Below are 91440 nucleotides of genomic sequence, written 5' to 3'. Positions count from 1 at the left end.
TGCACGAGTTGCACGGGCACGGCCAGGACGTGTGGGGTGTGGCCTGGTCACCGGACGGCAACCGCCTCGCCTCCGCCGCACACGACCAGACCGCGATCGTGTGGGACCTGACGACCGGAACGGCGGCCACCACACTCGCCGGGCACTCGGACTTCGTCGAGGGCATCGCCTGGTCACCGGACGGACGGCACATCGCCACGGGCGCCGACGACCGCACCGTACGGGTCTGGTCCGCCGCCACCTTTGAGGAGATCGGCGTCGTCGGCGTGCACCAGGACAAGGTGACCTCCGTGGCGTGGTCGCCGGACGGCACGCGGCTGCTCACAGGGTCGGCCGACGGAACGGCGCGGGTGTGGCGGGCGGATCCGGACTACGACCGGCTGGAGGCGACCGCCCGAGGAAGGGTCTTCCGCACGCTCACGCACGAGGAACGGCGGCAGCACCTGCTGCCGCTCGACCCCGCGTGACCGTGTGATCAATAGGCCACTTCGACCGTGCGGTCTTCGGTGTGGACAAGGTAGTCGTCCGGGTTCAGGCCCATGGCTTTTCGCTCGGGCGACGACCAGTACAGCGCGTTGCGCTCGGAGAAGGTCTCCGGGCCCTCGTACGAGATCAGCCAGACGAACTGATTGCTCTCCCGGTCCACCCATGCCCCTCCGACCGTGAACCCCAACTCCAGTCGCAACGGCACGATTTCTTGCCGCTACCGCTCAACCCACTCGTCGAGCAGGCCGTCCCGGACGGTGTACGTACGCAACTGTGTCGTCTTCGGCATGGCAGACATCCTCTCCGAGTGGAGGCTGTAGCACCACGAGTCGGCACGGAGGCCGACATGATCCCTGTCACCTGCCGACATGGCGCTTCAGTTCGTCTGCCACCGGAGCACGACTGCTCGTGCTCCGGTGTCAGGGGCGGTCTTTCCCAAGGACCACGAGGGCGAAAGAACCCCGACCAAGCCCCACCCCTCCCGCCCGCGCCGCAAACTCACTCACGCGGGTGAACATCACCAACTCGGCTGGATTTCGGCCCGGTTGCCTGCCTTACGCTCGCCGCAACACAACCGCAGACATGCGACGGCCCTCGCCGGGACGCCAATCCCAGTGCGAGGGCCTGACCACCGAGGAAGATGAGGCCTTCCCGATGGATACGCAGAACCCTAGCGCGCCCCCGCACGCCCAGTCCCGGCTTGCCGCCGACAAACACCCGAACCGGCGGCCCCCTGTCGGCGGCGGTCTCCTCCACGACCACACCCACCACACCACCTGCTTCACGGTGATCGGCAACCACCTCACCCAGCACCCGGACCTCTCCCTCCTCGCGATCGGTCTGGCCTGCCACATCCAGTCGCTGCCCAAGGGCGCCCGCGTCGACATCAAGACCCTCACCAACCGCTTCCACGAGGGCGCGACACGCATCGCCGCCGCGCTGCGCGAACTGGAAGCCCACGGCTACCTGCGCCGGGAACGCGCACGAGTCCCCGACGGCCGCATCGTCACCCGCACGATCTCCTGCAATCAGCCCGGAGCCCGGAGCCCGCCGCCACGCCGACCGCGAACCCGCACGGCCACCCCACCCGACGCCGACGAAGAAGCCGGCATCCCGCAAGAAGCACCTCCCCGCCGTCCCGCAGCCCGCCTACCCCGCCCCTGCCCTCCTCCAGCAGGCCACCGACCTCCTCGCCGACCTCCGCCGCCACGACCCCCGCCTCCTCCTCTCCACCTGCGACACCGCCCACCTCGCCCCAGGCGTCGCCGCCTGGCTGGAACGCGACATCAGCCCCACCGCCGTACGGCAGGCCCTCACCGCTGACCTCCCACCTGAGGGACCACGACGGCCCGCCGCCCTCCTGGCCCACCGCCTCACGGCCCAGCTACCACCCCCGCCCCCGTTCCGCGCACCCGCCGCCCCGCCATCGGCTGCCCGGCACCCGCTCCAGACCTGTGACGGGTGCGAGCGCGCATTTCGTTCCCCCGAACCCGGTCACTGCCGGGATTGCCGATCCGATCTCCTGGAGGCCACCTAGCATGAATGTGACGATCCTTGCCCCCGGGCACAGACGACGAGGAGCGAGCGCCATGACCATCGCCCCGGACGACGCACAGCAGGGCGCCTCGCACATCTATCGGGCCATGCGGGACTTCGTTCAGTCCATGGATGACACCCTCCCCGGCAAATTCGAGATCACCAAGGAAGGGATCGTCCACGACATGATGTCGCCCAGCGGCCGCCACGAGCTGACGGCAGTGCGCATCCGGAAGCGCCTGGAGAAGGTGATGCCGGAAGAGCTTGTGGCGCATACTGGCGAACCCGACGTGGAGGACGAGCCCGAAGGCATCATGCGTCGCCCCGACATCATGGTGATCGCCGAAGCGGACATGGATGTCGAAGGAGCCTTCGATCCCCGCACGCTCATCGCCGCCATCGAGGTGGTCTCCAAGTCGAATCCCGAGAACGACTGGGGCACCAAGATGCGCGACTACCCGCTGATCGGCATCCCCGTCTACGCCGTCTTCGACCCCCGCATCGGCACCGGTGCCGTCCTCACCGACATCCACTCCACCCCCGAGGGCCCTCGTTACGCCACCCGCAAGGACTTCGTGTACGGCGAGGACGTCACCATCGGCGACTGGACGATCTCGACGGACAACCTGCCGCGCTACGTGGAGAACGGCACTCAGGCGCCCGAGCCCAGGACCTGAACGCCCCGCATCCGGATGGACATGATCCGGAATCCGAAGGGCGGGAATCGGCCACCTTCGTCCGAGTTGGCCCGGCCCGGCTGCAGCGTCGGCCCATTGACGAGGTCGGCGTGAACGACGCCATCGACTGGATCGAGCGCATCGCGCTCGCCATCGCCCACGTGCTCGACGATGAAGGGTGACAGACGGCCGGGGAGGTGGCAGGGAAAGGGCGGGCGCCTCGTAGGCTGAGGCCATGACGGAACTGCCCGCCCGGCGTCTGCTGCTGGTGCACGCGCACCCGGACGACGAGTCGATCAACAACGGCGCGACCATGGCCAAGTACGCCGCCGAGGGTGCCCATGTGACCCTGGTCACCTGCACCCTCGGGGAACACGGCGAGGTCATTCCTCCCGAGCTTGCGCACCTCACCGGTGCCGCCCTCGGCGAGTACCGCCTGCGCGAGCTCACCGCCGCGATGGGCGAGCTCGGCGTCCGCGACTTCCGCCAGCTCGGCGGCGCGGGCCGCTATGAGGACTCCGGGATGATGGGCCTCGCCGACAACGACGACCCCGCCTGCTTCTGGCGGGCCGATGTCGACGAGGCCGCGGCCCGGCTCGTCGAGGTGATCCGTGAGGTACGCCCCCAGGTCCTCGTCACCTACGACCCGGACGGCGGTTACGGCCACCCCGACCACATCCAGACCCACCGCGTCGCGATGCGGGCCGCGGAGCTGGCCGCCGACGCCGGATTCCCGGTCGCGAAGATCTACTGGAACCGCGTCCCGCGCGCCGTCGCCGAGGACGCCTTCGCCCGGCTCCGCGAGGAGCTGCCCGGCCTCCCCTACGACAAGGCCGCCGTCGTCGACGACGTACCCGGCGTCGTGGCCGACGACCGGATCACCACCGTGATCGACGGCACCGCGTACACCACCGCAAAGACCGCCGCGATGCGCGCCCACGCCACCCAGATCGACGTGTCCGGGATGTACTTCGCGCTCTCCAACGACCTGGCACAGCCCGTCTTCACCACGGAGTACTACGAGTTGGTGCGCGGCGAGCGAAGCGAGATGGGGGTCCCCCCGGCCGAAGGCTGGGGGAGGGCGGCGGTCCCGGAGACCGATCTGTTCGCGGGTGTCGCGGGTAACGGAGGTGCGGCATGAGCTCGATGCTCGCCAGACCGCCGCAGCGGCCGTCCGCCCTGCGTGCCGTCTCCTACCTGGGGCTCTTCGTGCTCGGCGCGGTGATCGCCGCGGCGGGGGCGCTGGTGCAGGCCGCGTGGTTCCCGGGCGGGCTGCTGCTCGCGCTCGCGGGCGAGGCGGGGCTCTGTCTGGGCGGTGCCCGTGCGGCCCGCAGCCGGGCCGGTGCCGTCGCGCCCGCCGGTGGCTGGCTGATCGCCGTCATCCTGCTCACCAGCAGCCGCCCCGAAGGCGACTTCGTCTTCGGGACGGGAGCCTCCTCCTATCTCTTCCTGCTCGGCGGCATGGCCGTCGCTGTGATGTGCGCCACCCTTGCCCAGGGGCGGCAACCAGACGGTGACGCCGTCCGACTTGGCAAGTGACGTACCACTTCTCCACACCGCACTCGTGCGAGTCCCGTGTGGGTTTCCCCGGCGGTCGTGGGCTACGGGTCAGAAGTGGCCAGTATGGTGGTGCGCGCCGCCGAGTCGCCCGAGAGAGGTCGTAACGCGGGCGGCGGAGCCAACCGGGAGAACCTGCCTTGAGTCGTGAAACTGACACTCCGTCCTCCGGGCCCAACGGGCACGGCGGAGCCGCATACCCCTCGGGCACGCCGCCGTACGGGACCCCCATGGCTTCCGAGGGCGGTGCGGACGCGGGCCGTTCGGCCACGCAGTCCGAGGAACGCAAGACCGAGACCACGCTGACGACCCGGATCCGGATCAACATCCCCGGATCACGGCCCATTCCGCCGGTCGTCGTCCGGACCCCCGTCGCCGACGCCGACGGCCCCGACGACAGCGTGGACACGGACGCCCCGGCGCCGGGCGCCACCACCTCCCCCCGCACCGTCGAGGCGCCGGCCGAGCCCGCGTCCCCGGTGGCCGGGGAGAAGGCGAGCGACTGGTTCGCCCCGCGCAAGTCCTCGCCCGGCAAGGGCGGTCAGGGCGGCGCGTCCTCCAACGGGGCCGGAGTGCCCGGAGGTTCGGGCGCAGGTGCCAGCACTGGTGCTGGTGGTCGGCCCGGTGGCGTGGTCGGTGCCATGAGCGTGCCGGGCGGCTCCCGGCCCGGCGGGGCGAACGGCGCCCGCCCGGGCGGCGGCAACGGCACGGGCCTCTCCGGCGCGACGGGCGGCCCCGTGGCCCCCGGGCACGGCGGCGGCACCGGCTCCTTCGACGTCACCGAGGCGCTGGCGGCGGGCAACGGCTCCAACGGCTCCCGCCCCGGCGGCGAACCGCGCCGCGACAACCTGCCGTACTTCTCGGAGAACGGGAACAGCGGCCCGAACGGCCCCGACGGGCAGGGCGGTTACGGCTCCCAGAGCGGCCCGAACGGCCCGAGCCCGTACGGCGGCCAGAGCGCCCTGAGCGGCTACGACGGGTCGTCCACCGGGTCCCACGCCTTCGGCGGGCCGGGCAGCGACTTCTCCGCCCCCGGCAGCGACTTCGACGCCCCGAACGGCCCCGCGGGCCCGACCGGCGGTCCGGTCACCGGCGACGGCCCCGTGGTGCCGCCGGTCAGCGGCGGCATGGGCGGCCCCACCGGCATGGGCGCGATGTCAGGCCGCGGCCCCGGCGGCGGGCTGAGCGACGACACCGCGATCCTCACCCCGCAGAAGCCGGCCCCCGAGCCCGGCACCCCCGGCTACCGCGGTCCCGCCGCGGACAACGTCTCCGGGCACACCGTCACCAGCGGCATCCCGGTCGTACCCGGCAACGTCCAGAACGCCCCCTTCGCCCGGGGCACCGGCGACGGCGCGATGCAGCACACGGCCCCGAAACTGCCCGAGCCGCCCGCGCAGAGCAGCCCGGCGGCCTCCTCCGCGCCCAAGAAGAAAAAGGGCCGCAGCAAGCTGATGCTGCTCACCGGCGGCCTCGTGGTGATCGCCGGCGGCGTCTACGGCGCCGGCCTGCTGATGAACCACTCCGACGTGCCCAAGGGCACCACCGTCCTCGGCGTCGACATCGGCGGCGGCACCCGCGACGACGCGGTCAAGAAGCTGAACGAGGCCTTCGACGGCCGTGTGAACAAGGCGCTGAAGCTGTCGGTGGACGGCAAGACCGTCACCCTCGAGCCCGACAAGGCCGGCCTGCAGTTCGACATGCAGGCCACGGTCAGCCAGGCCGCGGGGAGCGACTACAACCCCGTCTCCGTGATCGGCTCGCTCTTCGGACAGCAGCGGGTCGTCGAGCCGACGATGCCCGTCGACGAGGAGAAGCTGCAGGCCGCCCTGGAGAACGCCGCCGGCGACACCGCCTCCTCGACCGACGGCACGGTCCAGTTCAAGCCCGGCAAGGCTGTCGCCGTCTACGGCAAGGCGGGCAAGGGCGTCGACGTCACCAAGTCGACCGACGCGGTCGAGGAGGCGTACCGCACCCAGGTGGAGACCGGCACGTCCGCCGCGGTGCCCCTCGCCACGACCACCAAGCAGCCGACGGTCACGAACGCCGAGGTCGACCGGTTCATGAAGGAGTTCGCCGAGCCGGCGATGTCGGCCAACGTCACCGTGCAGACGGACGCGGCGGGCAGCGTCCCCGTGCCCATGAGCCCGCAGAACTCCATCTGGAAGTTCCTCAAGGTCAAGGCCGTCGACGGCAAACTGGTCGACGCCCCCGACCTGACCGCCCTGAAGGACCTCTACGGCGGCGCCTTCGACGGCGTGAAGATCACCCGGGCCAACGGCAAGAAGACGCCGGTCACGCCCGAGGACGTCTACGTCGCCCTGCGCGAGGCCCTGAAGAGCAAGACCGACAGGGTGGCGATCATCGAAACCAACCCGAACTAGCAGACCGACGACGGCCAGGACCCGCGCCCCAAAGGGGCGCGGGTCTGTGCCGTTATGCGGCTCCGCCGCGTGGGCGCGACCAGCCACAACGAACCGGCAGGCGCCCCATCAGTTCAACATGGCCCTCGCAGCGGCGGCCTGCCTCCGCACCCGCTCAGCCGCAGCCTCATCCACCGCGGCCACCACATCGGCATACGCCTCAAGCTCGTCCGCCCCCCGGAGAAAATCCCCCCGCTGCACCAGCAACTGCGCCCACTCATACCGCAACCGAGCCGGATGCGAAGGCAACAACAGCGACAGCTCCACCGCCCACAACGCAACATCCGTCCGCTCGGGCCGAGCCGCAGCCCAAGCCCGCACATTGTTCAAGATCCGCAGCACCACATCCAACGGATCAGCGGGCGACAACATCGACGGATGCAACGCCGCCCCCGTGGCCCCCGCCACCAACATCTCCGCATCGCCCCCGGTCAGCACCCGCCCCCCGTCGAACGGATCGGCCAGCACCTGCTCGTCAGGCGGCCCGAAGCCCACCACGAAGTGCCCCGGCAGAGCCACCCCGTACACCGGAGCCCCCGCCCGCCGAGCCACCTCCATCCACACCACGGACAACAGGATCGGCAGCCCCCGACGCCGCACCAGAACCTGATGCAGCAGCGACGACTCGACGCGCTGATAGTCCGCGGCGGAGCCGCGAAACCCGCACCGCTCCCCGAGCAGCTCCCGCAGCACCACCGCCCAAGACCGCGGCCCACCGGGACGGAACGGCAGCTGTCCCGCCAGCCGGTCCAGTTCGATCTGGGCCGCGTCCATGCCCGCCTCGTCCAGCGCCCCGTCCGCCTCGGCCCCCACCAGCAGACACAGCATGGACAGATCGGGCCGCTCGGACCGCGCTTCCTCGGCGAACCGCCGCCGCAGCTCGGCGGAACGTTCGGGCGGGGGCGGATAGGGGGGACGCATAGCTGGCTCGTGCCCTTTCACAGCGATCGCTACCGCGAACCGCCGGAGGCGACCGGCTCACGGCAGTGGTGGTACGCGTGGTGCGCGGCGAATCCCATACCGGCGTACAGAGCCCGCGCGGCCGTGTTGTCCGTCTCGACCTGCAGCCAGGCCGCCGACGCCCCCTCGTCCAGTGCCCGCCGGGCCAGCGCGGCCATCACCGCACCGGCCAGCCCGCGCCGCCGCAGCGCCGGATCGACCTCGACCGCGGCGAACCCGGCCCACCGCCCGTCCACCACGCACCGCCCGATGGCGGCGGGCGCGGCACCGCCCTCTCCGGGCACCGTCGCGAACCACACCGAGGGCCCGCTCCCCAGCACCCGCAGGGCCACCTCGCTCACCCCCCTGCGCTGATACCGGGCGAGCCAGGCCTCGTCCGCCGCCCGTGAGAGCAGCACCCCGGACGCCTCGGCCCGGTCGGCGAGGGGCGCCAGTGCGCCGGTCCACAGCTCGGCGGTCACCTCGCGTACCCATCCGCGCCGCTCCAGCTCCGCGCACAGCAGCTCCTGCGTGCCCGCGGCGCCGGTGGCGGTCTGGATGTACGCGGGCAGCCCGCGGTCGCCGTACCACCGCCGTACGGCGGACAGGGCCTCGTCGAGCGGTCGGCCCGGGTCGCCGAGCGGCAGCACCGAGTTGGCCCGCCGGGTGAACCCGGACGCGGCCCGCAGCTCCCAGTCGCCGAGCCGCTCGCTCTCCACCGGCCGCCACGCGCGCGAGGAGACGTGCGCCAGCTCCTCGTACGAGGCGGCGGGGCCGCGCCGACGGGCCGGAGCGGCCGGCACCACTTTGCCCGCGACCAGCGACGACTCCGGAATCCGGACGGTCTCGCCACTCTTCCGTGTGATCAGCAGCACACCACTGTCCCACGATGCGAGAACACCCACCGTGTCGGTGAACTTCTCACCCGGAGCGGCATGTCCGATCAAGGTCCGCACAGAGACCCGTTTGCCCACGTCAGCAGCGGTGATACGGACCTCAAGGCGCCCCGTCGCAGAGATTTCCACAGGTCAGTTCACCCCTCCTGTTCGGATCATGGCCAGGAACGGAGATACTAGAGGCGGGCATCGACGACGCCGCGCTCCCGCGCGCCAGGCGGCGGAGCCTGTGGAGGCCCGCCAGCGCCCTATCGAGGAGGAACGACAGCGTGACCTACGTCATCGCGCAGCCTTGTGTCGACGTCAAGGACAAGGCGTGCATCGAGGAGTGCCCGGTCGACTGCATCTACGAGGGCTCCAGGTCCTTGTACATCCACCCGGACGAATGCGTCGACTGTGGTGCCTGTGAGCCGGTCTGCCCGGTCGAGGCGATCTTCTACGAGGACGACACTCCGGAGGAGTGGAAGGACTACTACAAGGCGAACGTCGAGTTCTTCGACGAGCTCGGCTCCCCTGGCGGTGCGAGCAAGCTGGGCCTGATCGAGCGGGACCACCCCTTCATCGCCGCGTTGCCGCCGCAGGCCTGACCAAGGTCGGCGGGCGACCGCATCCGCGCCGCCTCGGTCCCGTACGGCCTGATCACCCCAGATCGCCGTACGGGACCGAGGCGTTTGCCGTACACACGGCTCGTACGACCAGAAAGTGAGCCAGAACCCGTGTCCGCAGTCTCCGACCGTCTCCCCACCTTCCCCTGGGACAAGCTGGCGCCCTACAAGGCGACGGCTTCCGCGCACCCCGGCGGCATCGTCGACCTCTCCGTCGGCACCCCGGTCGACCCGGTCCCCGAGCTGATCCAGAAGGCGCTGGTCGCCGCGGCCGACTCGCCGGGCTATCCGACCGTGTGGGGCACGCCCGAGCTGCGCGACGCGATCACCGGCTGGGTCGAACGCCGGCTGGGCGCCCGTGACGTCACGCACCGGCACGTCCTGCCGATCGTCGGCTCCAAGGAACTCGTCGCCTGGCTCCCCACCCAGCTCGGCCTCGGCCCCGGCGACAAGGTCGCGTACCCGCGCCTGGCCTACCCGACGTACGAGGTCGGCGCCCGCCTGGCCCGCGCGGACTACGAGGTCTACGACGACCCGACGACGCTGGACCCCGAGGGGCTGAAGCTCCTGTGGCTGAACTCCCCGTCCAACCCGACCGGCAGGGTCCTCTCGAAGGCCGAACTGACCCGGATCGTGGCCTGGGCCCGCGAGCACGGCATCCTGATCTTCTCCGACGAGTGCTACCTGGAGCTGGGCTGGGAGGCGGAGCCGGTCTCGGTCCTCCATCCGGACGTGAACGGCGGCTCGTACGAGGGCATCGTCTCCGTCCACTCCCTCTCCAAACGCTCCAACCTCGCGGGCTACCGCGCCGCCTTCCTGGCCGGTGACCCGGCGGTCCTGGGCCCCCTCCTGGAGATCCGCAAGCACGGCGGCATGATGACGCCGGCGCCGACACAGGCGGCGGTGGTGGCGGCCCTCGGCGACGACGTCCACGTCCGCGAACAGCGCGAACGCTACGCGGCCCGCCGCACCGCCCTGCGCGAGGCGCTGCTGGGGCACGGCTTCCGCATCGAGCACAGCGAGGCCAGCCTCTACCTCTGGGCCACCCGCGACGAGTCCTGCTGGGACACGGTGGCCCACCTGGCCGGGCTCGGCATCCTGGTGGCCCCGGGCGACTTCTACGGCGAGGCGGGCGAGAACCACGTACGCGTGGCGCTCACGGCGACGGACGAGAGGGTGCGGGCGGCCGTAGAACGCCTGTAGGTACAGACAGAGAGAAGGGAAGGGGTCCAGGGAGCAACCCTGGACCCCTTCGTCGGCTCAAGCGGGGCGCTCAGCCGCCCAGCGGCAGCCCCTGCACCGGCAAGGAGCCCGCCTCCGGCAGGCCGCCGCCCTTGGTGAGCGAGTCCGTCGGCAGGCCGCCCTCGGTCGCCGTGGACGTGGTCTCACCGAGGACGTCCCCGGCCGAGCCGGCCGCGTCACCAGCGGTCTCCTGCGCCGCGGGCGTCGTCTTCTTCACGACTTTGCCGCCGGTCTTGGTCACCGTGCCGCCGGTCTTGGCCGCGGTCGGCACCGCCTTCTTCACGGTCTCACCGCCGGTCCTGGTCACCGTTTCGCCGGTCTCTTCCGCGGTCGGCACCGCCTTGTCGACTGCCGTGTCGACGGCGCCGCCCGCGAGCCCCGTGGTCTTCTGAGCCGCGCCGTCGACGACGTTCGCACCGTCCAGCGCGGTCAGCCCGCCGAGGTTCGGCGTGGCCGGCAGGTCGGGGGCCGCGCTGGCGGAGCCGGCCGCACCGACCCCGGCAGCCGCTCCCGCAGCGACGAGCAGCGCGGCACGGGCGATTCGGCGGGTCAGGGGGAGGGTCATGATGCTCCTTCGACTGGTTTGTTGATCTCCGGTCGGACGCAGTGACTACCGCTCGAAGACCGCGAAGGTTGCGGCGGCGCAATGCAAAGAGTTGGCAATGCGTCGCATTATCAGCTGCGGATAAAATCGGGCAAACGGCGCCCGGTCCGAAAGTCTGCCGAATCCTTACAGCCCTTTGCTCTCAAGGTATTTGGCGGATACGGGGCCGACCTCGCGAAAACCTGCGAACGCCGCCGCCGGCGCACGCCCCGCGTAACCCCTGAGAGTGAGCGTCCGTACTACTGAGCAGTCGTGATGCGGACCGAGTCCGTGCCCTGTGTGCCCTGTGTGCCCTGCGCGTCGGCCGGACGCCACTGGCTGTCCGTGTTCCCGGCGGTCCACACCCGCCCGGCGTACGCGACACGTGCGATGTGCAGATCGGAGGCGTTGGCCACGGCCCAGTGCGCCAGCTGCCAGCCGCGTTCACGGAGGCCGCGCCCGCCGCCGTCGCCGGTCACGGGCAGCGTCATGACCCGCCCGTCCGCGCTCACCGACGGCGTCGGCGCCGGTGTCGCCTTCTTGTCGCCCACCTCGGCTGCGGCCGACTGCAGCGCGTCCTGTCCGAAGTCCCGTACCAGCGCGGCCCGTACGGCGTCCGGGCCGGCGGTCGGGGTGGCGCCGCGGCGTCCCTCGCAGGTGAGGGTGGCCGCCGAACGGCCGGTGAGCGCGGAGGCGAGCAGCGTGGCGTCCGGCTCGTGCTTGGCGTACGCCTGCGGGAAGCCGCTGCGCTGCACGCGCTGTGCGGCGTCGGTGAGCGGGAGTCGCGTGTAGTCGGGGACCTTGACGAGGTGCTCGTAGAAGATGTCCGCCGCGTAGGCCGGGTCCATGATCTCCTGCTCCGTGCCCCAGCCCTGCGAGGGGCGCTGCTGGAACAGGCCGAGGGAGTCCCGGTCGCCGTGCTCGATGTTGCGCAGACCCGACTCCTGGAGCGCGGTGGCGAGCGCGATCGTCACGGCCCGCTCGGGCAGCCCGCGTCCGGTGCCCACGGCGGCGATCGTCGCCGCGTTCACCGCCTGCTCCGGCGTGAACTCGTACGTCGCCCCGGCGCGGCCGCCCGAGACGACCTTGCAGCCCGGGGCGCCGGCGCCTCCGGTGACGTACTGCGCCACGAGATAGCCCGCGACGGCGAGGAGAACCACGAGGGCCGCCCCGGCACGGAATAGGCGGCCACGGCGTTTGCGGGTGGATGACGGCTCTGGCACGCCTCTAAGGTAGCGGAGGTTACCGAGGAGTATGGGAGGAATGGTGAAGATGGGGAAGGCGGGCGGGCGGACCCGGGGCGTTAGGGTCGACACCATGGCCGACACCCCTCTTGACCTCACGCTGGACGCCGCCCGGCTCACCGCGCAGCTCGTCGACTTCCCCTCGGAGAGCGGCACGGAGAAGCCCCTCGCGGACGCGATCGAGACCGCCCTGCGCGCCCTGCCGCACCTCACCGTCGACCGGTACGGCAACAACGTCGTGGCCCGGACGAACCTGGGCCGCCCGGAGCGCGTGATCCTCGCCGGGCACATCGACACGGTGCCGATCGCGGACAACGTCCCCTCGCGGCTGGACGAGGACGGCGTGCTGTGGGGCTGCGGCACCTGCGACATGAAGGCGGGCGTCGCGGTCCAGCTGCGCATCGCGGAGACGGTTCCCGCCCCGAACCGCGACCTGACCTTCGTCTTCTACGACAACGAAGAGGTGGCCGCGGACCTGAACGGTCTCAAGCACGTGTCGGAAGCCCACCCCGAGTGGCTGGAGGGCGACTTCGCGGTGCTGCTGGAACCGTCGGACGGCCAGGTCGAGGGCGGCTGCCAGGGCACGCTCAGGGTGCTGCTGAAGACGGAGGGCGAGCGCGCCCACTCCGCGCGCAGCTGGATGGGCTCGAACGCGATCCACGCGGCGGCGCCGATCCTGGCGAAGCTGGCGGCGTACGAGCCGCGCTACCCGGTGATCGACGGCCTGGAGTACCGCGAGGGCCTGAGCGCGGTCGGGATCACGGGCGGCGTGGCGGGCAACGTCATCCCCGACGCGTGCGTGGTGACGGTCAACTTCCGCTACGCCCCGGACCGTTCGGAGGAGGAGGCGCTGGCCCATGTGCGCGAGGTGTTCGCGGACTGCGGGGTGGCGGAGTTCGTGGTGGACGACCACAGCGGCGCGGCGCTGCCGGGGCTGTCCCATCCGGCGGCAGCGGCGTTCATCAAGGCGGTGGGCGGCACCCCGCAGCCCAAGTACGGCTGGACGGACGTGTCACGGTTCTCCTCCCTGGGCGTCCCGGCGGTCAACTACGGACCCGGGAACCCGCACCTGGCACACAAGCGCGACGAACGCGTGGACACGGCGAAGATCCTGGCGGGGGAGGAGCGGCTGCGGACCTGGCTGACGGCATGAGTTTCCGCCAGGCGTGCTTGACGGCGCTTCATGGCGGACATGCTCATGTCCCTCGTCCGTAACCCGCGTAGATCTACGCTGAGGTGGAAAGACCCCGACACGGAGGGAGCGCACATGGCTACCGGCAACCCCGAGGGGAAGAACCAGCCACCGTCGGAGCAGCGTCTGGGACCGGTCCTCCGCAGGCGGGGCCAGGTGACGGCCAGCACGACCGACCAGCGGCTGCTGGACGCGGGCGGGCCGTCGGACTGGGTCCACACGGATCCCTGGCGGGTCCTGCGCATCCAGTCGGAGTTCATCGAGGGCTTCGGCACACTCGCCGAACTCCCCGCCGCGATCAGCGTGTTCGGCTCGGCGCGCACATCCGTCGACTCGCCCGAGTACGAGGCGGGCGTCCGCCTCGGCCGCGGCCTGGTCGAGGCGGGCTTCGCGGTGATCACGGGCGGCGGCCCCGGCGCGATGGAGGCGGCGAACAAGGGCGCCTGCGAGGCGAACGGCATCTCGGTGGGCCTCGGCATCGAGCTCCCCTTCGAACAGGGCCTCAACCCCTACGTCGACATCGGCCTCAACTTCCGCTACTTCTTCGTCCGGAAGATGATGTTCGTGAAGTACGCGCAGGGCTTCGTGGTCCTGCCCGGCGGCCTCGGCACCCTCGACGAACTCTTCGAGGCCCTCACCCTGGTCCAGACCCAGAAGGTGACCCGCTTCCCCATCGTCCTCTTCGGCACGGAGTACTGGGGCGGCCTGGTCGACTGGCTCAAGAACACCCTCATCGCCCAGGGCAAGGCCTCGGAACACGACCTGCTGCTGTTCCACGTCACGGACGACGTGGACGAGGCGGTGGCGTTGGTGTCGAAGGAGGCGGGCCGCTAGCGCGGGGCTCGGGCCGAGGTCGCGGGGTACCCGGAGCCAGGACCTCACCCGGCGCGGGTGGGGACGCGCAGGGGCTCCGCCCCTCCCACCCCGCCAGGGGGCTCCGCCCCCTGGACCCCCGGCCTTTGCCCACCCACCAGCCGTTTACGGTCGGGAGAAATGGCCTACGCCAGCCCTCGCCGGGCCACCGCCGGCATCCGGTGGCCCGCGATCGACGCCACCATGTCCAGGACCTGCCGGGTCTCCGCGACCTCGTGCACCCGGTACACCTGCGCCCCCAGCCACGCCGACACCGCCGTCGTGGCCAACGTCCCCACCACCCGTTCCTTCACCGGCTTGTCCAGCGTCTCCCCGACGAAGTCCTTGTTGGACAGGGACACCAGCACCGGCCACCCCGTCTCCACCATCTCCCCCAGCCGCCGCGTCGCCTCCAGACTGTGCCGCGTGTTCTTCCCGAAGTCGTGCCCGGGATCGATCATCACCGACTCCCTTGGCACCCCCAGCGCCACCGCCCGCTCGGCCAGCCCGACGGTCACCCGCAGAATGTCCGCCATGACGTCGTCGTACGTCACCCGATGCGGACGCGTACGCGGCTCGGAGCCACCCGCGTGCGTACACACCAGCCCCACCCCGTACCGCGCCGCGACCTCCGCCAGCCGCGGATCGACCCCGCCCCACGCGTCGTTCAGCACATCGGCACCCGCCTCGCAGACCGCCTCGCCGACATCCGCCCGCCAGGTGTCCACGCTGATCACGACATCGGGAAAACGCCGCCGCACCTCGGCCACGAACCCGACCGTCCGCCGCGCCTCCTCCTCGGCGGTCACCTCTTCGCCCGGCCCGGCCTTGACCCCGCCGATGTCGACGATGGCCGCCCCTTCGGCCACCGCCTGCTCCACGCGCGCGAGGGCGGGCTCGTCGCGGAACGTCGCACCCTGGTCGTAGAAGGAGTCCGGGGTCCGGTTCACGATCGCCATGATCACCGGCTCGTGCGCCTCGAATGCGCGCCTGCCCAGCCTGAGCATCCCCTGTGACCTCTCCTAGTACGACCTGGCTACGACCGGTTCCTCGGCCGCCTGCGACCCTAACTGTCGGCGTCGCATGGCACGATCGGACCCTGACACATTCGACGTCGACGACCGTGGCGAGCCGCGGACCGGCGTCGACCGACATCGACACCACCGACCGTGGGGGCCCTCAGCGATGGTTATGTTCCTGTTCCTCGTCGTGGCGCTCGCCGTCGTGGTCGCCGCGGTGACGCTCGCCGTGGTGGGCGGCGGCGAGGGCGACGGCCCGCTGCCCGAGGCCGCGCCCGAGCGCCTGCACGACCCGCTGCCGCTGGACCGCCCGGTCAACCGCGCGGACGTCGACAGCCTCCGCTTCCCGCTCGCCGCCCGCGGTTACCGCATGGCCGATGTCGACGACGCCCTCACCCGCCTCGCCGCCGAGCTCGCCGAGCGCGACGCACGTATCTCCGAGCTGGAGTCCGCGCTGGCCGGCGCCCAGGCCACGGCCCACGTCTCCATGGAGAAGCCCGCCCAGGAGGAGCAGCAGTGAGCGACGGCACCGCCCTCGCCGGCCCGGACGGCGCCCTGCGCTGCCCCTGGGCCCTGTCCACCGAGGACTACGTGGCGTACCACGACGAGGAGTGGGGCCGCCCGGTCCACGGCGACGACGCGCTCTACGAACGCCTCAGCCTGGAGGCCTTCCAGTCCGGCCTGTCCTGGATCACGATCCTGCGCCGCCGCCCGGGCTTCCGCACCGCCTTCGCCGGCTTCGAGATCGCCGCGGTCGCCACCTTCACCGACACCGACCGCGACCGCCTCCTCACCGACCCCGGCATCATCCGCAACCGAGCCAAGATCGACGCGACGCTGGCCAACGCGCGCGTGCTGGCCGACTGGGCGCCGGGCGACCTGGACGACCTGATCTGGTCCCACGCGCCGACTCCCGGCCCGGCCCCGAAGACCCTCGGCGACGTCCCGGCGGTCACCCCGGAGTCGACGGCCCTGTCAAAGGCCCTGAAGAAGCGGGGCCTGCGATTTGTGGGCCCAACGACGGCGTACGCCCTGATGCAGGCGTGCGGACTGGTCGACGACCACTTGGAAACGTGCGTCGCGAGAAGCGAGCCTTAGGCGCGCGGGGCTGTATCAATGTGCGGCTCCGCCGCGAGGGCGCGACCAGCCACAGCGCACCCGCACCCCGCGATGGCGAGTCACCGCCCCAAATACTTCGGCTTCTCCTTGTTCACAAAGGCCTGCACAGCGATCGCATGGTCCTCAGAAGACCCCGCCCGAGTCTGCAGCTCGTCCTCCTTCTCCAGCGTCTCGGCCAACGAGTGCGACAGCCCATAAGCCACCGCCTCCTTGATCGCCCCATACGCCACCGTCGGCCCCTCAGCCAGCGCCCGCGCCGTCTTCTCGGCCTCGGCCCGCAGCTCAGCGGCCGGCACCAAACGGTTGGCGATCCCCAGCTCGTACGCCTCCTGCGCCTTGACACTCCGCGGGAAGAGCAACAGGTCGGCCGCCCGCCCCGGCCCCACGACCCGCGGCAGCGTCCACGAGATACCGGAGTCCGCAGTCAGGGCGACCCCCGCGAAGGACGTGTTGAAGGCAGCCGTGTCGGCCACCACCCGGTGATCCGCAGCCAGCGCGAACCCGAACCCCGCCCCCGCCGCGACACCGTTCACCCCGGCCACCACCGGCTTCGGCATCTCCGTCAGCGCCCGCACGATCGGGTTGTAATGCTCCCGCACGGTGCTCATGGTCTGCCCCGACCCGGCCTCCCGGTCCGCCGCCAGCAGCCCGATGTGTTCCTTCAGGTCCTGCCCCACACAGAACGCCCGGTCCCCGGCCGCGGTCAGCAGCACGGCCCGTACGGCGTCGTCGCCCGCCGCCGACCGCACTGCCTCCCGCAGAGCGACCTTGGCCTCGATGTTCAGCGCGTTCATCGCCTCGGGGCGGTTCAGCGTGATCGTCGCGAGCCCGTCGCTCACCTCGTAGAGCACGGTGTCGGCCATGTGTGTCCCCTCCGGTGTGGCGGCTCATGTCTGAGGACAGCATGACGGAGATCGTCGGACCGGACGTGTGACCTGCGTCAAAGAATTCCGGTCCGTTTCCGTTCGGCGGAAGCGCGTGCGGCCGCGCAGTATCGCAGTCACATCGCCGAATTGAGTGGTTTTGCTCGCGCGCGTTGCCCAAGCGATGCCGACTGATGTTGGTCATCGGGTCCTGAGATGCGGGATAATGGCTTGGAAGCAATGTGTTCGATGCCGGTGTCGCGTGGCCATGCCAGGACGCGCGTGCCCTCCAGGGCCGTCGGCTTTGGCGATGAGCTGGTTTCAGGAAGGGGAACGAGCATGGCGGCCATGAAGCCGCGGACGGGCGATGGCCCGCTCGAGGTGACCAAGGAGGGGCGGGGCATTGTCATGCGCGTTCCGCTCGAAGGCGGCGGTCGGCTCGTCGTCGAGCTGACCCCTGACGAGGCCGACGCGCTCGGTGACGCCCTCAAGAAGGTCGTCGGCTGACGCGGAAGCGACCCTTACCCTTTCAGTTGCCCCGGCATCGCACATGATGCCGGGGCAGCTCTTTTCCCGGCGGTACGTCCGTCCCGTACGGCATCGGAACTGGCATCGGCATCCGCATCGGACGAGGTCAGCGCTTTACGGCGCACAGCAGCCCATCGCCGACCGGCAGCAGCGACGGCACCAGTTCCTGGCTCTCGCGCACAGCGCGCAGCAGCTCCCGCAGCCGCAGGACCTCCGTGGGCTGCGGGCCCGAGTCGACCGTCCGGCCGTTGGCGAAGACACCCTCGAAGACCACCAGGCCACCCGGACGCAGCAGGCGCAACGATTCAGCGAGATAATCCAGGAACTCGAGCCGGTCGCCGTCGCAGAACACGAGGTCGTAGCCGGCGTCCGCGAGCCGGGGCAGGACGTCCAGGGCGCGGCCCGGGATGAAGCGGGCCCGGTTGCTGGCGAAGCCGCAGGCGCGGAAGGCCTGGCGGGCGAACTGCTGGTGCTCCGGCTCGGGGTCGACCGTGGTCAGCACCCCGTCCGGGCGCATGCCGTGCAGAAGATGGATCCCGGAGACACCGCAGCCTGTGCCGATCTCGGCGACCGCCTTCGCGTCCACGGTGGCGGCGAGCAACCGCAGCGCCGCGCCCGTGCCGGGCGAGACCGAGCGCAGCCCCGCCTCACGGGCCCGGTCACGGGCCCAGCGCAGCGTTTCGTCCTCGGCGACATAGGCGTCGGCGAACGCCCAGCTCGTCTGCCGGTTGCCGGTAATGACCCTCTCCTGTCCCCGTGGTTGCCTGGGCGTGACTGTATCCGTTGCCGACGGGAACCCGCAGATGGGACCGGGCGTTTAGAGGGGTGGGAAGCAGGGCGGGGGGACACAGTTGGATCACGATGACGAGCAGGGCAGCGAGCAAGTGCTGACGCAGGCGCACCAGCCGTATCAGCCCAGATCAAATTCTCGTAAAACCGCTTATCCGGAGCTAACGGGCGAGGTGGCTATGGTAGGGGCTCCACTGGACACCACCAGAGCTGACAGGGGAGGTGCGGCTGCGCCTGTAGACCGGGGCGGAGCGCTGCGGCGCTTTCTCGGGTCGGCAGGCAGGCCGAAATCCGTGAACGACACCGCTGACCACAGCCACGCCCATGGCTACGCCCAGACCGCGACCTTCTCCACCGACGCGGACGGGCAGGCGTGGACTCCGCCCACGTGGGAGGAGATCGTCAGCACGCACAGTGGCCGCGTCTACCGCCTGGCGTACCGCCTCACCGGCAACCAGCACGACGCCGAGGACCTCACGCAGGAGGTCTTCGTCCGCGTCTTCCGCTCCTTGTCGACGTACACGCCGGGGACCTTCGAGGGCTGGCTGCACCGCATCACGACCAACCTCTTCCTGGACATGGTCCGCCGCAAGCAGCGCATCCGCTTCGACGCCCTCGGTGAGGACGCGGCCGAGCGCCTGCCCAGCCGCGAGCCGTCGCCCCAGCAGGTCTTCAACGACGCCCACTTCGACGCGGACGTCCAGCAGGCCCTCGACACCCTGGCACCCGAGTTCCGCGCCGCGGTCGTCCTGTGCGACATCGAAGGACTGTCGTACGAGGAGATCGCCGCGACCCTCGGTGTCAAGCTCGGCACGGTCCGGTCCCGTATTCACCGCGGCCGCTCCCAGCTGCGCAAGGCTCTCGCGCACCGCTCGCCGGAGGCGCGCGCCGAGCGCCGCTCCTTCGTGGCCCGCGTGCCCGCACTGGGGGGAGGGGGCGCGACCGCGTGAGTGGATCACGGCCCCAACCTGCCAAGGGGCACCTGGCAGAGCAGCACCTGGGAGACCGTCTCTCCGCCCTGGTCGACGGAGAGTTGGGTCATGAGACGCGCGAGCGGGTCCTCGCCCACCTGGCCACCTGCGCCAAGTGCAAGGCGGAGGCCGACGAGCAGCGCCGACTGAAGAACGTCTTCGCGGAGGCGGCGCCGCCGCCCCCTTCCGAGAGCTTCCTGGCCCGCCTCCAAGGTCTCCCCGGGGGAGGTGACCTGGACGGCGGCGGCCCGCCGCTGGACGGAGGGGGCTTCGGAGCCCTCTCCGGACGGTCCGGTACCGCGGGGGTCTTCGGCATGAAGCGGGGCGACCGCTTCGAGTTCGGCTACGTCCCGTCGTCCCCGTCGCACGCCGGGGTGCTTCCCGCTCCGGACCGTGGCGGCTTCCGCATCCATCCCGTGGGCCGTCATGACGCCGACCGGTCGTCCTCCCGTGGGATGCGGTTCGCGTTCGTCGCGGCCGGGGCGGTGTCGCTGGCCGCGATCGCGCTGGGCGGCGTCACCACGAGCGTGCCGACCGACACGGACGCGCGCGGCGGCTCCGGCGGCAGCAATGTGACGCCGGCCCGCACCCAGGGCGCGGGTGCGGCGACGGCGCCGGAGAACCAGCGCCGGCGCGGGGTCGGTCCCCTGCTCGCGCAGGGCCAGGGCCAGACGGCGCTCGGTGACACCCCGGTGGCGCCGACGGAGGTGTCGGCACCGCTGCTCCCGGGAGCGGACGCCCGGACCGCCGCCGAGGACCTGCACACGCTCACGGCACCCGTGGTGGCCGGCGCGGCCGCCATGTCCCCGCTGATACGTCCGCTCAGCGCGGCCCCGCCGCTGGCGCTGACGTCGTGGTCCACGGCCCCCGAGATCACGACGACCCCCGGTCTGCTCTCCGCCCCCGTCTCCGACGCGACCTCGTCCTCCCCCACCGGCCACTGACCGGCCTCTGCGCGGCGGCCCGGGAACCTGGTTGAATCCAGGGATGGGCCGCGCTCCGGGGCCAGGACAGGGGTGACCGGGCGCGGCGTCGATGAGGTGCCGTGCCGCGGCCAGCTGTGGGGAGAGCATGAACGAGGGGAAGCCCACGAAGGCGAAATGGTGGAGCCGACCTCGCCCACAGGGGCCTCCGGTCCGGGGAGAGTCCGTTTCCACGACGCCGGAGGAGGTGCCCGAGGGGGCACAAGGGCAGACAGAGGCTTCTGAGGCTGTGCCGGGTGGGGCTGGGGCTGGTGCCCCGGTGGGCGTGGCGCCCGGGCGCGCCGGGGCATCGGCGGACGTGGTGCCGGGCGGGGCTGAGACTTCGGTGGAGGCGGAGCCGGGTCACGCTGGGACTCTGGCGGCAGTAGAGCCGGGCCACGCTGGAGCTTCGGTGGAAGTCGAGCCGGGGCGCGCAGGGGCTTCGGCTGAGGCGCTGCTGGGTCGTGCCGGGGCTGCCGATGTGGTGCCGCCGGGTGCTGGGACGGCGGGCGCCGGGGAGCGGAGCGTCGGTGGTGATACGGGCGGGGACTTCGAGTTGAGGCCGCCGCAGGGCGTGGGGGGTGAGAGGCCGGGGGACGGCTCCGGTGGCTCGGGTGAGGTGCGGATGGCGGACGAGTCGCGTGCCGGGGGTGGCGAGGGTGACTTTGAGCTCGCTCCCGAGGGCGGCGCCGGTCGTTCGGGCGAGATTCGGGCGGTGGTCGAGTCCAGCGTCGTGGGTGATACGGACACTGAGGGCGACTTCGAGCTGGAGCGGCCCGCTGCCGCGCCCTCGGCCGTTCCGCCGACGGGTACCGCCCCCGTGGCCGCCGCGGCCCCGGAGGAGCGCCCCAGGCCCCTGCACGACCCCGATCCCTACAGCACCCCGCCGTACGGCGAACCGGGCCCCTGGGCCCCCGCTCCGCCGGTCCAGCACCCAGCGGCCACGCCGGCGCAGGGCACGGCGATGCCGATGGCGCCTCCGACACACGGGACGCCCGGCCAGCCACCGGCTCACGCCCACGTGACGCCGGGCCAGGCTCAGACCTCGCCTCACGTGATGCCGGGTCTGGCATCGACCACGGCGCAGGGCACGCCGGCTCCGGCACCGGCCTCGACGCACGCCATGCCGAGTCCGGTACCCTCCTCGGGCCACGTGACGCCGGGCCAGGCTCAGACCTCGCCTCACGTGATGCCGGGTCTGGCATCGACCACGGCGCAGGGCACGCCAGCTCCGGCACCGGCCTCGACGCACGCCATGCCGAGTCCAGCACCCTCCTCGGGCCACGGAACGCCGGGCCAGGCACCCGCTGCCGCGCCCGGCATGCACGTCCCGACGCACGGGACGCCTGCCCCCACGGCCACCCCGGCGCAGGGCACCCCCATCCAGGGGGCCGCCCCCGCGAACGGCACGCCTGCCCAGGGAACTGCTCCCGCACAAGGCGCCCCCACCCCGGGAACCGCCCCTGCGCACGGCACCCCCATCCAGGGAGCCACTCCGGCGCACGGCACCCCCGCCCCCGACCCCCAGACCCCGCCACCGCCCCAGACCCACGGCGCCCCCGCCCCGCACCCCGCAACCCCGTCGCCCGCCTACGCCTACGCCGAAGCCGCCCCATCCCCCGCCCTCAACCCCTGGCAGAACTACGACCCCTGGGCCCCGATCCACACCGCCCCCCTCCAGCAGAACGGTGCCGCGGTCGCCAGCAAGGAGCAGCGGCGTAAGCGGGTCAGGAAGGGGCTGATCGTCGGGGCTCTGCTGCTCGCGCTCGCCTCCGGGGGCGTCGGCGGGGTCGTGGGGGCCTATCTCGAGCGCAACGGCGGGGTGGGGGACGTAGAGCTGCCGCAGGCCGGGAATGAGGACGTCGGGCGGGCGCCCGACAGTGTCGCAGGGATCGCCGCCAAGGCCCTGCCCAGTGTCGTCACCCTGCATGTCACCGGCTCCGAGGAGCAGGGCACCGGCACCGGGTTCGTGCTCGACGGTCTGGGGCACATCCTCACCAACAACCACGTCGTCGAACCCGCCGGTTCCGACGGCGAGATATCGGTGACGTTCCACAGCGGCGACACCGCCAAGGCCACCGTCGTCGGCCGGGACAGCGGCTACGACCTCGCCGTCGTCAAGGTCGGGAACGTCAGCGGGCTCACGCCCCTGCCCCTCGGCAACTCCGACAACGTCCAGGTCGGCGACCCCGTCGTCGCCATCGGCGCCCCCTTCGACCTGGAGGGCACCGTCACCTCCGGCATCATCAGCGCCAAGGAGCGGCCCATCACGGCCGGCGGCGAGAGGGGCGACGGGAGTGACGTGTCGTATGTGGATGCTCTGCAGACCGACGCTCCCATCAACCCCGGCAACTCCGGCGGACCCCTCCTCGACGCCAAGGCCCGTGTCATCGGCATCAACTCCGCCATCCGCTCCGCCGACAGCGGCTCCGACCTGGACAGCGGCCAGTCCGGCTCCATAGGGCTCGGCTTCGCCATCCCCGTCAACCAGGCCAAGCGCGTCGCCGAGGAACTGATCAACACCGGCAAGGCGACCCATCCGGTCATCGGCGTCACCCTCGACATGGACTACACCGGCGACGGCGCCCGCGTCGGGGCCAAGGGCAACGACGGCGGCCCCGCCGTCACCACGGGCGGCCCCGGCGACAAGGCCGGCATCAAGGCCGGCGACGTCATCACCGAGGTCGACGGCCAGCGCATCCACTCCGGCGAGGAACTCATCGTCAAGACCCGCGCCCACCGGCCCGGTGACCGGCTCGAACTGACCCTTGAGCGAGGTGGCAAGGAGGTCGAGATCTCGCTGGTCCTCGGCTCATCAAGCAATCGCTGAGACCCACAGGAACCTCACAGCACAAGCCCCCGCACCCGCTCCACAGAGGGCCTGACAAGGCAAACAACCCGGAAAACCGCACGCTCACCCACATTCGGAGGCCTCGGGACAGTACCGGTCGCAGGGGAACGCCGGGTACCGTGGACCCGGCCCGGACCACGGAAGACCGCACTGACCACCGAGGGCCGAGGACCGAGGACATCGCAAGGAGCTTCAGGTGTTCAATGACATAGGACCGCTCGAGGTGGTGACGCTCGTCGTCCTCGCCGTGCTCGTATTCGGTCCGGAAAAGCTCCCGAAGGTCATCCAGGACGTCACGCGGACGATCCGTAAGATCCGCGAGTTCTCGGAGAGCGCCAAGCAGGACATCCGGTCGGAACTGGGCCCGGAGTTCAAGGACTTCGACTTCGAGGACCTCAACCCCAAGACGTTCATCCGCAAGCAGCTGGACAACGACGACCTGGGGCTCAAGGAGATCCGCAACGGCTTCGACATGAAGAAGGAGATGGCCGAGGTCACGGACGCCGTCCATGGCCGTGACTCGGAATCGTCCTCCTCGTCGGCCGCGGCGTCATCGGCGTCGTCATCGTCATCGTCATCGTCGGGTTCCTCCGGCGGCACCGTCGACATGACGAAGGGCACCGTCGACATGACGAAGAAGCCCGAGAGCCCCCGCGAGGACCGCCCGCCCTTCGACGCGGACGCCACCTGATCCGGTACTCGGCGCGTCCCGCACGTGACGCGTTTCATACTCCGCCCGGGGCGCGTACGGCCTGAACCCGGCGCCCGCGCACCCCGTGCGCCGGGCGGTTTCCCTGCTGCTCGGGGCGGTGTGGCTATGCTGCCGAGTTGTTGTGCGGACCGTACTCAAACGAGTAACGCCGCCCGAAGGGGGGCGGGCCGGACCGGTCCGGCGAGAGCAAGGAGGCGTCCGGGCACATGGAGACGACGAGTAGGGCAGTCGCACAGGCGCCGGCCACGGAGGGCGAACAACAGGTCCCCTCCGCCCGGCGCACGGTCGACGGCTACCTGCTGGCGCCCTTCCCGTGGTACGGCCTCGATGAGGCCTTCACGGGGCCGCGCTGGCTGATGCAGGTCGGTACGGCGGCCGACGGGGCCGTCGAGCACGGTTCGATCGGGCACGGTGACGGGCCCTCCGTACGCCACGAAGGTACGGAGGACAAGGAGAAGTTCGCGGTGGCGGTGACCGTCGCGGCGAATCCGTCCCGGCGGAGCGCCGACGGTACGGGGCTGCTGGAGGCCACGTCGGTGTCCTCGGCGGCCTGGCTCGCCGGTGTGGGGCTGCTGTCCTTCACCTGGCCCGGGCAGATGGACCACTCCCTGCGGGACGACTGGCTGGACCAGCAGACGGAGACGGCGTGGGCCCTCGCGGACGACCTCGCCGGGCCGGCCTGGTCGACGCTGTCCCTTCCCGTGGACGGCGTGCCCACGCCCTTCCACTACCGGGAGTCCGAGTTCGGCTGGGTGCTGGCCGGGTCGACTCAGGAAGGGGTGCATGTGGGGGCGTACGGGAGAGGCATGAGCGCGTACGGTCTCGGCTTCGCCATGATCAAGGACATCTCCGCCTACGCGTAGGCGGTCGTACGACAGTACGGGAGAGGACGAGAAGGGGGCGCCGTCGGATCAGACGGCGCCCCCTCCTCGTACGGGACTCAGAACTTGTTGCGCGGCGTGATCCCCAGCGACATGCCCGACAGGCCCCGCTGGCGTCCGCCCAGCTTGCCCGCGATGGCCCGCAGCGCCGACCCCGCCGGTGAGTCCGGGTCGGTCAGGACCACCGGCTTGCCCTCGTCGCCGCCCTCGCGGAGGCGGACGTCGATGGGGATGTTGCCGAGGACCGGGACGTTGGCGCCGGTCGTGCGGGTGAGGCCGTCGGCGACCGACTGGCCGCCGCCCGTGCCGAAGACGTCGACCATCTCGCCGCAGTGCGGGCACGGGAGGCCGGACATGTTCTCCACCACGCCGACGATCTTCTGGTGCGTCTGGACCGCGATGGAGCCCGCCCGCTCGGCCACCTCGGCGGCCGCCTGCTGAGGCGTCGTCACGACCAGGATCTCGGCGTTCGGAACCAGCTGGGCGACCGAGATGGCGATGTCGCCCGTGCCGGGCGGGAGGTCCAGGAGCAGGACGTCCAGATCGCCCCAGTACACGTCCGCCAGGAACTGCTGGAGCGCGCGGTGGAGCATCGGGCCGCGCCAGACGACCGGGGCGTTGCCGGGCGTGAACATGCCGATGGAGATGACCTTCACGCCGTTCGCCGACGGCGGCATGATCATGTTCTCGACCTGGGTGGGACGCCCGTCGGCGCCCAGCATGCGCGGCACGCTGTGGCCGTAGATGTCGGCGTCCACGACACCGACCTTCAGGCCGTCCGCCGCCATCGCCGCCGCCAGGTTCACCGTCACCGACGACTTGCCGACGCCGCCCTTGCCGGACGCCACCGCGTACACGCGGGTGAGCGAGCCCGGTTTCGCGAACGGGACCTCGCGCTCGGCGGTGCCGCCGCGCAGGGCGTTCGCCAGCTCCTTGCGCTGCTCGTCGCTCATCACGTCGAGCGTGACGTCGACGCCGGTCACGCCGTCGACCCGGGAGACCGCCTCCGTCACACGCTGCGTGATCGTCTCGCGCATGGGGCAGCCGGAGACCGTCAGGTACACGGTGACCGCGACCGCTCCGTCCGCACCGATCTCCACCGACTTGACCATCCCCAGTTCGGTGATGGGGCGGTTGATCTCGGGGTCGTTCACCGTCGCCAGTGCTTCGCGCACCGCGTCTTCCGTAGCCATAAGGACGATGGTACGGCGCCGTACGGTGCCCCTGGAAAGCCCGTCACCGGTCGTCTACGTCACGCCCCGACGACCGTTCTGCCGGGAATACGACCCGGCCGTTGCCGTGCTCGTCCAGTTCCTTCATGACGTCCTGCAGTTCCGAGCGGATCCAGTCCCGGGTGGCGACCTCGCCGAGGCCGATGCGCAGGGCGGCGATCTCGCGGGTCAGGTACTCGGTGTCGGCGATCGACCGCTCGTTCTGCTTGCGGTCCTGTTCGAGGTTGACCCGGTCGCGGTCGTCCTGCCGGTTCTGTGCGAGGAGGATCAGCGGGGCGGCGTAGGAGGCCTGGAGCGAGAGCATCAGGGTCAGGAAGATGAAGGGGTAGTTGTCGAAGCGCAGGTCGCGCGGCGCGAAGATGTTCCACAGCAGCCACACGACGATGACGACCGTCATCCCGACGAGGAACCGCCCGGTGCCGATGAAGCGGGCGATCCGCTCCGACAGCCGTCCGAAGGCCTCCGGGTCGTATTCGGGCAGGATCCTGCGGCGGGGCGGGCGCGGCTGGTCGAGGCGGGGGATGCGGGTCCGAGTGGCGGCCGTGGCGCCGGACGCCACGCGCCCGCGGGTGCCGGTGGTCTCGCGCTCAGGTGCCATGGGCGGTCACCCCCTGGGCCCCTTCCTCCTCGTCCAGGTGGAACTCCGTCTCCCGCCAGTCCTCGGGCAGCATGTGGTCGAGGACGTCGTCCACGGTCACCGCGCCCAGCAGCGACCCCGACTCGTCGACGACGGGCGCCGCGACCATGTCGTACGCCGCGAAGAACCCGGCGACGACGGGCAGCGCAGCGTCCGGCGCCAGGGCCTGCAGGTCGTCGTCGACGAGCGAGCTGACCAGGGTGTACGGCGGGTCGCGCAGCAACCGCTGGAAGTGGACCGTGCCGAGGTACTTGCCGGTCGGGGTCTCGTCCGGCGGGCGGCAGACGTAGACCTGGGCTGCCAGGGCGGGGGAGAGGTCGGCGTTGCGGACGCGGGCGAGGGCGTCGGCGACCGTGGCGTCGGGGCGCAGGACGATCGGCTCCGTCGTCATCAGACCGCCCGCCGTGTGCTCCTCGTACGACATCAGGCGCCGCATGTCGGCCGCGTCGGCGGGCTCCATCAGGCTCAGCAGCCGTTCCTTGTCCTCCTCGGGCAGCTCGGCGAGCAGGTCGGCCGCGTCGTCCGGGTCCATGGCCTCCAGGACGTCGGCGGCCCGCTCCTCCTTCAGCTTGCCGAGGATCTCGATCTGGTCGTCCTCCGGGAGCTCTTCCAGTACGTCGGCCAGGCGGTCGTCGTCGAGGGCGGCGGCGACCTCGGCGCGCCGCTTGGGGGAGAGGTGGTGCAGGACGTTCGCCAGGTCGGCCGGGCGCAGTTGCTCGAAGGTGGCCAGCAGGCTCTCGGCGCCCTGCCCCTGCTCCTCCAGGGAGAAGCCGGTGACGCCGGACCACTCGACGGTCAGCGACTCGCCCTTGCTGCGCCGGAAGGCGCCGCCCTTCTTGCCCTTCCGGACGAACACCCGGTCGATCTCCCAGTCCCGGCGGGCCGGCAACTGCCGCACCGACAGGTCGAGTACGGTCACTTCCTCGCCGGTCTCGACGAGTGTGACCCGCCGGTCCAGCAGCTCGCCGAAGACCAGCCGCTCGGTGGGCCGCTGCTCGAAACGGCGGACGTTGAGCACGCCGGTGGTGATGACCTGACCGGACTCGATGCTGGTCACGCGGGTCATGGGCAGGAACATACGGCGCCGGGTGGCCAGTTCGACGACCAGGCCGAGCAGCCGGGGAGGTTTTCTCCCGACGCGCAGCATGACGACCAGATCGCGGACGCGCCCCACCTGGTCGCCGTTCGGATCGAAGGCGGCGACGCCGGAGAGGTGGGAGACGAAGATCCGGGGGGCGCCGGCTGGCATGGCTGCGCCTCCTTTGCGTACAGACCGTTCATGCAGATCGTTCGTGCGGCTACTGGTGTGCCGCTTATCCGAATTGCCCGCTCAGTGCGCTTCAGGCTAGCCCGTCCCGATCGGATCCGCCCTGGTGGGCGGTCCGGACGGACTGGCTCCGCCGGGCGGGTGCGGCACGGGTACTCTGCGGTACGCCGATCAGGACCCCGTCAGAAAGGCAGCCTCACCTGTGACTGCGATTCCCCAGGGCCGTACCCGCCGTCGGGCCGCGCTGGTGAGCGCGATGTGCGCGCTGGTCGTGACGGGAGCGGCGATGACGGGGTGCAGCGAGGACCCCGACGCGGGAACCAACGGGGTCGGCAAGCTGGCGGCCGACGAGATCCAGCGCAGGACGCGTACGGCCGCCGACGCCGCCACGGCGGTACGCCTCGCGGGGACCGTGGTGACCAGTGGGCGCACCTACAAACTCGACATGCGTCTGAAGGCCGACGGCGGCACCGGCTCGGTCACCTCGCAGGGGACGACGTTCGGGTTGCTGCGCATCGACGACGATCTGTATCTGAAGGCCGACGCGGGCTTCTGGACCCACGCGGACGGCGAGGGCGACGACGCCCGTTCCGACGCGGCGGCGGCCGGCAAGCTCGACGGCAAGTACGTGAAGGTGCCGCAGGGCGACCCCCAGTACAAGAAGTTCAGCGGCTTCACGGACAAGGACGTCCTCCTCGACGGTCTGCTCACGCTGCACGGCAAGCTGGCGACGGACGGCCACCATGAGCAGGCGGGCATCCGCACGATCCGCATCACCGGCGACTCGGGCGACGGCGGCACCCTGGACGTCTCCCTGGAGGGCAAGCCGTACCCCCTGCGCCTGACCCGCGCCGGCGACGCGGGCACCCTGACCTTCTCGGCCTGGGGGAAGGACTTCGCCCTGACGGAGCCGGGCAAGGGCGACACGGTGGACTACGGCAAGCAGCTGCCGACGTCGTAGCGGTCGCTACTTCCGCTTACGCCTCTTCATCAGCAGCCGCGGCAGCCCCGCGGGAATCGGCTGCCGTGTGGTCGCCGACGACGGCAGCGGCGCCTCGGCCAGACTCCCGGCAGGCAGCGACGCCATGGCCCCTGTCGGCTCCAGGCGGAGCACCCGGCACTCCCGGGCCCACCGTCCTGTCATCCGCTCGCCGTCGGGGGCGTTCAGCCGCTTGCCCTTGAGCTCGGCGACCGTCGCGTCCCACGCCTCGGTCTCCGGGGCCAGCTCCACGACCTTCGCCGTCCAGGAGACCAGCCGGCCGCCCTTGTCCTTGCTGCGGACCGTCACCTCGGCCGTGGCCCCGTCGGCCAGCCCCGGCAGCGGCTGCTCGCCGGGACCGTCGCCGACGACACACGCCGCACCCTCGTGCCACGCGTGCCACAGCGCCCGGGCCGGGACACCGGGACCCTGGACCCAGATGAGGCCGGACTTCTTCGTGGCCTCCTCGACGAGGGCCTGGTCGAGCAGCTCACTTGTCATGACGCCCAGCCTATCCAGGCGTACTCACAGCCAGCCGTTGCGCTTCAGCGTACGGTGGATGCCCAGACAGATCGCGCCCGTGATGACCATGATCACCGGGTAGCCGTACTTCCAGTGCGTCTCCGGCATGTAGTCGAAGTTCATGCCGTACACACCACACACCATCGTCGGCACGGCGATGATCGCGGCCCACGAGGTGATCTTCCGCATGTCCTCGTTCTGCGCGACGGACGCCTGCGCGAGGTTGGCCTGCAGGATCGAGTTGAGGAGCTCGTCGAAGCCGATGACCTGCTCCTGGACGCGGGCCAGGTGGTCGGCGACGTCCCGGAAGTACTTCTGGATGTCCGGGTCGATCAGCCGCATCGGCCGCTCGCTCAGCAGCTGCATGGGACGCAGCAGCGGCGACACCGCGCGCTTGAACTCCAGTACCTCGCGCTTGAGTTGGTAGATCCGCCCCGCGTCCGTGCCGCGCGGCGCCCCCTTGCGGCCCGGCGAGAAGACCTCCGTCTCCACCTCGTCGATGTCGTCCTGCACCGCGTCGGCGACCGCGATGTACCCGTCGACGACGTGGTCGGCGATCGCGTGCAGCACGGCCGAGGGGCCCTTGGCGAGCAGCTCGGGGTCGTCCTGCAGCCGGTGCCGCAGCGCCCGCAGCGAGCCCTGCCCGCCGTGCCGGACGGTGATGAAGAAGTCCCGGCCGGTGAAGCACATGACCTCGCCGGTCTCAACTACCTCGCTGTTGGGGGTGAGTTCGTCGTGCTCGACGTAGTGGATGGTCTTGAAGACGGTGAACAGGGAGTCGTCGTAGCGCTCGAGCTTGGGCCGCTGGTGGGCCTGCACCGCGTCCTCCACGGCCAGCGGGTGCAGCCCGAACTCGCTTGCGATACCAGAGAATTCGGCCCCGGTCGGCTCATGCAGCCCGATCCACACGAACCCTCCGTCGCGCCGCACCTGGCGCATCGCCTCGTGCGGGCTCAGCGACTGGTCCGTGCGGACCCGGGCGCCGTCGCGGTAGATGGCGCAGTCGACGACGGCGGACGGCGTACCGGGGTCGCGTGTCGTGTCGTAGGCGCCGGTGTCCATGCGCAGCCCCTTGCGCAGCGAGGGGCGGGACGGGCGGACCGCGGCGCGCAGGTCACGAATCATCGACATGGCAGGCTCCTTCGCGACGGGCAACGAATGGCCGCGTACGACGGGTGGAACTACCCGGAATGAGGACGTCCTGACTGCGGATGTTTGGCACGTCCACAAAGCGGGGAGCACCGCACCGTCGCGGTGGCGAGCTTCGCTGCTGATACAGCTACTGATTCAGATCAGACAGATCAGGCAAAACGAAACGAAGTGCTCTTCCGTGTAAAGACGTGAGCGTGAAAGGCAGCAGTCAGCCAGAGTCAGAACAGCTACATCAGAGGCCGGAAGAGCGAGTGGTACTGCACGGTCGACTTCGATCCATGACAGCCCCACCTCCTCCAGCCGGTCCCTCGTGAGGGACGGTCCATCCCCCGTAGGGGAGTTTCACGGCGTCGGGACTCGATCGCGACGCTTCTGCGTGCTGCCCCGAACCGCCGGGCAAGAGTATCAGCCGACCGAAGTGTCAAGGCGCTGCTTTGCCCGGTACTGACGAGTTCTATGCTCGCGACATGGCTGATGTTCTTCCTCTGGTCGAGGCCCGGTTGCGTTCCGCGCTGGGCGAACCGGACGCGCGCGCGGCGGTCACCTTCCTCGGTACGGACCGCGTCGAGGTGCTCCGCTTCCATGAGGACGACATCGTCCGCTACGCCACGCTCGGCATGTCCGCGCAGCCCATGAGCGACCCCGCCGCGGCGCTCGCCGACCCGGTCAAGGGCCCCCGCGCCGAGCTGGTCCTCTCCGTGCGCGCCGGCCTCGCCGACACCGGCAAGGTGCTGCGCCCGCTGGCCGTTCTGGCCGCATCCCCGCAGGTGGAGGGCGTGATCGTGGCCCCCGGCGCCTCCCTCGACGTAGGCGAACCCCTGTGGCCCGGGGCCCCGTTCACCTCGGTGCTGGTCGCCGAGCCGGGCGGCCTGATCGAGGATCTGGAACTGGACGAGCCTCTCGACCCCGTACGGTTCCTGCCCCTGCTCCCCATGACCGCGAACGAGGCCGCCTGGAAGCGCGTGCACGGCGCCCAGGCACTCCAGGAGCGCTGGCTGACGAGCGGGACGGACCTCCGGGATCCCGCCCGCAAGTCCGTCCCGCTGGAGTGAGCAACCTCACCAACCGGTGGCTGGAAACGGTCAGTTGGCGAACACGGTGACGCTGTCCTCGGTCGCGTGCCGAGTCTTGAGTTCCTCCGGCGTCCCCGAGCAGCGAGCCCAGAGCGGGCCGCAGGTGGTTGGCATATGCATGCAGTAAGTTAGCTCCGCTAATTAATGAAAGGCGCACTTGGTTTCCTCTGGTGAACCTGTTCCGTCCGGACGGGTGATCGTCCTTGACGTGGAGGAGCAGGGGTAGGACCGTGGGGCCCTATGAGGGGCGAACCCAGTTGCCCGAAGTGTGGTGGCCGGGTCAGGGCTCCCGGACTCTTCGCCGATTCGTGGCAGTGTGATGTGCACGGCACCGTGCATCCGGTGCAGCCCGTGATCCCGCCCAGCGTCGAGGCCCTCAGCGTGGTCGTGCACCGCACCCGGGTACCGGTGTGGATGCCGTGGCCGCTGCCGGTCGGCTGGCTGTTCACGGGCGTGGCCTCCGCGGGCGACGACCGCAGCGGCGGCCGCGCCACGGCCGTGGCCTGTTCCGGGCCGGGCCCGCTCGGCGGCATGGGCGAGCTGATCCTGGTCGCCGAGGAACTCGGCGTGGGCCTCGGCGCGCGGTACGCGGGCATCGACGGCCCGGACCCCGGGCCGTACCTGAACGTCGAGAAACCGCCCCAGGCCAAGGTCCTCGCCGCCGGCCGCCCGACCCCGCTGTGGCATGTCGCCGACGCCCCCGACGACCGTGCCGTGTTCGCGGGCGAGGCGCTCGGGCTGTGGGTGTGGGCGGTGGTGTGGCCCGAGCAGTCCGGGCTGCTGATGTACGACGAGCTGGTGCTGACCGATCTGCGGGATGCGGGGGCCGAGGTGGATCTGGTGCCGTGCGGGGCGTTGTCGCCGCGCTTGCTTGAGCCGTAGCGCCTTCGGGGGGTGAGTGTGCTGTTGGCGGGCGGCTGCGGGTGGTCGTGGGTTGATCGCGCCTACGCGGCGGAGCCGCGCATCGATACGGCTCCGCACCCCTGGGTGGATTGGTGTAGGGGGTGCTTGCCGCGTGTGGGTGTGACAGGCGAGCTTGAAAAATACGGTTATCCTTGAGCGTCCCCTTCCGCACCGTCACCGCCTGGAGTTCGCGTCGTGCGCATCGATCTGCACACCCACTCCACCGCTTCCGACGGTACGGACACCCCGGCCGAGCTGGTGCTGGGTGCCGCCGCGGCCGGTCTGGACGTCGTCGCGCTCACCGATCACGACACCACCCGCGGGCACGCCGAGGCGATCGCCGCGCTGCCGGCGGGGCTCACGCTTGTCACCGGGGCCGAGCTGTCCTGCCGTATCGACGGTGTCAGCATGCACATGCTGGCCTACCTCTTCGACCCCGAGGAGCCGAGCCTGCTCGCCGAGCGTGAGCTGGTGCGGGACGACCGGGTGCCGCGGGCGCGGGGCATGGTCGGCAAGCTCCAGGAGCTGGGCGTGCCGGTCACCTGGGAGCAGGTGGCGCGGATCGCGGGCGACGGTTCGGTCGGGCGCCCGCATGTCGCGACCGCGCTGGTCGAGCTGGGTGTCGTACCGACCGTGGGCGACGCCTTCACACAGGACTGGCTGGCCGACGGCGGGCGGGCCTTCGTGGAGAAGCACGAGACCGACCCCTTCGAGGCGATCCGGCTGATCAAGGGCGCGGGCGGGGTCGCGGTGTTCGCGCACCCGGCGGCCGCCAAGCGGGGCCGTACGGTGCCGGAGTCGGTGATCGCCGAGATGGCCGCGGCCGGGCTCGACGGCATCGAGGTCGACCACATGGACCACGACCCGGACACCCGGGCGCGGCTGCGCGGCCTGGCCAAGGAGCTCGGGCTGCTGACGACCGGGTCCAGCGACTACCACGGCAGCCGCAAGACGTGCGTGCTCGGCGAGTACACGACCGATCCCGAGGTGTACGGCGAGATCACGCGACGGGCGACGGGTGCGTTTCCCGTGCCGGGGGCCGGCGGGGTCTGAGGTCTCTCACCTTCACGTTCTCCCGCTTCACGTCCTCCCGCGTTTCACTCACCTCGCAAGGTCTCGTCACCCATGTTCGACCTCGCCGTCTTCGGCTCCCTCTTCCTGACCCTCTTCGTCATCATGGATCCCCCCGGGATCACCCCGATCTTCCTCGCGCTGACCTCCGGCCGGCCCGCCAAGGTGCAGAAGCGCATGGCCTTCCAGGCCGTGTGCGTCGCCGGTGGAGTGATCGCGATCTTCGGGCTCCTCGGCCACCAGATCCTCAACTACCTGCACGTCTCCGTGCCCGCGCTGATGATCGCGGGCGGGCTGCTGCTCCTGCTCATCGCCCTCGACCTGCTCACCGGCAAGACCGACGAGCCGAAGCAGACCAAGGACGTCAACGTCGCCCTCGTACCGCTGGGCATGCCGCTGCTGGCCGGGCCGGGTGCGATCGTGTCGGTCATCCTGGCGGTGCAGCGGGCCGACAGTGTGGCGACCCAGGTGTCGGTGTGGTCGGCGATCCTCGCGATCCACGTCGTGCTGTGGCTGGTGATGCGCTACTCGCTGCTGATCATCCGGGTCATCAAGGACGGCGGTGTGGTGCTGGTGACGCGGCTCGCGGGCATGATGCTGTCCGCGATCGCGGTGCAGCAGATCATCAACGGTGTCACTCAGGTGATCCAGGCGAGCTGAGGAACGTCCGCGGCACGGGCACGCACAGAGCCCCGCACGGCGTTCGTTGCCGTACGGGGCTCTGAAGTGTGTGTAAGGGACTCGCGGTTACGAGGCCGTGGTGTCGGCCGGGCGAATCCACAGGCGCTGTCCGATGGCGGCGGCCTGCTGAACGATCCGGTTGACGGAGGCGGCGTCCACGACGGTGGAGTCCACGGGGGTGCCGTCGACCTCGTCGAGTCGCATGATTTCGAAGCGCACGGGCTTCTCCCTTCGTCTGGTCATCCTCGCGAGGAGGATTGCTGGTACGTGTGAGTCAACGCGGTGCGTGTTACAAACATTCCCTACGCTAAAGAAATTTTTCGAACGGCTAACTACTGACCGGTAAGCGGTCGGCAAGGGATCGGCCGGGTCCGAAAGGAGACTGACCGGGACCGGTTGTGTTCGCAGCGTGACCGCCAGGACAATGGAGACGATGAACGACGACCTCGCGGCCCTCGCCGCCCGCATCGACCGCACCAACGAGCTGCTCCAGCGCATGCTCGCCGAGGTGGCGAAGACGCCCTCGACCCACGCGATCTTCGTCGACGCCGGCTATCTCTACGCGGCCGCGGGACGCCTGGTGGCCGGCATGGAGGACCGCCGGGCCTTCGACCTGGACGCCGAGGGCCTGATCGAGGCGCTCATCGACCGGGCCCGCACGATCTTCGCGGACAGCAGGCTGCTGCGGGTGTACTGGTACGACGGCGCCCGGCGCCGCATCCACACCGCCGAGCAGCAGTCGATCGCCGAACTCCCGGATGTGAAGGTCCGGTTGGGCAACCTGAACGCCAACAACCAGCAGAAGGGCGTCGACTCCCTGATCAGGACCGACCTGGAGTCACTGGCCCGGCACCGAGCCATCAGCGACGCGGCCCTGCTCGGCGGCGACGAGGACCTGGTGTCGGCGGTGGAGGCCGCACAGGGCTACGGCGCCCGCGTCCACCTGTGGGGCATCGAGGCACCCGAGGGCCGCAACCAGGCGGAGCCGCTGCTCTGGGAGGTCGACAGCCAGCGCACCTTCGACCTCGACTTCTTCAAGCCGTACGTGTCCCGGCGCGCGGCGGCCGCCTACGAGGCGACGGCGGCCCGCCCGACCCGCGAGGACGTCCGTTTCGTGGGCGCCCAGATCGCGGCGAAGTGGCTGGCGGCGCGGGGCCGCGAGTCGCTGCTGGAGCTGCTGCCCGGGCACCCGTATCTGCCGGGTTCGGTGGACCAGGACCTGCTGGTGGAGGCGGAGGGCCTGCTGCAGTACTCCCTGCGTGGCCAGGCGGACCTGCGCCGGGCGCTGCGGGACGGTTTCTGGGAACACCTGCAGGCGCAGTACTAGCCCCGGTCTTCGTGGTCGTCCTCCTCGTGGACGCTGTCCCAGAAGTCGGCGAGCGCATGGGCGGTCGGGAGCGGCTGGTCGGCGTTGGGTGAGTGCTCGGCGCCCGCGATGACCGTCCGGCGGGCACCGAGCCGTACGGCCATGTCGTCGAGGACGGGCAGCGGCCAGGTGTCGTCCTTGGCGCCCGACAGGACGTGGAACGGCACCGGGACGGCGGCGAGTTCGGCAACCCGGTCCGGTTCCGTGCACAACTGACGGCCCGTCGCGTGGAGTTGCGCCGGCTTGTGACCGAGCCAGCGGCGGCGGAGCTGCGCCATGTCGCCGATCCCGCGTGCGGGGCCGCCGACCTCCTCCGGCGGCCCCATGGCGAGGATGGCCTCCCACACCTCGGGCATGTCCATCACGCCGAGCGCGTCCCGGAGCAGCTTCACGCGCTGCTGCTGGGAGTCGGAGATCTGAGCCGGGCCCGACGCGACGAGGGTGAGCGACAGGAACGGGGAGTGGTCGATCAGTACGGCGGCCCGGGCGATCTGACCGCCGAGGGAGTGTCCGAGCAGGTGCAGCGGCGTGCCGACGACTGCCGCCTGCGCGAGCACGTCCCGCGCCAACTCGGCCTGTGCGTAGGCGGATTCGTCGCTTTCGGGACCGTCCGACTCGTACTGGCCGCGTCCGTCGACGGCGACGGTCCGGTAGCCACGGGCGGCGAGCGGCTCGTGGAGCAGGTTGAAGTCCTCCTTGCTGCCGGTGAATCCGGGCAGGAGGAGCGCTACGCCGCGCTGCTCGACGCCGGGGGCGGCCGGGGAGTCGACGGCTGCGAAGTCGCCGCGGGAGGTGTGGAGGGCGTACGCGCGGGTGTTGGGGGGTGGGGTGGTCACGGGGGGAGGGTATCGGGCGGGGTGGGGGCGCCGGGGGGAGGTGGTCTTGGGGAGAGGACTCCTTGCCGACCGGGGTGTCCACCTCTGAGTCCGGGAACGCCGACGGCCCGGTCCCGCGCGGGGCGGGACCGGGCCGTCGGACGGGGATCAGCTCTCCGCGGGCTCCGTGGCGACCGTGACCTTGCGGACCCGGCGACGGGGCGCCGCAGCCGGCTCGTCCGTGGCCTGGGCCGGGATCTCGGCGGTCTCGGTGGTGGCCGCGGTCTTGCGGGTGCGGCGGACCTTGGGCTTGGCCTCCGTGCCCTCGGCGGTGTCGACGGCGGCCGTGGCCGCAGCCTTCCGGGTGCGTCGCGGCTTGGCCTCGGTCGCTTCCGGCTCCACGACGGTCGCGGCCGCCTTACGGGTACGGCGGGGCTTGGCCTCCGTGCCTTCGGCAGCGTCGACCGCGGCCTCGGCCTTGGCAGCGGCGACCTTGCGGGTGCGGCGCGGCTTGGCTTCGGTCGCTTCGGGCGTCTCCGCGGTCTCGGTGGTGGCCGCGGTCTTGCGGGTGCGGCGGACCTTGGGCTTTGCCTCCGTGCCCTCGGCCGTGTCGACGGCGGTCTCGGCGGCGGCTGCCGCCTTACGCGTCCGGCGCGGCTTGGGCTCGGCCACCGTCTCCGGCTCCTGGACCGTCTGCGCCGGGATCTCGGCGGTCGTGGCCTCGGCCTTGGCTGCGGCGGTCTTACGGGTGCGGCGCGGCTTGGTTTCCGTCGCTTCGGGCGTCTCCGCGGTCTCGGTGGTGGCCGCGGTCTTGCGGGTGCGGCGGACCTTGGGCTTTGCCTCCGTGCCTTCCGCCGTGTCGACGGCGGTCTCGGCGGCGGCTGCCGTCTTGCGGGTACGGCGGCGCGGGGTGGCCTCCGTCTCCGCCGGTGCTTCCGGGGCGACCGTGTCGACCGTCGCCTCCGCGGGGGCTGTTGCCTTGCGGGTACGGCGGCGCGGGGTGGCCTCCGTCTCCGCCGGCGCGACCGTGTCGACTGTCGCCTCGGCGGCCGTCGCCTTGCGGGTACGGCGGCGAGGCTTGGCGGCGGGAGCCTCGGGCTCCGTGACCTCCACGGCCTGCACGGTCTCCACGGCCTTCGCCACGTCCTCGGACGACTTCAGCGCCTCCGAGACCTGGACGGCCTCGGGCGCTGCCGCCTCCGCCGACTTGTGTGTCCGGCGGCGGCGCGGCTTGGCCGGTGCCTCGGGGGCGTCCGGCGTGGCCGTACCTTCCGCGGTCGCCACGGCGGCCTCCGCGGCCTCGGGAGTCACGGAGACGGTCGCCGTGGCCGGCGTCGACTCCGCTGCCCCGCCGCGGGTGCGGCGACGGCGGCGCGGGGTGCGGGAAGCGGTCACGTCCTCGGCCGTGGCGCTGTCCGCCGGTACGGCCGTACCGGCGGCGGGTGCCTGGGCCTCGTCCGCCAGTGCCCCGCCACGCGTACGACGGCGGCGACGCGGCGTACGGGCGGAACGCTCGCGGTCGGCGGCGGGGGACTCGTCCCGACCGCCACGGCCGCCACGGCCGCCCCGGCCACCGCGACCGCGTGCACCGCGGCCGCCGGTCTCGCCGAGGTCCTCAAGCTCCTCCGCCCCGAGCCCGGCGCGCGTGCGCTCCGAGCGCGGCAGGACACCCTTGGTGCCGACGGGGATGTTCAGTTCCTCGAAGAGGTGCGGGGACGTGGAGTACGTCTCCGGCGGGTCGTTGAACTTCAGGTCCAGCGCCTTGTTGATCAGCTGCCAGCGCGGGATGTCGTCCCAGTCGACGAGCGTGATCGCGATGCCCTTCGCACCCGCGCGGCCCGTACGGCCGATGCGGTGCAGGTACGTCTTCTCCTCTTCGGGAGACTGGTAGTTGATGACGTGGGTCACGCCCTCGACGTCGATACCGCGGGCGGCGACGTCGGTGCAGACGAGGACGTCCACCTTGCCGTTGCGGAAGGCGCGCAGCGCCTGCTCGCGGGCGCCCTGACCGAGGTCGCCGTGGACCGCGCCGGCGGCGAAGCCGCGCTGCTGGAGCTGGTCGGCGAGGTCGGCCGCGGTGCGCTTCGTACGGCAGAAGACCATGGCCAGTCCCCGGCCGTCGGCCTGCAGTATGCGCGCGACCATCTCGGGCTTGTCCATGTTGTGCGCGCGGTAGACGAACTGCGCGGTGTTCGCGACCGTCGCGCCCTCGTCGTCCGGCGCCGTGGCGCGGATGTGCGTGGGCTGCGACATGTAGCGGCGCGCGAGGCCGATGACGGCGCCCGGCATGGTCGCCGAGAACAGCATCGTCTGGCGGCGGGCCGGCAGCATGTTGATGATCTTCTCGACGTCGGGCAGGAAGCCCAGGTCGAGCATCTCGTCGGCCTCGTCGAGGACGAGCGCCTTGATGTGCTTGAGGTCGAGCTTCTTCTGGCCCGCGAGGTCCAGCAGCCGGCCCGGGGTGCCGACGATCACGTCGACGCCCTTCTTGAGGGCCTCGACCTGGGGCTCGTAGGCGCGGCCGCCGTAGATGGCGAGAACGCGGACGTTGCGCACCTTGCCCGCGGTCAGCAGGTCGTTGGTGACCTGCGTGCACAGCTCGCGCGTGGGGACCACGACGAGTGCCTGCGGGGCGTCGGTGAGGGCCTCGGGCTGGGCGCGCCCGGCCTCCACGTCGGCGGGGACGGTGACGCGCTCAAGCAGCGGAAGGCCGAAGCCCAGCGTCTTGCCGGTGCCGGTCTTGGCCTGGCCGATGACGTCGGTGCCCGACAGGGCAACGGGGAGCGTCATCTCCTGGATGGGGAAGGGATTGATGATGCCGACGGCTTCGAGGGCCTCGGCGGTCTCGGGAAGGATCCCGAGCTCTCGGAAAGTGGTAGTCAGGGTGCTGCCTCTTCTGTGTGCGCGGTGCGAGGCGAGCGCGGGGGTCGTAGACGGACCGTGCCGGGGGACGTCGGCTGCCTTACGGTCTGGCCGTAGGGCACGGGACCTCTGCCGACGCTCTAGCGCTCGTACCGCTGAGGGGTTCCCTCCGGTCGTCGTACGCATAGTGCCGTACGGCCAGGGAGGGCTGTCGGGTCGGAGCCGATCGGGCCACCGACCGGGCATCCTCATAACGTGCGGCCCGTCGAGTACGTCAGAGTACTCAGCGGGCGCATTACCACCATACCCCGGAAACTCGCACATGCGATGGCCGATTTGGTCACGTAGTCGTTGTCACACTGATTGACCAGGGACTTCCGCCTTGCGATGAGCGGGCTATTGTGCGCTTCATGACGACGCCTGACAACACCTCTGACGCCTCTGCCGACCACACCGGAGTCGCAGCCCAGGACTGGGCTCAGGCCTCCGCCGATCCGCAGTACCGGGCCGCGCTCGTCGACCTGCTCGGCGCGCTCGCGTACGGGGAGTTGGCGGCGTTCGAGCGCCTCGCGGAGGACGCCAAGCTGGCGCCGACGCTGGCGGACAAGGCGGAGCTGGCCAAGATGGCGTCGGCGGAGTTCCACCACTTCGAGCAGCTCAGGGACCGGCTCACGGAGATCGGCGCCGAGCCGACGCAGGCCATGGAGCCGTTCGTCGCCGCGCTGGACGGCTTCCACAAGCAGACGGCGCCGTCGGACTGGCTGGAAGGGCTCGTCAAGGCGTACGTCGGCGACTCGATCGCCAGCGACTTCTACCGCGAGGTCGCCGCCCGCCTCGACTCGGACACCCGCGCCCTGGTGCTGGCCGTCCTCGACGACACCGGGCACGCGTCCTTCGCCGTGGAGAAGGTCCGGGCCGCCATCGACGCTGACCCGCGCGTCGGCGGCCGCCTCGCCCTGTGGGCCCGCCGTCTGATGGGCGAGGCCCTGTCCCAGTCCCAGCGCGTGGTCGCCGACCGGGACGCCCTGTCGACGATGCTCGTGGGTGGCGTCGCGGACGGCTTCGACCTCGCGGAGGTCGGCAAGATGTTCTCCCGCATCACGGAGGCCCACACGAAGCGGATGGCTGCGCTGGGCCTGGCGGCGTAAGGGCCCCGCGATTGTCGCGGTACTCCAGCTCGCTCGGTGGGCCGTTCGTTCGGTGAGCGGCCCGCTGCCCCGTCAACGGTCGCTGTTCCGGCGGCCGTTCGGCTGTCTGCACCTCAACCGGCAGCCGTCGGCCGCTGCTCGTCCCACCAGCCACCCGTCACTCACCCGGCGGCCGGCGTCGGAGCCTCAGGCGGTCGCCGAGCGGCGGCCCAGTCTTCCCGCGGGGCGTACCAACAGGGAGAGTGAGGCGGCGGAGACGGCCGCGGCGCCGGCGAGGATCAGCAGGAGGTTGCCGAAGTCCAGCGCGGTGTGGGTGAGGAAGGCCCCGAACAGGGCTCCCGCGACACCCGTCGGCAGGACCAGGGAGCGGGCGGGCAGGCGGTGCGGCAGACGGCGGGCCGCCGCCCACGCCAGGGCCAGGCCGAGGATCGCGGAGCTGAACGCTTCCAAGAGCATGTTGGGGTCCCTCCCACATGACCGACCTGCTCAGAACGGTCGTAGCCCGTCATACCCCTGACCTGCGGAATGCAACCCTCCTTTGTGATCGAACTGTGCTCCATCTGTGGAGAACGGCCGGGGAACGCGAGAAGGCGAAAAAAGGGAGGGGCCCGGCGACCGATGTCGCCGGGCCCCTCCCTGCACGTCTGCCTACAGCGCGCCGAAGCCCACCTTGCGCGGAGCCGGCTCACCGAGCTCGACGTACGCGAGACGGTCGGCCGGGACCAGCACCTTGCGGCCGTGCTCGTCCACGAGGCTCAGCAGCTGCGTCTTTCCGGCCAGCGCCTCGGCCACGGCCTTCTCGACCTCCTCGGCGCTCTGACCGCTCTCCAGAACGATCTCGCGGGGCGCGTGCTGCACGCCGATCTTGACCTCCACGGCTATGTCCCTCCGACGGTCAGTGAAGTGCGCGACCTTCCGCGCCGTACCCAGCACACATTAGCCCGGTGAGGGGACGTACACGTTCCGCGCGAGAACGCCAGGAGCGAACAGCGCGCGGGAACAAACGGTCGGTCAGTGCTGATCCGTGCCGTGCAGCGGGAAGCCCGCGATGCCCCGCCATGCCAGGGAGGTCAGCAGCTGCACCGCCTGGTCGCGCGGCACGCTGCGGTCGCTGTGCAGCCAGGAACGAGCCACGACCTGCGCGAGCCCGCCGAGTCCGGACGCCAGCAGCATGGACTCGGCCCGTGACAGGCCGGTGTCCTCGGCGATGACGTCGCAGATCGCCTCCGAGCACTCGTTCGTGACCTTGTCGACGCGCTCGCGCACGGCGGGCTCGTTCGTCAGGTCCGACTCGAAGACCAGACGGAAGGCGCCGCCGTCGTCCTCGACGTACGCGAAGTACGCGTCCATCGTCGCCCGTACACGCTGCTTGTTGTCGGTCGTCGACGCCAGTGCGTTCCGTACGGACTGGATCAGGGACTCGCAGTGCTGGTCCAGCAGCGCGAGGTAAAGGTCGAGCTTGCCCGGAAAGTGCTGGTACAGCACCGGCTTGCTGACCCCGGCACGCTCGGCGATGTCGTCCATCGCGGCCGCGTGGTAACCCTGCGCCACGAAGACTTCCTGGGCGGCGCCCAGCAGCTGGTTCCGTCGGGCACGGCGCGGCAGGCGCGTGCCTCGCGGGCGTGCCGCCTCTGTCTGCTCGATGGCTGTCACGCCGCCTCCCAAAGTCGTCCACATGCGGTGTGCGCCGCGCCGCCATCGTACTTTTCGGTAACCCCTGTGTGCGCGCTGCGAGCGCAGAATTTCACGGACCGGACGGTGATAAAAGCCGCACAGAGGGTTTCAAAAAGGTGCAGGTCGGGCATTATCCTGCCTCGCTCCAGCTCAGTGGCCCCCCTTGTCACACTTCACCGGCAGTCGCACTTCACCGGTAGTCGTCCTCGTCGATGGAGACCACGCGGGACTGTTCGATGAGGTCGGCCTCGTTGGCGCGGTCGGGTTCGACGCCGGTCAGGTCGTCGTCGCGGTCCGGCCTGACGTCCGCGTGCTGCTCGGCCGCGTCGGCGGGCGGGGCCTCGACGTCGAACTCCTGGTCTTCCTGGCTGTTCTCGTCCTCGAAGGTCTCGGGGTCGCTGGGGTCGACGGTCATGGCGGGCTCCCTTCCTAGTACGTCCCTGAACGAAGCAGGGGGCCACATACGGGTGCCCTGCGTACGAGCCTAGGAGACACCCGATCCGGACGCCATGCGATCCGCCTGCCGTCCGGGACGACGAACATTTTGTGACGGCGAACACATGAACCACTGCGTGATCGTCTCGTAACATTGCCGCATGTCTTCGACCGAGCTGCCGTCCGCGCCTGCCGCAAATGTGCTCCCGAAGGTGGCGACCGTCCGGGTCGCAGAGGGCGAGCGGCTCAGGTCGGTCGGGCTGCCGGGGATCACGCTGTCGGTGCGGTCGAGGCCGTCGGCGCGCGAGGGCCTGCCGCCCGCGCTCTATGTCCATGGCCTGGGCGGTTCGTCGCAGAACTGGTCGTCGCTGATGCCGTTGCTGGAGGACGTCGCCGACTGCGAGGCCGTCGACCTGCCGGGCTTCGGCAACTCCCCGCCACCGGACGACGGCGACTACTCCGTCACGGCACACGCGCGTGCGGTGATCCGATACCTCGACGCGTCCGGCCGTGGACCCGTGCATCTTTTCGGCAACTCACTCGGTGGCGCGGTCACCACGCGCGTCTCCGCCGTACGGCCCGACCTCGTCCGTACGCTCACCCTCGTGTCGCCCGCACTGCCCGAACTCCGCGTCCAGCGCACCGCCGTGCCCACGGGGCTGCTGGCGGTGCCCGGCGTGACCGCGCTCTTCACCAAACTGACCAGGGAGTGGACGGTGGAGCAGCGGGTCCGCGGGGTCTTGGCCCTGTGTTACGGCGATCCCGGGCGGGTGACGCCGGAAGGGTTCCGCAACGCCGTGGAGGAGATGGAACGGCGGCTGCAACTGCCGTACTTCTGGGACGCGATGACACGTTCCGCGCGCGGGATCGTCAACGCGTACACACTGGGCGGCCAGCACGCGCTGTGGCGCCAGGCCGAGCGGGTCCTCGCACCGACGCTCCTCGTCTACGGCGGCCGCGACCAGCTCGTCGGCTACCGCATGGCCCAGCGGGCGGCCCGCGCCTTCCGCGACTCCCGGCTGCTCAGCCTGCCGGAGGCCGGACACGTGGCGATGATGGAGTATCCGGATACGGTGGCGCGGGCGTTCCGTGAACTCCTCGCGGACCTCGGCGAGTTGCCGACCGGTGCCAAGACGGCCATGGTTGATGGTGGAGCTGTGACCGAGAACGTGACCGAGAACGCGGGGAGCTGAGGCGCGACGTGGGACGCCATAGCCGCCGCGGGCCCGCCCCCAAGGGCGACGCCCCCGACACAACTGCACAGCGGGGTGCACGGATCCCGCAGGGGCCGCCGCCGGAGACGGGGGCGGATCCGCGGGGTCGGCCAGTGCCGGGTGGGCGCCGGGTTCCGGGGCCGCCTGCGGGGCAGCAGGGGGTGCCTGGGGGTGGGACGCCCGCGTACGGCGCTCCGCGGTTTCCCGAGGGCACGCCCGCGCATGGGGTTCCGCGGTTTCCCGACGGCACCCCCGCCCATGGCATCCCCCGCCTCCCCGACGGCACCCCCGCCCGCGGCACCCCGCGGGTCCGCGGCGGGCACCCCGAGCAGCGTGAACCCGGTGGTGGCTGGGGCGAGTTGAGAGGGCAGGCGGGGAGTGCGTACGGCGCCCCGGTGAGGGCCGACGCTCCAGTACCGCGGCAGCGGCACGCGCCCCCGTACGGGCCCCGGCAGGACTACGTCGACGCCTTCGACGGCGAGGACGTGGACCTCTTCGCGCCCCGTACGGCGACCTCCGCGCATGCCGCCGACCCGTACGCCGCCGTCACCGACTGGGACCCCCGGACCGGGACCGGCATCGAGAACGACGTCGTCGACGACGACGCCCCGCCGACCGGCGAACCCGCGGTGGCCAAGGGCTCCAAGGGGCGGACCTTCACCGGCATCGCGGCCGCCGCCGTCACCACCGTGCTGGCCGTCGTCGTGGGCGGGCAGGTCGCGGACGGGCGCGACGAAGCCGACGTACAGTCGCAGTCCGCCACCGACCAGGCCCGGGACACCCCCGACTCCGCCTCACGCGCGGACGGGCGGCCGACGCCGTCCGACGCGCCGAGCGCCGCGGCGCCACCGACGTACGAGCAGCAGATGGGTCGGACGTACGCGCTCAGCCCCACCCTCGCGGGGTCGGGCAAGTTCGACGCCGTCCAGGGCATCGACCGGGCGCCCGGCGCGGGCCGGAAGTTCACCTACCGGGTGGACGTGGAGCAGGGCCTCGGGCTCGACGCTGAACTCTTCGCGCAGGCCGTCCAGAAGACGCTCAACGACGACCGGAGCTGGTCCCACAACGGCGCCCGTACCTTCGAGCGCATCCACTCCGGCAAGCCCGACTTCGTGATCACCCTCGCCAGCCCCGGCACCACCGCCGACTGGTGCGCCAAGTCCGGCCTCGACACCACCGTGGACAACGTGTCGTGCGACTCCGCCGCCACCGAGCGCGTGATGATCAACGCGTACCGGTGGGCACAGGGATCGAAGACCTACGGCGACCAGATCCACGCCTACCGGCAGATGCTGATCAACCACGAGATCGGCCACCGGCTCGGCTACGGCCACGTGACCTGCGACAAGAACGGCGAACTCGCCCCGGTCATGCAGCAGCAGACCAAGTTCCTGAACCACGGCGGCATCCAGTGCCGGGCCAACCCCTGGCCGTACCCCGGGAGTTGACGGGCACGCTGGCCTGGGCCGCTCGGGCGTGACGATCCGTGCGCACTTGATCTCTTAGCGAGACGGAACGCGACCTGCGCGGGAAAGTTACGACGGTTCACCCCTTTTGGTGGCGCGATGGACAACCGTCCGTCGCGGCACCGCCTTGTCCGCATACGTTCGTCCCGCTGTGAGCCGCCGGGTCAACGGCGGCTCCCCTTACGGGAGATCGGGGGTGTCCTCGTGCGGATCGGACTGCTTACGGAGGGTGGCTATCCGTATGTGAGCGGTGATGTCAGGGTCTGGTGCGACCGGGTTGTGCGCGGGCTTGGGCAGCACGAGTTCGACATCTACGCGCTCAGCCGCAGCGAGAGCCAGGAGGACGAGGGCTGGGTTCCGCTGCCGCCGCAGGTCAGCCGGGTGCGCACGGCGCCCCTGTGGGCGGCCGAGGACGACGGGGTGGCGTACGGGCGCCGTGCGCGCCGACGGTTCGCGGAGTGCTACGGCGAGTTGGCGGCCGCGCTGTGCGCCGGGGCTGCCGGAGGCCTCTCCGGTTCGTCGGAGGCTTCGGCCCTTGAGGCGGACCGTTTCGGCAACGCGCTGTACGGGCTCGCCGAACTCGCCCGCGACGAGGGCGGCCTGGTGGGGGCGCTCCGCTCCGAGGCCGCCGTGCGTGCCCTGGAACGCGCTTGTCGCGCGCCGGGCGCCCTGCGGACGGCGCGTGCGGCGCGCGTGCCCGACCTGCTCGCCGTCGCCGCGCATGTGGAACGTGCCCTGCGCCCGCTCTCGCTCGACTGGTACGAGGACGACGGCCTCGGCTCGGTCGACCTGTGCCATGCCGCCTCCGGCGGACCGGCGGCCCTGCCCGGCCTGCTCGCCCGCCACTTCTCCGGCGTACCGCTGCTGGTGACCGAGTACGGCGTGCGGCTCCGTACGCACTACCTGGCCGCCACGGAGTCCTCGCCCGCCGTACGGTCCCTGCTCGCCGCCTTCCACGGCCGGCTCGCCGCCGAGATCTACGACCGGGCCGCGGTCGTCACGCCCGGCAACGCGCACGCCCGCCGCTGGCAGGAGCGCTGCGGCGCCGACCGCGCGAAGCTCCGTACGGTCTACCCCGGCATGGACGCCTCCCGCTTCGCGGAGGCGGGGGAGTCGCCGGAGTGCGCGGACCCGGACTCCCTCGTCTGGGTCGGCCGGATCGAACCCGCCAAGGACCTGGTGTCCCTCCTGCACGCCTTTGCCGAGGTCCGCAAGGAGGAGCCGAAGACGCGCCTGCGGATCGTCGGCGCCCCTTCCGGCGCGGAGGGCGAGGCCTATCTCGGCCACTGCAAGGTGCTGGCCGCGCAGCTCTTCCCCGACGAGGCGGACGGTCCGCACACCGTCGGCGACAATCCGGTCTCCTTCGAGGAGATCGGCGGCCCGGAGGTTCCGACCCTCCCGGACGCGTACGCCTCCGGCGCCGTGACCGTGCTGTCCAGCGTCGTCGAGGGCTTCCCGATCAGCCTGGTCGAAGCGATGTTCTGCGGGCGTGCGACGGTCTCCACGGACGTCGGCGCGGTGGTGGAGGTCATCGGCGGCACCGGTCTCGTCGTACCGCCGCGCAATCCGCGGGCGCTCGCCGAAGCGTGCGTGGCGCTGCTGCGCGACCCCGAGCGCCGTGCGCGCCTGGGCGCCGCCGCACGCGCGCGTGCGGTCGAGCTGTTCACCGTCGAGCAGAACATCGCGGCATTTCACGACATCTACCTGGAGATCGTCTCGCGCACTCCGGTCCGCCGTGTCGTCCTCGACGAGACGGGCGAGCCCCTGCCCTTCGCGGTGCCCGCGGAGGCCCATGTCCCCGGCCGCTGGACCGAACGGACATCCGCCGTCGTGGCCCGCGGCGGCCCCAGCTGGGCGGCGGGAGCACCCGTACGCGCGACCACACCGGTACCGGCGACGGAGGGCGCACGATGAGCGGCCTGGGCGAACTGGACCGCCCCGGCAGGCCGGCCAGCCCCGGCGCGTGGGACGAGCGGTCGGGGGAGTGGCTGGAGGCGAACGGCCGCGGGGGCGCCGACGCGGACGGCGGGGCGGAGCGGGACGGTCGGGACGGTGAGGCGTCCGGGGGCCCGGGGAATGCCCACGCCGGCGACCGTGCACGCGGCGCCGCAACGGTCGGCGACGCGTGGGACGGTGCTGTTGGAGAGCGTGCGTGTGGCGCTGACGGCGCGGAGAGCAACGCTGATGCGCGCGGTGCCGCAGCGGCTGGCGATGCGTGGGACGGTGACGCCGACGCCCTGGCGCGCGGCGCTGTCGCGGCCGGTGATGCGTGGGGCGTTGGCGTCGGAGAGCGCGCGTGTGGCGCTGCCGGCGCGGAGAGCAACGTCGATGCGTGTGACGTCGAAGGTGCGGAGCCCGACGCCGATGCGTGCGACGCCGGAGGCGTGGAGGGCACCGCCGACGCGCGTGGCGCCGTATCGACCACCGACGCGGGAGGCGACGCCGGCACCGACGTGCGACGCGATGCCTGCTCCGGTACGCGAGGCGATGACATCGCCCTCGGCGCGCGGCCCGGTGAGCAGCGCCCCGCCGGTATCCGCTCCGCCGAAACGCCCCCCACCCGTCGGCAGACCCCCACTCGCCGTACCGCCGCCGACCCGGTGAAGGCGCTGATGCACCGGCACCGCGAGCTGTGCGAACGGGCCGTGGACCCCTTGGAGATCGCGGCGGGTCTGGAGGCTCACGGCGTCACCGAACGGACCGCGGCGCGCTTCCGGCACCGGGACGTCTTCTCCCTCGCGGAGGAGATGTACGCACGCGTGCCCCGCGACGGAGAGACCCCGCCGAGCGCCACGGCCCTCGCGGCCCCGCGCGCACGGGCCGACTGGGCCCTCCTCGTCCTCCTCCCCGGCGCGCTCTGCGTGGCGGCCCTCACCGCCCTGCACCTCACCCAGGGACAGTCCCGCCTGATCGCGGCCGCCGTGGGCGTCCTCGCCGTGGCCCTCGCCCTGCGCGCGGCCCTGTCCCGCGGCCCGCTGACCGCCCCGGACCACGCCCGCCCGACCGGCACCTGGACATGCTGGCTCGTCGCCTACGCCCTCCTCGGCGACGGTCTGCTCCGCGCGGCCCTCGCCGGAGGCCCCGACGCCCTGCCCACGGGCGCCGCGGACGGCCCCTGGCCCCTCACCGCGGCCCCGGTCCTGGCCCTCACCCTGGCCTGCGCGCCCGCGGCCTGGTGTGCCCACCTCTTCGCCGCGGGCGCCCGCCGCAAACTGGCGTCCAGCCGAGGGCTGGAGGACTTCGCCGGCGCCGTACAGCCGCTGCTGTTCGGCACGTTCGCCCTGTTCCTGTGTGCTCTGACGGCCCTGCTGACCCTCTCCGCCACGACCCTCGACGAGCCCGCCGCCGTCGCCCCGGCCCTCACCCTCGGCGCCCTCCTGTTCCTCGCCCGGCTCCTCACCGCCCACGGCTTCACCCACGCGCCCGTGGTCGTCCTCACCGCCGCGGCCGTCGCCGAGGCGGCCGCCCTGGCCACGGTCTTCGCGGGCCGCCTCCCCGGCTGCGACTTCCTGGCCGTGCCCGTCGAGACCCTCGCCACCGTCTTCGGGCCGGGCGGCGTCCCGGCGCTCGCCTGCGGCATCGGGGCCTTGACCCTGCTGATCCACGCGACCCGCACCCTCACCCGGGCCTCGGCCCACGCAACGGCGTACCAGCCATGGTGACGCGCCGGCGGTCCCGCCCCCCAACGACACCGCAGGCGAACGCGCACCCCCTCCCAACCCGCTGAAGATCCCCTCCGAAGGAGAACCCCAGATGATCACCTCCCGACCCGAACCCTCGGCTCCGGGAGCCGCCCGATGAGAGTCCTGCTGATCGGAGCCAATGGCTACCTCGGCCGCTTCGTCGCCGACCGACTGCTCGCAGACCCCGCCGTCCAGCTCACCGCTCTCGGCCGCGGCGACGACGCCGATGTCCGCTTCGACCTCGCGTCCGGCAGCCCCGGCGCCCTCACCCGCTTCCTCGACGCGGTCCACCCCGGCGTCGTCGTCAACTGCGCCGGCGCCACCCGTGGCGGCGCCCGCGAACTCACCCGGCACAACACCGTCGCCGTCGCCACCGTCTGCGAGGCCCTGCGCCGCAGCGGCTGCGGCGCCCGCCTGGTGCAGATCGGCTGCGGCGCGGAGTACGGCCCCAGCCAGCCCGGCTCCTCCACGGCCGAGGACGCCGTCCCGCGCCCCGGCGGCCCGTACGGCGTCAGCAAACTCGCCGCCACGGAACTGGTCCTGGGCTCCGGCCTGGACGCCGTCGTGCTCCGCGTCTTCTCACCCGCCGGACCCGGTACCCCGGCCGGCTCCCCGCTCGGCCGCCTCGCCGAGGCCATGCGCCGCGCCATGCAGTCCGGCGACGGCGAGCTCAAGCTCGGCGGCCTCGGCGCCCAGCGCGACTTCGTCGACGTACGCGACGTCGCTCGCGCCGTGCACGCCGCGTCGCTCTCCGCCGCGCAGGGCGTCATCAACATCGGCTCGGGCCGTGCCGTCCGCCTCCGTGATGCCGCCGCCGTCCTCGCGCGCGTGGCCGGATACGGCGGCGCCCTCCACGAACTCGACGGACCTCCCGGCCCGCTCAGGGCAGCCATCGGGCACCCCCGCTCCGAATCCGACCACGCGGCCCCGCTCGCGTACCCGGACGGTTGCGGCAGCTGGCAGCAGGCCGACGTGCGCACCGCACGCGACCGGCTCGGCTGGCGCCCCCGGATCAATCTCGAAGAGTCCCTCGCCGACATCTGGATGGAGGCGGCATGCCGTATCTGACCTCCCCGACAGCGGGCACCGCGAGCACCGACGTCCGTATCCGCTTCGGCATCCCCGGCTACGCCCACCCCCTCGTCGCGCCCACCGAATGGGGCGAACTCACCCGCCCCGGCACCCCCTTGCACTGGGTCGTCCTCAACGTCGCCGACGGCCCGGGCGTCCGCCCCGACCCGCACTGCCTGGCGGCGGCCGGCCGGCTGCGCAACGCGGGCGTCCGGGTCCTCGGCCGCCTCGACACCACTCATGGCGCCCGCGCCTTCGGCGAGGTGATCTCCGACGCGCATCGCTATCTCGACTGGTATCAGGTCGACGGCTTCCTGTTGGACCGCTGCCCGACCGAACGCGTCTCGCTCCCCGAGATCCGGCGCACGGTCACAGCCCTTCGTGCGCTGCGTGACGATGCCCACATCGTCCTCGGCCACGGCACCCACCCGTACCCTGGCTACGCCGAGAGCGCCGACCAGTTGGTCACCTTCTCCGGCCCGTGGAGCGACTACCGCTGGTCGCAGGTGGCCGAGTGGACCGCCGACTACCCGCCCGACCGCTTCTGCCACTTCGTCCACGGAATGCCCCGCGGGCACCTGGACGAGGCGCTGCGGATCGCCCGTTGGCAGGGCGCCTCGACGATCTGGTTCACCGACCGCACGGAGCGCGGCGGCCGCAGCGACCCCTGGGAGACCATGCCCGGCTACTGGGACGAAATCGTCTCGCGGATCGGAACAGGTGTCTCGGAATGAAAAAGGCCATGGCACTGTTACGGGGAGAACAACCGTAATGATTGACCGACCAACGGAGTCCCCGTGTCGCTGCCACCCCTGGTCGAGCCGGCTGCCGAGCTCACCGTAGACGAGGTCCGCAGGTACTCCCGCCACCTGATCATCCCCGACGTGGGGATGGACGGGCAGAAGCGGCTGAAGAACGCCAAGGTGCTGTGTGTGGGCGCCGGCGGCCTGGGCTCGCCGGCGCTGATGTACCTCGCCGCCGCGGGCGTCGGCACGCTCGGCATCGTGGAGTTCGACGAGGTCGACGAGTCGAACCTGCAGCGCCAGATCATCCACAGCCAGGCGGACATCGGCCGGTCCAAGGCCGAGTCGGCCCGCGACAGCGTGCTCGGCATCAACCCGTACGTGAACGTGATCCTTCACGAGGAGCGGCTCGAGGCCGACAACGTGATGGACATCTTCAGCCAGTACGACCTCATCGTCGACGGCACGGACAACTTCGCGACCCGCTACCTGGTCAACGACGCGTGCGTGCTGCTCAACAAGCCGTATGTGTGGGGCTCGATCTACCGCTTCGACGGCCAGGCCTCCGTCTTCTGGTCCGAGCACGGCCCCTGCTACCGCTGCCTCTACCCGGAGCCCCCGCCCCCCGGCATGGTCCCCTCCTGCGCCGAGGGCGGCGTCCTGGGCGTGCTGTGCGCGTCCATCGGCTCCATCCAGGTCAACGAGGCCATCAAGCTGCTCGCCGGTATCGGTGAGCCGCTGGTCGGCCGCCTGATGATCTACGACGCCCTGGAGATGCAGTACCGCCAGGTCAAGGTCCGCAAGGACCCCGACTGCGCGGTCTGCGGCGAGAACCCGACCGTCACCGAGCTCATCGACTACGAGGCCTTCTGCGGCGTCGTCTCCGAGGAGGCCCAGGAGGCGGCCGCCGGCTCGACGATCACTCCCAAGCAGCTCAAGGAGTGGATCGACGACGGTGAGAACATCGAGATCATCGACGTCCGCGAGATCAACGAGTACGAGATCGTCTCGATCCCCGGCGCCAAGCTGATCCCGAAGAACGAGTTCCTCATGGGCAGCGCCCTGGAGACCCTCCCGCAGGACAAGAAGATTGTCTTGCACTGCAAGACGGGTGTCCGCAGTGCGGAAGTCCTCGCGGTCCTGAAGTCCGCGGGCTTCGCCGACGCCGTGCACGTGGGCGGCGGTGTGATCGGCTGGGTCAACCAGATCGAGCCGAGCAAGCCGGTCTACTGACCGCACCACTCCGTCCGGCCGGCGGGGCCCGCGCGCACCACGGGTGCGTGCGGCCCCCGCCGTCGTCATGAGCAGACCCGGCCGTCCTTCGGCGTGGTTCCCGCCAGCAGATACGCGTTCACCGCGGAGTCGACACAGTCGCTGCCACTCCCGTACGCACCGTGCCCCTCGCCCTCCCAGGTGAGCACCACACCGACGCCCTCGCCCAGCTCGTCCGCCATCCTGCGGGCGCCCTCGTACGGTGTCGCCGGATCGCCGGTGTTGCCGACCACCAGGATCGGCGCCGCACCCGGCGCGCTCACCTCCGGGGAGTCGTACTGTCCGGCCACCGGCCAGTCGTGGCACCAGCCGGCCGTGTCCCAGCCCAGGAACGGTCCGAACACGGGCGAGATCTTCTCGAACTCCGGCAGCAGCCGCTTCGCCTCCTCGGCGGTCGGCCGCCGCTTGTCGTCCAAGCACGATATGACCCGTTGCGAATGGGTCGTCGTGCCGTACCGCCCCGACGCGTCACGCTCGTAGTAGAGGTCGGCGAGTGCCAGCAGCTCCGAACCGTCGCCGTCCTCGGCCGTCTCCAGGGCCCTGGTCAGACCCGGCCAGGCGGTCTTGCTGTACAGCGACACCACGATGCCGGTGACCGCGAGCGACTGCGTCAGCTCCCGCTCGGACGACGTCGGCAGCGGATCCGCGTCGATCCGCTCCAGCAGGTCCGCGATCTTCCGCGTGCCCTGCTCGGGGTCCTGGCCGGTGGACTCCAGGTAGCCGTTCAGCGCGCGCTGGAAGCCCCTGGTCTGGTTCTCGGCGTGCCCCACCGTGTCCGCGGCCGGGTCGACGACCGCGTCGAGGACCAGCCGCCCCACCTTCTTCGGGAACAGGTGGGCGTACACACCGCCCAGTTCGGTGCCATACGAGATACCGAAGTAGTGCATCTTCGCATCGCCGAGAACCTGCCGCAGCCGGTCCATGTCCCGGGCGGTGTCGGTGGTCGACACATGCGCCATCAGCTTCCCGGCGGCCTTCTCGCAGCCCTGGCCGAAGCTCGCCGCGTCCTTGAAGTACGCCGTCTCCTCGACCGGGGTGTCCGGCGAGGCGTCCACCGCCTCGGCGGCCTGGATCTCCTCGTCGCTGCGGCAGCGGATGCCCTTGCTCGAGCCGACCCCGCGCGGGTCCCAGCTCACCACGTCGTACCGCTCACGCAGCGAGGAGACCGTGTCGGCGTACGACGGCATCATGGACACGCCCGAGCCGCCGGGGCCGCCGAAGTTGAACAGCAGCGAGCCGATGCGGTTGTCGCCGGTGGCCTTGGCGCGGATCAGTGCGAGCCCGATCGTCTCGCCGTCCGGCTTCGTCCAGTCCAGCGGCACCTGGAGCGTCGCACACTGCCAGCCGCGGCCTGGTGCGGGCGCTTCCGCGGTTGCCCTGCAGCGCCCCCAGTCCAGCTTCCCCGAGGACCCCGAGGACGCGTCGCCGTCGCCGGACCCGCCGCCGGTGCAGCCCGACACCAGCATTGCGGCTGCGGCCGTGACGGCCGCCCACCGTACGAATCGCGTCATGCGCTTTCCCCACCTCGCAGGCCGTCCGCACCGTGCAGCGGATGGCGGTCAGGCCATGGTAGGCAGATCCCGCGGCGGGCCGTTGCAGCCTGTGGATAACCTTCTGAACTGCTGCTTTGTGGAATGCTCAGGAGCAGACGGTGCCCGCCGCCGGCACTTTCCCGTCCAGCAGATAGCCGTTCACCGCGTCCTGCACGCACTTGTTCCCGCTGTCGTACGCGCCGTGCCCCTGCCCCTTGTACGTCAGCTCGACGCCCACGCCCTCACCGAGCGCGGCCACCATCTTCCGCGCGCCCTCGTACGGGGTCGCCGGGTCGCCGGTGTTGCCGATGACCAGGATCGGCGCCGAACCGGGCGCGCTCACATCGGGGTGGTCGGCGGCGCCCGCCACCGGCCAGTCGGTGCAGCTGACCATGGACCAGGCCAGGAAGTCGCCGAACAGGTCCGAGGCGGCCCGGAACTCGGGCAGCTTCCGCTCCACGTACGCGGGGGTGTACCGCGGTTTGTCGTCGGCGCAGTTGATGGAGACGTTGGCCGCGATGAGGTTGCTGTACTCGCCGTTGCCGCTGCGTCCGTTCATCGAGTCCGACAGCAGCATCAGGACCCTGCCGTCCCCGTCGTACGCCTCTTCCAGTCCCTGGGTGAGGTACTCCCAGAAGCCCTGCGAGTACAGCGCCTGCGCGATGCCGCTGGTCGCCGCGGTCTGGGTCAGCCTGCGCGGGAGGACGCCCGGGATCGGCTTGGCGTCGAGGTCCTTCAGCAGCTTGGCGATGCGGTCCTTGACGTCCTGCGCGCTGTCGCCGACCGGGCAGTCCTCGGTCTGGGAGACACAGTGCTCGGCGTAGTTGTCGAGGGCGAGCTGGAAGCCCTTCGCCTGGCCGAGCGAGCCCTGTTCGGAGGTCTGCGTCGGGTCGACTACCGCGTCGAAGACGGCGCGGCCCACCTTCTTCGGGAACAGGTGGGCGTAGACGCCGCCGAGTTCGGTGCCGTACGAGATGCCGAAGTAGTGCAGCTTGCCGTCGCCGAGGACCTGGCGCATCAGGTCCAGGTCGCGGGCCGCGTCGGTGGTGCGCACGTGCGGCAGGATCTTCTCGGAGTTCTCCTCGCAGGCAACGTTGAACTCCTTGGTGTTGTCCAGCAGTTCGGCGCGCTCGGCCGTGTCGTCGGGGGTCGCGTCCTGCTGGAAGAAGGCGTCGAGCTGCGGGTCGTTCGCGCACAGCACGGGCGCGCTGCGGCCGACCCCGCGCGGATCGAAGCTCACCAGGTCGTAGCGGGTGCGCAGCTCGGTGTAGTCCTGCCCGAAGGCGGGCAGCGTGGTGATGCCCGAGCCGCCGGGGCCGCCGAAGTTGAAGATCAGTGAGCCGATCCGCTCGCTCTCGTCGCCGCTCGCCTTCGCCCGGATCAGTGCGAGCTTGATCGTGTCGCCCTTGGGCTCGTCCCAGTCGAGGGGCGCCTTCATCGTGGCGCACTGCCACTCGCCGCCGTCCGGCAGCGGTGACGGGGTGTCGCCGCCGCCCTCGGCCTGGGAGGGCGCCGGGCAGTCCGTCCAGCGCAGCTGCTGGGACGTCAGATCCTCGTCCTGGGAGTCGTCGCCGCAGCCCGCGAGGACGCAGGACAGCAGGACGGCGGTGGCGGTCAGGGCAGCGGCGCGCAGCCAGGGCGGGTTCGGCATGGTCCCCATCCTGCGGTCCTGCGGGGCGGGCCGCTCGGGGCGCGGGCCGTACGAGGTACGGCGCCGGGTGGACGTACGCGCGCGATGGTCCGCGCACCGCATGCCCTGCGCTACAGCGCGCCCTTGCGCGTCAGATGGCTGAAGGCCAGCCATCCGGGCAGCACCGGCAGCCACAGCGTCAGCAGCCGGAAGAGCAGCACCGAGGGCGCCGCGACCTCGCTGGGCAGGCCCACGGCGATGAGACCGACCGTCAGGGTCACGTCCACGGCGCCCACGCCGCCCGGGGTCGGGGCCGCCGAGCCGAGCGCGTTGCCGGCGAGGAAGACGACGGCGACGCTGGCGATGCTGAGCGAGGTCCCCTCGCTGCCGAAGGCGCGGATCGACGCGTCCAGGCACATCACGAAGCAGGCGGTCAGCAGGAGCATGCCACCGATGCCGGTGACCAGCTTCTGCGGCCGCTGCAGCACGTCGAGCATGCGCGGCACGACACCCGCGAACAGCGACCTCACGCGCGTGGCGACGAATTTCCGCAGGAACGGCACCGACGTCGCCACGAGGACCAGTACCGCCACCGTCAGCAGACCCGCGATGACCGTCCGGGACGGCGACAGCGACGGTGTCTTCTCGGTGCCGGTCAGATAGCCGAAGGACAGCAGCATCAGGATGTGCGCGCCGAGCCCGAACAGCTGGGACGCGCCGACGCTCGCCACCGCGAGCCCCGGCCGCACCCCCGAACGTTGCAGGAAGCGCGTGTTGAGCGCGACACCGCCCACCGCGGCCGGCGCGACGATCTTCACGAACGACCCGGCGACCTGCGCCGCCACGGTCCGCAGGAACGGCACCCGCTCCGGCACGAACCCCAGCAGCGCCATCGCCGCCGCGAAGTAGCTGGCCGCCGAGAACAGCACGGCCGCGGCCACCCAGCCCCACTCGGCGTTGGCGATGAGCGGCCCGAACTCGATGTGGGTGAGCTGCGTCAGCAGGAAGTACGCACCGATGGCGCCGGCGATGAAAGTGATCAGCGTGCGCGGCCGCACCCGCTCCAGCCGGGCCGGTTCGACCGGGGCCTGCGGCCTGATCAGCAGCACCTCGTGCCGGATCTGGGTGAGCAGATCCTCCTCGCGTGCTTCCTCCAGTGCCTCGTCGATGGCCCGCTTCTCGGCCCGTGCCTCCGCGCGTACGGCCTTCTTGTCGGGTTTCCCGAGGACCGGCACCGCATCCTCCGGGGCCTCTTCCAGGCGGGCCTGCCTGGTCTGCCGGGACGCCTCCAGGACCGCCTCGCGTTCGCGCTGGGCGCGCTCCCGGGCCAGTCTGCGCAGCGTCGCGCGCGTGGAGCGGCTCAGCGCGATGGGCTGCAGCATCGGCAGACAGTCCGCCACGGCGTCGGGGCCGAGCACGCCCACCGCCGATGCCACCGCGCGCTCCGCGCCCACCCGCAGGCCGAGCGTCACCAGCAGCTGGGAGATGTCCATGCGCAGCAGCAGGTTGTTGGCCGCGATCTCGCCGACTCGCAGATCAGTGAGGACCACCTTGCCGGAACGATCCACCAGAATCGCGTCACCCACCAGCCTGCGGTGCGCGATGCGCCGGGACTGCAGCGCCCGCACCTGGTCCCAGGTGCCGCGCAGCAGCTCGTCGGTGATCTCCTCGTCCGGCAGCGCGTCCAGGGTGTGCCCGCCGGTGTGCTCGTAGACGAGCATCACGGCGTCCGGGCCGAGTTCGGAGGTCGCGATCAGCTTGGGAGCGTTGGCGCCGGCCGCGATGGCGGCGTAGGCGAGGAGCGCCTCCTGCTCCAGGGCCTGGCGCAGCGACTGCAGGCTGCTGCGGGTGGCGAAACCGCGCAGCGTCAGATTGCGCCAGACACGGTAGAAGAAGCCCTGCGCCTGCTGCTCCCGGTCGACCACCGTCACGTCCAGCGGCGGACCGTCCTCGAGCGTGACGAAGTAGCGCCTGCCGCGGTCGCCGGTCTCCGGTGTGTCCGACGTCTCCTCGCGGGCCGCGCTCACCGGGTGGAAACCGACGTGTCTGAGGCCCGCCATCAGCGTCCGCCCGGTGGGACGGACGTTGGGTGAGCCGACCGCGTACAGCGTGCCGTAGGCCACGGTCCAGCCGAGCAGCAGCGTCAGGATGATCGAGAACGGCGTCGTGTAGCCGGTGACCAGCATGGAGAAGGCGTAGAGGACCAGCACTGCCCAGAGCACCGCACGCCAGCGTGGCCGGCGGGACATGCCCACGGCCGTCATGTACGCGATGACCGGGGCGAGATAGCCGTGCACCGGGTCGGTGAGGGAGGTGATGTCGCCGGGCGAGGGCTGGGTGAGCGCGTCCTGGATGGACTTCGGGGCGGCCCGCGCCACCCACAGATCGGTGGCGAGCGTCACCCCGTGGGCGAGGACCGCCGCGAGGACGCCGTCGGCGATGCGCAGCCCGTCCCGCTTGATCAGCCGCTCGATCGCGAAGGCGACGGGCACCAGGAGGATCGCGATGCTGGACACCAGCCCCGCGATCTTGCTGATCACGTCGGGCGCCTGCCCGGTGCCCTTGTTGATGTCCTGTTCGAGACCCGAGGTGGTGCCGTGCGCGAACGCGGCGATCGCGAGCAGTACGACGACGGCGAGCACGCCCACCAGGAGCCGCATGAGGTCGGAGGGGCGGTGCACGCGCGCGGGGAGCAGCGGTTCGTCGCCCTCGACCTCGTCGGCGTATGCCTCGTCGACGTCGTCGGAGCCCGGCGGAGGCCTCTTTGCGGTGTCCTTACCGAGGTCCTTCTTGTCCGTGTTCGCGGTGCCCGGGCGCGGCGAAGCGGCAGAGGCGCTTTCCGCGTCCTCCGGGTGCGCACCCTGCTGCTTCATCGTCTCTTCTTGGTCTCGTATCACCAGTCACCGCCCGCACGATGGTGGCATGCTCCACCGACACACGGGGGCATCAGGGTGCAAACGCGGGGGCGCACAGTCTGCCGGAAGCGTCGCCCCGGAGCGAGGGATACGCACAGTGGCGAGCGCGTCACATTGTCGGTGGGGTGGGGCAGGATGGGTCGGATGAGCGAGGAGAGCCTTCCGGACGATGCCCGCCCGGAGTACCCGGACGCCCTGCCGGAGTACGCCGAGCAGGTCCTCGAGGTCGCCGAACTGATCCCGCCCGGGCGTGTCATGACATACGGGGACGTCGCCGAGTGGCTGGAGGAGGGCGGGCCCCGCCAGGTCGGCCGGGTGATGTCCCTCTACGGCGGCAGCGTGCCGTGGTGGCGTGTCGTGCGCGCGGACGGCGTGCTGCTGCCGGGGCACGAGCTCAGAGCGCTGGCCCGATACCGCGAGGAGGGCACGCCACTGAAGGAGGCGAGCCGGGCCGCCGAGGGCCACCTGCCGCGCGTCGATATGAAGCGGGCGCGGTGGGACGGCGGTGAACGCGCGGAGGGTCACACCTGACAGCTTCCGCCATCGGACGCGTCCCTGTGTGACCTGTGATCCGTACGGGGGAATCGGGGCACGTCCGTGGCATGACGTACGTTCGTGGAGCGAGGGACGCACGTGCCGCGAGTGTCCGGCGGGACGGACGGGAAGAATCGGAAGCCCTGCTTCCGCCCCATCCGTCGGCGTAGCGTCGCATGCACGCGTCGTCCCCCTCATCCCGCGGCCACCGTCCCCCACGCGCGGTGGTCCGCCAACCAGTACACCCACCAGGACCGGCGAACCACGTGAGCTCCTCTTCCTCCATCAGGCGCCTGTCGCACCCTCAGGTGCGACAGGGGGCTCGTGGCGCTTACCGACTGATGCGTACCCCGCCGGCCCGCGTGGACCCCCCTCGTCTGGACGCCGCGCAGCGTGCCGTGGTTGACCACGCCACCGGCCCGCTGCTCGTTCTCGCAGGTCCGGGCACCGGTAAGACCACCACGCTCGTCGAGTCTGTGGCGGCCCGCATCGCCCGTGGTGGGGACCCCGCGCGCATCCTCGTGCTGACGTTCAGCCGCAAGGCGGCCGTCGAGCTGCGCGACCGCATGGCATTGCGCACCGGGGCGGCACACGCGCCCCAGGCGACCACCTTCCACTCGTTCTGCTACGCCCTGGTCCGTGCCCACCAGGACAGCGAGCTGTTCGTGGAGCCGCTGCGGCTGCTGTCGGGTCCTGAGCAGGACGTGACCGTGCGCGAGCTGCTCGCGGGCCAGCCGGATCTGGAGCGGCTCGGCCTCGCGCACGTGCGCTGGCCGGACGAACTGCGCGCCTGTCTGACCACCCGCGGCTTCGCCGACGAGGTCCGCGCGGTCCTCGCCCGCAGCCGCGAACTGGGCCTCGGCCCCGACGCCCTGGACGCCTTCGCGCGCCGCATCGGCCGCCCCGACTGGCGCGCCGCGGCCGCCTTCCTCGCCGAGTACCTCGACGTCCTCGACCTGCAGGGCGTCCTCGACTACGCCGAACTGGTCCACCGCGCGGTGCTCCTCGCCCACCGCCCCGAGGTCGCCGAACGGCTCGCCGCCCGGTACGACGCCGTGTTCGTCGACGAGTACCAGGACACCGACCCGGCCCAGGTACGGCTGCTGCACGCCCTGGCCGGCGGCGGCCGCACCCTTGTCGCCTTCGGCGACCCCGACCAGTCGATCTACACCTTCCGGGGCGCGGACGTGAACGGCATCCTGGACTTCCCGGGAGCCTTCCCGCGCGCGGACGGCCGCCCGGCGCCCGTCGAGGTCCTGCGCACCTCCCGCCGCTCCGGCGCCCCCCTGCTCACCGCGACGCGCCTGCTGACCCAGCGCATGCCGCTGACCCGCCTTCCCGCCGACAAGGTGCGCGCCCACCGCGAGCTCACGCCGGTCCAGGGCGGCGGCCGCGTCGAGGTGTACACGTACCCGACGCCCGGCACGGAACTGGACAACGTCGCCGACATCCTCCGCAGGGCCCACCTGGAGGACGGCGTCCCCTGGAGCGACATGGCCGTCCTGGTTCGCGCCGGCTCCCGCACGATCCCGACGGTCCGCCGCGCCCTCACGTCCGCCGGCGTCCCCCTGGACATCGACGGCGACGACCTGCCACTGCGCCACGAACCGGCGGTGGCCCCGCTGCTGACGGCGCTGCGGGCGGTGGCCGCGGCGGAGGCGGGGGGTGTGGACGGGGGCGCGACGACTGGCGTCGACGCCGATGACGTACGACTCGCGGGGCGCGGCGACGAACCGGGAGCTGGTGGCGACGGCGATGGCGTGCGGGCTGAGGAAGCGCACGCTCGCGAGGACGACGGCGACACGGTCCACCCTGCGCGCGATGACGATGACGTTCGGCCGGAGGGCCGCGGCGACGGCGTGTGGGCTGGGGACGTGCATGTTCCCGAGGGCGGTGGCGAGGGCGACGTCTCCGCGTGCGGTGGTGGCGACGGCCGACCCGCCCGCGATGACGATGACGTTCGGCCGGAGGGCCGCGGCGACGGCGTGCGGGCCGAGGACGCGCACGCCGTCGGGGGCGACGGCGACAAGGTCCACCCCGCGCGCGACGGCGATGCCGTACGCCCCGAGGGCGACGGCCAGGGCGTACGGACCGAAGAAGCGCACGCCCCCGACGACGACACGGCCGCCGATCGGCCCGAGCCCGGTGCCGCCACCTGGCTTGACACCGAAACTGCCCTGACCCTGCTCGCCTCGCCCCTCGCCGGTATGGACGCCGCCGACCTGCGCCGCCTCGGGCGTGCCCTGCGCGACGAGGAGCGGGCCGCCGGTAACCCCCTGCCGCCGCCCTCCGACGAGCTCCTCGCGCGGGCGCTCGCCGAGCCGGAGCGGCTGGCCGTGCACGACCCCACGTACGCGCGCGGCGCCCAGCGTCTCGGCGCGCTGCTCCGCAAGGCCCGGGAGCGCCTCGCGGGCGGCGGCACGGCCGAGGAGGCGCTGTGGGACCTGTGGGACGGCACGCCGTGGCCCGCGCGCCTGGAGCGGGCCGCCCGGCGCGGCGGCGCGGCCGGACGCAACGCCGACCGCGACCTGGACGCCGTGTGCGCGCTGTTCGCGACGGCCGCCCGCGCGGAGGAGCGCACCGGCGGCCGGGGCACCCTCAACTTCCTGGAGGAGATCGACGCCGAGGACATCGCCGCCGACACCCTCACACGGCGTGCCGTACGCCCCGATGCCGTCCGCCTGATGACCGCGCACCGCTCCAAGGGGCTGGAGTGGCGACTGGTCGTCGTCGCCGGCGTCCAGGAGGGCCTGTGGCCGGACCTGCGCCGCCGCGGCTCCCTCCTGGAAGCCGACCGCATCGGCCGCGACGGACTCGCCGAACCCCTCACCCCGGGCGCGCTGCTGGCGGAGGAGCGTCGCCTGTTCTACGTGGCCGCCACACGCGCGCGTGAGCGGCTCGTCGTGACGGCCGTGAAAGCCCCGGCCGACGACGGCGACCAGCCCTCCCGCTTCCTGACCGAACTCGGCGTCGAACCCAAGGACGTCACGGGCCGCCCCCGCCGCCCCCTGTCCGTAGCGGCACTGGTCGCCGAACTCCGCGCCACGACCGTCGACCCGCGCGTCTCGGACCTCCTCAGGGAGGCCGCCGCCCGGCGCCTCGCCCGCCTCGCGGCGCTCGCCGACGAGGACGGCCGCCCCCTGGTGCCGTCCGCGCATCCCTACCGCTGGTGGGGCATGTTCGAGCCGACCGAGAGCAAGGTGCCGCTGCGCAACCGCGACCAGCCCGTCGTTCTCTCCGGCAGCGCCCTCGACCAGCTCGCCAACACCTGCGCCCTGCAGTGGTTCCTGGGCCGCGAGGTGAAGGCCGACGCGCCCGCGACGGCCGCCCAGGGCTTCGGCAACGTCGTGCACGTCCTCGCCGACGAGGTCGCCTCCGGGCACACCCCGGCCGACCTCGTCGTCCTCATGGAGCGCCTCGACTCCGTGTGGAACGCGCTCGCCTTCGACGCGCCGTGGAAGTCGGCCCAGGAGAAGGACAACGCGCGCGTGGCGCTCGAACGCTTCCTGAAATGGCACGTCATGGACCGCGCGGGACGTACGCCGGTCGCCAGCGAGCACGACTTCGACGTCACGCTCGCAGCGGGCGACTACGAAGTGCGCATCCGCGGCCAGATGGACCGCGTCGAGGCGGACGGTGACGGCCGCGCCTACGTCGTCGACTTCAAGACCGGCAAGCAGGCACCCAGCGCCGCCGAGGTGGAGCACCATCCGCAGCTCGCCGTCTACCAGCTCGCCGTCCGCGAGGGCGCCGTCGACGAGGCCTTCGACGGCGTACACCCCGAGCCGGGCGGCGCGGAGCTCGTCCAGCTGCGTCAGGGCGCCGCCAAGCGGGACGGCGGCGAGACCCTGCCCAAGGTGCAGGCCCAGGGGCCGCTGGAGGGGGAGTGGGTCGGCGACCTGCTCGCCACGGCGGCCGGCAAGGTCCTCGACGAACGGTTCACGCCGAGTGCGGGCCAGCACTGCACGCACTGCGCGTTCCGGGCGTCGTGCAGCGCACGGCCGGAGGGGCGGCACGTGGTCGAGTGACGCGGGTGATCTTCCGTGCGCCTGTGTGATCGGGGTCGCCACACGTGCTGACCTGCGCTTCCCTCGGCCCGTGGGCCGATTCGGCATCCACTGTCAGTGGTCGCCGCTAGCCTCTCTGAGGTGTCCGCCCGTATCACTGATCCCGATCAGCTCAAGGAGCTCCTCGGCATCCCGTTCACCCCGGAGCAGACGGCCTGCATCACCGCGCCGCCCGCCCCGCAGGTGATCGTGGCCGGAGCCGGATCGGGCAAGACGACGGTGATGGCGGCACGCGTGGTGTGGCTGGTCGGCACCGGCCAGGTCGCCCCCGAGCAGGTCCTCGGCCTGACCTTCACCAACAAGGCCGCCGGTGAGCTCGCCGAGCGCGTCCGCAAGGCGCTGATCAAGGCCGGCGTCACCGACCCCGACGTCGTCGACCCGGACAACCCGCCGGGCGAGCCGGTGATCTCGACGTACCACGCCTTCGCGGGCCGCCTCCTGACCGACCACGGCCTGCGCATCGGGCTGGAGCCGACGTCCCGGCTGCTCGCCGACGCCACCCGCTTCCAGCTCGCCGCGCGCGTGCTGCGCGAGGCGCCGGGCCCCTACCCGGCGCTGACCCGTTCCTTCGCCGACCTCGTCAGCGACCTCCTCGCCCTCGACGCCGAGCTCGCCGAGCACCTCGTACGGCCCGAGGCGCTGCGCGCGTACGACGCCGAACTGCTGATCGGCCTGCAGAGCGCCAAACTCACCAACGCCGACCTGCGCAAGGTCCCCGAGACGGCCGCCGCGCGCCGCGAACTCGCCGAGCTGGTGGTCCGCTACCGGGCCGCCAAACGCGAACGCGACCTGCTCGACTTCGGCGACCAGATCGCCCTGTCGGCGCAGCTCGCCCAGATCCCCGAGGTGGGCCGCGTCCTGCGCGACGAGTTCCGCGTGGTCCTCCTCGACGAGTACCAGGACACGTCGGTGGCCCAGCGCATCCTGTTGGCGGGCCTGTTCGGCGGCGGCACCGGCCATCCCGTGACCGCGGTCGGCGACCCCTGCCAGGCGATCTACGGCTGGCGCGGCGCCTCCGTCGCCAACCTCGACGACTTCCCCGAGCACTTCGCCCACGCCGACGGCCACCCCGCCAGCCGCCAGGCGCTCAGCGAGAACCGCCGCAGCGGCGGCCGCCTCCTCGACCTCGCCAACGGCCTCGCGGAGGACCTGCGCGCCATGCACGCGGGCGTGGAGGCCCTCCGCCCGGCCCCCGGCGCCGAACGCGACGGCCAGGTCCGCTGCGCCCTGCTGCGCACCCACGCCGAGGAGATCGACTGGATCGCCGACTCCGTGGCCCACCTCGTGAACACCGGCAAGGCGCCCGGCGAGATCGCCGTCCTGTGCCGCACGGCCACCGACTTCGCCGAGATCCAGGCCGCGCTCGTCGCCCGGGACATCCCCGTCGAGGTCGTGGGCCTCTCCGGCCTACTGCACCTGCCCGAGATCGCCGACCTCGTCGCCGTCTGCGAGGTCCTCCAGGACCCCGGCGCCAACGCCTCCCTGGTCCGCCTGCTGACCGGCCCGCGCTGGCGCATCGGACCGCGCGACCTCGCCCTCCTGGGGCGCCGCGCCCGGCTGCTCGTCTCCCACGCGCGCGTGGACGGCGACGACGACCCGGACCGCCGGCTCGCCGAGGCCGTCGAGGGGGTCGACCCGTCCGAGGTGATATCGCTCGCGGACGCCCTCGACGCGTTCCTGGAGACACCGCTGGACGGCGCCGGGGGCGACGACGGGCTGCCCTTCTCGCCGGACGCGCGCGTGCGGTTCGCCCGCCTGGCCACCGAACTGCGCGACCTGCGCCGCTCCCTGTCCGACCCGCTGATGGACGTCCTGCACCGCGTCCTCGCCGTCACCGGCCTCGAGGTCGAGCTGTCGGCGTCCCCGCACGCCCTCGCCGCCCGCCGCCGCGAGACCCTGTCCAACTTCCTCGACATCGCCGCCTCCTTCGCCGCCGGCGACGGCGCGGCGACCCTGCTCGCCTTCCTCGGTTTCCTGCGCACCGCCGCCCAGTACGAGAAGGGCCTCGACAACGCCCTCCCCGGCGGCGAGAACACCGTCAAGGTGCTCACCGCGCACAAGTCCAAGGGCCTGGAATGGGATGTCGTGGCCGTCCCCGGCCTGGTCACCGGGACCTTCCCCAGCACCCAGGGCCGCGAGAAGTGGACTGCCCAGGCCAAGGTCCTGCCGCACGAACTGCGCGGCGACGCCGACACCCTGCCCGACATCGAGGCCTGGGACTCGCGGGGCCTGAAGGCCTTCCACGAGGCCATGAAGGAACACCAGCACACCGAGGAACTCCGCCTCGGCTACGTCACCTTCACCCGCCCCCGCTCCCTCCTCCTCGGCTCCGGCCACTGGTGGGGCCCCAGCCAGAAGAAGCCCCGAGGCCCGTCCGACTTCCTCCAGGCGCTGCACGACCACTGCACGGCCGGATACGGCGAGATCGAGGTCTGGGCGGACGAGCCCGAGGATGACGAGGAGAACCCCGCCCTGCACCGGGCGAGCGCCGACCAGGTGTGGCCCCTGCCCCTCGACGACGCCGCCCTGGCCCGCCGCCGCGCGGCCGCCGAGACGGTCCTGGCCCACCTCGAGGCCCTCGCCTCCCACCCGGACGGCCACCCCGCGGCCACCCACGAACCCGACACCTACGACGACCCGGACTGGCCCCCGCCACCGGACGACGACGAAGCCCTCTACGAGGAGGACGGCGCCCCCTTCGACGACGACTGGGACTCCTGGACCGCAGACCGCCCCTCCGTCCCCCACCAGGCGACGGCTCCGGAACCCCCTGCGACACCGCCGCGGGCACGCCCTCACCCCGCGGAACCAGAACCCCTCACCCCCGAGGAAGCCCGCACCATCGCCTCCTGGGACCGCGACCTCGACGCCCTCACCGGGGAACTCCTGCACGCGCGAAAAGCCGTCACGGACGTCCCCCTGCCCGCGTCGCTCACCGCCTCGCAACTGCTGCGCCTGGCCGCCGACCCGGACGGCTTCGCGCAGGAACTCGCGCGCCCCATGCCACGCCCCCCACAACCCGCAGCGCGCCGGGGCACCCGCTTCCACGCCTGGGTGGAAGCCCGCTTCGAAGAGCTGACGCTGCCCATGCTGGAGCCCGAGGACCTGCCCGGCAGCGAGGCCGAGATCGCCGACGAACGCGACCTGGAAGCCCTCAAGGACGCCTTCGAACGCACCGAGTACGCCCACCGCACGCCCTACCGCGTCGAGGCCCCCTTCCAGCTCGCCATCGGCGGCCGCGTCGTACGCGGCCGTATCGACGCCGTCTACAAGGAGGTCGACGGCGACGGGACGACGTACGAGATCGTCGACTGGAAGACCAGTCGCACCCGCACCGCCGACCCGCTCCAGCTGGCCCTCTACCGGCTCGCCTGGGCCGAGCAGCAGGGCGTGCCCCTGGAGTCGGTCGGCGTCGCGTTCCTGTACGTCCGGAGCGGCGAGGTCGTACGCCCGGACGACCTCCCGGACCGGGCCGCGCTGGAGCGGCTGCTGCTGGCGGAGCCGTCGTGTGACGAACCGCCCAACGAGGATGTCGGTGCGGGCCGATAGGCTCGTGACCATGAGCAAGCCCGTTGACAGTGCCGTCAGCGCCGTCCGCCCGTACGACGAGGCCCACCGCGCCGCCTTCCTCGACGACCTCGCCGAATGGCTGCGCATCCCGTCCGTGTCGGCCCAGCCCGACCACGCGCCCGATGTACGCCGCAGCGCCGACTGGCTCGCCGCCAAGCTCACGGAGACCGGCTTCCCGACCACCGAGGTCTGGGAGACGCCGGGCGGCCCCGGCGTCTATTCCGGACTGCTCGCCGAGGGCGCGGAGGAATCGGGCTTGCCGTACGTTCGCGCCCTCGATGAGCGGCACGTCGGCCATTTCATCACCGACGCGGTGATCGCCTCGGACGGCATGTGGTCCGAGGACACCGTTCCTTGGGCAGTGGGCGGGGGTGAACCCGCGCACTGGCGCGCCCCGAACGGTAGTTGGGAGCACTGGTCGTCCGCTTTCGCATCCCGGGCGGCGACACGGATCGCGTCCGTGGTCCGAGCCGGGCGGGCGGAGTCCCTCACGACCCGGCCATGTGAATGCGGCCAAGGGCGATGGGGAGGCCCTGAACCATCTCGCTGGTGGAGCAGGGGCCCCGCACGCCGGCCCCGCGCCCGGCGTCCCAGATCGCACAGCGACGCTACCCTGGCCAACCCGAAATGCCGCAAGCCTGCAAGCCGACCATCACACGATCGAGCTGAGACGACCCAATGCCTGCTGTCCAGCGAGCTGGCGCCGAGGCCCGTGGGACGACCCTGCATGCGCGCCCTTACTGACCGCGAGCGCGAACTCTTCGCCGAGCTGCCCTTCGACGAACTGCAGTGGCTGCGCACCGCGAAGTCCCACGCCACCCACGGCGAGGCCGGGCACACCACCCGGGAGCGCCAGCCCAAGCCTCCCAACCGCCCCACCGCCGAGGTCAACGGCATCGGCGGCGGCTACCAGGGCCCCGGCAGCAAGACGATCATCCCGTCCTCCGCCATGGTGAAACTCTCCTTCCGTATGGTCGCGGGCCAGGACCCCGGGCACATCGAGAGGGCCGTCCGCGCCTGGACCGAGGAGCAGGTGCCCGCCGGGATCCGCTGCGAGATCACGTTCGGCGCGGCCACGCGCCCGTGCCTGACGCCGCTGGACCACCCCGCCCTGCAGGCCGTCGCCCGCGCCATGAGCCGCGCGCTCGGCCGGCCCGTCCGCTTCACCCGCGAGGGCGGCTCCGGACCGGCCGCCGACCTCCAGGAGGTCCTCGGCGCCCCCTTGCCCTTCCTGGGCATCTCCGTCCCCTCCGACGGCCGGCACGCCCCGAACGAGCAGGTCGAGCTCGACCTGCTCCTCAAAGGCGTCGAGACCACCGTGCACCGGTGGGGCGATCTCGCCGCGAACTGGCGTCATGCCCCCTGAACCCCCTCAGCCGTCCGGAGCGGCATCGCGCGCGGGGCACACTGGAAGGACCGCCCCGCACCGTCGAACCCTCCCGGAACCGGTCACCTCCCGCCGTACGTCCCGCCCATCCACCCGCCGAAACACGCCGTTCCACTGGGGGAGTTGGAAGCACCTGTGACCACCTGGACCGACCACACCGCCGACCGACCCATCTCGCTCACCGCCCCGAGCGGCATCGACCGCGCCGCCCACCACCGCCTCGACGAGGCCTGGCTCGCGGCGGCATGGAGCCACCCCACCACCCGCTGCTTCGTGGTCTCCGGCGGCCAGGTCCTCATCGACGAGACGACGGACGGGCGCACCGAGCTCGTCATGACCCCCTCCTTCGAGGCCCCCCTCACCGAGGCACACCGCTACTTCCTCGGCAACGACGAGGACGCCGTCAGCTACTTCGCCCTGCAGAAGGACGCGCTCCCCGGCCGCATCGACCAGTCCGCCCGCCCCGCGGGCCTGCGCGAGGCCGGCCTGCTCCTGTCGCCGCGCGAGGCGGGCCTGATGGTGCACGCGGTCGGCCTGGAGAACTGGCAGCGCACTCACCGCTTCTGCTCCCGCTGCGGCGAGCGCACCGTCATCGCCGCCGCCGGCCACATCCGCCGCTGCCAGGCCTGCGGCGCCGAGCACTACCCGCGCACCGACCCCGCCGTGATCATGGCGGTCACCGACGAGGACGACCGCATTCTCCTCGGCCGCCAGGTCCACTGGCCCGAGGGCCGCTTCTCCACGCTCGCCGGCTTCGTCGAACCCGGCGAGTCCATCGAGCAGGCGGTGCGCCGCGAGGTCTTCGAGGAAGCCGGCATCACCGTCGGCCAGGTCGAGTACGTCGCCAGCCAGCCCTGGCCGTTCCCGTCCAGCCTGATGCTCGGCTTCATGGCCCGCGCCACCTCCACCGAGGTCGACGTCGACGGCGACGAGATCCACGAGGCCCGCTGGTTCTCCCGCGACGAACTGGGCGCCGCCTTCGACTCCGGAGAGGTCCTTCCCCCGTACGGCATCTCGATCGCGGCCCGCCTGATCGAGCTCTGGTACGGCAAGCCGATGCCGACGCGGAGCATCTGAGACGCAACGCAGAAGGGCGGTCCCCCGAGACATCCCGGGGACCGCCCTTCTCGTACCGGCGCTGAGATCAGACGCCGACCTTCTGCTTCACCTGAGCCAGCGAAGGGTTCGTCAGCGTCGAACCATCCGCGAAGAGCACGGTCGGGACCGTCTGGTTTCCGCCATTCGCCTTCTCGACGAACGCGGCCGACGCCGGGTCCTGCTCGATGTTGATCTCGGTGTACGCAATGCCCTCTCGGTCCAGCTGCTTCTTCAGCCGCTGGCAGTAACCGCACCACGTCGTGCTGTACATCGTCACAGTGCCCTGCATGTCTCGCGCGCTCCTCTGATGGCTCGGGGATGAGGTAGTCCAGAGAGGGAACGCACGCGAGCAGGTCACCATTCCCGCCAGGGGTATGCCCGCCCGCGTGACGCCTGCCGCATTTGTACGACTGCAAGGGCCTGCCTGTGGACAACCGGCTCACCCGTCTCCGGCGACCTGGCAGCATGGCCGTGTGACAGCAGCAACGCACTCCACCCTCTTCCCGCAGGTACCGGACTCGGCCGACGCGGTGCTCGAAGGGCTCGACCCCGAGCAGCGCGAGGTGGCCACCGCCCTGCACGGCCCGGTGTGCGTGCTGGCGGGCGCAGGCACGGGCAAGACGCGGGCGATCACCCACCGCATCGCCTACGGCGTGCGTGCCGGGATCCTCCAGCCCTCCAGCGTGCTGGCCGTCACCTTCACCAACCGCGCCGCCGGAGAGATGCGCGGTCGGCTGCGCCAGCTCGGCGCCGCCGGAGTCCAGGCCCGTACGTTCCACTCGGCCGCCCTGCGCCAGCTCCAGTACTTCTGGCCGAAAGCAATCGGCGGCTCCATGCCCCGGCTCGCCGACCGCAAGATCCAGCTCGTCGCCGACGCGGCCGCCGCCTGCCGGATCCGCCTCGACCGCAATGAGCTGCGGGACACCACCGCCGAGATCGAATGGTCCAAGGTCACCCAGACCGTCCCCGCCGACTACGCCCTCGCCGCGGTCAAGGCCGGCCGCGAGGCCCCCCGCGACCCGGCGGAGATCGCCAAGATCTACTCCGCCTACGAGGACCTCAAGCGCGACCGCGCGGTCATCGACTTCGAGGACGTCCTGCTGCTGACCGTGGCGATCCTCCAGGACCGGCAGGACATCGCCGAGCAGGTCCGCTCCCAGTACCAGCACTTCGTGGTCGACGAGTACCAGGACGTCAGCCCCCTCCAGCAGCGCCTGCTGGAGCTGTGGCTCGGCGAGCGGGACAACCTGTGCGTGGTCGGCGACGCCAGCCAGACGATCTACTCGTTCACGGGAGCAACCCCCGACCATCTGCTCGACTTCCGCACCCGCCACCCCGGCGCCACCGTCGTCAAACTGGTCCGCGACTACCGCTCCACCCCCCAGGTCGTCCACCTCGCCAACGGCCTGCTCGCCCAGGCCAGTGGCCGCGCCGCCGACCACCGACTGGAGTTGATCTCCCAGCGCGCCCCGGGACCCGAGCCCGTCTACACCGACTACACCGACGAGCCCGCCGAGGCCGAGGGCGCCGCCCGCCGCATCCGCGAACTCGTCGACTCGGGCGTCCCGGCCAGCGAGATCGCCATCCTCTTCCGCGCGAACTCCCAGTCCGAGACCTACGAACAGGCCCTGGCCGACGCCGGAGTGCCCTACCAGCTGCGCGGCGCCGAGCGGTTCTTCGACCGCCCCGAAGTGCGCAAAGCCGGCATCGCCCTGCGCGGCGCGGCACGCTTCGGCGGCAACGACTCGCTCCTCGACGACGCCGTCGACCTGCCCTCCCAGGTGCGCGCCGTGCTCTCCGGAGAAGGCTGGACGCCCCGGCCCCCGGCCGGCTCCGGCGCCGTCAGAGAGCGCTGGGAGTCACTGGCCGCCCTGGTGAACCTGGCGCAGGACTTCGCCGCCGCCAAATCCGGCGCCACCCTCGCCGACCTCGTCGCGGAACTCGACGAACGGGCGAACGCCCAGCACGCCCCGACCGTCCAGGGCGTCACCCTCGCCTCCCTGCACTCCGCCAAGGGCCTCGAGTGGGACGTCGTGTTCCTGGTCGGCGTCGCCGAGGGCATGATGCCGATCACCTACGCAAAGACCGACGAACAGATCGAGGAGGAACGCCGCCTCCTCTACGTCGGCGTGACCCGCGCCCGACAACACCTCCATGTCTCCTGGTCCCTGTCCCGCTCGCCCGGCGGCCGCCCCAACCGCCGCCCCAGCCGCTTCCTGGACGGACTGCGCCCCGGCTCCACCGGAGCTGCCGGACGCACCGCCACGGGCGGCACCGGCGGCGTCGAACGGGGCTTCACCAGCAGACCGGGCGCTGTCCCCAGGCGGACCCAGCGCACCCCGGCCCGCTGCCGCGTCTGCGGACGCACTCTCACCGATGCCGGCGAGATGAAGCTGATGCGCTGTGAGGACTGCCCCTCCGACATGGACGAGGGCCTCTACGAACGGCTCCGCGAGTGGCGCGCGGTCCAGGCACAGCGCAGCGGGCAGCCCGCCTTCTGCGTCTTCACCGACAAGACACTGATGGCGATCGCCGAGGGCGCCCCCGACGAGGAGGGGGAGCTGGCGCGGATCCCCGGGGTCGGAGTACGCAAGCTCAACCGCTACGGAGCCGATGTCCTGGCCATCTGCGCAGGTCAGGAACCCGGTGGAGCAGAAAATGAGGACTGACGCGAACTCGTCGAAAAAATAGTTTGCGCATGCCCCAGCAATCCCCATAGGTTCTTAGCCACGGGAACGGAGCCCTTCTCTGAGGGCCCAACTCTGTGTTGTACTTGCATATCCGTCGGACTGGTTCATCCCAGTCCCCCGAGACGCCGAGAGGAGGCGAGTCCAGTGATCAGCATCAAGACCAGTTCCATCAGCACCGTCAAAATGACCGATCGCTCGGTCGTCGCCTCCCTGTGCATTCCCGCCGTCTCGAACCAGGGCACCGGTCTGTCCGGCATCTGTGCCGCCCGCCCGGCGTCCTCCGTGTCTCTCGCGGGTCTTCCCGTTCGTGAGCGCAATGAGCGACCGACTAAGGCACTGGAAGCAGTAGCGGCACAGGCGCAGTCCTATGCCTTTACGGCGGCCGGTGCCGGAAACCGGCGTCAGACGACGCAGCACCACCTGATGTGGGCCTTCCGTGGGCCAGAACCCTGGAGTGATCCAGCCTGATTGCCGATCAGGCCGGCGCCTTCAGGGCCGCGGAACCCCATCCGGGATCCGCGGCCCTTCTGTTTGTCCTCCAACGGGGATGACGGAGCGAAGGGGCCTCGGGACAAGAAAAGAACCCGGTACCAAGCCGACACCCGGCCCAACAGGGCCGGACCGACCAGACGAGGAAGACGAACCGTGCAACTCGAAGCGCACGCCCCGTCCGTACCGCCTTCCGAAACGATCCCCCCGCCCGGCCTCACGGAGGACTCCCCCTTGACTCCGCTCACCGCGCTCACCGCGCTCGACGACGCCATCGAGAACCTCGGCGTACCCGTCCCCTGCCGTTCCTACGACCCGGAGGTCTTCTTCGCCGAGTCGCCGGCGGACGTCGAGTACGCCAAGTCCCTCTGCCGCACCTGCCCGCTGATGGAGGCCTGCCTCGCCGGCGCCAAGGAGCGGCGTGAGCCCTGGGGCGTCTGGGGTGGCGAGCTGTTCGTCCAGGGCGTTGTCGTCGCCCGGAAGCGGCCGCGTGGCCGCCCGCGCAAGAACCCGGTCACGGCATGAACACCCCAGGAACGATCGACCGCCCCCTCACGCACGACCCCAAGAAGCAGGCCCCGATGAAGCCGTCCACCCAAGAGCCCGCGGGCTCCGCGATTCCAGACTTCACCACCAGTGGCGCGAACGACTCGCGTCAGAACAGGACCCGAGAGATGCAACTCATTCCAGAAGCCCTGGCCCGTGCGCATATGCACGAGCGACTGCACGAGGCGGAGCGGGACCGACAGGCCGCGCGCCTGGCGGCCGCCCGCCGGATGCAGCGCCGGGCGGAGCGCGCCTCGCTGCGCGCCCGCCGCGCGCTCGCCATGGCGGTCATGCAGTAACCGACAACACCACAAGCGATGGCCTCCCCGTCAGGGGCGGCGGTAGCTCCCCGCGGGGGCCGGTCCGGGCGAACGGACCGGCCCCCGCGGTGCGTTGTGCCCGCCGATCCCTCCGCCACGGCGATATCGTCGCCGCGTGACGAGTCTTCCCGGAGGCAGTGAGGACAGCGGCTCCGCCACGGAACCCCAGCCCCTCGTGTGCGCCCGCTGCGGCATCCTGGCCGACGGCCCGCAGCCCACCTGGACCTGCTCCGTGGAGAACGGCAATCGCCAGTACTTCTGCGACACCTGCTCCCGGGAGAACCTCAGAGCCATCGAGGGAAGACTCGACTCGGCCTGGTGGTAGGGCTTCTGCTTCAGGATTACCCAGGCTCACGCCTCCGCGGCGGACTCCTCCTCCGTCTCTTCGTCCAGGACGAACCCCGGCAGCCACTCCTCCAGTTCCTCGCGCAGTCGCACCGTCGCGCCCAGCTGGCACAGCACGCCGATCGTGCTCAGGGTCACCCGGTGGATCAGGAGGTACGCCGGGGGCAGGTTCAGCCGCTTGCCCAGCTGGTAGGCGGGGGATCGAGGGTCGGCCACCCGGGCCGCCTGGCTGCGCATCCAGCCGCGGGTGAAGGTGAACTCGTCGACCAGGGCTGGTTCGATGATCGGCAGCAGGTAGTCGAGGACGGCACCGGGGTCCAGCTCTATGGATTCCTTGACGAAGCCCTCGGCGCAGAGGAGTTCGTAGATGGCGTCCGCCTCGCCGTCGAGGGTCATGCGCAGGGAGTCGCCGATCGGCGTGGGCAGGCCGCCCGGGAGGCGGTCGACCGTGCCGAAGTCCAGGACACCGAGGCGCCAGTCGTCCTCGCCGTCCGGGCCGCCGGGCAGCAGACGGAAGTTGCCCGGGTGCGGGTCGGCGTGCAGCAGGCCGGTGCGGGCCGGGCCGGAGAAGAGGAAGCGGGCCAGGAGCTGGCCGGCGCGGTCACGCTGTTCGCGGGTGCCGTCGGCGATCACTTCCGACAGCGGGATACCGTCGATCCACTCCGTGACCAGGATCTGGTCGCACTGGTGGACCACGCCGGGCACCACCACGTCCGGGTCGTCCTCGAACTCCTCGGCGTGTGCCTGCTGGGCCTGGGCCTCCAGGCTGTAGTCCAGTTCCTCGGAGACCCGGTCCTTGAGCTCCGTGATGAGGGGCTTGATGTCCATGCCGGGGATCAGCGGGCCCAGCAGGCGGGCGAAACGGCTCAATTGGTTCAGGTCCGACAGGAGGGCCTCGCCGGCGCCCGGATACTGCACCTTGACCGCCACCTCGCGGCCGTCGTGCCACACGCCCCGGTGCACCTGGCCGATGGAGGCAGCCGCGGCCGGCTTGTCCTCGAACTCCAGGAACAGGTCGTGCCAGTCCTCGCCAAGCCGTTCCGCCAGCACCGAGTGCACGGTGCGCGTCGGCATCGGCGGTGCCGCCTCCTGCAGTTTCGTGAGCGCCGCCCGGTAGGGGCCGGCGACCTCCTCGGGCAGTGCCGACTCGAAGACGGACAGCGCCTGCCCGAACTTCATCGCACCGCCCTTGAGTTCGCCCAGGACCTTGAACAGCTGCTCCGCCGTGCGCTGTTGCAGCTCGCGGCCGACGATCTCCGCGGACTCGCCGACGATCCGCTTACCCAGTCCCCAGGTCGCCCGCCCGGCGAAGCCGAGCGGGAGCGCGGCGAGCTTGGCGGTACGGGTGACCGCCTTGCGGGGAAGATCAGACATGCGCCCTCCAGGTCCCAGCCGGCCGCGCCTCGTCTGCCTTGCGGCGTAGCTCCTTTGACGGCCGTTGCTCCGCCATTGTCTCGTGCGTCTCCTTGTCTTTGGAGGTGCGTTCGCCTCCACCTTTCTCCGCGGCCCCGCAGGGGCATGCGGGATGCGCCCAGATCGGCCGGGCGTGCCAGCTCAGAGCGGGTAGGGAGACCTCCCAGCGAGCGCCGGTACTCGACGGCGTGTGGCCGTCGAGGAAGGCGAGCGCGTGTGCGGCCGCCAGCCCGGCGACCGTCGTGGCCAGCGTCAGATCGCAGGGCCGCACCTCGCGCGACCTGCCCGAACCCGAGCGCCACTGCGCGACCAGACGGGGCCAGGCCGGGTCCCGGTCGGTGCGGCCCTGGTGCATACAGCCCGCGCAGCTTGTCTCACCGGGCAGGACCAGAGGGCCGACGACACCGGTTCCCTCCACGACACCGGCGTACAGATGCGGCGTGCCGGAAGCGATCAAGGGGGCGGCGGCGGACGGGTCGGGTGTGTGCACGGCGACATCGTCGCGCGGGGCGAGGATCACCAGGGAGTGGCCGGGGCCGTCCCCCTCGGGAGGCGACTGAGGTCCGCGGCGGGGCGGGCGGTCCGGTGCCGACCGGCGTACCGCCCTTCGGGCCGCGTCGTCCCTGCGCTCGCCGACCGCCTCGGCGGGCAGCCCGCCCGGCGCCACGTCCCACGGCTCGGCGCGCCCGATGTCACGCACGTCGACCTCGCCGACCCCCGCGCCCGACAGCAGCGAGGCCAGCACGGCGCCCACCCGGCCCGCGCCCCGGACCTGCACCCGCAGGGATCGGCGGGCGGCCAGCCGACTGATCGCGTCGCCCGGTTCGGACGTGGTCAGGGACAGTGAGGCCAGATCGGGGCGGAGCCGGTCCAGAACCTCCTTCTTGGTGCGCAGCTCGGCGGCGGCCGGCCCGCCGCCCCGCGCGTCGTCGACGAGCCCGGCCCGCGCCAGCCGGTCCACCAGCGCGTCGACATGACCGTCCGGCAGGTCCATACGACGGCCCTCCTCGCGCAGCAGCTCCATCCCGCGGGTGCCGTTGAGCAGCTCCAGGAAACTGCCCGTCGCCGTGTCCATCGGACCCAGCGTCATCGCGTGCGCCGGAGCCATCCCGAGCTGCACGGTCTTGAGATCGCGCCAGCCACGCCTGAGCGCGGGCTTCACCAGTGGAACCGCCGGAACCGCCGGAACCACCGGAATCGCCGGAACCATCGACTGCATGACAGGCCCCCGTTGCGTCGTGAGTACGTCCCCGTGTGCCGGTGGAGGTCGGTCGCAGCTCCGCCGGTGAGTGCCAGCATGCCCGGATGCGCGGTTCGGTGCGGAAAGTTGTCCACAGGTGGTGAGTATTCGTCGTACAAATCAAACGCATGGTGGGGGATCGGCATCGAACCGTCCCGGACTCGGGACTTCACCCGCTTGCAGCGGGTAACGTCGGGGCGTGCCCGCCGACCCACTGCACCGCGCCGGAATGCCACAGCGCAGCACGACGAGCCCGCCGCCGAGCGGCTCCAAGACGAGCGCGATCGAGGTCCGCCGGAGCTCCCGTCGACGTCGGACGGTCTCCGCGTACCGCGAGGGCGATCGCACCGTCGTGCTCATCCCCGCCCGGATGTCCGAGGCCGAGGAGCAACGCTGGGTGAGCGTCATGCTCGACAAGCTGGCCGCCCAGGAGAGTAAACGGGTCCTCGGCGATGCCGAGCTGACCGAGCGCGCCGAGCGCCTGTCCACCCAGTACTTCGACGGCCGCGCCCGGCCCACCTCCGTCCGCTGGGTCACCAACCAGAACACCCGCTGGGGCTCGTGCACCCCCGCAGAGGGCAGCATCCGTCTGTCGCACCGGCTGCAGGGCATGCCGGAATACGTCGTCGACTACGTCCTCGTCCACGAGCTGGCGCATCTGCTCGTGCCCGGCCACGGGCCGCGCTTCTGGCGGCTCCTTGAGGCGTATCCGCGGACCGAGCGGGCGCGCGGCTACCTTGAAGGGGTGGTCGCGGCCGACCGGCTGCCCCATCTGCCCGGCGCGCGCGGCGAGTGACCCGGGGCAGGGATCCCGGTACGGCCTGGAGCGGGTTGTGTACCGGCTCTGTACCGACTTCGTCCGGTGTCCGAGTTTGCCGTTAGCCTGGCGCGACGCACTCACATTCGGGATGGGGGACGGTCGTAACGCATGGCCAGGGAATTCCAACGCGGCCACAAGGCCAGGATCAGTGACCTCACCGCGGGTACGGATCTGTACGTAGGTGTGCAGATCTCCGGCCCCGGACTGACCTTCGACATCAGCTGCTTCGGTCTCGACGCCGACGAACGGCTCTCGGACGACCAGTACTTCGTCTTCTTCAACCAGCCGAAGTCCCCCGAGGAGTCCATTCAGCTCCTCGGCGCCCAGGCGGGCGACACGGAGTCCTTCCGGGTCACGCTCGACAGGATCCCCGCTCAGATCCAGAAGCTGTCCTTCACGGCGACGCTCGACGGCGCCGGGCAGATGTCGCAGATCAGCCCCGGATACATCCGCATCGTCGCCGGCGGCGAGGAGGTGGCCCGGTACTCCTTCAACGGCTCGGAGTTCTCCACCGAACGCGCCGTGATGCTGGGCGACTTCTACCTGAAGGACGTCTGGCGGTTCGCCGCGGTCGGGCAGGGCTTCGACGGCGGTCTGGACGCGCTGCTGAAGAACTTCGGCGGCGAGGTCCTCGAAGAGGAGGCGCCCGCCGCCCCTCAGCAGCCTCAGTCCGGCGCCGCCCCGAGCTTCGCGCCGCCCCCGCAGGCCGCCGCGCCGCCCGCGTTCGGCGCCCCGGCCGCCCCCGCTCCAGCACCGGCTCCGCAGCCCGCCGCGCAGGGCTTCGCGCCGCCGCCGGGGGCAACCCCGCCGCCGGCTCCCGCCCCCTCGGTGCACGCCCAGCCCACCATCGTCGCGCCCATGACGCCGCCCGGCGGCACCCAGGTGCCGCCACCCGCCCCGGCGCCCGCGCCCTACGGCCAGCCCCGCCAGCAGCCCCCGTACGGCCAGCCCGCCTCGAGCGCCTCGCTGCCCCCGGGCTACGCCCAGCCCCAGGCCCCGCAGGCTCCGGCCCCGCCTCCGGGCTACGGCCAGCCGACCCCGCCCCCCGGATACGGCCAGCAGCCCCCCGTCGGGCAGGCCCCGGGCCAGCAGGCCCCCTACGGAGCGCCCCAGGGTGTCCCGCAGGGCGCGCCTCAGGGGCCGGGTGTGGTCGCGGCGCTCCAGCAGTTCAAGGAGACGCCCACCGGGCAGCGCTGGACGCAGCAGACCAAGAAGCTCGTCCGCGTCGACCTCGGTATCGGCGGGCAGCCCGTGCTGGCCCGGCAGGGCAGCATGGTGCTCTACCAGGGCAAGGTCGACTTCAGCTACAAGGGCGCCGGGTTCGCCGGCCGAATCGTGGGCAACGCGACCGGCCAGGAGATGCAGCTGATGCGCTGCACCGGCCAGGGCCAGGTCTTCCTCGCCGAGAACTCCACGATGCTGCACCCCATCGAGCTCCAGGGCGACGGCATCTGCGTCTCCGCCGAGAACGTCCTCGCCTTCGACGAGAGCCTCCAGTACGAGGTCCGCCGCATCGAAGGCCACGGCATCCCCGGCGGCGCGCTGTTCACGATGCAGTTCCAGGGCACCGGCACGATCGTCGTCAAGACGCACGGCACGCCCGTGGTGCTGCCGGTCACGCCCACGACGTTCGCCGACGCCAACGCCGTGGTCGCCTGGTCGTCCGCCGCCCAGGTGGTCGTCTCCAGCCAGGTGCGGATGCGGCACAACGCCTACGCCGGCGCCACCGGAGAGAGCGTCAACCTCCAGTTCCGGGCCGCGCCAGGCAACTTCATCGTCGTCCAGCCGTACGAGATCTGAGGGAGCCCGTCATGAACCAGCCGCTCGCGGGCTACGCCCCCGCACCCGTCACCGCCCGCATGGAGAACCACGGCAACCACATGCTGAAGGTCGCCATGCAGACCGGAAACGACCTCTTCGCGCGCGTGGGGTCGATGGTCGCCTACGAAGGGTTCATCCAGTACGAGCCCAACCCGCCGGCCGTGCGCCAGATCGCGCGCGACTGGATGACCGGCGAGGGCGCGCCCCTGATGAAATGCTCCGGCGACGGACTGCTCTACCTCGCCGACTACGGCGCCAACGTCGTCGTCATCAACCTCAACGGCGACGGCATCTCCGTCAACGCCACCAACCTGCTCGCCTTCGACGCTCATCTGCAGTGGGGTGCCGAACGGGTCAAGGGGCTGGCGAAGTTCGCCGGACAGGGCCTGTGGAACACCAAGATCTCCGGGCAGGGCTGGGTCGCGCTGACCTCCCGGGGCAAGCCGATCGTCGTCGACTGCGGCGGCGGCGAGAACGAGACCTACGTCGACCCGGACGCGCTCGTCGCCTGGTCCCCGAACCTCAAGGTGAAGGGCAAGCGCAGCTTCCGGGCGCAGTCCCTGATCGGCCGGGGCAGCGGCGAGGCCTACCAGATGGCCTTCTCCGGCGAGGGCATCGTCGTCGTCCAGCCCAGCGAGGACAGCACCGACCGTCTCCGGGTCCGGGGCTGAGGGGGAGCCAGAACGCCATGCAGAGCCCGCTTTTCGCCTACAACGACCAGCAGACCCAGGACCGCTGGAGCCTGCAGAACAAGCAGATGCTCCGGGTCGCCCTGGAGGGCCACGACGACGTCCTCGCCCGCAAAGGCACCATGGTCGCCTACCAGGGGATGGTCGAGTTCGACGCCGAGTACCAGAGCAACCAGCAGGGACGCGCGCGTGCGCACACCGGCGAGGGCCTGGACCTGATGCGCTGCCACGGGCAGGGCACCGTCTACCTCGCCAACCTCGCCCAGCACGTCCACCTGATGGACGTGGAGCAGGACGGGCTGACCGTCGACAGCAGCTACGTGCTGGCGATGGACTCCTCGCTGCACCACGAGGTCATCGCCGTCGACAGCCTCTACGGCATCTCCGGCTCCGGGAAGTACCAGCTCAACATCACCGGCCGCGGCAGGGTCGCCCTCATGACCTCCGGCGCGCCGCTGCTGCTGCAGGTCACCCCCGACAAGTACGTCAACTGCGACGCCGACGCGATCGTCGCCTGGTCGACCGGCCTGCGCGTCCAGATGCAGGCCCAGACGCACTCCTCCGGGGTGTGGCGGCGCCGCGGCAGCACCGGTGAGGGCTGGGAGCTCAGCTTCATGGGCAGCGGTTACGCGCTCGTCCAGCCCAGCGAGCTGCTGCCGCCGCAGAACGCCCAGATCGGGTCGGGCCTGGCCGCCCAGTACGGCATGGGGCAGCAGGGGGCCCGGGGGCAGAACCAGGGCAACGTCTGGAGCTGAGTACCGGTAAGGGGTGACCGCCAGGGCGGTCACCCCTTACCGCTTCAGAGTCTGGCGCGGGTTGCTTCCAGTAGCCGTACGACAGAGTCGTCCGCCACGTCCGCCACCTCGTCGTAGCCGAACCAGCGCAGGTCGAGCGACTCGTCGCTGATCGCCTCCACGGATCCACGCGGGGCTACGGCGGCGTACTGCACGTCCAGGTGCCAGGCGCAGGGCGTGTGGTGCCGGTCCAGGCGGACCGGGGTGCCCTGCAGCAGGCGCAGCGAGGGGATCCCGGACTCCTCCGTGGCTTCGCGGAGCGCGGCGTCCGCGAGCGTGCCGTCGCTCTGTTCGCAGTGGCCGCCCATCTGGAGCCACCTCCGCAGCTTCTTGTGGAGCGTGAGCAGGACGCGCTCCCGATCCGGGTCGATCACCAGCGCGCTCGCCGTGATGTGGCCGTCCCCGCACACCTTCCACATGCCGTCCGGATGCGCCTCAAGATGGTCCAGATACGCCTGGCGCAGCTCGGGCTGGTCCTCGTAGCCCTTCAGCACGAGGACCGTGTCGTCGTACAGGCTCACTCGGTGTCGTCGCCCTTGTCGTGATCCTCGGAGTCGTCCTTCTTCCTGAGGTCGGGCTTCCCCGCCGCCTCGCCGAGCATCTTGTCCAGCTCGGAGAAGTCCAGCTGCTCGCGGTGCACGAAGCCGTCCGGGTCGTCCAGGTCGGACGCCGTGGGCAGCATGTCCGGGTGGGCCCACAGGGCGTCCCGGCCGTCGACACCGCGTGCGTCCGTGAGCGAGGCCCACAGGCGGGAGGCGTCACGCAGGCGGCGCGGGCGCAGCTCCAGGCCGATCAGCGTGGCGAACGTCTGCTCCGCCGGGCCGCCCGAGGCGCGGCGGCGGCGCAGCGTCTCGCGCAGCGCGTCCGCCGACGACAGGCGTGGCTTCGCGGCCGCGTGCACCACCGCGTCCACCCAGCCCTCGACGAGCGCCAGAGCCGTCTCCAGACGGGCCAGGGCGGCCTTCTGCTCCGGGGTGTCCTCCGGCTGGAACATGCCCTGCTGGAGGGCGTCCTGCAGCTGCTCGGGGTTCTGCGGGTCGAACTGGCCGACCACGTCCTCCAGCTTGGCCGTGTCGACCTTGATCCCGCGCGCGTAGCCGTCGACCGCGCCGAACAGGTGCGAGCGCAGCCACGGCACGTGCGCGAAGAGGCGCTGGTGGGCGGCCTCGCGCAGGGCGAGATACAGCCGCACCTCCTCCTTCGGTACGCCCAGGTCCTTGCCGAACGTCTCGATGTTGACCGGCAGCAGCGCGGCCTTGCCGGCCGGGCCGAGCGGCAGGCCGATGTCGGTGGAGCCGACCACCTCGCCGGCGAGGACGCCGACGGCCTGCCCGATCTGGGTGCCGAACATGGCGCCGCCCATCGAGCGCATCATGCCGATCAGCGGGCCGGCCATGGCCTGCATCTCCTCCGGCAGGACGTCGCCCATGGCGGTGCCGACGCGCTCGGCGACCGGGTCGACGAGCTCCTTCCACGCGGGCAGGGTCGCCTCGACCCACTCCGCGCGGGACCACGCCACGGCGGAGCCCGCGCCGGACGGCAGGGACGTCGCGTCGTCGAGCCACAGGTCGGCCAGGCGCACCGCCTCCTCGACCGCGGTGCGCTCGGCGGGGCCGACGCTCGCGTCCTTGGAGCCTTCCGCGGTGCCCTGGGAGACCGTCTGGCGGGCGATCTGCTTGGCCATGTCCCAGTTCACCGGGCCGCCCTCGTAGGAGAGCATCTGGCCCAGCTGCTGGAAGGCGGCGCCCAGGTCGGTGGGGTTCAGCGATCCGAACATGGCAGCGAACGGATTGTCGGCCCCCGGGCCGCCCAGGCCCCCGGCGCCGGGCAGCCCGCCGAAACCGAACGGGTTGGCCGGGCCCTGACCACCACCGCTCTGCTGGTCCTTCTTCTTGCCCTCGTCGCCGTCGTCCGGCTCCTCCGGCGGAAGGCCGAATCCGAATGGGGTGTCACTCACGGGATTCCTCGGCTGGTAAGGCCGCCGGTTCTCCCCGGCGGCGCGACTGCCCGATAACACCACCCAGCGTAGACACCATGGGCGGTTCGGGCCTCGGTGCTTCGCCGACTCGCGGCCTGCGGCAGGATGGATGCCACCTGGTACGTACGCGTCACTCGCGTCCGTACTGAAGACAACCGCTGGAGACGCCCGGTGAGTTCCCCTGATCCGCAGGTTCGCGCAGCGCGAAACCAGTCAACCAGTCCCGCCGTGCGCGGGCCCGTCGTAGCGGTCACCGGTGCCGCGTCCGGGGTCGGCGCGCTGCTGACCGAGCGGCTCGCCGCGTCGGAGGAGATCAAGCAGGTCATCGCGATCGACGAGCGGCGCGGCGAGTGCGCGGCGGCCCAGTGGCACATCCTCGACGTGCGGGATCCGGCCATCGCGGAGAAGCTGCGCGGTGCGGACGTGGTGGTCCATCTGGCGCTCGATCTCGACCTGGAGACCGACGCCGCCGCCCGTACGGCCTACAACGTACGGGGGACCCAGACCGTGCTGACCGCCGCGGCGGCGGCCGGGGTCCACCGGGTCGTGCTGTGCACGTCCGCGATGGTCTACGGGGCGCTGCCGGACAACGAGCTGCCGCTGTCCGAGGACGCCGAGCTGCGGGCCACCGCGGAGGCGACCGGGGTCGGCGATCTGCTGGAGATCGAGCGGCTCGCGCGGCGGGCGCCCCGGGCCCATCCCGGACTCAATGTCACCGTGGCGCGGCCGGCCGTCCTGGTGGGCGGTACCGACACCGCGCTGACCAGGTACTTCGAGTCCCCTCGGCTGCTGGTCGTGGCCGGGTCGCGGCCCGCCTGGCAGTTCTGCCACGTCGAGGATCTGTGCAGCGCCCTGGAGTACGCCGTCCTGGAGAAGGTCGACGGGGAGCTCTCCGTCGGGTGCGACGGGTGGCTGGAGCAGGAGGAGGTCGAGGAGCTCAGCGGGATCCGGCGGATGGAGCTGCCGTCGACGGTGGCGCTGGGCGCGGCGGCCCGGCTGCACCGGATCGGGCTCACGCCGTCTCCGGCCGGGGACCTGGCGTACACGATGTACCCCTGGGTGGTGAGCGGGAGCCGGCTCCACGACGCCGGGTGGCGGCCGCAGTGGACCAACGAGGAGGTTCTCGCGGAGCTGCTGGACGAGGTTTCCGGGCGGCACACGGTCGCCGGGCGGCGGCTCGGGCGCAAGGACGCGACGGCGGCCGGGGCGGCGGGGGCGACGGTGGCCCTGCTGGGTGCGGCGGCCGTGGTGCGGCGGGCCCGGAAGGCTCGGCGGCGGATCTGAGGAGGGCCGGGCGGATCCGGCCTGTAGGAGGCTTCAAGCGTCCACACGCGCGTGCCTGGTGCAAGTTCCATTCCGCGTTGTCAGAGGCGTGAGGCACGATGGAGCCATGGCATCCACTCACGATCATCCCGGCGAGCAGGCCGCGGACGACCCCATCAAGCTCATCGGCATCCGGGAGACCGCCCTCTCCCTGGACGAGGTCTTCCGGGCCGTCGGGGACGACGCCGCCGGGGGGACCGCGCTGTTCGTGGGAACCGTGCGGAACCACGACGGGGGCGCCGACGTCGACCAGCTCGGGTACTCCTGCCATCCCAGTGCAGAGGCCGAGATGCGGCGGATCGCCGAGAAGGTGGTCGCCGACTATCCGGTACGCGCGCTGGCCGCGGTGCATCGCGTCGGGGACCTCGGGGTCGGAGACCTTGCCGTGGTCGTCGCCGTCTCCTGCCCCCACCGGGGCGAGGCCTTCGAGGCCTGCCGGAAGCTGATCGACGATCTCAAGCACGAAGTGCCCATCTGGAAGCACCAGACGTTCTCCGACGGCACAGAAGAATGGGTCGGCGCGTAGCGCCGTCGTTGAGGGGTGGTGGTCGGGCGACGGGAGGGCGGGTGGGCGCCTGCTGAACCCCTCCGGTTGCGTAACCGCACCCCTGCCGTGAGCGTTGTCACTGCGGATGGTTAATCTGCTGATCAGTCAGTTGCGGTCGCTCACCAGGATGGGAGGACGGCATGGCGGCGCTCGCCTGGTTGCTGATTCCGCTTGTGGCTGCGATCGGCGCGGGTCTGTGGGGCAGTTGGGCCAACCGGACCCGCAAGGTGCGCAGCGACGGGCCCGAGCTCGTCGGATACGCGCGGTTCCGGGAGGCCATGGAGAAGTCCGACACCGGGAGCTGACGCCCGTCCCCGGACAGACGGCCCTGACGGGGCTCTGACAGGAGCGTCCCGTACTGTCGAGGCATGCCACGCCGCACCGCGACGATGCTCGCCTCCACCCTGATGCTGATCGCGCTCCTGTGCGCGGGAGTGTTCATCCCCGTGCCGTATTCGGAGATGTCCCCGGGGCCGACGGTGAACACCCTCGGGGACCACGACGGCGAGCCGGTGCTGCAGATCTCGGGACGCAAGACCTACCCGACGACCGGTCACCTGAACATGACCACCGTCCGGGTCACCAGCGCCGACTACAAGATGAACCTCGTCGAGGCCGTCTACGGATGGCTCGCGCACGACAACAAGGTCGTCCCGCACGACACCCTCTACCCCGACGGCAAGACCGAGGAGCAGTCCACCCAGGAGAACGCCGAGGAGTTCAGCCAGTCACAGGAGAGCGCCAAGGTCGCCGCCCTGAAGGAGCTGAAGATCCCGGTGAAGTCCGGGGTGATCGTCTCCACCGTGGTGAAGGGGACCCCTTCTGAGGGCAAGCTGCACGCCGGTGACGTGGTCAAGGCAGTCGACGGTACGGCGGTGAAGGAGCCCTCCGACGTCGCCGAACTGGTGACCAAGCACAAGCCCGGCGAGGACGTCGTCTTCACGATCGTGCCCGCCAAGGAGCAGGCCGCCGCCGAGAAGGAGAAGCGGACGGCGACGAAGACCGAGGACATCACGATCACCACCGCCCCGTCCGACGACAGCGGTGAGAAGCGCGCCATCGTCGGCATCTCCGCCGGGACCGACCACACGTTCCCGTTCACCATCGACATCAAGCTCGCCGACGTCGGCGGCCCCAGCGCCGGCCTCATGTTCGCGCTCGGCCTCTACGACAAGCTCACCCCGGGTGACCTCACCGGCGGCACGTTCGTGGCCGGCACGGGAACGATCGACGACAACGGCAAGGTCGGCCCGATCGGCGGCATCGAGATGAAGACCGTCGGCGCGCGCGGCAAGGGCGCCCAGTACTTCCTCACGCCCGCCGACAACTGCCCGGCTGCCGCCAAGGACACCCCCAAGGGGCTCACCCTCGTCAAGGTCGGCACCATGGACGACGCCCTCGGCGCCCTCAAGGACATCCGCGCGGGCGACACCGCCGACCTGCCGAAGTGCACCACCAAGGGCTGAGCGGCAGGCCCGCACACGCCGATGGGGGCGCCCTCCACATCGAGGGCGCCCCCATCGCCGTACCGGAAGACCTCAGTCCGCGAACGTCGCCGACAGTGCCTCTGCCAGACCCGGAACCAGGTCCGGGCCTGTGAGGACCTCCGTCGGGGTGTCTTTCTCGCGCAGGCGGAGGGCCGACTCGCGGGCGCCGTCGCGCAGGACCGCGACCGTCATCCGGACCTCCTGGCGCTCGGGATGGTCCGCCACCCACTGCGTCAGCTTGGCCCCGTTCAGCCCCTGCGGGACCTGGGCCTCGGCGGACGGCGGCAGCATCAGACGCTCCACCGCGAGCGCGCAGCCGACCACCGCGTCGGGCCACGCGATCGTGGCGAGGAACTCATCGAGCGGCTTGCCCGTTGGAATCTCGTCCTGCTCGATCGGGGTCAGGCCGGAGGACTCCTGCTCGTCCCCCAGGCCGAGCTGGGCGGCGAGGCCGGGTTCCTGGGCCTGCAGCCGTGCGGTGTCTACGAGGGCGAAAAGGCGGGCGGGCTGGTCCCAGCCGAGGCCGGAGACGTACTCGTCGATCTCGAGTACGGCCCGGGTGAGCGGGCTCGCCGCCATGGGAGTGTTGGACATGGTCACAATCCTGCCTCGTTCCCGACCGGAATCGGGAACCGAGTAAACCGTGAGTAAGTTGCATAGGTGTGGGCCTACGATCACGAGGCCCCCCGGACGGCCCGAGAACACGAGGGCCTGACGGATCGACAGCGAACTTCGAGGTGCGCACCTTGGCTTTCCAGATGCCGGACCGCGGCGGAGGCCCGACGGGGCCACGGATCAGAGTGGGCCGCCCGTCCAGGCGTGTCCGGACCCTGCTCATGACGCTGGGCGTCCTTGCCGTTCTCGGCATGGTTTTCACCATGTTCGCCGGGTTCTGGACGGACTGGCTCTGGTACCGGTCGGTGAACTACTCGTCCGTCTTCACGACCACTCTATGGACGAAGATCGGGCTCTTCTTCGTCTTCGGTCTGCTGATGGCCGTCGCGGTCGGCTTCAACATCTGGCTGGCGCACCGGCTGCGTCCGCCGTTGAGCGCCATGTCGATGGAGCAGCAGAGCCTCGACCGCTACCGCATGGGCATCGCGCCGTACAAGAAGTGGCTGCTGCTCGGGATCACCGCCCTGGTGGGGCTGATCGCCGGCGCCTCGGCGTCCAGTCAGTGGCGGACCTGGCTGATGTGGGTCAACGGTGTGTCCTTCGGACAGAAGGACCCCCAGTTCCACCTCGACGTGTCGTTCTTCGCGTTCGACCTGCCCTGGTACCGGTTCCTGCTCGGCTTCGGCTTCGCCGCCGCGATCCTCTCCGTGATCGCCGCCGCGCTCACCCACTACCTGTACGGCGGGCTGCGCGTCACCAGCCCGGGCGCGCGCGCCACCGCCGCGGCGACCGGGCATCTGTCGGTGCTGCTGGGCATCTTCGTCACCCTGAAGGCGGTCGCGTACTGGCTCGACCGGTACGGACTCGCGGTCAAGTCCAGTGACTTCAAGGCGACGGACAACTGGACGGGCCTCAGGTACGTCGACGCCAACGCCTATCTGCCGGCCAAGACGATCCTGTTCTGCATCGCCGTCATCTGCGCGGTGCTGTTCTTCGCCACCCTGTGGCGGCGCACCTGGCAGCTGCCGGTCATCGGCTTCGGTCTGATGGTGCTCTCGGCGATCCTCATCGGCGGTCTGTACCCGGCGATCGTCCAGAAGTTCCAGGTCCAGCCCAACGAGCAGGCCAAGGAAGCGCCGTATGTGACCAAGAACCTCAAGGCGACGCGCGAGGCCTACGGCATCGACGACGCCAAGGTCACCGAGTACCCGGGTACGAGCGCCACCGACGACAAGACCGAGCTGCGCGACGAAGTCGGCTCCACGGCGAGTATCCGCATCATGGACCCGAACATCGTCTCGCCGACGTTCCAGCAGCTCCAGCAGATCAGGAACTACTACGGGTTCCCGACCAACCTGGACGTCGACCGGTACAGCAAGGACGGCAAGGATCAAGACACGGTCATCGGTCTGCGAGAGCTGAACCTCGACGGCATTCCGAAGAACAACTGGATCAACGACCACTTCCGCTACACCCACGGGTACGGCGCCGTCGCAGCCGAGGGCACCTCGGTCGACAGCCAGGGCCGCCCGGTCTTCACCGAGTCCGACCTGCCGTCCAAGGGCGACCTCGGCACGTACCAGCAGCGGGTCTACTACGGCGAGAAGACCAACACGTACTCGATCGTCGGCGGTCCCCAGAAGGAGATCGACTACTCCGACGACAGCGGTGAGAAGACCTACAGCTACGAAGGCGACAGCGGGGTCAACCTCTCCAGCCCGGTCAACCGGGCCGCGTACGCGGTGGCGTTCAGCGAGCCGCAGATCCTCTACTCCGGGGCGATCGGCGAGGGTTCGCGGATCCTCTACAACCGCACTCCGAAGGAGCGCGTCGAGGCGGTCGCTCCCTGGCTGACCATCGACGGCGACGCCTACCCGGCGGTCGTGGGCGGCAAGATCCAGTGGATCGTCGACGCGTACACGACCACCAACGGCTACCCGTACGCCTCCCGTACGACCCTCGGTGACACCACGGCCGACTCGCTGACCGCGACCAACAACTCGCGCGCGGTGGTGGCCCAGCAGAACCAGGTCAACTACATCCGCAACTCGGTGAAGGCGACGGTCGACGCCTACACCGGTGAGGTCAAGCTCTACCAGTGGGACACCCAGGACCCGGTCCTGAAGACCTGGATGAAGGCGTTCCCGGGCACGGTGGAGCCGAAGGGCGACATCTCCGGCGACCTCATGTCCCATCTGCGGTACCCGCAGGACCTGTTCAAGGTCCAGCGCGAGCTGCTCAGCCGCTACCACGTGAACGACGCGCAGACGTTCCTCAGCGGCAGCGAGGTGTGGCAGGTGCCGGACGACCCGACCAACAAGTCGGGCAACGCGGTGCCGCCGTACTACCTGAGCATGAAGATGCCCGACCAGAAGTCCCAGGTGTTCTCGCTGACGACGACGTTCACACCGAACGGCCGTGACAACCTCAGCGCCTTCATGGCGGTCGACGCCGAGGCGGGCACCAGCGACTACGGCAAGATCAGAGTGCTGAAGCTGCCGACGAACACCACGGTCAACGGGCCCAAACAGGTGCAGAGCCAGTTCAACTCCGAACAGGACATCGCCGAGACCATCAGACTCCTGAGCGGCGGTGACTCGGAGGTCGAGTACGGCAACCTGCTGGCGGTGCCACTGGACGGCGGACTGCTGTATGTGGAGCCCGTCTACGTCCGCGGTGGCGGCCTCAAGTACCCGCTGCTGCGGAAGGTGTTGGTGACCTACGGCGGCAGCACCGCCTTCGAGGACACCCTCGACGAAGCCCTGACCAAGGTCTTCGGAGCGGAGGGGACGACCCCCGAGCCACCGGAGGACGACGGCGATGACACCACGACGCCACCGCCGACGACCACCGACCCCACGGTCCAAGAAGCGCTGAACGACGCCCAGAAGGCGTTCGACGCCGGCCAGGAAGCCCTGAAGAAGGGTGACTGGGAGGCGTACGGCAAGGCGCAGGAGGACCTTCAGGAGGCGCTCCAGCGGGCCGAGGACGCGCAGGCGGAGGAGGACAAGACCGGCAGCAGTCCCGGCGCCAGTCCGAGCCCGACTCCGAGCCCGACGGGCAGTCCGGGAGGCTGATCAAATGACCACCCCGCGCCGTGATACGGTTGCAGAACAACGGCGCGGGGTGGAGCAGCTCGGTAGCTCGCTGGGCTCATAACCCAGAGGTCGCAGGTTCAAATCCTGTCCCCGCTACTGCAGACGAAGGCCCGGATCCTTACGAGGATCCGGGCCTTCGTGATGTGCGAACGCATGTGCCGGAGGGTCGGATGGCCGCGCCGTCGTGGGGAGTTGGCAAAACTGTGTTTGACTTGTCTCTCTGTGGGCATGTCGACAAAACGCTGAAGTGACCTCAATGGCTGCGGTATACCAGGTGTACCCAGGTTGCAGGTGGTGCGACGATGGACGTTATGGGGGACAAGGCAACTCTGTTGGAGACAGGGCGGTTTGTGCAGCCTGCCGACTTTTCGCAGCCGACGGGCGATTTCGTGCAGCCGGTCGGCGACGCCTTGGAGCCGGCGGGGGACCTCTCGCAGACCACGGACCGGGACGAGACCGGCGAGGCCGCCGAGGAGGCACGCCGGCGGCTCGCCGCCGAGGCCGGTGACGCCGAGGCGATGAGCGTCCTCGGGGCCATGCTGCTGCGCCGCGGTGATCTCGACGGAGCCGAACCCCATCTGCGGGCTGCCACCGCGGCCGGCGACCGGGCCGCCGCCAACAACCTCGGAGTCCTTCTCCATCAGCGCGGGTACGCCGACGACGCCGCCGGATGGTGGCGGATCGCCGCCGTCGCCGGCTCGGCCGCGGCCGCCCATGCGCTGGGCCGGCACCACCGTGAGCGCGGCGACGAGCCCGCCGCCGAGTACTGGCTGCGGCAGTCCGCCGAGCAGGGGCATGCGCTGGGCGCGTACGCGCTCGCCGATCTGCTCGAACACCGCGGTGACGGCGGGGCCGCGCCGTGGATGCGGGCCGCGGCGGAGCGAGGGCACCGGGAGGCGGCGTACCGGCTGGCGCGGGCGCTCGACCGGGACGCGCCGCGCGCCGGCGAGACCGGGGCCGACGACGGCGTCGAAGGGCTGGAAGAGGCCGAGCAGTGGTACCGGCAGGCCGCCGCGCGCGGACACCGGCGGGCCGCGCTGCACCTCGGGGCGATCCTGGAGAAGCGCGGGGAGCTCAAGGAGGCCGGGCGCTGGTATCTGACGTCCGCCAAGGACGGCGAGGCACGGGCCGCCTGCGCGCTCGGGTTCCTGCTGCGGGACGCGGGCGACACCGAGAGCGCCGCCGTGTGGTGGCTGCGGGCCGCGCAGGACGGCGACGGCAACGCGGCGAACGCGCTGGGCGCGCTGCACGCCGAGCGCGGCGAGACGCAGACCGCCGAGCGGTGGTACCGGGCCGCGATGGATGCCGGGGACGTGAACGGCGCGTACAACCTCGGGCTGCTCTGCGCCGAGCAGGGGCGTACCGCGCAGGCCGAGCAGTGGTACCGGCGGGCGGCGTACGCCGGGCACCGGGAAGCGGCGAACGCGCTGGCGATCCTGCTGCTGCAGAGCGGGGACGCGGGCGGGGCGGAGCCGTGGTTCTCCAAGGCCGCGGAGGCCGGGAGCGTCGACGCGGCGTTCAACCTCGGGATCCTGTTCGCGGGGCGGGGCGAGGACGTGGTCGCGCTGCGGTGGTACGAGCGCGCTGCGGCCGCCGGGCATACGGAGGCGGCGTTGCAGGTCGGGATCGCGCGGCTGCGGGACGGCGACGAACTCGCCGCTGAGCGGCATCTGCGGTGTGCGGCGGGGGGCGGCAGTGCGGAGGCGGCGTATCGGCTGGCGACCGTGCTGGATGCCCGGCGGCCGCCGGCGCCGGCGCATGAGCTGGGCGAGGCGGTGCACGAGAAGACCGAGTGTGAGGAGTGGTACGAGCGGGCGGCTTCGCAGGGGCATCGGCGGGCGCAGGTGCGGGTGGGGATGCTTGCCGCTGCGCGGGGCGATGTCGTGGAGGCGGCTCGGTGGTACCGGGCGGCCGCCGAGGCCGGGTCTCGGAACGGGGCGTTCAATCTGGGGCTGCTGCTGGCCCGGGAGGGGAGCGAGCCGGAGGCTGCCGTGTGGTGGACCCGGGCGGCGGATGCGGGGCATGCGCGGGCGGCGTTGCGGCTTGCCCTGCTCTACGCGCGTCGCGGCGAGCTGGCGGAAGGGCAGCGGTGGGCTGATCGGGCCGTGTCCTTGGGGCCGGGGGAGGTTGCGGAGAGGGCGGCTCGGTTGCGGGACGCGCTTCGGGAGGAACTGTCGGCGTGACTGTGCCGTCGGTGGTGCTGGGTGTACAGGTAGCTGATTTGCTTCTTCCCACGTCACTGACGTAACGTTCAGTTCATCGACGCGGGGTGGAGCAGCTCGGTAGCTCGCTGGGCTCA

At 71.4% G+C, this 91440-nt stretch carries 81 protein-coding genes, 2 tRNA genes and 1 pseudogene (1 of these 84 running past the window's edge); 54 read left to right on the top strand and 30 right to left on the bottom strand.

Going from position 1 to position 91440, the window contains the following annotated elements; all coding sequences use genetic code 11:
• Positions 1 to 467: WD40 repeat domain-containing protein (locus tag AQJ91_RS32980; RefSeq protein WP_199848077.1), on the top strand; the 467-nt coding region annotated here is incomplete at its 5' end.
• Positions 468 to 475: 8 nt separating this feature from the next.
• Here the strand turns inward: AQJ91_RS32980 and AQJ91_RS32975 are convergent.
• Positions 476 to 691, bottom strand: coding sequence for an NIPSNAP family containing protein (locus AQJ91_RS32975; RefSeq protein ID WP_234383164.1), 216 nt, complete (start codon positions 689 to 691; stop codon positions 476 to 478).
• Between the two features lie 449 nt (positions 692 to 1140).
• Between AQJ91_RS32975 and AQJ91_RS50425 the strand changes: the two are divergent.
• Positions 1141 to 2023, top strand: a pseudogene (locus tag AQJ91_RS50425) (helix-turn-helix domain-containing protein).
• 52 nt (positions 2024 to 2075) lie between these two features.
• The gene (locus AQJ91_RS32965; protein ID WP_067028906.1) at positions 2076 to 2699 is read left to right on the top strand and encodes a Uma2 family endonuclease; all 624 of its coding nucleotides are present in this window, start codon (positions 2076 to 2078) and stop codon (positions 2697 to 2699) included.
• Here AQJ91_RS32965 and AQJ91_RS32960 read toward each other — a convergent pair.
• A complete protein-coding gene (locus tag AQJ91_RS32960; RefSeq protein ID WP_067028904.1) occupies positions 2675 to 2860 on the bottom strand; it encodes a hypothetical protein in 186 nt (61 codons plus the stop codon). The genes AQJ91_RS32965 and AQJ91_RS32960 overlap by 25 nt on opposite strands.
• 74 nt (positions 2861 to 2934) lie before the next feature.
• Between AQJ91_RS32960 and mshB the strand changes: the two genes are divergently transcribed.
• The 3 genes from mshB (at position 2935) to AQJ91_RS32945 (ending at position 6640) form a co-directional block, all read left to right on the top strand.
• On the top strand, positions 2935 to 3840 hold the full coding sequence (gene mshB / locus AQJ91_RS32955; RefSeq protein ID WP_067028902.1) for an N-acetyl-1-D-myo-inositol-2-amino-2-deoxy-alpha-D-glucopyranoside deacetylase: 906 nt from the start codon (positions 2935 to 2937) through the stop codon (positions 3838 to 3840).
• On the top strand, positions 3837 to 4238 hold the full coding sequence (locus AQJ91_RS32950) for a DUF6113 family protein (RefSeq protein WP_067028900.1): 402 nt from the start codon (positions 3837 to 3839) through the stop codon (positions 4236 to 4238). The genes mshB and AQJ91_RS32950 overlap by 4 nt, the downstream gene beginning before the upstream one ends.
• Before the next feature lie 158 nt (positions 4239 to 4396).
• Positions 4397 to 6640, top strand: coding sequence for a peptidoglycan binding domain-containing protein (locus AQJ91_RS32945; RefSeq protein WP_067028898.1), 2244 nt, complete (start codon positions 4397 to 4399; stop codon positions 6638 to 6640).
• A 108-nt stretch (positions 6641 to 6748) separates the two neighbouring features.
• Here the strand turns inward: AQJ91_RS32945 and AQJ91_RS32940 are convergent, their stop codons facing one another.
• The gene (locus AQJ91_RS32940) at positions 6749 to 7600 is read right to left on the bottom strand and encodes a transglutaminase-like and tetratricopeptide repeat-containing protein (protein WP_067028896.1); all 852 of its coding nucleotides are present in this window, start codon (positions 7598 to 7600) and stop codon (positions 6749 to 6751) included.
• A gap of 29 nt (positions 7601 to 7629) precedes the next feature.
• Positions 7630 to 8643 carry a GNAT family N-acetyltransferase gene (locus AQJ91_RS32935; RefSeq protein ID WP_067028894.1) on the bottom strand — a complete coding sequence of 338 codons (1014 nt, stop codon included), beginning with the start codon at positions 8641 to 8643 and terminating at the stop codon, positions 7630 to 7632.
• A 140-nt stretch (positions 8644 to 8783) separates the two neighbouring features.
• Between AQJ91_RS32935 and fdxA the strand changes: the two genes are divergently transcribed.
• A complete protein-coding gene (gene fdxA / locus AQJ91_RS32930; RefSeq protein ID WP_010047804.1) occupies positions 8784 to 9101 on the top strand; it encodes a ferredoxin in 318 nt (105 codons plus the stop codon).
• A gap of 129 nt (positions 9102 to 9230) precedes the next feature.
• Positions 9231 to 10322 carry a bifunctional succinyldiaminopimelate transaminase/glutamate-prephenate aminotransferase gene (locus AQJ91_RS32925; protein ID WP_067028892.1) on the top strand — a complete coding sequence of 364 codons (1092 nt, stop codon included), beginning with the start codon at positions 9231 to 9233 and terminating at the stop codon, positions 10320 to 10322.
• Positions 10323 to 10392: 70 nt separating this feature from the next.
• Here the strand turns inward: AQJ91_RS32925 and AQJ91_RS32920 are convergent, their stop codons facing one another.
• Complete coding sequence (locus AQJ91_RS32920) at positions 10393 to 10926, bottom strand: ATP-binding protein (RefSeq protein WP_067028890.1); 534 nt, start codon at positions 10924 to 10926, stop codon at positions 10393 to 10395.
• A gap of 278 nt (positions 10927 to 11204) precedes the next feature.
• Entirely contained in the window at positions 11205 to 12167 is a 963-nt protein-coding gene (locus AQJ91_RS32915; RefSeq protein ID WP_079085384.1) for a VldE C-terminal domain-containing protein, read from the bottom strand.
• Positions 12168 to 12261: 94 nt separating this feature from the next.
• Here AQJ91_RS32915 and dapE point away from each other — a divergent pair, with 94 nt between their 5' ends.
• Positions 12262 to 13341 (top strand): succinyl-diaminopimelate desuccinylase, encoded by a 1080-nt coding sequence (gene dapE, locus AQJ91_RS32910; RefSeq protein ID WP_067028932.1) that lies wholly within the window; start codon positions 12262 to 12264, stop codon positions 13339 to 13341.
• 114 nt (positions 13342 to 13455) lie between these two features.
• A complete protein-coding gene (locus AQJ91_RS32905) occupies positions 13456 to 14214 on the top strand; it encodes an LOG family protein (protein ID WP_067028886.1) in 759 nt (252 codons plus the stop codon).
• Positions 14215 to 14378: 164 nt separating this feature from the next.
• Here AQJ91_RS32905 and folP read toward each other — a convergent pair whose 3' ends face one another.
• Positions 14379 to 15239: a dihydropteroate synthase gene (gene folP / locus AQJ91_RS32900; protein ID WP_067028884.1), complete on the bottom strand. Its 861-nt coding sequence runs from the start codon at positions 15237 to 15239 to the stop codon at positions 14379 to 14381.
• Positions 15240 to 15423: 184 nt separating this feature from the next.
• On the opposite strand from folP, the gene AQJ91_RS32895 reads away from it, so the two are divergent.
• The gene (locus AQJ91_RS32895) at positions 15424 to 15771 is read left to right on the top strand and encodes a DivIVA domain-containing protein (RefSeq protein ID WP_067028882.1); all 348 of its coding nucleotides are present in this window, start codon (positions 15424 to 15426) and stop codon (positions 15769 to 15771) included.
• Entirely contained in the window at positions 15768 to 16349 is a 582-nt protein-coding gene (locus tag AQJ91_RS32890; RefSeq protein WP_067028880.1) for a DNA-3-methyladenine glycosylase I, read from the top strand. The genes AQJ91_RS32895 and AQJ91_RS32890 overlap by 4 nt, the downstream gene beginning before the upstream one ends.
• Before the next feature lie 80 nt (positions 16350 to 16429).
• Here the strand turns inward: AQJ91_RS32890 and chcB are convergent, their stop codons facing one another.
• Complete coding sequence (chcB, locus tag AQJ91_RS32885; RefSeq protein WP_067028878.1) at positions 16430 to 17233, bottom strand: 2-cyclohexenylcarbonyl CoA isomerase; 804 nt, start codon at positions 17231 to 17233, stop codon at positions 16430 to 16432.
• A 339-nt stretch (positions 17234 to 17572) separates the two neighbouring features.
• On the opposite strand from chcB, the gene AQJ91_RS50420 reads away from it, so the two are divergent.
• Entirely contained in the window at positions 17573 to 17740 is a 168-nt protein-coding gene (locus AQJ91_RS50420; RefSeq protein ID WP_003966491.1) for a DUF3117 domain-containing protein, read from the top strand.
• A 127-nt stretch (positions 17741 to 17867) separates the two neighbouring features.
• On the opposite strand, the gene AQJ91_RS32880 is transcribed toward AQJ91_RS50420, so the two are convergent.
• Positions 17868 to 18566 carry an O-methyltransferase gene (locus AQJ91_RS32880; RefSeq protein ID WP_079085382.1) on the bottom strand — a complete coding sequence of 233 codons (699 nt, stop codon included), beginning with the start codon at positions 18564 to 18566 and terminating at the stop codon, positions 17868 to 17870.
• Positions 18567 to 18729: 163 nt separating this feature from the next.
• On the opposite strand from AQJ91_RS32880, the gene sigE reads away from it, so the two are divergent.
• From sigE to AQJ91_RS32855, 5 genes are all read left to right on the top strand, one after another.
• Complete coding sequence (gene sigE, locus AQJ91_RS32875) at positions 18730 to 19500, top strand: RNA polymerase sigma factor SigE (RefSeq protein ID WP_234383174.1); 771 nt, start codon at positions 18730 to 18732, stop codon at positions 19498 to 19500.
• Entirely contained in the window at positions 19497 to 20465 is a 969-nt protein-coding gene (locus AQJ91_RS32870) for an anti-sigma factor family protein (protein WP_067028872.1), read from the top strand. The genes sigE and AQJ91_RS32870 overlap by 4 nt, the downstream gene beginning before the upstream one ends.
• A gap of 1273 nt (positions 20466 to 21738) precedes the next feature.
• Positions 21739 to 23313, top strand: coding sequence for a S1C family serine protease (locus AQJ91_RS32865; protein WP_407696958.1), 1575 nt, complete (start codon positions 21739 to 21741; stop codon positions 23311 to 23313).
• Between the two features lie 217 nt (positions 23314 to 23530).
• The gene (locus tag AQJ91_RS32860; RefSeq protein WP_067028870.1) at positions 23531 to 24025 is read left to right on the top strand and encodes a sec-independent translocase; all 495 of its coding nucleotides are present in this window, start codon (positions 23531 to 23533) and stop codon (positions 24023 to 24025) included.
• 227 nt (positions 24026 to 24252) lie between these two features.
• Positions 24253 to 24909, top strand: coding sequence for a hypothetical protein (locus tag AQJ91_RS32855; RefSeq protein WP_067028868.1), 657 nt, complete (start codon positions 24253 to 24255; stop codon positions 24907 to 24909).
• Between the two features lie 77 nt (positions 24910 to 24986).
• Here the strand turns inward: AQJ91_RS32855 and AQJ91_RS32850 are convergent, their stop codons facing one another.
• From AQJ91_RS32850 to AQJ91_RS32840, 3 genes are read right to left on the bottom strand one after another with little or no spacing between them, the layout of a single operon-like run.
• On the bottom strand, positions 24987 to 26120 hold the full coding sequence (locus AQJ91_RS32850) for an Mrp/NBP35 family ATP-binding protein (protein WP_067028866.1): 1134 nt from the start codon (positions 26118 to 26120) through the stop codon (positions 24987 to 24989).
• A 43-nt stretch (positions 26121 to 26163) separates the two neighbouring features.
• Positions 26164 to 26757, bottom strand: coding sequence for a DUF1003 domain-containing protein (locus AQJ91_RS32845; protein ID WP_067028864.1), 594 nt, complete (start codon positions 26755 to 26757; stop codon positions 26164 to 26166).
• A complete protein-coding gene (locus AQJ91_RS32840) occupies positions 26747 to 28045 on the bottom strand; it encodes a magnesium transporter MgtE N-terminal domain-containing protein (RefSeq protein ID WP_067028862.1) in 1299 nt (432 codons plus the stop codon). Before AQJ91_RS32840 ends, AQJ91_RS32845 begins: the two co-directional genes overlap by 11 nt.
• 220 nt (positions 28046 to 28265) lie before the next feature.
• On the opposite strand from AQJ91_RS32840, the gene AQJ91_RS32835 reads away from it, so the two are divergent.
• Complete coding sequence (locus AQJ91_RS32835) at positions 28266 to 29024, top strand: hypothetical protein (protein WP_067028860.1); 759 nt, start codon at positions 28266 to 28268, stop codon at positions 29022 to 29024.
• A gap of 6 nt (positions 29025 to 29030) precedes the next feature.
• Here the strand turns inward: AQJ91_RS32835 and AQJ91_RS32830 are convergent, their stop codons facing one another.
• Entirely contained in the window at positions 29031 to 29543 is a 513-nt protein-coding gene (locus AQJ91_RS32830; protein ID WP_067028858.1) for a hypothetical protein, read from the bottom strand.
• A 24-nt stretch (positions 29544 to 29567) separates the two neighbouring features.
• Positions 29568 to 30695, bottom strand: a complete 1128-nt coding sequence (locus AQJ91_RS32825; RefSeq protein WP_067028856.1) for a magnesium and cobalt transport protein CorA — start codon at positions 30693 to 30695, stop codon at positions 29568 to 29570.
• Positions 30696 to 31183: 488 nt separating this feature from the next.
• Between AQJ91_RS32825 and AQJ91_RS32820 the strand changes: the two genes are divergently transcribed.
• The 4 genes from AQJ91_RS32820 to AQJ91_RS32805 all read left to right on the top strand — a co-directional run bounded on the left by AQJ91_RS32820 (position 31184) and on the right by AQJ91_RS32805 (position 34423).
• Positions 31184 to 31768, top strand: coding sequence for a suppressor of fused domain protein (locus AQJ91_RS32820; protein ID WP_067028854.1), 585 nt, complete (start codon positions 31184 to 31186; stop codon positions 31766 to 31768).
• A gap of 261 nt (positions 31769 to 32029) precedes the next feature.
• Positions 32030 to 32671 (top strand): DUF6758 family protein, encoded by a 642-nt coding sequence (locus AQJ91_RS32815; RefSeq protein ID WP_067028852.1) that lies wholly within the window; start codon positions 32030 to 32032, stop codon positions 32669 to 32671.
• A 216-nt stretch (positions 32672 to 32887) separates the two neighbouring features.
• Positions 32888 to 33745, top strand: coding sequence for a PHP domain-containing protein (locus AQJ91_RS32810; RefSeq protein WP_067028851.1), 858 nt, complete (start codon positions 32888 to 32890; stop codon positions 33743 to 33745).
• A gap of 72 nt (positions 33746 to 33817) precedes the next feature.
• Complete coding sequence (locus AQJ91_RS32805) at positions 33818 to 34423, top strand: MarC family protein (protein WP_067028849.1); 606 nt, start codon at positions 33818 to 33820, stop codon at positions 34421 to 34423.
• 87 nt (positions 34424 to 34510) lie between these two features.
• Here AQJ91_RS32805 and AQJ91_RS52590 read toward each other — a convergent pair whose 3' ends face one another.
• Positions 34511 to 34663 (bottom strand): hypothetical protein, encoded by a 153-nt coding sequence (locus tag AQJ91_RS52590; protein WP_107122593.1) that lies wholly within the window; start codon positions 34661 to 34663, stop codon positions 34511 to 34513.
• Positions 34664 to 34877: 214 nt separating this feature from the next.
• Between AQJ91_RS52590 and AQJ91_RS32800 the strand changes: the two genes are divergently transcribed.
• Positions 34878 to 35771 carry an NYN domain-containing protein gene (locus AQJ91_RS32800; RefSeq protein WP_067028928.1) on the top strand — a complete coding sequence of 298 codons (894 nt, stop codon included), beginning with the start codon at positions 34878 to 34880 and terminating at the stop codon, positions 35769 to 35771.
• Here AQJ91_RS32800 and AQJ91_RS32795 read toward each other — a convergent pair.
• Both AQJ91_RS32795 and AQJ91_RS32790 read right to left on the bottom strand, forming a co-directional pair.
• Positions 35768 to 36646, bottom strand: coding sequence for an alpha/beta fold hydrolase (locus AQJ91_RS32795; RefSeq protein ID WP_067028847.1), 879 nt, complete (start codon positions 36644 to 36646; stop codon positions 35768 to 35770). The genes AQJ91_RS32800 and AQJ91_RS32795 overlap by 4 nt on opposite strands.
• Positions 36647 to 36793: 147 nt before the next feature.
• Positions 36794 to 39415: a DEAD/DEAH box helicase gene (locus tag AQJ91_RS32790; protein WP_067028845.1), complete on the bottom strand. Its 2622-nt coding sequence runs from the start codon at positions 39413 to 39415 to the stop codon at positions 36794 to 36796.
• Positions 39416 to 39897: 482 nt separating this feature from the next.
• On the opposite strand from AQJ91_RS32790, the gene AQJ91_RS32785 reads away from it, so the two are divergent.
• Positions 39898 to 40635: a ferritin-like fold-containing protein gene (locus AQJ91_RS32785; RefSeq protein WP_199848076.1), complete on the top strand. Its 738-nt coding sequence runs from the start codon at positions 39898 to 39900 to the stop codon at positions 40633 to 40635.
• A gap of 186 nt (positions 40636 to 40821) precedes the next feature.
• On the opposite strand, the gene AQJ91_RS32780 is transcribed toward AQJ91_RS32785, so the two are convergent.
• From AQJ91_RS32780 to AQJ91_RS32765, 4 genes are all read right to left on the bottom strand, one after another.
• Positions 40822 to 41091: a hypothetical protein gene (locus AQJ91_RS32780; RefSeq protein WP_067028841.1), complete on the bottom strand. Its 270-nt coding sequence runs from the start codon at positions 41089 to 41091 to the stop codon at positions 40822 to 40824.
• Between the two features lie 192 nt (positions 41092 to 41283).
• The gene (locus AQJ91_RS32775; protein WP_067028839.1) at positions 41284 to 41511 is read right to left on the bottom strand and encodes a DUF3107 domain-containing protein; all 228 of its coding nucleotides are present in this window, start codon (positions 41509 to 41511) and stop codon (positions 41284 to 41286) included.
• Positions 41512 to 41646: 135 nt separating this feature from the next.
• The gene (locus AQJ91_RS32770) at positions 41647 to 42288 is read right to left on the bottom strand and encodes a TetR/AcrR family transcriptional regulator (protein WP_067028837.1); all 642 of its coding nucleotides are present in this window, start codon (positions 42286 to 42288) and stop codon (positions 41647 to 41649) included.
• A 211-nt stretch (positions 42289 to 42499) separates the two neighbouring features.
• Positions 42500 to 42724 (bottom strand): hypothetical protein, encoded by a 225-nt coding sequence (locus AQJ91_RS32765; RefSeq protein WP_067028835.1) that lies wholly within the window; start codon positions 42722 to 42724, stop codon positions 42500 to 42502.
• 181 nt (positions 42725 to 42905) lie between these two features.
• On the opposite strand from AQJ91_RS32765, the gene AQJ91_RS32760 reads away from it, so the two are divergent.
• The 7 genes from AQJ91_RS32760 to moeZ all read left to right on the top strand — a co-directional run bounded on the left by AQJ91_RS32760 (position 42906) and on the right by moeZ (position 52154).
• Entirely contained in the window at positions 42906 to 43937 is a 1032-nt protein-coding gene (locus tag AQJ91_RS32760; RefSeq protein ID WP_067028833.1) for an alpha/beta fold hydrolase, read from the top strand.
• An 8-nt stretch (positions 43938 to 43945) separates the two neighbouring features.
• Positions 43946 to 45406 (top strand): DUF3152 domain-containing protein, encoded by a 1461-nt coding sequence (locus tag AQJ91_RS32755; protein ID WP_067028830.1) that lies wholly within the window; start codon positions 43946 to 43948, stop codon positions 45404 to 45406.
• Positions 45407 to 45628: 222 nt separating this feature from the next.
• Positions 45629 to 47338, top strand: a complete 1710-nt coding sequence (locus AQJ91_RS32750; RefSeq protein WP_234383154.1) for a DUF3492 domain-containing protein — start codon at positions 45629 to 45631, stop codon at positions 47336 to 47338.
• A 578-nt stretch (positions 47339 to 47916) separates the two neighbouring features.
• Positions 47917 to 49086 carry a hypothetical protein gene (locus tag AQJ91_RS32745; protein ID WP_407696960.1) on the top strand — a complete coding sequence of 390 codons (1170 nt, stop codon included), beginning with the start codon at positions 47917 to 47919 and terminating at the stop codon, positions 49084 to 49086.
• Positions 49087 to 49221: 135 nt separating this feature from the next.
• Positions 49222 to 50175: an NAD-dependent epimerase/dehydratase family protein gene (locus AQJ91_RS32740; protein WP_067028824.1), complete on the top strand. Its 954-nt coding sequence runs from the start codon at positions 49222 to 49224 to the stop codon at positions 50173 to 50175.
• A complete protein-coding gene (locus AQJ91_RS32735; protein ID WP_067028821.1) occupies positions 50163 to 50912 on the top strand; it encodes a spherulation-specific family 4 protein in 750 nt (249 codons plus the stop codon). The genes AQJ91_RS32740 and AQJ91_RS32735 overlap by 13 nt, the downstream gene beginning before the upstream one ends.
• A 63-nt stretch (positions 50913 to 50975) precedes the next feature.
• Entirely contained in the window at positions 50976 to 52154 is a 1179-nt protein-coding gene (gene moeZ / locus AQJ91_RS32730) for an adenylyltransferase/sulfurtransferase MoeZ (protein WP_067028818.1), read from the top strand.
• 65 nt (positions 52155 to 52219) lie between these two features.
• On the opposite strand, the gene AQJ91_RS32725 is transcribed toward moeZ, so the two are convergent.
• From AQJ91_RS32725 to AQJ91_RS32715, 3 genes are all read right to left on the bottom strand, one after another.
• Positions 52220 to 53704: an alpha/beta hydrolase gene (locus AQJ91_RS32725; RefSeq protein ID WP_067028816.1), complete on the bottom strand. Its 1485-nt coding sequence runs from the start codon at positions 53702 to 53704 to the stop codon at positions 52220 to 52222.
• A gap of 127 nt (positions 53705 to 53831) precedes the next feature.
• Positions 53832 to 55376 (bottom strand): alpha/beta hydrolase, encoded by a 1545-nt coding sequence (locus tag AQJ91_RS32720; protein ID WP_067028924.1) that lies wholly within the window; start codon positions 55374 to 55376, stop codon positions 53832 to 53834.
• Between the two features lie 110 nt (positions 55377 to 55486).
• Positions 55487 to 58228: a lysylphosphatidylglycerol synthase domain-containing protein gene (locus AQJ91_RS32715; protein ID WP_067028813.1), complete on the bottom strand. Its 2742-nt coding sequence runs from the start codon at positions 58226 to 58228 to the stop codon at positions 55487 to 55489.
• A gap of 186 nt (positions 58229 to 58414) precedes the next feature.
• On the opposite strand from AQJ91_RS32715, the gene AQJ91_RS32710 reads away from it, so the two are divergent.
• From AQJ91_RS32710 to nudC, 5 genes are all read left to right on the top strand, one after another.
• A complete protein-coding gene (locus AQJ91_RS32710) occupies positions 58415 to 58801 on the top strand; it encodes an MGMT family protein (protein ID WP_067028811.1) in 387 nt (128 codons plus the stop codon).
• Between the two features lie 269 nt (positions 58802 to 59070).
• Positions 59071 to 62832, top strand: a complete 3762-nt coding sequence (locus AQJ91_RS32705) for a UvrD-helicase domain-containing protein (RefSeq protein ID WP_107122592.1) — start codon at positions 59071 to 59073, stop codon at positions 62830 to 62832.
• A gap of 120 nt (positions 62833 to 62952) precedes the next feature.
• Complete coding sequence (locus AQJ91_RS32700; RefSeq protein ID WP_067028808.1) at positions 62953 to 66420, top strand: ATP-dependent helicase; 3468 nt, start codon at positions 62953 to 62955, stop codon at positions 66418 to 66420.
• Between the two features lie 10 nt (positions 66421 to 66430).
• The gene (locus AQJ91_RS50410; protein WP_234383152.1) at positions 66431 to 67807 is read left to right on the top strand and encodes a M20/M25/M40 family metallo-hydrolase; all 1377 of its coding nucleotides are present in this window, start codon (positions 66431 to 66433) and stop codon (positions 67805 to 67807) included.
• Positions 67808 to 67963: 156 nt separating this feature from the next.
• Positions 67964 to 68905 (top strand): NAD(+) diphosphatase, encoded by a 942-nt coding sequence (gene nudC / locus AQJ91_RS32690; RefSeq protein WP_067028805.1) that lies wholly within the window; start codon positions 67964 to 67966, stop codon positions 68903 to 68905.
• A gap of 67 nt (positions 68906 to 68972) precedes the next feature.
• Here nudC and AQJ91_RS32685 read toward each other — a convergent pair whose 3' ends face one another.
• A complete protein-coding gene (locus AQJ91_RS32685; RefSeq protein ID WP_067028802.1) occupies positions 68973 to 69215 on the bottom strand; it encodes a mycoredoxin in 243 nt (80 codons plus the stop codon).
• Between the two features lie 184 nt (positions 69216 to 69399).
• Here AQJ91_RS32685 and AQJ91_RS32680 point away from each other — a divergent pair, with 184 nt between their 5' ends.
• The 5 genes from AQJ91_RS32680 (at position 69400) to AQJ91_RS50400 (ending at position 73296) form a co-directional block, all read left to right on the top strand.
• Positions 69400 to 71595 carry an ATP-dependent DNA helicase UvrD2 gene (locus AQJ91_RS32680; protein WP_067028799.1) on the top strand — a complete coding sequence of 732 codons (2196 nt, stop codon included), beginning with the start codon at positions 69400 to 69402 and terminating at the stop codon, positions 71593 to 71595.
• A 165-nt stretch (positions 71596 to 71760) separates the two neighbouring features.
• On the top strand, positions 71761 to 72084 hold the full coding sequence (locus AQJ91_RS50405) for a hypothetical protein (protein ID WP_079085377.1): 324 nt from the start codon (positions 71761 to 71763) through the stop codon (positions 72082 to 72084).
• Positions 72085 to 72261: 177 nt separating this feature from the next.
• Positions 72262 to 72630 carry a WhiB family transcriptional regulator gene (locus AQJ91_RS32675; protein ID WP_067028796.1) on the top strand — a complete coding sequence of 123 codons (369 nt, stop codon included), beginning with the start codon at positions 72262 to 72264 and terminating at the stop codon, positions 72628 to 72630.
• On the top strand, positions 72627 to 72950 hold the full coding sequence (locus AQJ91_RS32670) for a hypothetical protein (RefSeq protein ID WP_067028794.1): 324 nt from the start codon (positions 72627 to 72629) through the stop codon (positions 72948 to 72950). The genes AQJ91_RS32675 and AQJ91_RS32670 overlap by 4 nt, the downstream gene beginning before the upstream one ends.
• A 136-nt stretch (positions 72951 to 73086) precedes the next feature.
• A complete protein-coding gene (locus AQJ91_RS50400) occupies positions 73087 to 73296 on the top strand; it encodes a hypothetical protein (protein WP_079085376.1) in 210 nt (69 codons plus the stop codon).
• Between the two features lie 26 nt (positions 73297 to 73322).
• Here AQJ91_RS50400 and AQJ91_RS32665 read toward each other — a convergent pair whose 3' ends face one another.
• Together AQJ91_RS32665 and AQJ91_RS32660 are read right to left on the bottom strand one after the other, a co-directional pair.
• Positions 73323 to 74690, bottom strand: a complete 1368-nt coding sequence (locus tag AQJ91_RS32665; RefSeq protein WP_067028791.1) for an ABC1 kinase family protein — start codon at positions 74688 to 74690, stop codon at positions 73323 to 73325.
• A complete protein-coding gene (locus tag AQJ91_RS32660; protein ID WP_067028920.1) occupies positions 74683 to 75939 on the bottom strand; it encodes a TOMM precursor leader peptide-binding protein in 1257 nt (418 codons plus the stop codon). Before AQJ91_RS32660 ends, AQJ91_RS32665 begins: the two co-directional genes overlap by 8 nt.
• A 229-nt stretch (positions 75940 to 76168) precedes the next feature.
• Here AQJ91_RS32660 and AQJ91_RS32655 point away from each other — a divergent pair, with 229 nt between their 5' ends.
• The 4 genes from AQJ91_RS32655 (at position 76169) to AQJ91_RS32640 (ending at position 80054) form a co-directional block, all read left to right on the top strand.
• Entirely contained in the window at positions 76169 to 76765 is a 597-nt protein-coding gene (locus AQJ91_RS32655) for a M48 metallopeptidase family protein (RefSeq protein ID WP_067028788.1), read from the top strand.
• Positions 76766 to 76897: 132 nt separating this feature from the next.
• A complete protein-coding gene (locus tag AQJ91_RS32650) occupies positions 76898 to 78589 on the top strand; it encodes a TerD family protein (RefSeq protein WP_067028785.1) in 1692 nt (563 codons plus the stop codon).
• Positions 78590 to 78600: 11 nt separating this feature from the next.
• Entirely contained in the window at positions 78601 to 79281 is a 681-nt protein-coding gene (locus AQJ91_RS32645; protein ID WP_067028782.1) for an AIM24 family protein, read from the top strand.
• 17 nt (positions 79282 to 79298) lie between these two features.
• On the top strand, positions 79299 to 80054 hold the full coding sequence (locus tag AQJ91_RS32640) for an AIM24 family protein (protein WP_067028779.1): 756 nt from the start codon (positions 79299 to 79301) through the stop codon (positions 80052 to 80054).
• A gap of 44 nt (positions 80055 to 80098) precedes the next feature.
• Here the strand turns inward: AQJ91_RS32640 and AQJ91_RS32635 are convergent, their stop codons facing one another.
• Positions 80099 to 80614 carry an NUDIX hydrolase gene (locus tag AQJ91_RS32635; protein ID WP_067028776.1) on the bottom strand — a complete coding sequence of 172 codons (516 nt, stop codon included), beginning with the start codon at positions 80612 to 80614 and terminating at the stop codon, positions 80099 to 80101.
• The gene (locus AQJ91_RS32630; protein ID WP_067028773.1) at positions 80611 to 82050 is read right to left on the bottom strand and encodes a zinc-dependent metalloprotease; all 1440 of its coding nucleotides are present in this window, start codon (positions 82048 to 82050) and stop codon (positions 80611 to 80613) included. The genes AQJ91_RS32635 and AQJ91_RS32630 overlap by 4 nt, the downstream gene beginning before the upstream one ends.
• 192 nt (positions 82051 to 82242) lie before the next feature.
• Between AQJ91_RS32630 and AQJ91_RS32625 the strand changes: the two genes are divergently transcribed.
• The 4 genes from AQJ91_RS32625 (at position 82243) to AQJ91_RS32615 (ending at position 85407) form a co-directional block, all read left to right on the top strand.
• Positions 82243 to 83355: an SDR family oxidoreductase gene (locus AQJ91_RS32625; RefSeq protein WP_067028770.1), complete on the top strand. Its 1113-nt coding sequence runs from the start codon at positions 82243 to 82245 to the stop codon at positions 83353 to 83355.
• A gap of 106 nt (positions 83356 to 83461) precedes the next feature.
• Positions 83462 to 83920, top strand: coding sequence for a molybdenum cofactor biosynthesis protein MoaE (locus AQJ91_RS32620; RefSeq protein WP_067028767.1), 459 nt, complete (start codon positions 83462 to 83464; stop codon positions 83918 to 83920).
• Between the two features lie 161 nt (positions 83921 to 84081).
• Complete coding sequence (locus AQJ91_RS54675) at positions 84082 to 84246, top strand: hypothetical protein (protein ID WP_199848075.1); 165 nt, start codon at positions 84082 to 84084, stop codon at positions 84244 to 84246.
• Between the two features lie 63 nt (positions 84247 to 84309).
• On the top strand, positions 84310 to 85407 hold the full coding sequence (locus tag AQJ91_RS32615) for a YlbL family protein (protein ID WP_067028764.1): 1098 nt from the start codon (positions 84310 to 84312) through the stop codon (positions 85405 to 85407).
• A 72-nt stretch (positions 85408 to 85479) separates the two neighbouring features.
• On the opposite strand, the gene AQJ91_RS32610 is transcribed toward AQJ91_RS32615, so the two are convergent.
• Positions 85480 to 86022 (bottom strand): PPA1309 family protein, encoded by a 543-nt coding sequence (locus AQJ91_RS32610; RefSeq protein WP_067028761.1) that lies wholly within the window; start codon positions 86020 to 86022, stop codon positions 85480 to 85482.
• A gap of 164 nt (positions 86023 to 86186) precedes the next feature.
• On the opposite strand from AQJ91_RS32610, the gene AQJ91_RS32605 reads away from it, so the two are divergent.
• The 4 genes from AQJ91_RS32605 to AQJ91_RS32590 form a co-directional block, all read left to right on the top strand.
• On the top strand, positions 86187 to 89120 hold the full coding sequence (locus AQJ91_RS32605; RefSeq protein WP_079085386.1) for a UPF0182 family membrane protein: 2934 nt from the start codon (positions 86187 to 86189) through the stop codon (positions 89118 to 89120).
• A gap of 43 nt (positions 89121 to 89163) precedes the next feature.
• A tRNA-Met gene (locus AQJ91_RS32600) sits at positions 89164 to 89237 on the top strand.
• Between the two features lie 206 nt (positions 89238 to 89443).
• Entirely contained in the window at positions 89444 to 91324 is a 1881-nt protein-coding gene (locus AQJ91_RS32595; RefSeq protein WP_067028756.1) for a tetratricopeptide repeat protein, read from the top strand.
• Positions 91325 to 91404: 80 nt separating this feature from the next.
• Positions 91405 to 91440: transfer RNA gene (locus AQJ91_RS32590), tRNA-Met, on the top strand; it runs 38 nt beyond the window's last position.

Source organism: Streptomyces dysideae (assembly GCF_001514305.1).
GTDB classification, from domain to species: Bacteria; Actinomycetota; Actinomycetes; order Streptomycetales; family Streptomycetaceae; genus Streptomyces; species Streptomyces dysideae.
Note: the sequence above shows the minus strand (reverse complement) of the source record. Positions and strands in the feature narration are given on the sequence as shown.

Excerpts from the sequence above, each read along its gene's own strand:
- AQJ91_RS32965 (WP_067028906.1), top strand. The coding sequence starts at position 2,076 with ATGACCATCGCCCCGGACGACGCACAGCAGGGCGCCTCGCACATCTAT.
- mshB (WP_067028902.1), top strand. The coding sequence starts at position 2,935 with ATGACGGAACTGCCCGCCCGGCGTCTGCTGCTGGTGCACGCGCACCCG.
- AQJ91_RS32950 (WP_067028900.1), top strand. The coding sequence starts at position 3,837 with ATGAGCTCGATGCTCGCCAGACCGCCGCAGCGGCCGTCCGCCCTGCGT.
- AQJ91_RS32940 (WP_067028896.1), bottom strand. The coding sequence starts at position 7,600 with ATGCGTCCCCCCTATCCGCCCCCGCCCGAACGTTCCGCCGAGCTGCGG.
- AQJ91_RS32920 (WP_067028890.1), bottom strand. The coding sequence starts at position 10,926 with ATGACCCTCCCCCTGACCCGCCGAATCGCCCGTGCCGCGCTGCTCGTC.
- dapE (WP_067028932.1), top strand. The coding sequence starts at position 12,262 with ATGGCCGACACCCCTCTTGACCTCACGCTGGACGCCGCCCGGCTCACC.
- AQJ91_RS32905 (WP_067028886.1), top strand. The coding sequence starts at position 13,456 with ATGGCTACCGGCAACCCCGAGGGGAAGAACCAGCCACCGTCGGAGCAG.
- folP (WP_067028884.1), bottom strand. The coding sequence starts at position 15,239 with ATGCTCAGGCTGGGCAGGCGCGCATTCGAGGCGCACGAGCCGGTGATC.
- AQJ91_RS32895 (WP_067028882.1), top strand. The coding sequence starts at position 15,424 with ATGTTCCTGTTCCTCGTCGTGGCGCTCGCCGTCGTGGTCGCCGCGGTG.
- chcB (WP_067028878.1), bottom strand. The coding sequence starts at position 17,233 with ATGGCCGACACCGTGCTCTACGAGGTGAGCGACGGGCTCGCGACGATC.
- AQJ91_RS50420 (WP_003966491.1), top strand. The coding sequence starts at position 17,573 with ATGGCGGCCATGAAGCCGCGGACGGGCGATGGCCCGCTCGAGGTGACC.
- sigE (WP_234383174.1), top strand. The coding sequence starts at position 18,730 with ATGGTAGGGGCTCCACTGGACACCACCAGAGCTGACAGGGGAGGTGCG.
- AQJ91_RS32865 (WP_407696958.1), top strand. The coding sequence starts at position 21,739 with ATGCCGAGTCCAGCACCCTCCTCGGGCCACGGAACGCCGGGCCAGGCA.
- AQJ91_RS32855 (WP_067028868.1), top strand. The coding sequence starts at position 24,253 with ATGGAGACGACGAGTAGGGCAGTCGCACAGGCGCCGGCCACGGAGGGC.
- AQJ91_RS32850 (WP_067028866.1), bottom strand. The coding sequence starts at position 26,120 with ATGGCTACGGAAGACGCGGTGCGCGAAGCACTGGCGACGGTGAACGAC.
- AQJ91_RS32845 (WP_067028864.1), bottom strand. The coding sequence starts at position 26,757 with ATGGCACCTGAGCGCGAGACCACCGGCACCCGCGGGCGCGTGGCGTCC.
- AQJ91_RS32840 (WP_067028862.1), bottom strand. The coding sequence starts at position 28,045 with ATGCCAGCCGGCGCCCCCCGGATCTTCGTCTCCCACCTCTCCGGCGTC.
- AQJ91_RS32830 (WP_067028858.1), bottom strand. The coding sequence starts at position 29,543 with ATGACAAGTGAGCTGCTCGACCAGGCCCTCGTCGAGGAGGCCACGAAG.
- AQJ91_RS32825 (WP_067028856.1), bottom strand. The coding sequence starts at position 30,695 with ATGTCGATGATTCGTGACCTGCGCGCCGCGGTCCGCCCGTCCCGCCCC.
- AQJ91_RS32820 (WP_067028854.1), top strand. The coding sequence starts at position 31,184 with ATGGCTGATGTTCTTCCTCTGGTCGAGGCCCGGTTGCGTTCCGCGCTG.
- AQJ91_RS32815 (WP_067028852.1), top strand. The coding sequence starts at position 32,030 with ATGAGGGGCGAACCCAGTTGCCCGAAGTGTGGTGGCCGGGTCAGGGCT.
- AQJ91_RS32805 (WP_067028849.1), top strand. The coding sequence starts at position 33,818 with ATGTTCGACCTCGCCGTCTTCGGCTCCCTCTTCCTGACCCTCTTCGTC.
- AQJ91_RS32800 (WP_067028928.1), top strand. The coding sequence starts at position 34,878 with ATGAACGACGACCTCGCGGCCCTCGCCGCCCGCATCGACCGCACCAAC.
- AQJ91_RS32790 (WP_067028845.1), bottom strand. The coding sequence starts at position 39,415 with ATGACGCTCCCCGTTGCCCTGTCGGGCACCGACGTCATCGGCCAGGCC.
- AQJ91_RS32785 (WP_199848076.1), top strand. The coding sequence starts at position 39,898 with ATGACGACGCCTGACAACACCTCTGACGCCTCTGCCGACCACACCGGA.
- AQJ91_RS32780 (WP_067028841.1), bottom strand. The coding sequence starts at position 41,091 with ATGCTCTTGGAAGCGTTCAGCTCCGCGATCCTCGGCCTGGCCCTGGCG.
- AQJ91_RS32765 (WP_067028835.1), bottom strand. The coding sequence starts at position 42,724 with ATGACCGTCGACCCCAGCGACCCCGAGACCTTCGAGGACGAGAACAGC.
- AQJ91_RS32760 (WP_067028833.1), top strand. The coding sequence starts at position 42,906 with ATGTCTTCGACCGAGCTGCCGTCCGCGCCTGCCGCAAATGTGCTCCCG.
- AQJ91_RS32740 (WP_067028824.1), top strand. The coding sequence starts at position 49,222 with ATGAGAGTCCTGCTGATCGGAGCCAATGGCTACCTCGGCCGCTTCGTC.
- AQJ91_RS32735 (WP_067028821.1), top strand. The coding sequence starts at position 50,163 with ATGCCGTATCTGACCTCCCCGACAGCGGGCACCGCGAGCACCGACGTC.
- AQJ91_RS32725 (WP_067028816.1), bottom strand. The coding sequence starts at position 53,704 with ATGACGCGATTCGTACGGTGGGCGGCCGTCACGGCCGCAGCCGCAATG.
- AQJ91_RS32720 (WP_067028924.1), bottom strand. The coding sequence starts at position 55,376 with ATGCCGAACCCGCCCTGGCTGCGCGCCGCTGCCCTGACCGCCACCGCC.
- AQJ91_RS32715 (WP_067028813.1), bottom strand. The coding sequence starts at position 58,228 with ATGAAGCAGCAGGGTGCGCACCCGGAGGACGCGGAAAGCGCCTCTGCC.
- AQJ91_RS32710 (WP_067028811.1), top strand. The coding sequence starts at position 58,415 with ATGAGCGAGGAGAGCCTTCCGGACGATGCCCGCCCGGAGTACCCGGAC.
- AQJ91_RS50410 (WP_234383152.1), top strand. The coding sequence starts at position 66,431 with ATGAGCAAGCCCGTTGACAGTGCCGTCAGCGCCGTCCGCCCGTACGAC.
- AQJ91_RS32685 (WP_067028802.1), bottom strand. The coding sequence starts at position 69,215 with ATGCAGGGCACTGTGACGATGTACAGCACGACGTGGTGCGGTTACTGC.
- AQJ91_RS32670 (WP_067028794.1), top strand. The coding sequence starts at position 72,627 with ATGAACACCCCAGGAACGATCGACCGCCCCCTCACGCACGACCCCAAG.
- AQJ91_RS32665 (WP_067028791.1), bottom strand. The coding sequence starts at position 74,690 with ATGTCTGATCTTCCCCGCAAGGCGGTCACCCGTACCGCCAAGCTCGCC.
- AQJ91_RS32660 (WP_067028920.1), bottom strand. The coding sequence starts at position 75,939 with ATGGTTCCGGCGATTCCGGTGGTTCCGGCGGTTCCGGCGGTTCCACTG.
- AQJ91_RS32650 (WP_067028785.1), top strand. The coding sequence starts at position 76,898 with ATGGCCAGGGAATTCCAACGCGGCCACAAGGCCAGGATCAGTGACCTC.
- AQJ91_RS32645 (WP_067028782.1), top strand. The coding sequence starts at position 78,601 with ATGAACCAGCCGCTCGCGGGCTACGCCCCCGCACCCGTCACCGCCCGC.
- AQJ91_RS32640 (WP_067028779.1), top strand. The coding sequence starts at position 79,299 with ATGCAGAGCCCGCTTTTCGCCTACAACGACCAGCAGACCCAGGACCGC.
- AQJ91_RS32620 (WP_067028767.1), top strand. The coding sequence starts at position 83,462 with ATGGCATCCACTCACGATCATCCCGGCGAGCAGGCCGCGGACGACCCC.
- AQJ91_RS54675 (WP_199848075.1), top strand. The coding sequence starts at position 84,082 with ATGGCGGCGCTCGCCTGGTTGCTGATTCCGCTTGTGGCTGCGATCGGC.
- AQJ91_RS32615 (WP_067028764.1), top strand. The coding sequence starts at position 84,310 with ATGCCACGCCGCACCGCGACGATGCTCGCCTCCACCCTGATGCTGATC.
- AQJ91_RS32610 (WP_067028761.1), bottom strand. The coding sequence starts at position 86,022 with ATGTCCAACACTCCCATGGCGGCGAGCCCGCTCACCCGGGCCGTACTC.
- AQJ91_RS32605 (WP_079085386.1), top strand. The coding sequence starts at position 86,187 with ATGCCGGACCGCGGCGGAGGCCCGACGGGGCCACGGATCAGAGTGGGC.
- AQJ91_RS32595 (WP_067028756.1), top strand. The coding sequence starts at position 89,444 with ATGGACGTTATGGGGGACAAGGCAACTCTGTTGGAGACAGGGCGGTTT.